This window comes from Thalassoglobus sp. (assembly GCF_048270125.1).
GTDB lineage: Bacteria > Planctomycetota > Planctomycetia > Planctomycetales > Planctomycetaceae > Thalassoglobus.
This window is the reverse complement of the sequence record NZ_JBLWTN010000005.1, coordinates 1-115,343: the sequence shown is the minus strand read 5'-3', so window position 1 is coordinate 115,343 and position 115,343 is coordinate 1. Positions and strand designations below refer to the sequence as shown.

84 protein-coding genes are annotated in these 115,343 nt (G+C 50.7%); 36 read left to right on the top strand and 48 right to left on the bottom strand.

The features are described 5' to 3' along the window. The first annotated feature begins 87 nt into the window (after positions 1–87). Positions 88–540, top strand: coding sequence for a hypothetical protein (locus ACN0YR_RS08215; protein WP_417848722.1), 453 nt, complete (start codon positions 88–90; stop codon positions 538–540). Positions 541–646: 106 nt separating this feature from the next. On the opposite strand, the gene ACN0YR_RS08210 is transcribed toward ACN0YR_RS08215, so the two are convergent. Further along, a complete protein-coding gene (locus tag ACN0YR_RS08210) occupies positions 647–1,420 on the bottom strand; it encodes a hypothetical protein (RefSeq protein ID WP_417848721.1) in 774 nt (257 codons plus the stop codon). A gap of 245 nt (positions 1,421–1,665) precedes the next feature. On the opposite strand from ACN0YR_RS08210, the gene ACN0YR_RS08205 reads away from it, so the two are divergent. Further along, complete coding sequence (locus ACN0YR_RS08205) at positions 1,666–2,139, top strand: GNAT family N-acetyltransferase (RefSeq protein WP_417848720.1); 474 nt, start codon at positions 1,666–1,668, stop codon at positions 2,137–2,139. Positions 2,140–2,209: 70 nt separating this feature from the next. Beyond that, the gene (locus tag ACN0YR_RS08200) at positions 2,210–2,362 is read left to right on the top strand and encodes a hypothetical protein (RefSeq protein ID WP_417848719.1); all 153 of its coding nucleotides are present in this window, start codon (positions 2,210–2,212) and stop codon (positions 2,360–2,362) included. 208 nt (positions 2,363–2,570) lie between these two features. Here ACN0YR_RS08200 and ACN0YR_RS08195 read toward each other — a convergent pair whose 3' ends face one another. Further along, entirely contained in the window at positions 2,571–2,999 is a 429-nt protein-coding gene (locus tag ACN0YR_RS08195) for a hypothetical protein (protein ID WP_417848718.1), read from the bottom strand. Positions 3,000–3,797: 798 nt separating this feature from the next. On the opposite strand from ACN0YR_RS08195, the gene ACN0YR_RS08190 reads away from it, so the two are divergent. Further along, positions 3,798–6,281, top strand: coding sequence for an ATP-binding protein (locus ACN0YR_RS08190; RefSeq protein ID WP_417848717.1), 2,484 nt, complete (start codon positions 3,798–3,800; stop codon positions 6,279–6,281). A gap of 147 nt (positions 6,282–6,428) precedes the next feature. Here the strand turns inward: ACN0YR_RS08190 and ACN0YR_RS08185 are convergent, their stop codons facing one another. Further along, a complete protein-coding gene (locus ACN0YR_RS08185; protein WP_417848716.1) occupies positions 6,429–6,680 on the bottom strand; it encodes a hypothetical protein in 252 nt (83 codons plus the stop codon). Between the two features lie 814 nt (positions 6,681–7,494). Between ACN0YR_RS08185 and aroE the strand changes: the two genes are divergently transcribed. The 8 genes from aroE to ACN0YR_RS08145 all read left to right on the top strand — a co-directional run bounded on the left by aroE (position 7,495) and on the right by ACN0YR_RS08145 (position 16,743). Continuing rightward, on the top strand, positions 7,495–9,051 hold the full coding sequence (gene aroE, locus ACN0YR_RS08180; RefSeq protein WP_417848715.1) for a shikimate dehydrogenase: 1,557 nt from the start codon (positions 7,495–7,497) through the stop codon (positions 9,049–9,051). Further along, on the top strand, positions 9,048–10,433 hold the full coding sequence (locus ACN0YR_RS08175; RefSeq protein ID WP_417848714.1) for an efflux RND transporter periplasmic adaptor subunit: 1,386 nt from the start codon (positions 9,048–9,050) through the stop codon (positions 10,431–10,433). Before aroE ends, ACN0YR_RS08175 begins: the two co-directional genes overlap by 4 nt. A gap of 187 nt (positions 10,434–10,620) precedes the next feature. Next, positions 10,621–11,358, top strand: a complete 738-nt coding sequence (locus tag ACN0YR_RS08170) for a hypothetical protein (protein WP_417848713.1) — start codon at positions 10,621–10,623, stop codon at positions 11,356–11,358. Between the two features lie 48 nt (positions 11,359–11,406). Continuing rightward, positions 11,407–11,808, top strand: coding sequence for an acyl-CoA thioesterase (locus ACN0YR_RS08165; RefSeq protein WP_417848712.1), 402 nt, complete (start codon positions 11,407–11,409; stop codon positions 11,806–11,808). Between the two features lie 338 nt (positions 11,809–12,146). Beyond that, positions 12,147–13,466, top strand: a complete 1,320-nt coding sequence (gene larC / locus ACN0YR_RS08160) for a nickel pincer cofactor biosynthesis protein LarC (RefSeq protein ID WP_417848711.1) — start codon at positions 12,147–12,149, stop codon at positions 13,464–13,466. Positions 13,467–13,625: 159 nt separating this feature from the next. Then, positions 13,626–14,180 carry an ankyrin repeat domain-containing protein gene (locus tag ACN0YR_RS08155; RefSeq protein ID WP_417848710.1) on the top strand — a complete coding sequence of 185 codons (555 nt, stop codon included), beginning with the start codon at positions 13,626–13,628 and terminating at the stop codon, positions 14,178–14,180. Between the two features lie 381 nt (positions 14,181–14,561). After that, on the top strand, positions 14,562–15,752 hold the full coding sequence (locus ACN0YR_RS08150) for a metallophosphoesterase (protein WP_417848709.1): 1,191 nt from the start codon (positions 14,562–14,564) through the stop codon (positions 15,750–15,752). 661 nt (positions 15,753–16,413) lie between these two features. Next, positions 16,414–16,743: a hypothetical protein gene (locus ACN0YR_RS08145; protein ID WP_417848708.1), complete on the top strand. Its 330-nt coding sequence runs from the start codon at positions 16,414–16,416 to the stop codon at positions 16,741–16,743. A gap of 131 nt (positions 16,744–16,874) precedes the next feature. Here the strand turns inward: ACN0YR_RS08145 and ACN0YR_RS08140 are convergent, their stop codons facing one another. From ACN0YR_RS08140 to ACN0YR_RS08130, 3 genes are all read right to left on the bottom strand, one after another. After that, positions 16,875–18,593 (bottom strand): amidohydrolase, encoded by a 1,719-nt coding sequence (locus ACN0YR_RS08140; protein WP_417848707.1) that lies wholly within the window; start codon positions 18,591–18,593, stop codon positions 16,875–16,877. A 107-nt stretch (positions 18,594–18,700) separates the two neighbouring features. Continuing rightward, positions 18,701–20,305 (bottom strand): DUF6798 domain-containing protein, encoded by a 1,605-nt coding sequence (locus tag ACN0YR_RS08135; protein ID WP_417848706.1) that lies wholly within the window; start codon positions 20,303–20,305, stop codon positions 18,701–18,703. 238 nt (positions 20,306–20,543) lie between these two features. Then, positions 20,544–20,726 carry an RNA polymerase subunit sigma gene (locus tag ACN0YR_RS08130; protein WP_417848705.1) on the bottom strand — a complete coding sequence of 61 codons (183 nt, stop codon included), beginning with the start codon at positions 20,724–20,726 and terminating at the stop codon, positions 20,544–20,546. A gap of 147 nt (positions 20,727–20,873) precedes the next feature. Between ACN0YR_RS08130 and ACN0YR_RS08125 the strand changes: the two genes are divergently transcribed. Together ACN0YR_RS08125 and ACN0YR_RS08120 are read left to right on the top strand one after the other, a co-directional pair. After that, positions 20,874–21,407 (top strand): hypothetical protein, encoded by a 534-nt coding sequence (locus tag ACN0YR_RS08125; RefSeq protein WP_417848704.1) that lies wholly within the window; start codon positions 20,874–20,876, stop codon positions 21,405–21,407. Between the two features lie 625 nt (positions 21,408–22,032). Then, entirely contained in the window at positions 22,033–22,995 is a 963-nt protein-coding gene (locus ACN0YR_RS08120) for a PRC-barrel domain-containing protein (RefSeq protein WP_417848703.1), read from the top strand. Positions 22,996–23,121: 126 nt separating this feature from the next. Here the strand turns inward: ACN0YR_RS08120 and ACN0YR_RS08115 are convergent, their stop codons facing one another. Beyond that, positions 23,122–25,410: a xanthine dehydrogenase family protein molybdopterin-binding subunit gene (locus ACN0YR_RS08115; protein WP_417848702.1), complete on the bottom strand. Its 2,289-nt coding sequence runs from the start codon at positions 25,408–25,410 to the stop codon at positions 23,122–23,124. Positions 25,411–25,903: 493 nt separating this feature from the next. Between ACN0YR_RS08115 and proC the strand changes: the two genes are divergently transcribed. Continuing rightward, positions 25,904–26,716 (top strand): pyrroline-5-carboxylate reductase, encoded by an 813-nt coding sequence (gene proC / locus ACN0YR_RS08110; protein WP_417848701.1) that lies wholly within the window; start codon positions 25,904–25,906, stop codon positions 26,714–26,716. 108 nt (positions 26,717–26,824) lie between these two features. Here the strand turns inward: proC and tyrS are convergent, their stop codons facing one another. The 6 genes from tyrS to ACN0YR_RS08080 all read right to left on the bottom strand — a co-directional run bounded on the left by tyrS (position 26,825) and on the right by ACN0YR_RS08080 (position 35,414). Further along, on the bottom strand, positions 26,825–28,057 hold the full coding sequence (gene tyrS, locus ACN0YR_RS08105; RefSeq protein WP_417848700.1) for a tyrosine--tRNA ligase: 1,233 nt from the start codon (positions 28,055–28,057) through the stop codon (positions 26,825–26,827). 212 nt (positions 28,058–28,269) lie between these two features. Further along, positions 28,270–28,761, bottom strand: a complete 492-nt coding sequence (locus ACN0YR_RS08100) for an ExbD/TolR family protein (RefSeq protein ID WP_417848699.1) — start codon at positions 28,759–28,761, stop codon at positions 28,270–28,272. Between the two features lie 56 nt (positions 28,762–28,817). Next, positions 28,818–29,297, bottom strand: coding sequence for an ExbD/TolR family protein (locus ACN0YR_RS08095; protein WP_417848698.1), 480 nt, complete (start codon positions 29,295–29,297; stop codon positions 28,818–28,820). A gap of 99 nt (positions 29,298–29,396) precedes the next feature. Continuing rightward, the gene (locus ACN0YR_RS08090; RefSeq protein ID WP_417848697.1) at positions 29,397–30,239 is read right to left on the bottom strand and encodes a MotA/TolQ/ExbB proton channel family protein; all 843 of its coding nucleotides are present in this window, start codon (positions 30,237–30,239) and stop codon (positions 29,397–29,399) included. Between the two features lie 372 nt (positions 30,240–30,611). Continuing rightward, the gene (locus ACN0YR_RS08085) at positions 30,612–31,682 is read right to left on the bottom strand and encodes a hypothetical protein (RefSeq protein WP_417848696.1); all 1,071 of its coding nucleotides are present in this window, start codon (positions 31,680–31,682) and stop codon (positions 30,612–30,614) included. Between the two features lie 72 nt (positions 31,683–31,754). Next, positions 31,755–35,414, bottom strand: coding sequence for a tetratricopeptide repeat protein (locus ACN0YR_RS08080; protein WP_417848695.1), 3,660 nt, complete (start codon positions 35,412–35,414; stop codon positions 31,755–31,757). A 486-nt stretch (positions 35,415–35,900) separates the two neighbouring features. Here ACN0YR_RS08080 and ACN0YR_RS08075 point away from each other — a divergent pair, with 486 nt between their 5' ends. Continuing rightward, positions 35,901–39,134: a DUF1549 domain-containing protein gene (locus ACN0YR_RS08075; protein WP_417848694.1), complete on the top strand. Its 3,234-nt coding sequence runs from the start codon at positions 35,901–35,903 to the stop codon at positions 39,132–39,134. Between the two features lie 267 nt (positions 39,135–39,401). Here ACN0YR_RS08075 and ACN0YR_RS08070 read toward each other — a convergent pair whose 3' ends face one another. Further along, positions 39,402–40,160, bottom strand: a complete 759-nt coding sequence (locus ACN0YR_RS08070) for an ion transporter (protein ID WP_417848693.1) — start codon at positions 40,158–40,160, stop codon at positions 39,402–39,404. 289 nt (positions 40,161–40,449) lie between these two features. Here ACN0YR_RS08070 and ACN0YR_RS08065 point away from each other — a divergent pair, with 289 nt between their 5' ends. From ACN0YR_RS08065 to ACN0YR_RS08055, 3 genes are all read left to right on the top strand, one after another. Continuing rightward, on the top strand, positions 40,450–41,109 hold the full coding sequence (locus ACN0YR_RS08065) for a TIGR00266 family protein (RefSeq protein ID WP_145204162.1): 660 nt from the start codon (positions 40,450–40,452) through the stop codon (positions 41,107–41,109). A 125-nt stretch (positions 41,110–41,234) separates the two neighbouring features. After that, positions 41,235–41,921 carry a TIGR00266 family protein gene (locus ACN0YR_RS08060; protein ID WP_417848692.1) on the top strand — a complete coding sequence of 229 codons (687 nt, stop codon included), beginning with the start codon at positions 41,235–41,237 and terminating at the stop codon, positions 41,919–41,921. Positions 41,922–41,981: 60 nt separating this feature from the next. Beyond that, positions 41,982–42,647, top strand: a complete 666-nt coding sequence (locus tag ACN0YR_RS08055; protein ID WP_417848691.1) for a TIGR00266 family protein — start codon at positions 41,982–41,984, stop codon at positions 42,645–42,647. A 99-nt stretch (positions 42,648–42,746) separates the two neighbouring features. Here the strand turns inward: ACN0YR_RS08055 and ACN0YR_RS08050 are convergent, their stop codons facing one another. From ACN0YR_RS08050 to ACN0YR_RS07985, 14 genes are all read right to left on the bottom strand, one after another. Next, entirely contained in the window at positions 42,747–43,013 is a 267-nt protein-coding gene (locus ACN0YR_RS08050) for a MoaD/ThiS family protein (protein WP_417848690.1), read from the bottom strand. After that, positions 43,013–43,633 (bottom strand): phosphopantothenoylcysteine decarboxylase, encoded by a 621-nt coding sequence (locus tag ACN0YR_RS08045; protein WP_417848689.1) that lies wholly within the window; start codon positions 43,631–43,633, stop codon positions 43,013–43,015. The genes ACN0YR_RS08050 and ACN0YR_RS08045 overlap by 1 nt, the downstream gene beginning before the upstream one ends. 318 nt (positions 43,634–43,951) lie before the next feature. Continuing rightward, entirely contained in the window at positions 43,952–45,634 is a 1,683-nt protein-coding gene (locus tag ACN0YR_RS08040; protein WP_417848688.1) for an ATP-binding protein, read from the bottom strand. A gap of 170 nt (positions 45,635–45,804) precedes the next feature. After that, on the bottom strand, positions 45,805–46,848 hold the full coding sequence (locus tag ACN0YR_RS08035) for a hypothetical protein (protein WP_417848687.1): 1,044 nt from the start codon (positions 46,846–46,848) through the stop codon (positions 45,805–45,807). Positions 46,849–46,902: 54 nt separating this feature from the next. Further along, positions 46,903–48,480: an Hsp70 family protein gene (locus ACN0YR_RS08030; protein WP_417848686.1), complete on the bottom strand. Its 1,578-nt coding sequence runs from the start codon at positions 48,478–48,480 to the stop codon at positions 46,903–46,905. Between the two features lie 452 nt (positions 48,481–48,932). Beyond that, the gene (locus tag ACN0YR_RS08025; RefSeq protein ID WP_417848685.1) at positions 48,933–50,606 is read right to left on the bottom strand and encodes a SpoIIE family protein phosphatase; all 1,674 of its coding nucleotides are present in this window, start codon (positions 50,604–50,606) and stop codon (positions 48,933–48,935) included. A 400-nt stretch (positions 50,607–51,006) separates the two neighbouring features. Next, positions 51,007–52,332 (bottom strand): glucuronate isomerase, encoded by a 1,326-nt coding sequence (locus tag ACN0YR_RS08020; protein WP_417848684.1) that lies wholly within the window; start codon positions 52,330–52,332, stop codon positions 51,007–51,009. Between the two features lie 111 nt (positions 52,333–52,443). Further along, positions 52,444–52,920 (bottom strand): tRNA (adenosine(37)-N6)-threonylcarbamoyltransferase complex ATPase subunit type 1 TsaE, encoded by a 477-nt coding sequence (gene tsaE / locus ACN0YR_RS08015; RefSeq protein WP_417848683.1) that lies wholly within the window; start codon positions 52,918–52,920, stop codon positions 52,444–52,446. Positions 52,921–53,086: 166 nt separating this feature from the next. Continuing rightward, positions 53,087–56,962 (bottom strand): PSD1 and planctomycete cytochrome C domain-containing protein, encoded by a 3,876-nt coding sequence (locus ACN0YR_RS08010; protein ID WP_417848682.1) that lies wholly within the window; start codon positions 56,960–56,962, stop codon positions 53,087–53,089. A gap of 52 nt (positions 56,963–57,014) precedes the next feature. Then, positions 57,015–58,061 (bottom strand): DUF1559 domain-containing protein, encoded by a 1,047-nt coding sequence (locus ACN0YR_RS08005; protein WP_417848681.1) that lies wholly within the window; start codon positions 58,059–58,061, stop codon positions 57,015–57,017. Positions 58,062–58,311: 250 nt separating this feature from the next. Beyond that, positions 58,312–58,851 (bottom strand): hypothetical protein, encoded by a 540-nt coding sequence (locus tag ACN0YR_RS08000; protein WP_417848680.1) that lies wholly within the window; start codon positions 58,849–58,851, stop codon positions 58,312–58,314. A 337-nt stretch (positions 58,852–59,188) separates the two neighbouring features. After that, positions 59,189–60,655, bottom strand: a complete 1,467-nt coding sequence (locus ACN0YR_RS07995; RefSeq protein WP_417848679.1) for a DUF1501 domain-containing protein — start codon at positions 60,653–60,655, stop codon at positions 59,189–59,191. Between the two features lie 71 nt (positions 60,656–60,726). Then, positions 60,727–65,823: a DUF1549 domain-containing protein gene (locus tag ACN0YR_RS07990; RefSeq protein ID WP_417848678.1), complete on the bottom strand. Its 5,097-nt coding sequence runs from the start codon at positions 65,821–65,823 to the stop codon at positions 60,727–60,729. 742 nt (positions 65,824–66,565) lie between these two features. Next, on the bottom strand, positions 66,566–66,787 hold the full coding sequence (locus tag ACN0YR_RS07985) for a hypothetical protein (protein WP_417848677.1): 222 nt from the start codon (positions 66,785–66,787) through the stop codon (positions 66,566–66,568). A gap of 15 nt (positions 66,788–66,802) precedes the next feature. Here ACN0YR_RS07985 and ACN0YR_RS07980 point away from each other — a divergent pair, with 15 nt between their 5' ends. Beyond that, the gene (locus tag ACN0YR_RS07980) at positions 66,803–67,057 is read left to right on the top strand and encodes a hypothetical protein (RefSeq protein WP_417848676.1); all 255 of its coding nucleotides are present in this window, start codon (positions 66,803–66,805) and stop codon (positions 67,055–67,057) included. A gap of 291 nt (positions 67,058–67,348) precedes the next feature. Further along, positions 67,349–68,125: a 2-phosphosulfolactate phosphatase gene (locus ACN0YR_RS07975; protein ID WP_417848675.1), complete on the top strand. Its 777-nt coding sequence runs from the start codon at positions 67,349–67,351 to the stop codon at positions 68,123–68,125. Between the two features lie 225 nt (positions 68,126–68,350). On the opposite strand, the gene ACN0YR_RS07970 is transcribed toward ACN0YR_RS07975, so the two are convergent. Then, positions 68,351–69,886: a hypothetical protein gene (locus ACN0YR_RS07970; protein WP_417848674.1), complete on the bottom strand. Its 1,536-nt coding sequence runs from the start codon at positions 69,884–69,886 to the stop codon at positions 68,351–68,353. Between the two features lie 188 nt (positions 69,887–70,074). Then, positions 70,075–72,132 carry a multiheme c-type cytochrome gene (locus ACN0YR_RS07965; RefSeq protein WP_417848673.1) on the bottom strand — a complete coding sequence of 686 codons (2,058 nt, stop codon included), beginning with the start codon at positions 72,130–72,132 and terminating at the stop codon, positions 70,075–70,077. Between the two features lie 554 nt (positions 72,133–72,686). On the opposite strand from ACN0YR_RS07965, the gene ACN0YR_RS07960 reads away from it, so the two are divergent. From ACN0YR_RS07960 to ACN0YR_RS07950, 3 genes are all read left to right on the top strand, one after another. Continuing rightward, the gene (locus ACN0YR_RS07960) at positions 72,687–74,018 is read left to right on the top strand and encodes a sulfatase (RefSeq protein ID WP_417848672.1); all 1,332 of its coding nucleotides are present in this window, start codon (positions 72,687–72,689) and stop codon (positions 74,016–74,018) included. 67 nt (positions 74,019–74,085) lie between these two features. Next, on the top strand, positions 74,086–74,616 hold the full coding sequence (moaC, locus tag ACN0YR_RS07955; RefSeq protein WP_417848671.1) for a cyclic pyranopterin monophosphate synthase MoaC: 531 nt from the start codon (positions 74,086–74,088) through the stop codon (positions 74,614–74,616). 174 nt (positions 74,617–74,790) lie between these two features. Then, the gene (locus tag ACN0YR_RS07950) at positions 74,791–75,831 is read left to right on the top strand and encodes a polyprenyl synthetase family protein (protein WP_417848670.1); all 1,041 of its coding nucleotides are present in this window, start codon (positions 74,791–74,793) and stop codon (positions 75,829–75,831) included. A gap of 83 nt (positions 75,832–75,914) precedes the next feature. Here the strand turns inward: ACN0YR_RS07950 and ACN0YR_RS07945 are convergent, their stop codons facing one another. From ACN0YR_RS07945 to ACN0YR_RS07925, 5 genes are all read right to left on the bottom strand, one after another. After that, the gene (locus ACN0YR_RS07945) at positions 75,915–77,690 is read right to left on the bottom strand and encodes an aldehyde ferredoxin oxidoreductase family protein (protein WP_417848669.1); all 1,776 of its coding nucleotides are present in this window, start codon (positions 77,688–77,690) and stop codon (positions 75,915–75,917) included. Between the two features lie 35 nt (positions 77,691–77,725). Then, a complete protein-coding gene (gene purN / locus ACN0YR_RS07940; protein ID WP_417848668.1) occupies positions 77,726–78,346 on the bottom strand; it encodes a phosphoribosylglycinamide formyltransferase in 621 nt (206 codons plus the stop codon). A gap of 87 nt (positions 78,347–78,433) precedes the next feature. Continuing rightward, positions 78,434–79,015, bottom strand: a complete 582-nt coding sequence (locus ACN0YR_RS07935; RefSeq protein ID WP_417848667.1) for a hypothetical protein — start codon at positions 79,013–79,015, stop codon at positions 78,434–78,436. A 186-nt stretch (positions 79,016–79,201) separates the two neighbouring features. Further along, positions 79,202–79,399, bottom strand: coding sequence for a hypothetical protein (locus ACN0YR_RS07930; protein ID WP_145204231.1), 198 nt, complete (start codon positions 79,397–79,399; stop codon positions 79,202–79,204). A 342-nt stretch (positions 79,400–79,741) separates the two neighbouring features. Further along, the gene (locus ACN0YR_RS07925) at positions 79,742–81,121 is read right to left on the bottom strand and encodes an MATE family efflux transporter (RefSeq protein ID WP_417848666.1); all 1,380 of its coding nucleotides are present in this window, start codon (positions 81,119–81,121) and stop codon (positions 79,742–79,744) included. 461 nt (positions 81,122–81,582) lie between these two features. Here ACN0YR_RS07925 and ACN0YR_RS07920 point away from each other — a divergent pair, with 461 nt between their 5' ends. Beyond that, positions 81,583–82,512 (top strand): ParA family protein, encoded by a 930-nt coding sequence (locus ACN0YR_RS07920; protein WP_417848665.1) that lies wholly within the window; start codon positions 81,583–81,585, stop codon positions 82,510–82,512. Between the two features lie 142 nt (positions 82,513–82,654). On the opposite strand, the gene ffh is transcribed toward ACN0YR_RS07920, so the two are convergent. Next, positions 82,655–84,139 (bottom strand): signal recognition particle protein, encoded by a 1,485-nt coding sequence (gene ffh / locus ACN0YR_RS07915; protein WP_417848664.1) that lies wholly within the window; start codon positions 84,137–84,139, stop codon positions 82,655–82,657. A gap of 319 nt (positions 84,140–84,458) precedes the next feature. Next, complete coding sequence (locus ACN0YR_RS07910) at positions 84,459–84,734, bottom strand: branched-chain amino acid aminotransferase (RefSeq protein WP_417848663.1); 276 nt, start codon at positions 84,732–84,734, stop codon at positions 84,459–84,461. Positions 84,735–85,163: 429 nt separating this feature from the next. On the opposite strand from ACN0YR_RS07910, the gene ACN0YR_RS07905 reads away from it, so the two are divergent. Then, positions 85,164–87,182: a POT family MFS transporter gene (locus ACN0YR_RS07905; protein WP_417848662.1), complete on the top strand. Its 2,019-nt coding sequence runs from the start codon at positions 85,164–85,166 to the stop codon at positions 87,180–87,182. Between the two features lie 77 nt (positions 87,183–87,259). Then, a complete protein-coding gene (locus ACN0YR_RS07900; RefSeq protein ID WP_417848661.1) occupies positions 87,260–88,054 on the top strand; it encodes a hypothetical protein in 795 nt (264 codons plus the stop codon). Between the two features lie 41 nt (positions 88,055–88,095). Here the strand turns inward: ACN0YR_RS07900 and ACN0YR_RS07895 are convergent, their stop codons facing one another. Further along, positions 88,096–88,848, bottom strand: coding sequence for an SGNH/GDSL hydrolase family protein (locus ACN0YR_RS07895; protein WP_417848660.1), 753 nt, complete (start codon positions 88,846–88,848; stop codon positions 88,096–88,098). Positions 88,849–89,127: 279 nt separating this feature from the next. Here ACN0YR_RS07895 and ACN0YR_RS07890 point away from each other — a divergent pair, with 279 nt between their 5' ends. After that, complete coding sequence (locus ACN0YR_RS07890) at positions 89,128–89,814, top strand: HNH endonuclease (protein WP_417848659.1); 687 nt, start codon at positions 89,128–89,130, stop codon at positions 89,812–89,814. Between the two features lie 385 nt (positions 89,815–90,199). On the opposite strand, the gene ACN0YR_RS07885 is transcribed toward ACN0YR_RS07890, so the two are convergent. From ACN0YR_RS07885 to ACN0YR_RS07875, 3 genes are all read right to left on the bottom strand, one after another. Next, positions 90,200–90,805: an OmpH family outer membrane protein gene (locus tag ACN0YR_RS07885; RefSeq protein WP_145204821.1), complete on the bottom strand. Its 606-nt coding sequence runs from the start codon at positions 90,803–90,805 to the stop codon at positions 90,200–90,202. Positions 90,806–91,030: 225 nt separating this feature from the next. Further along, positions 91,031–91,954 (bottom strand): fumarylacetoacetate hydrolase family protein, encoded by a 924-nt coding sequence (locus tag ACN0YR_RS07880; RefSeq protein WP_417848658.1) that lies wholly within the window; start codon positions 91,952–91,954, stop codon positions 91,031–91,033. Between the two features lie 239 nt (positions 91,955–92,193). Continuing rightward, positions 92,194–92,637 carry a bis(5'-nucleosyl)-tetraphosphatase gene (locus tag ACN0YR_RS07875; protein WP_417848657.1) on the bottom strand — a complete coding sequence of 148 codons (444 nt, stop codon included), beginning with the start codon at positions 92,635–92,637 and terminating at the stop codon, positions 92,194–92,196. A 256-nt stretch (positions 92,638–92,893) separates the two neighbouring features. On the opposite strand from ACN0YR_RS07875, the gene ACN0YR_RS07870 reads away from it, so the two are divergent. After that, a complete protein-coding gene (locus ACN0YR_RS07870; RefSeq protein ID WP_417848656.1) occupies positions 92,894–93,934 on the top strand; it encodes a threonine aldolase family protein in 1,041 nt (346 codons plus the stop codon). 91 nt (positions 93,935–94,025) lie between these two features. Here ACN0YR_RS07870 and ACN0YR_RS07865 read toward each other — a convergent pair whose 3' ends face one another. Beyond that, the gene (locus ACN0YR_RS07865; protein WP_145204812.1) at positions 94,026–94,349 is read right to left on the bottom strand and encodes a hypothetical protein; all 324 of its coding nucleotides are present in this window, start codon (positions 94,347–94,349) and stop codon (positions 94,026–94,028) included. 586 nt (positions 94,350–94,935) lie between these two features. Here ACN0YR_RS07865 and ACN0YR_RS07860 point away from each other — a divergent pair. Together ACN0YR_RS07860 and xylA are read left to right on the top strand one after the other, a co-directional pair. Further along, positions 94,936–96,387: a DUF1501 domain-containing protein gene (locus tag ACN0YR_RS07860; protein WP_417848655.1), complete on the top strand. Its 1,452-nt coding sequence runs from the start codon at positions 94,936–94,938 to the stop codon at positions 96,385–96,387. A 486-nt stretch (positions 96,388–96,873) separates the two neighbouring features. Further along, positions 96,874–98,187, top strand: a complete 1,314-nt coding sequence (xylA, locus tag ACN0YR_RS07855; RefSeq protein WP_417848654.1) for a xylose isomerase — start codon at positions 96,874–96,876, stop codon at positions 98,185–98,187. Positions 98,188–98,381: 194 nt separating this feature from the next. Here the strand turns inward: xylA and ACN0YR_RS07850 are convergent, their stop codons facing one another. After that, positions 98,382–100,937 (bottom strand): tetratricopeptide repeat protein, encoded by a 2,556-nt coding sequence (locus ACN0YR_RS07850; RefSeq protein WP_417848653.1) that lies wholly within the window; start codon positions 100,935–100,937, stop codon positions 98,382–98,384. A gap of 14 nt (positions 100,938–100,951) precedes the next feature. Further along, entirely contained in the window at positions 100,952–104,455 is a 3,504-nt protein-coding gene (locus tag ACN0YR_RS07845; RefSeq protein WP_417848652.1) for an efflux RND transporter permease subunit, read from the bottom strand. Between the two features lie 135 nt (positions 104,456–104,590). Between ACN0YR_RS07845 and ACN0YR_RS07840 the strand changes: the two genes are divergently transcribed. Further along, positions 104,591–104,857: a hypothetical protein gene (locus tag ACN0YR_RS07840; protein ID WP_417848651.1), complete on the top strand. Its 267-nt coding sequence runs from the start codon at positions 104,591–104,593 to the stop codon at positions 104,855–104,857. 3 nt (positions 104,858–104,860) lie between these two features. On the opposite strand, the gene ACN0YR_RS07835 is transcribed toward ACN0YR_RS07840, so the two are convergent. After that, positions 104,861–106,429 (bottom strand): sulfatase family protein, encoded by a 1,569-nt coding sequence (locus ACN0YR_RS07835; RefSeq protein ID WP_417848650.1) that lies wholly within the window; start codon positions 106,427–106,429, stop codon positions 104,861–104,863. Between the two features lie 535 nt (positions 106,430–106,964). Between ACN0YR_RS07835 and ACN0YR_RS07830 the strand changes: the two genes are divergently transcribed. The 4 genes from ACN0YR_RS07830 to ACN0YR_RS07815 all read left to right on the top strand — a co-directional run bounded on the left by ACN0YR_RS07830 (position 106,965) and on the right by ACN0YR_RS07815 (position 111,458). Next, a complete protein-coding gene (locus ACN0YR_RS07830; protein WP_417848649.1) occupies positions 106,965–107,456 on the top strand; it encodes an HPP family protein in 492 nt (163 codons plus the stop codon). A 364-nt stretch (positions 107,457–107,820) separates the two neighbouring features. After that, a complete protein-coding gene (locus ACN0YR_RS07825; RefSeq protein ID WP_417848648.1) occupies positions 107,821–109,299 on the top strand; it encodes a HEAT repeat domain-containing protein in 1,479 nt (492 codons plus the stop codon). Positions 109,300–109,688: 389 nt separating this feature from the next. Then, positions 109,689–110,279, top strand: a complete 591-nt coding sequence (locus ACN0YR_RS07820) for a sigma-70 family RNA polymerase sigma factor (protein ID WP_417848647.1) — start codon at positions 109,689–109,691, stop codon at positions 110,277–110,279. A 267-nt stretch (positions 110,280–110,546) separates the two neighbouring features. Further along, positions 110,547–111,458, top strand: coding sequence for an isoaspartyl peptidase/L-asparaginase family protein (locus ACN0YR_RS07815; protein ID WP_417848646.1), 912 nt, complete (start codon positions 110,547–110,549; stop codon positions 111,456–111,458). Between the two features lie 140 nt (positions 111,459–111,598). Here the strand turns inward: ACN0YR_RS07815 and ACN0YR_RS07810 are convergent, their stop codons facing one another. The 3 genes from ACN0YR_RS07810 to ettA form a co-directional block, all read right to left on the bottom strand. Continuing rightward, entirely contained in the window at positions 111,599–111,841 is a 243-nt protein-coding gene (locus ACN0YR_RS07810; protein ID WP_417848645.1) for a hypothetical protein, read from the bottom strand. A gap of 512 nt (positions 111,842–112,353) precedes the next feature. Beyond that, positions 112,354–113,133: a heme-dependent oxidative N-demethylase subunit alpha family protein gene (locus tag ACN0YR_RS07805; protein ID WP_417848644.1), complete on the bottom strand. Its 780-nt coding sequence runs from the start codon at positions 113,131–113,133 to the stop codon at positions 112,354–112,356. A 42-nt stretch (positions 113,134–113,175) separates the two neighbouring features. Then, positions 113,176–114,849, bottom strand: coding sequence for an energy-dependent translational throttle protein EttA (gene ettA, locus ACN0YR_RS07800; RefSeq protein ID WP_417848643.1), 1,674 nt, complete (start codon positions 114,847–114,849; stop codon positions 113,176–113,178). Between the last annotated feature and the right edge of the window lie 494 nt (positions 114,850–115,343).

Genomic DNA, 115,343 nt, shown 5'->3' with positions numbered 1-115,343 from the left:
GAACCTCTCGCAACCTGGCAGATTGCGAAGATGTTTTTGAGAAATGATTTAGAACAGTACTGAGGAATCCTGGCGCTCAAGCAACCTATGTTTACATATCAAACTCTTTCACGCCGACTTGAATTTTACACACTCGACGAGCTCCTTCAAATCGGTCTTGAACGTGCTCGTGCTTTGCAGTGTTGCTACGAAGACTGGAAGGGGTCGACCCCTGAAAGTGTCTCCGCGATTGAGTCAACGCTTTCGAATTTAGATAAAGCCCTCCGCGGAGTTGATCTCACTTCTGCCCTGACCATCCTGAGTGAAGACGCCTACACAGCCGCTGCCCGTGCTGCCGCTGTTTACCGACAAACTCGTATCATCGAAGCCAAGCACGCTCAGTTTGCCGGGCTCGCTACGCATCTGCTTGCCGATGCGATCGTCGAACGTGCCCGCGATTCGGACGCTGCTCGTGGCTATGTAATTCAATCAATCGCCGCCACATTCAAAGCAGAAGCTGACGGCATCAGCTTCGAACCCAAAACCGTGATGACACGGTAGAACTTTTTCACGCATTCTGGGCCTGTGAAGATTACGCTTGCAACTTCGTAGGCTGCTTGCCACGAGGCAGAACCTGCAAACCAATTCGAAAGATGCTCTGGTCTTCTCAGTGCGGGTGCTTGTTGGGGTCGTCGTCGAGATGCAACTGGTTCCAATGAAAGTGAAGCCCCGGCCGTTTGCGAACGAGTTCTGAAAGTCCTTCTTCGGTGCAGGCACTCCCATCAAGATAGAACGACTCTAACGACTCCATCGTGGCGATTGTCTTCAACCCGTCATCTGTGATCGGAACGTTGATAAGGTGTAGAAACTTTAAGCCGGGAGACTTCGCAATTTCTTCGAGGCCAGCATCACTGACATTCGGCGAGTGTAAACGCAGAAGTTTCAGTTTCTCGATAGCTGCCAGTACGCTGAGTCCGGAATCATCAACACTTGCATTCGGAAGATTCAGAACCGTCACAGCTTTCGCGTTTTCTGCAATTACTTGTAGTTGCTCGTTGTCGACATCTCCGTGCAAAACGAGTTGCTGCAACTTGGGAAGTCCCTGCAGGACTCGCGAAAGGTCGCTGTTGTCGAGCTGATCCTGATCGACTTCCAAGACTGTCAGTTTCTCTCCGAGTGAGGGAAGTTCCTGAAATTGCTCGCTGCTCACAGCTTCATGTGTGAAGCGAAGTTCGGTGCTCTCTTCTGACTGAACTGCTTTCACGAGATCATCCCACGTTGCAACGTCCTTCCCTTGAGAAGCAACTTCCTTCTCCGGGGAGCGACTTTGGCAACCATTCTGTGGAATCACGATGAGCGCGATGAAAATTTTCACCACGAAAGTTCGCAAGTGCCGGTGCTGAAAGAGTCTTCTCGCCCGACTGGAATTGTTATTATTCACGAATGAGGTGTCCAAGGTGTTAGAGCAGTTTGCGCTACCGTGAAGAGCAATATTGGATTTGCACTCGATAGACGATACCGACGTCACCTTCGCAACTCAAATCTCCCCAGCAGCAATCTGTGCGACTTACCTGTCCGCCTCACCAACAACTTGTGGGCTGAGACAATAATTGCGTCGTGATCACGGACGGCATTCACAGTTTGCAGCGAGACGTTCAAAGCTCGACAGAGCACAAAGAGAATCTAATGCCTCAAATAACAACTTCAATCGCGAACTTTGATGATCCCGCACACGCTCAGGCGATTGTCGAGATCATCAATTCATATGCGATCGAACCACATGGCGGAGAACGAATTCTTCCGGAAGAGATTTCTTCGCAAATTGTCCCTGGGATGAAAGCAACCCCCGGTGCATTTACTATGTTCGCCTGGGACGGTGATGTTCCGGTTGGTGCTGCAATCTGCTTTCAGGGCTTTACAACATTTGCAGCCAAGCCGCTCGTGAATATTCACGATCTCGCCGTATTGCCTGCCTATCGCGGTCAGGGAATCGGAACGATGCTTCTCGAGGCGGTCGAAACTCACGCTAAGTCGCTTGGCTGTTGCAAAGTCACTCTTGAAGTTCGCAAAGCCAATCCTCAAGCTGAGCAGCTTTATTTGCGAGTCGGCTATGGCGATCCCGACGGATTCGAAACCCGATTCCTCGACAAGAAGCTGTAAGCGAATACCGAACGCTTGGGATCGTTTTTGAAGATTGAGAGGAACCTTCATTTCAGCAGAGATCATCCAGATGCCAAAACGAAAACAGGCTCGCAGCGTGCCTGCTGCGAGCCTGTTCCGAAGCACCCCAGACAAAGGGCTGTATTGCGATCAATCGATGTGCCCGGGCGATTTGCTCAGGCAATGTGCCCAGTCAACGGGCTCAGGTGATGAACTGAAGTGACGGAATTCGAGCAACTTCAATGCTTGCCGTACCCTGAAAGTCACTTTCCTGACTTCCAGTCCAGTTCGCCACGAGGCAGAACACTAAGATCAAACCTGGATTTTCTTTAGAGCAGTTTGCTCTACCGTGTGCCCGTGAAGAACGCATTTCTCTAGTAAAAATACTGTTCGCCACGAGGCAGAACCTGCAAACCAATTCGAAAGATGCTCTAGACAAGTTCCAAACGTCCATCGGAGTGTTGTCGAATGCCCGGGCCGACAGGATTTGGAGGAGTTGCATGGAGTTGAATGAGGACTTTCTCTCCTTGAATCGTCCCGGTGATTGTTACAAACGAGAGGTCGCTCGGTTGCTCTGTTTCGACCGGACTGTTGGGAAACGCATTCCAGTGCATCCCGTCCAGTTGATCAAATTGCTGGACGACTCCTGTGAGGTCGAAGCGGAAGTTGACTGGAAGCATGCGGCCATCATCAGCCCCTCCTACCAGTTCCGTCTCACCAAGGAAGATTGAAATTTCCCAGCCTCCTTCAGAAAAAGCGCATTCATAACCGACACGTGCGACTCCGCTGAATGGTTCAAACCGTTCAGAGATGGCGTCAATGAACTGGGAGAACCAATTGGGAATGATTTGAGAGCTCATTCCTTTTTCCCTTTTGAGTTCAAGTTGACGGAGTAAGTGTCTTACAGCCAGATGGGAACGACTCAACAGTAACTCTCCAGTGAAGCTTTCTGTGCCCGCGGATTCAGTCTCCCCTGCCTCACAGTTTGTTTCTGAGAGACAAGTTGTAACGTTGACATCCGAGAGTGTGGGGGATTGTCTTTGCACGCATCAGGACGCAAAGACACGTGACTCCTACCGACGTTAGAGCACTTCCAATGCTTCTCTTGTTTGTGGAGATCGCTTTCACGACTCACAAACTGCTCGCCACAGGACAGAGCATAAAAAACAAGTTTTGGAACTGCTCTAGTGACCAACTCACGTCATTCCCTGGTCGATTCCGTTTCCTACTGTGAATGTCTATCGAGTGAACTGGCTACAGGTTCGCAAGGATTTGTAGAAGTTGCACTCGGTTCGCAAGCATTCAGGCATCGTGGACCGAAAGTGCGGACCGTAGGGCTCGAACATTGCCAACGATGCCGTTTATGTCGAATGCATGAAGCAATCTGCCTTCGTACAGTCTTGTCGAAGAGGCGTGTTGTCCGCTACGGTTTCGCAGTTCGGTCGTAGAATTCGGATTGTGAGATGCCCCCGTTCTTGATCTTCTTTTTACGATCGAAGATGTCAAATTTCACTCGATCTTGCGTCCGGTGAAATCTAAGTCGACACATGCCTTGAGGTGACCTGCAGGCTCGTTGAACTACAATCGGACGTCATTGAGTATCACTCAGCTTGCATGAACCACTATTGCTGCCGCTTGAAAAAGTTGTGAGGGAAACGATGTTCAATTACGAGAAGCTCGGCGCATTCTACCTGGGACGCGAGTACGACATTGAAACATCCGAGATTCGTCCGGACTACGTCATGTACGACGCCAAAGATCTGACGACCCACGCGGTCATCGTCGGAATGACAGGCAGCGGGAAAACCGGACTGGGAATTTCTCTTCTCGAAGAGGCAGCCATTGATGGGATCCCGTCACTCATTATTGATCCTAAAGGAGACATGGGAAACTTGCTGCTCAATTTCCCCAATCTCAGCCCCGAGGATTTTCAGCCTTGGGTCGAGCAGGGCGAAGCGAACAGAAAAGGGATGACTGTTGAGCAGTATGCTGCTGACCGAGCCAAGCTCTGGAAAGAGGGTTTGGCACAATGGGAGCAAAGCCCGGAGAGACTGAAGAAGCTCAAGCAGGCCGCTGAAGTTGTCATCTACACACCCGGAAGCGATGCCGGTTTACCGTTGACGATTTTGAAGTCGCTGGCGGCTCCGCCCGAACAGGTGGTGAATAACTCGGATGCCATGCGCGAGAAAGTTTCGACAGCTGTTTCCGGGTTGTTGACGCTTCTGGGGATTGATGCTGATCCACTGAGAAGTCGAGAACATATCCTGCTTTCGAACATTCTTGATAAGGCATGGCGCGAAGGGCGAGATCTCGACATGCACTCGTTGATTCGAGAGATCCAGACTCCGCCATTCAAGAAGATCGGCATCATGGATCTGGATTCGATCTTTCCTGCCAAAGATCGGCTTGAGCTGGCGATGACCGTCAACAACATTTTAGCGTCACCTGCGTTCTCGACCTGGATGCAGGGTGAACCACTGAACATTCAACGGTTGTTGTACACCGATGAAGGAAAACCGCGCATGGCGGTGTTGTCGATTGCTCACTTGAACGACCAAGAGCGGATGTTCTTTGTCACGTTATTGCTTAACGAAGTTGTCTCGTGGATGCGCACTCAGACCGGAACCTCAAGTCTTCGAGCCCTTCTCTATATGGATGAAGTCTTTGGTTATCTCCCGCCGACAGCCAATCCACCTTCAAAAATTCCACTGCTGACATTGCTCAAGCAGGCGCGGGCGTATGGGGTCGGGCTTGTTCTCTCAACTCAGAATCCGGTTGATCTGGACTACAAAGCCCTTTCAAATGCGGGGACATGGTTTCTGGGACGTCTTCAAACAGAGCGGGACCAACTGCGAGTCCTTGATGGATTGCAAGGTGCCTCGGCGAATGCGGGCGTGAATTTCGACAGAAAGAAAATCGAAAGGATTCTCTCGGGCGTGGGGAGCCGAGTCTTCATGATGAATAATGTTCATGAGGACCAACCGGTGCTCTTTCACACTCGCTGGGCGTTGTCGTATCTGAGCGGACCGATGACGCGCGCTCAGATCGCGAAAGTGATGGCTCCATTTAAAGCTGCGAAGGTTGCTGCAACGCCTGTTGCTCCCGTCGCGACTCCCACGTTGAGCTCTCAAGAACAGGAGACACTCAAACAACCGGGGCGAATTGGTTCACCTCCACCGATTCTTCCACCGGAAGCGAAACAGAAATTTGTGGCTGTTTCTCGGAATGTTTCACTCGATGCGAAAATCCTCTATCGCCCAGCACTTTTAGGAGTCGGAGCTCTACACTTTGTCGATTCCAAATCTGATGTCGACAACTGGAAAGACTGTGCCAGCTTGCTGAACCTAAGATCCTCCGACGACTTAGAACGAGACCCCTGGAGCGAATCGCAACTCATCAATGTTTCGGATTTCGAAATTGAGGCGGAACCTGTTGATCAAGCCGGGTACTCGGAACTCCCGGGGAACTGCTCTCGGAAAACTTCGTGGCGAAGCTGGAAGGCCTCCTACAAAAGTTTTCTGTATCGAGAGCAACGGATGGAGCTCAGCTACTGTTCTGAACTGAAAGAGTATTCTCGCCCCGATGAACGTCCAGGAGATTTTGCCGCTCGCATTGGGCAAGCTGCTCGTGAAAAACGAGATTTAGAAATTTCCAAGCTGCGAAAGAAGTACGAATCGAAATTCAAAACCCTCAGCGATCGCCTCCGTCGTGCTGAAGTGAAAGTTGAAAAAGAAGAACAGCAGGCGAGTTCAGCGACGATGTCCGCTGCGGTTTCGATAGGGACATCGATTTTAGGGGCATTGTTCGGCCGCAAGACACTCAGTGCCACAAACGTCTCGCGGGCTGGAACCAGTATGCGGTCTGCATCGCGCGCAGCCAATCAGAGGAGCGATATTAAACGGGCCAAAGCCGAGGTTGAGGAGGTCGAGCAGGATATTCAGGATCTCGAAAAGAAGCTCAACGAAGAAGTCGAAAAAATCACTACGGACTACTCGGAAGGTCAGTTGGAAATTCAACCGTACGAAGTGAAACCAAGAAAGAGCGACATCGCCGTTGACGAAGTCTCGATCCTGTGGTTGCCATACCAAATTTCCGGCGACGGAGTTGCTGAGCCTGCATACGAAGACGATTCAATAGAGTAGTGCAGACTTCAAGAAATCTTCGGCGTTGGTCGAGAGCAAACTCACGATTGGCCTGCAGTCATATCACTGCATCTTGGGTGGTCGTTGACCTCGACCGGTGATTCACCGGATGCGAAATTGACGCTGAAGAGCAACTCGAAAGATTCGCTAACGGGTGAAAGGAGCTTTCGGGCCGGTGAAAGAAAGTTCTTCTTCCTGTCCCGATTCGAGAAGAGTCGAGATTTTTGGGAGTTGGAGACGTTGTGTTGCAGGTTGAGTCGGCGTCGATGACTTTTTGTGACTCACCGGGCGAACGGCTTCCTGGTTATCCCAGTTTGTTGCCAATTGTTCTTCGTGGCTCAAAGTCTCAACTTGTGATGTCTTGCGAGGCAGGCGGAAGTCGAACCCGAAAAATGGCATCGGAGAATTGCTATTCATCTGGAACGACGTTCTGTCCAGCGTGCAGCCCGTTGAGACACTGCAAAGCGTTGCCACAACAATCAACAAGAGTCTTTTCTTGGATGTCCGCATCTTGCCTACTCACTTTGTGCGGGCAAACCCGCGCTCTGAGGGACAAAAGGGAGTGAGCTCATGGTTTGGCAACCGGCCAAACTGAGGGCAATTCCTAGAAATATTATCAGCGAAAGTGTTTGCTTTCTTGGCATCTCCGCCTCCTGCGGTTTGGATGGAAAGCGATAGGGAAGGGTCACGTGAACCTGGTCCGTCCTGAACGATTTCACGATCGATGTGGGGGTGGGGAAGTACCCAATATGAATATTTCGGTACTTGAGCTGTAGAATTACACGAATTTCACCTCTGCGCGAACCCGAATCTTGAGAAGGGGACCAGTTGAGCAGCCTCTAGTCAAAATTTGCCGGTTCTCAGGCCCCGGCAAGTGGGGGCTGTCCTCGCTTCGCTCTTCAAAATATCCAAGACTTTCCCTACGTTCTCTGGGGATGGTCGGGTCAAAGCGGACTTCAGCCGCCCGATTCGTGCAAATCCGGTTGATCCGTTGCATCCGTGTTCTTTTCAAGCCCCTTTCAGCAACAATGGGAAATCACAAACCGGGGAATGCAGGCCCGGCAAGAGATTCGTTAATGTTCATATTTCCAGCGATCCTCGACATGATTCGTTGCTTCAAGTGACTGTTTCTACAGCGAGCGATTCGCCATAATTGCGAAGAGACTCAGAGGATTTTCAACGACCTCGCCTTGCCAGAAAAGGAAATGGCGAAATGATTTGCGTCACATTGGGCCGCACCCGACATAAAATGATGATTGCTGAACACGAAAGCCTTGCCGAGAGGGGGGCTGAGCTGGTGGAGCTTCGTGTGGACTGGATCCCCCGTGGGCTTCGCCTGGATCGGTTGATCAAAAATCGTCCTACGCCAGTGATCGTCACCTGCCGCCGACCTGCCGATGGTGGACGTTTTAGCGACTCTGAAGAGAAACGCCTGACGATTCTGCGTGAAGCGATCATGTCCGGGGTGGAGTATGTCGACCTCGAAGCGGATATCGCCAAGTCGATTCCGCGTTACGGTAAAACTCAACGAATTGTGAGCTATCACGACTTTGAAAAAACGCCTGACAACCTGGAAGAAATCCACGAGCAGCTGTGCGAGTGCGATCCCGATATCGTCAAAATCGTAACCATGGCAGATTCGCCAATCGACAACATTCGCATGCTGGAACTGGTCGCGAAGGCGAAAGTTCCAACGGTCGGATTTTGCATGGGAGAATACGGAGTCGTAAGCCGGATTCTATGCGGAAAGTATGGAGCTCCGTTCTCGTATGCGACGTTCAGCAAGGAACGGGTGATGGCTCCCGGACAGTTTTCATTTGAAGAAATGAAAAGGCTGTACCGGTACGATCAGATCAATGATGAAACCGCCGTCTTTGGCGTCTTGGGAGATCCTGTCGGGCATAGCTGGAGTCCCATTCTGTTTAATGTCGCGTTTGCGAAAAACAAGATGAACGCCGTGTATTTACCCATGCGAGTGGGAGCTGAAGAGTTTTCAGAAACGTTGAAAGCCTACGAATTTCTCAAAGTTCATGGCTACAGCGTCACGATTCCGCATAAACAATCGGCTTTAAAATTTGCAGACAAAGCAGACGAAAGCACCCGGAAGATTGGGGCAGCGAACACGCTCGTCAAAAGTAAATCAGGCAATTGGCATGCAAAAAACACCGACTACGATGCCGCGCTAGATTCGATCAAACTCGGATTGGCTGCGAAGAAAGAACCCAGCTTGAATGGTCAACGGGTTCTCATTTTGGGAGCAGGTGGAGTGGCTCAGGCGATTGGAATGGGGGCGGCCAAGGAGAATGCTGTCGTCACCGTTTCAAACCGGTCCAAAACCCGTGGCTCACAACTTGCGAAAAGCTTGAACTGCCAACATGTGACTTGGGGCAACCGTGGAGCGGTTGGTGCGGATGTTTTGGTCAACTGCACTCCCGTTGGCATGTTTCCGGAGATGAATGAAACACCATTCGAGCCGCACTGGCTTCGCGAGGATATGGTGGTCTTTGATACAATCTACAATCCGGAGAACACCCTCCTGCTAAAATCAGCGAAAGAGCGGTTGTGCTATCCGGTGAGCGGAATTGAAATGTTCGTGCGACAGGCTGCCGCACAATTCAAATATTTCACAGGCAAAGAGGCTTCGCTAGACGAACTACGAACCACGTTGCGTCGAGCGATTTCCCCAGTTCGCGTCAAAACATCGCAAGGACACGCTGCTCCAGCGGAGCATGAAGCGAAGTCAGAGCAAAACGAGAACGGCGAAGCATGACATCCCGTAACACCTTTTCATTTTACCGGTACGCAATCATCCCAGCCTTGGGGCTCTTGCCGCTGCTTGGGGCTGGCTGCGCTGAGAAGCCGGCCGCCGGGGGGCCAGGAGCGGGCGGACGTCCACCCTCCAGAGTCTATGTCGCAACGGTCGAGAAAGGGGAGGTTATCCCTGAAACGATCGTGGTCGGAACAGTCGTAGCAAAACGGACCAGCGTGGTTGCCTCGGGGGCCGACGGAAAGGTCAACAGATTTCTTGTTCGTGAAGGAAACCTCGTCGACGAGGATCAAGAACTCTCCGTTCTCAATATCGTGACGACTGACCTGGGCATCGCAGAGGCCAAGCAAGTCCTCGAAATGCGAAAACAGGAATGGCAGGAGCTCGAAAATGGCTCACGGCAGGAAGAAATCGAGAAGGCGGCTGCGGATGTTGCTGCTGCGAAATCTGCAATGGACGCATCAGCCATCCGATTGAGGCGTCAACAGGAACTCGCGAGAAACAACGCGGTGAACCAGGATGACCTGGACAGTGCTGTCGAACAGGCAGAAACAACCCAGAAACTTTATGAATCAGCAATCGCTTCAGCCAAGCTGATCCAAAAAGGGCCGCGCCAGGAACAAATTAATCAGGCGAAAGCGCGCTACCAGGCTCAGGTTGAACAGGTCGAATACCTTGAAGCGGAGAAGGCCAAGCGAACAACGCGGGCTCCTTTCAAAGGAGTCATCGTTTCGGAACATACCCAGGCAGGTCAATGGCTGGGAAAGGGAGATCCGGTTGTCACCATCGCCGACATGCTCGACGAAGTGTACATCATCGCGAATGTTGATCAGTTGGAAATCGAAAATGTCCGCCCCGGCACGGAAGTCGATGTCGAAATTCATTCCCCTGGAAAACGTTATTGGAAAGGGACTGTCGAGTCTTTGATTCCTCGCAGCCAATGGGAGGGAGGATCGCGTACTTTTCCCGTGAAAGTGGTCGTTAAGAACGAAATTTTGGATTACAATGGACGCAAACAGTCTGCCCTCTCGGAAGGGATGTATGCACGCGTCACTTTTCGGGGAGTTCCACGAACGGCTCTTCTGGTTCCCAAAAACTCAGTCATCCGGTCTGAAAACGGTTCGAGAGTCGTTTCGGTCTTACCGGGAGAGAAGCCAGATGCAGGGACTGCAAAACTCGTCATGATTGAAGAACTTGGATCGTATCAGGACTCCATCGAGGCCAAAGAGGGAGAGCTGACCCCCGGAATGCTCGTTGTCACCGAAGGGGCAGAGCGATTGAGTCCGTTTCAACCGGTTCAGATTGTTCAGCCAGAAATTTCTGCGGACACCCCCAAGGTCAGTTCCGCTGAGAAGATCGATTCTGTTTCCGAGGAAACCGATTGACTGAACTTGAATTCTAGCTTGATGTTGTCGAGAATTGCGGGCTTGCAATGGTCTCGTAGAGGATCTCCAACGACTGAAGCCCAAACTGGCTCAGAAAATTGTTGACCTCGGCGGGAAGGAGATCTAAATTGCCCGTACTCCTTGGGCAGGATCAATTCGTTTTTTGATGAAATGTGAGCGTCATCCCATGTTGATCGCCGATGCTGAAGTTTTGAAAAAAGAGTGGACAGATCAATACGTCATCGTGAATGAGAGCATTCCCGAGTTACGTCGTTTTGTCGGTCTGACCGGTCGAGTCAAGACGGTGAACATGAATTGCCGCGCACTGGTGGAGTTCGATGGACCTGTCGACATTAGCTGGTACGACATCGATCCTTCTTGCCTGATCAAGGTCGACGCTCCTTTGCCGAAGAAAAAAGAAGCAAAAGCGGAAAAGAAAGCACCTGCCAAGCCGGCCGCCGCCCCCAAAGCTGGCGGTGGAGCAAGCCCTCTCGAGATGGCCCGCAAGCAGGGAGCCGCTGGTGCTGGCGAGAAAAAACTCTCCCCACTTGAAATGGCGCGTCAACAGGGAGCTGCCGGTGCAGCACCTGCTGCTGGCGGCGAAAAGAAACTCTCTCCACTTGAGATGGCACGACAGCAAGGGGCTGCCGGGAAGCAAGAGGCGCCCGCTGCGACTCCAGCAGCTGGGAAGAAACTTTCTCCTTTGGAGCTCGCTCGTCAACAGGGAGCAGCAAAGGACGCAAGCGAGCAAGCTGAAGACACTCCGGCTGAAGCAGTCGAGGCTCCAGCCGAAGAGGTCGCTGTCGAAGAAGCCACTGTCGAAGCTCCGCCAGCCGAAGCTTCGGGGGGATCTGCTACCGAAACGCCCGACTCAACCGAAGGAATTCTCGCTCTTGCCCGTCAGCAAGGCCCGTTCAAGGGATAATTTCATTCTCCCGTAGCGAGTGGGAATGTCGTAAGAGGGGATCCTGCCATGTCTTCGGACTGGTTCGAAATGGAGATTCGTGTCCGATATTGCGAAACGGACGCGATGGGTGTTCTGCACCACATGAATTACCTCGCCTACTTCGAAGTCGCCCGGACCGAGCTGTTCCGCGAACGAGGTGGGAACTATCGAGAGCTCGAAGAACGTGGTTTCTTTCTGGTGATCGTTAAAGCAGAATGCAATTATAAAAGGCCGTCCCACTATGACGACTTGCTGCGCATCCGCGTTCGCGTCTCCAAGCTGACTGGCGCGAAGCTTGAACACGAGTACGAAATTCATCGGGATGAGACACTGATCGCGACCGGTCGAACAGTCCTGGCATGCTTAGATCAGAACGGCCAAATTCAGCGAATGTCCGAGTCCCTGCTCTTCGACGAAACCGAGAAGTAATTGGTTTGCAGGTTCTGCCTCGTGGCGAACAGCAATTCCACAAGTGATACACGTTCGACACGGGCACATGGTAAAGCAAACTACTCTATTCAAAGCTTGTCATCCCCCTGAAGGGCACTTTCGAGACTTCACAGACTGCTCAGCACAAGGCAGTATGTAAAACCAACACCAGGTTTGGTCTACAGCATCTTTCGAATTGGTTTGCAGGATCTGCCTCGTGGCGAACAGCATTTTTACTGGAGAAATGCGTTCTTCACGGGCACACGGTAGAGCAAACTGCTCTAGCCGGAGACCTGAAGTCTCCGGAAACATCTGTTCGCACAAGAGGAATTTCGTTCATGAAAGTCGCCTATCTTGAATGCTCCACTGGGATCAGCGGAGACATGACACTCGGAGCACTCCTGGACGCAGGAGTAGAGCGATCAGCTATCGAACAAGCGATTCACTCGCTCGACCTTCCCGGAGTCGAACTTGAAGTCAACGAAGTGATGAAGAGTTGCTTCCGGGCGACGCATATTGTCGTCAAACATCCGGAACAGCACGCACATCGGCACTACAGTGACATCGTTAAGCTGCTAGAAAATGCGACCTCACTTTCGAACTCGCAGCGGTCACTGGCGCAAGACATCTTCCTTGCAGTCGCCCAAGCAGAAGCAAGGGTTCACGGGACCGACGTTGAAAAAATTCACTTCCACGAAGTCGGTGCAATCGACTCGATCGTCGATATCGTGGGAGCCGCTGTTGGATTCGATTTACTCGGTTGCGAACAGGTTCATTGCAGCCCCATCCCGACCGGACGCGGGCAAGTTCGCATCGACCATGGAATCTGCTCTGTGCCGACACCGGGAACAGCTGAACTCCTCAAAGGGATTCCTCTTGTCGATGTTCCAATCGATGCAGAACTGACAACGCCGACCGGAGCAGCGATCGTCAAAACTATTGTCGATCGTTTTGGCCCCATGCCCGCTATGACCATCAACGAAATTGGCTACGGCGCAGGGACAATGGAGTTCGCTTCGCGTGCCAATTTATTACGTCTGTTCGTGGGCGAAGTGGCTATCGCCACGGGCATGGATGAAGTTTGCCTGCTGGAAACAAATCTCGACGACATCAGTGGAGAAGTGATCGGCCATACAAAAGAACAACTCCTGATCGCCGGGGCAAAAGATGTCTATACGATCCCGGTGCAAATGAAAAAGAATCGTCCCGGAGTCATCCTGAGCGTAATCTGCTCTCCGCAAGATCGTGAACAACTTGAAGCGATCATCTTCAACGAAACTGGAACCCTGGGAATTCGCAGGCAAAATTTGTGGCGGTCCACGTTACATCGTCAACAACACAGTGTACTGACAAGCTTCGGATCGATCCTTGGAAAAGTCGCCTGGAACCGCTCCGGCGAAACAAGTTTCTCTCCAGAATTCGAAGCGTGCAGCCAACTCGCCAAAGAACATTCTCGACCGATTCGAGAAATCTACCGAGCTGCCCTCACTGCATTCGAGCAACAGCAACCAGAGAAACGACCTGAGTCACCGCTCGCCGCATCACAAAAAGACCAGTCATCACACGATCACGATCACCGCCACGATTCTCATAGCCATGATCATGATTCGCACAGTCATGACCACGATCATGATCATCACGGGCATGATCACGATTGACATTCTTTTTGTTGCCTTTCAAAGCGGGTCAATCAGTTTGATTGTTTTCTCGATCTTTGAATCAACGGACCGATATCGTAAGATGTACGTGTGGACCAAACTTGCCAATATTCTTCTCGGACGAATTCAATTCCTGCAGCCTCTGCTTGCATCTACTTGATGGCTTTGGTCGTGATGCTTGGGTGTTCTCCTCAGGTGGAAGAGGAATCATCCAAGGAGAGCTCCAGAATCCACAATGAAAAGGCGATCGACCACTACCTCCACAATCTCATTAAATCGCCTGAGCGTCGTTTCACCGGTTTCACCGAATCTGCCCGGTGGGGGCGGATCGACCTTGTGAAGGAGTTTCTCGCACAAGGCGTCGGAGTGGATGCAACCGATGAATACGGACGGACAGCCTTGATTCTCGCTGCATCGGGCGGACAGCTGGACGTGATGCAATTGTTGATTGAAGAGGGGGCAGACGTCAATTTTCAGGAGCCAGAGAGTCGGACAACGCCACTCCTCGCACTGCTTCGCAGCTTGCACTCGGAATCAACATACTACTCCGGAGTACAGCTGCTCATCGACTCTGGAGCGGTGACAACTCTTCAAGATTCAGACGGCTGGACTGCAGTCGACTGGGCCAAAAGTCGAATCAGGGAAGGTCGGGTTGACCAAGACTTCTTACAAGAGTTTGAACCCCAAAGTGAGCCATCCGGCAATGACTCATGAGTTCAACCATCTTTCGAAATCGAAATCACGTTCTGTCTGGTTGTAAGCAACCATTGCGGTCGCGAAAGTGATCTTCACGGGCACTAAAACACGAATGTGTTTGGGTGGATTGCTATTGGCTTGTCTTTTCTCGTATCGTTCCGTTTGAAAACTCTATCCAGGACAGTCTATATCGCATTATTCGAATTGGTGATCCCGTCCTTTTTGGTGGGGACTGCAATTCGAATGATGAAACGTGTCCTTCTGAACACGCGGTAGGACAAACGGCTCTAGAAGACATGTGAGTTTCCGGTGCCTGTTGAGAGTGCTTTTTGAAGCAGAACACGTACATCATTTTCAAAACGGCTTTAACAGACCGTAATTTAAAGAAACGGAAACTTCTTGGACTGGCTCAATCTTTTTGCTCTTCTCTGGTTGATCGCTGGTAACACGACATTGTGGGTTGCCTATGTGAATCGAACACATGCGCTGCCGTTGACCTGCGGAACACTGCACCGTCTTCGTCGCGTTCATGATGTCATGATTATACTGGTGCCGTTGCTGTTGATTGTCGGTTTGGGTCTTACCGGGCCAAAGCTGTTGCTCGGCGGAAGCTGGGCGAAGTTGACGCCATTCTGGTGGTGTTTTGTTGGTGCCTGTTTATTGGGTGGAATGCAGCTGGTTTTCGTAACCATCCGAAACATCCTGCAACGAGCTCCGGAGCAACTCATCGACAAACAATCTGAAACGATTGATATTACAAAGAAGCTGGGAGCAAAGCCTGTTGAGCCGGGCAAGTACTACCGATTGGCAATGTTGCCAATGAACGAGCAATTTGAAGTCGAGTTCAACCAGAAGACATTTCAGCTTGAATCATTGCCCGCAGAATTGGACGGGCTTTCGATTTTGCATATTTCCGACTGGCACTTCATGGGGACGCTGAGCGAATCGTTCTTTAAACAGGTGAGCGACCTTCTGGCTCAGGAACCGGTGGACATTGTTTGCTTTACTGGCGATTTGATTGACAGGATGAAATGCATCGATTGGATTCCGGAGACTCTGGGAAAATTGAGTGGGAAGTATGGCAGCTTCTTCATCCTCGGAAATCACGACTGGTATCAAGATCCCGATGTCATTCGCGAAGCGGTTTCGAAGATTGGATGGGTGAATGTTGCATCCGAGACCGTGGAACTCGAAATTAACCATGCCATCCTTCAGATCGGAGGAGACGAAACACCTTGGATGGGGACGGCTCCAGAGTTTTCCAAGATCGCACACTTTCGACTTCTTCTGTGCCACACTCCCGACAACCTTCAATCTGCCCGAGATTCGCACGTCGACCTAATGCTCTCGGGGCACAATCATGGCGGGCAGGTACAACTGCCGCTTATCGGGCCAGTTTACTCCCCCAGCCGTTTCGGGACTCAATACGCTTCGGGAATCTTCTGGGAAGCTCCTACCCTCCTGCACATCTCCCGTGGCCTTTCCGGCCGCCATCCATTCCGCTACCACTGCCGCCCAGAGGTCACTCGGATTGTGCTCAAAACTGTCGAAATTCCGTCGGAGAAGTCGCACGAACCTGGGGTCGACTGATTCCTTCAACAAAGAGCAACTCATCTGAGCCCTCTCGGCTCTGTTGTCAGCTGCGTGCTTGAGCTCTGCATACGAATTGTACAGGTTGCGAGGACATGTTGATAAGAAGACTGAACACACATCCTCAGCGATGCTGAATCGCAACAATCAGTCACAAACGGAACAAGTACCGTAAGGTTAGAATGAGAAGGATGTTGCGGCTTAATAGCTCCGTCGAAGAGTTCTTTGTTGACGAAACCCGGCATACGATGTGCACTTTTAGCAACAGACTTTCTTTCCGGTCCGGTGGTCGAGAGCCCATCGGGCTGGGACTTTTCTGTACGTCATTGTGAATCTCCATCCAACGCCGATTGGATGTCGAGATGTTTCATCTTCTTGACGTTTTGGTCAACCGCTGCGCTTGGACTTCTTGGCGCGAAGACTGTTCACGTGAGTATGCTGATCGTGGACAAAATTCTTTAAAGCGGAACCACGCTTAATGTTACGTGGAATCACGAGCTTCGAACACAGCGACTGGCACGAGGTCTGCAAATCCAAAGTGTCGTCAAGATGTTTTCAAGAACTCGTTGAAACCCAGGCTCTCGCCGCCTCCACAAATGAAACGTTGGGCGGTCTGGCAATGAGTATCCATTAAATTAGGTTCCAGGAAAGAAAGTCAGTCATGCCAACACTATTTCAATCTCTCATGTCGGATGAATGCGGTTTCATTGTCTCGGCAGAACTTGTGCTCGTTGCGACGATCCTCGTCATCGGAATGATTGTCGGTCTTGCAGAAATTCAAAGCGCACTGGTTGCAGAGCTCAACGATGTTGCCGATGCCATCGGGTCGATCAACCAAAGCTACTTCTTCACCGGGTTCTCAGCTGAAAAAGGTTATGGTCAAGTAAAGTCCAAGACCTACGGTTCGACTTTCCAGGACATTCGCGATGAATGCGATGGCAACCAATGCGAACTCAGCTGCGACGATCCAGAAAGAGAAGGCTGGAAGTAACTTCCCATCGAGGGACCGACGCTTCTTGAGCAAGCTCAAACAATAAACCGTCAGGGAATTCCCTGACGGTTTTTTTTTGATTCAAGATCCACTCTGCTGAACGGCCTTAAAGTGGCTTGGGGCTGATGAGGTTAATAAACCCGCTTCCCGCCGAGCCACGTCTCTTTGACTTCAATATCTTTGATCTCTTCTATGGGACACTCAAGAATATCCTGCTTGAGGATAACGAAGTCTGCGAGCTTCCCAGATTCGAGGGAGCCTTTTTCCTTCTCCTCGAAAGTGAGATAGGCATTGTTGATGGTGTAAAGGCGAATCGCTTGTTCGCGATTGATTCGCTGCTGGGGATGAAGAGGTTGGTCCGTCCAACGTGCTTGCCGTGTGAGAGTGATCCACATGCCCAGAAAAGGATTGTACGGATTCACTGATCGCAGACCTCCGATTTTCTGCATGTGATCTGATCCACCACCGACGACGACGTTCTTCTGAAAGAGAGTCTGGTACGGCTGGAAGTATTCTGTTCTTTTGTCGCCAAACTGTTTTTGCAGTGTAGCTCCATCGAGGAGTAACCACGCTGGCTGCAGGTCTGCGACAATGCCAATTTTCGCCATTCGATCGATTGCATCTGCACTCATGAAGTTGCAATGTGTAATGCAAGGTCGACCGTTCCGAACTGGAAAGTCATCTGCGTTCACTCGTTCGTAAGCATCCACAAGTGCGTGAACGGCTCCGTCGCCCACAGAGTGAGCAGTGATTTGCAGATCGTTTTCTAACGCGAGTTTTGCGATTTCATAGAGCCGGTCCGCTTCGATGTATTTCGTCCCACGATAGTTGGGATCAGTGATCGAGTAGATCTCGCTCACGCCCCAGGGCTCTCGCATGTAGGCACTTCCCGTCAACATTCCGCCGTCCAGAAACAACTTGATTCCGCGAGACCAGAGCATGTTGTTGTATTCGTGAAGAGGGTCTTCAGCCAGCCGTTTCATGCGGTCCGCAATTGATTCGCTGGTTCCGCTGGCACTGAATGCTCGATACGCATAGACGCGGCAGGTCAGTTCGCCAGCCCCTTTGAGTTCTTGATACAACCCCATGCCGCTCGCTGATGTGTTCCGGTCAGAAATACTCGTCAGTCCTACTTTGTTGTAGTCAGCGAGTAGTTCTTTGAGCCGGTTCTTCCGGTCGATGTCCGTCGGTTTCTTTTCTCCAGTTTCTCCCCGCTTCACTAACGAACCCGCCTTGCGAATGACACCAGTCGGCTCACCCGATTCATCACGCTCAACGATGGCACCGTTCCCTTCAGGGACTTTGAAATCTTTGTCGATCTTGTTGGCTGCCAATGCGAGGGAGTTGAGTGCCGCGTCGGGACCGGTTCGAAAATAGACCGGATGATCGGGGGCCGCTTCATCCAATTCTGCACGTGTTGGATATCGTTGTTCTCGCAAGCGTGTAATAAAAACCTGCGACAGGGAAATCCATTTTCCCTTCTCGACAACTTGCGTTCGCTCGCGGATATATTGAAGGACATCATCCATCGTTTCCATGACTGGCACCGGATGATCGAATTCAAACATCGACGCGCCCGTCGGATGAACATGTGAGTCGATCAAACCTGGGAGAACCGTTTTGCCCTGCAGATCAACAACCTTTGAGGTCTCGGTTTTCAGCTTAAGAATGTCGGCATTTGAGCCGACTCCAACAATCCGATCATCCTCAATTGCGAACGCTTCAGCGATTGAGAAATCGTCGTCGACAGTGACAATTTTTCCATTCACAAAAACGATGTCTGGCGCAGCTGCACAGACTGGAAGACAGCTCACAAGAAACAACGACAGACTGAGACAAATTTGATTCACAGCAACAGGCCTTATTCGAAAGCAGTTCACCATACGAACAACACGAACATGCCATGCTAGCAGGCAAGACGGCGCCAGGTCAAAATCGAGCCGACTTAAGCGCGAGCTCACTCGGCTGACGAAGAGTCGGTTCCCGTTACGTAAACTCGAAAGTCGCTGTTTTGAAAATCTGGCTTTTGATCAATCGGCCCGAGTCGCTCGCAGATGAAAATCGTGGCCTCAGTTTTCTTCGTGAGATCTTGCAACTCACCACTCGAGATTCGACCATCGAGGAACGCTTGTTTTTTCCAGAGAACAATAGCCCAGCGGCGACGGTTCCAGGCGATAATCGACTTCGCATCCTGTGGACAGTCTTTGTAATTGACGTACTCGGCCCGGTCACAATACCACTTCACGGCCCACTGGTTTCCGAAGCTGTAAACCAATGCAGATTTCTCGGTGTTGTCATCAATCCATTGGCAAGCTTCGATCCAGTTTTGTCGTTTGGAAACAGACATTTTGCTGGGGTTTTGCTCGGAACCAGGAATGACGAGTCCACTCCACGCCAGCAGAAGAGTGCAGCAGACAATGCTTCCGACCTGCTTGGCTGGCGAAGCGAATCGCTTCTCAACCGCGTTCACAAATGACCTCCCAACAGCAATGCTGAGAGCAACAGGAACCATCAAATCTGCAAGACGAAAGGGATAGAACTTGAGTGCAGAAATCCGCCATTCATAACCGGGCATCTCTTTGATGGGGCGTGGTCCCCAACCAATCCAAACCCCGCAAGCTGCGATGATTAAACTCGAAAGGATCAACAGGTTCCACCAGCGATCGCTCTCGCGATCTTGTCTTTTCGGAATGAAAAGTACCCAAACGAAAATCATTGCTGCGAAGTATCGATAGGCGACCTTCGGAAATCGCATTGGGTCCAGATGATGCGAAAGGCGATGTCCAACTTGAAGAACCGTCGCGATTCGAGCAGCTTCTTGGTCATCATTCAGCACTGCCATGCCGGCGGAAATTAAACCTGGACTGGCAGCCACAAAAAAGAGGAAAACCGAAAGGCCCCACACTCTCAAACCGGGAATGTTCTTACGAATATTTTCTCTATCGCTGATCAGAATGAAACCCAACGTTGCCATGACCGTTGCGAGCGTTCCCCAAACTCCCACGACTGGGTGAAAGGAAATTGCTAAGCCAGCCAGAAGCGCGCTCGAAGGAAATCGAAGTATGATTGCCTGTGCAATAGCCCAGAACAAAAAACCGTAAGCGATCACTTTCGATTCAATACCACCGACAAGCCATTCACCGGACCAGTTTCCAGCAGATTGCAGAACGAAAAAGATGCTGAGCGAAACGACCGACGTCCACACTCTGTGAGACAGCCGGGCACAAAGGAGATGCCAACCGACTGCCAACGGAACGAGACCGACAACTCTTGCGATGATCGCGGTGGTGTCGAGTGAGAAATATTTTGTGAGCCAACCGAACGTGGCGTAAAAGACAAGATGCGGATTAGATGAAGTCAGGAAGATGTCCCGGCTGCACCAACTCGGATCCCAAAAGTGTTTGGCTTTGCACAGGTAGTGCGGCTCATTGACCCCCGGAATGGGGACCCTCAGCAGAGAGAACAGAACGAAAAGGGCATAAGCGCAGAGCAGCGCCAACCAAAAACCAACCCCGGCAAGTGCCGGGGAATGAGTCTCGGTTTTTGGAGTCGACAGCGACACAATTCGTTCATCTCAAGAGTATTCGCTCGCCACAACGGCAGACTTTGATTTCAGCAATAAATCAGTAAAAATCCCAGCGGGAAAATCGGAGAAGCACAGACCGGGACTCTTCCAGCCCTTTTATCCGGCGTGCTCGAATTGATCTCCGTATCAAGCCACCACTGTTTTGTGCGGGACAGAGAAGCGAGGAATCGGGAATTGATCCCCCAGTCTCGCCTTCTTGAGATGTCTCGCAAGACTACTTTTTCTTTGCTTTCTTTTTGGCCGGTTTCTTCTTTTGAGCCTTTGCTGGTTTTTCAGCAGCTGGCTTCTCGGCAGCTTTCTTTTTCGTTGCTGCTTTTTTCTTTTTCTTACCAAAAACCTGATCCCAATTATCCCAGTATTCGGGGGTGGCACCGGTGCGTACAATTGGACCGCTCATTGCAGGTCTCTCCTGAAGTCTAAAATCGTTATCGTTTGGGCGGGTTGAAACGTCACCCCCCAGGAATGACATGTTTTATTGTGAATCCGGTCGATGTCAACAACGTCCGGACTTGAGTGTAATCACTGGATTCGGTTAACTAGTATCATGAACTTTCACGAATTTGAACGCGAAAAAATTTTTCGAGGGATCTGGGACTCCGTTTCGATCGCTCGTCCTGTTCCGTATACGTTATTCACTTTTGGCGATTCCGATCTCGAATACTACCTGATTGTCGATTCGGAACAACCGCACCAGCCAGTTGAAGTGAGCCGTGGTGTTGTTAAAGTCGCTCGGCCTGTGCTCATCACGCCGGAGAACAGTCATCCCGAGTTTCGGAATTTCTTTGAAGACAACGAATTCGGAGGCATGGTCGACTTCCTGATGTCTCGCACGGCAGCGTTTTCGAATCTGCAAATTGAAAACCACAAGCAAAAAGCGGAACTGCTCAGCGACAGTGTTGAAGAGATTGTTGCCCGATTGAACAAAACTCTCGACGATCAGGATGAAGACCGCATCGCGATTCTCACTGCTCCTTACAGACTGGGAGGGGTGGCTGTGCTGAAGTACGCGACCGATCGAATCATGGAAAGCGCCGCGGGCAACATTCAGGAGTTTCGAGAAAAAGGCTTCCTGCCATAGTTGAGTCAGCACAAAGTCACTCAGCGCAACATGGACCGAACTGTACAACTCCATCGTCAAAACTAAAACATCTGAAACCGAAGCTTCAACACCACACGCACTTCAACAGACTCACCACAATCTCTATTGATCCGGTTTGATGTCTCGATGCACTCTAAAATTGCACACTGGTCGCTGGCGAACCAACGAAGTGTATGATTCGCCTCTCCAAGACTCACAGGGCCCTCATAAATACGTTGGAAACGACGTGTTTCTCTAGAGCATCTTTCGAATTGGTTTGCAGGTTCTGCCTCGTGGCGAACAGTATTTTTACTAGAGAAATGCGTCCTTCACGGGCACACGGTAGAGCAAACTGCTCTAAAGTTTGATGAATGGCGCACTACTTGCTTCATCTCCTTGCGTGGAGATCGAAAGGTCACCATTGATAACCAGACAGCGATTCACAGTCAGTGTGAATCAGCCTTGATCGAGCCTGTCTGATTATCACTTCACCAAACCAATCTCTGTCTTCGAGCTTCGCCTGATGGCGAACAGCCTGTGATATCGCGAGGGCGATTTTCACGGGCACGAAATGCATTGAAGAATGCTCTGGTTTTAAAATCCTATTTCAAAATGGAAGTTAAACATGCGTTTACAAACATCAAAACTCACCACACTCAGTCTTGCACTGGGAACACTGTTTTCCAGTATGGCAATCGCTCAAGATATTCGTCTTGAGGAACGTACAACTCAAAAAGTTCCAACGGGGACTTCAGCTCAGGCTGACTCTGATGCAACATTCATGACAAGCGACTTCATGGGACTGATCGTCAAAGATAAGGCTGATCAAAACCTTGGAGAAGTCAAAGACCTGGTCATCAATGCTCAAGGTGAAGTGCTTTACCTAGCTGTCCTCCCGGAGAGAGCCCGAGAGGAAGATGGTCTCGTCTTTTTACCATTTGCGGCATTGAATCTTGATGGTCATAAAGATCACAAGATTACTTACGTGACCACAGTGATTACTCGCGACCGTTTTGTCGAAGCACCTGTCTTCACTCGACAGAGATTTTATGCGTCTGGCGGTCCTGCACCTGTGTTCGCACAAGTGAACCGATTCTTCGGAGTTCGTGGGCCACGTGTCGGATTTGGATTCAATGATCGTGGACGCCGTGGAGACAGAGATGGTTTCCGTGGTGATCGTGACGGACGTGACCGCGATCAACGAGATGGAGACCGGGACCGAGACGGCCGCGACCGTGACGGAAGGAACCGTGATGGTAAGGCAATTGATTCAGACAGTCCAGCAGATCGTAACTCCAAAGAGGGCGAAACTCCGCGTCGTATGCGAAAAGACCAGGATTCCAAGCCCGAGAAAAATGGAGAGGCTTTGCCCAAGCGAGACACGGATGTCAAAAAACCGAAAACTGAATCAGGTTCAGTAGAAGGTGGAGCTAAAGCAAAAGTTGAAGTTGAAACTCCTCGAAAAGGAAACTCTCCTAAAGTTGAAGCTCCCAAAGTTAAAGCCCCTAAGGCTGAAACTCCCAAAGCTGAAGCTCCATCAGTAGAGCAACCTAGTTCGCCTGCTCCAGAAGCAAAGCCTGAGGAATAAATCTCGGTTGGCTAACTAGATTTTTTATAGAGCACGGACTGTTCACAGTCCGTGCTCTTTTTGCATTTCCCGACTCGTATCATTGCCTGTTCAACCGGAAAGACTCAAGTCGTTGGAGAAGATTGCCTAAGAGTTCTTCAGCAGTTCGTGCAGAACCCTTGGTGGGGACATCGGGAGTTCGTTCATGCGGACTCCGACGGCGTTATGGATGGCTGCGTTGAGTGTCGCTGGCGGAGGACAAATCGGAACTTCGCCGACACCGCGAACGCCGTAAGGATGATCGGGATTCGGGACTTCGACGATAATGGCGTCGATGTTCGGTAAGTCGAAACAGGTCGGCATGCGATAGTCGAGGAAGTTGGCATTCATGAGCAGGCCATCTTTGTTGTAGACATACTCCTCGTTCAATCCCCAGCCAACGCCTTGAGCCACTCCACCCTGAATTTGTCCTTCGACATAAGCTGGGTGAATCGCTGTCCCGGCATCCTGTGCAGCGGTGTATCGCAAAATTTCGACTTTGCCGGTATCTGGATCAACTTCAATGTCGGCACAATGGACGCCAAAAGCATTGCTTGAAGCGGGGGCGCTAATGCTCGCTGAGGCCGTAATCGATTCGCCGGTTGCAATGATTTTATTCGCGAGTTCAACAAAGGACATCTGTTTTCCATCGGGGCCAGCGATCGTTCCGTCGTCTTCATAACGAACATCGGTCACGTCACATTCCCAGATCCGAGCTGCTCGCTCGCACATTTGTTCACGAATTTTCAAGCCAGCTTCATGAACAGCCATGCCTGTCGCCAATGTAACACGACTTCCACCTGTGACATCCGTGTAGCCGACACTGTCCGTATCCGCGACAATCGGTTGCACATCTTCCGCAGCGATTCCAAGCGTTTCTGCAAGTTGCATCGAAAGGGATGTTCGTGTCCCGCCGATGTCTGTTGAGCCCTCAATGAGAGAGACTCTCCCGTCCGAGTTCACGTTGACTGTGACGCTCGATTTCAGTCCCGCGTTGAACCAGAATCCGGAACCGACTCCGCGTCCGCGATTTGGTCCTTCCAGTTTGGATTTGTAGTGGTCGCTGTCTCTGATAGCTTCGAGGCATTCGACGAGACCAATTTTCGGATAGACCACACCATCCGGGCGGCGTGTTCCTTCTTTGGCTGCGTTATCAATGCGAAACTGAAGTGGATCGATACTTAGCTTTTCTGCGATTTCATCAATGACCGCCTCTACTGCAAATGCAGCGTTCGTCGAGCCCGGTGCGCGATAGGCATTTGTGCGAGGCTTGTTGACACAGACGTCGTATCCTTCGATACGCGCGTTCGGAATGTCGTAGCAGGCCAGGATGCACATGCAACCGGCATTGATCGGCGAACCGGGATAGGCCCCCGCTTCATAAGCGAGATACGCTTCACCCGCAACGAGTTTGCCGTTCGAGTCGGCTCCGAGCTTGACGCGGATATATGAGCCGGGTGTCGGACCGGTTGCTTGAAATACATCGGTCCTGTTCATTGTGACCTGAACGGGCCGACTCGATTTCTTTGAAAGCAACAGAGCCACCGGTTGCTCATAGACGGAAATCTTCCCACCAAATCCGCCACCAATTTCTGTCGGGATCACTTTAATCCACGTCAGAGGAATTTCGAGCAGTTCAGCAAGTTGATGCCGAACGCTGAAGGCTCCCTGCGTGCTGGTCCAAACAGTACAGCGACCATCCCCATGCCATAAAGCAGTTGAAGTGTGAGGCTCGATATATCCTTGATGAACGGTCGCTGTCCGAAACTCCTTTTCAATGACAACGTCCGCCTTCGCGAAAGCCTCTTCTGCGTCTCCCTGCTCATAAACATACTTGGCAGCGACGTTCGTGGGAGAATCATTAATTGTCTCGCCGAATTCGACAGTTCGCACATCATCGTTGAGAACAGCAGCGTCACTTTGCATAGCATGCCGCACGTCGAGTTCGACCGGCAACTTTTCGTACTCAACTTTGATCAGCTTCGCAGCTTCCTCAGCGATATGGATATTGTCTGCCGCCACAGCAGCAATCGCATGGCCTTGGTAAAGGACTTTGTCTTTCGCGAGAACGTTCGCGCTCAAGTGCCGCAAATTGACAGACCCTTCGCCCAGTTCAGCGACTCGGTCACTCGCTTCCGGAAGATCCGCACCAGTCACGACTGCATGAACACCGGGGAACTTCTCTGCTTCAGTTGTGTCGAGGGAGAGAATTTTTCCATGAGCGATCGGGCTACGTAGAATGAACCCCTGCAACATTCCGGAAAGCCGGACATCTGAACCGTATTGAGCTCGCCCGGTCACTTTGTCCGCCCCATCGTGGCGAACTGGACGAGTTCCAATCACCTGATATTTGTGAGTGTGGTGCTTAAGGGTGATTGAACCGTGACTTTCCGACATCATTACGCTCCTGAGCTGAATTTCGATGCTCTGTTTGTATGCCGAACCGCCAAGCCACGCAAGCAATCAGGAGAAAGTGATCTGAAACGACTCCATTTATCACAGAATTTTCATGGAACACCGCTCAGGATTGTTGAAATCGCTGCGATTCACTCGATTTGCGATCACACTCTCAGATTGACTGGCACACACCATCGCCTGCAGACCTGAGTGACGCCGGTCATTCAGATTCCGGTTTGACTTTCTCTCGGCGGCGCACGAATCTATGAACGCCTGACACTGCTTCTGGAATCGATGTCATTCTCTGGGGTTTCGATCACTTGCTCAGGTTTTGTTAGAGCAAATTTATTAAGCGTTAAGAAGTGAGAATCCAGAAGCCTGAACACATTCGCGTTTCCTTTATTCGTGAAGAGCGCCTTTCACCTGATGAATCGCTCACTTCCACAAAACAGAACGCGTACACCTTTTCAATACTGCTTGAGGAAGAATGACAATGTCGGTACAGAAGATCGGTTTCATTGGCGCAGGAAAGATGGCGACAGCGTTGGCAAAAGGGGTGATCAATTCTGGCTTTGCCGCTGCGGAAGATCTACTCGCCAGCGACAGTTTCGCAGACTCGCGGTCCGCATTTGAAAAACAGACCGGTTCGCGAACGACAGAGAACAACCTCGATGTCCTCAAAGCGGCTGATGTTGTTATTCTTGCGGTGAAGCCTCAAGTGTTGGGGGACGTGCTGACGGAATTGTCGAAAGAGGCAACCGCCGAGCATCTCTTTGTTTCGATTGTCGCTGGAGCAAAACTGGAAACATTACAGCGAGCAATCCCTGAGAGCCGGCACGTACGTGTGATGCCAAACACGCCGGCGATTGTCCAGTTGGGAGCTGCCGGCTTCTCCTGCGGGACGAAAGTAACATCGGACGATGCTACGTTTGTTCAAGAAATGCTCGAGACGGTTGGCCTTGCACTAAACGTCCCCGAACACTTGCTGGACGTGGTGACTGGTCTTTCAGGCAGCGGACCTGCGTACGTCTTCGAGATGATCGAAGCTCTCAGCGATGGTGCCGTTCTTATGGGACTTCCCAGAGCAGCAGCGACACAATTAGCTGCTCAAACTCTGCTCGGAGCTGCAAAAATGGTTCTCGAAACTGGAGAACATCCGGGGGCTTTGAAAGACGCCGTCACCAGTCCCGGCGGGACGACAATCGCTGGCCTCCATCAACTCGAACGAGGTGGCCTGCGCGGCATCCTCATGAACGCCGTACAGGCCGCGACAGAAAAATCCAAAGAGCTCGGACAAAAGAGCTAACCGCCGGAAAGCATACTGAAGAGCCAAAATGCTTCGTTTCCGTGAGGAGAATTTCGCCCAACAAACTATCGGTCTGCACGATATAGAACGTGCAGACCGATACTGAAACTACTCTCCCAGTTGGACGTTCGCCCAATCTTTTTTACCGGCGCGGACGATCATTCCCGGAACAATTTTAATCCAGTCCCCCCGGTCGGCGATTTTTGTTTTCTCTCCGTCGATCAGGAAGAAGACAGCGCCTCCCTTGATGCGCTGGATTGCCTGCGATGTCGATGGAACCAGTTCCAGTTCTTTGAGAAGTTGAGCTGCCTGGATTGCTCCCTCTTCGTTGAGCAACGCACGGCTGAGGGATTTCTCTGGAATCTCTGTAGGAAGATTCCCTTCTCCGATTTCCTTTTGCCAACGTGCAGCTGCGTCTTCAGCAGCGGTGTCGTCGTGATATTCTGAAATGACCGTTTTACCCAGTCGGACTTTTGCCTCTTTGGGGTGTCCGGAGAGAATTTGATCGACTTCGCCGAGATCAATTTCCGTGAGTAATTCGTAGTACATTTTCATGACATCATCGGGAAGCTGCATGAACTTCTTCATCATCTCATAAGGAGTTTCCGAGATCCCAATGTAGTTCCCCAAGCTTTTCCCCATCCGTCGAGTCCCATCGGTACCGACGAGAATGGGTGACATGATCCCAATTTGCTGGTTCAGGCTTTGATCCTTTTGGAGATCACGAGCAAGCATGAAACTGTAAAGCTGTTCGGTCCCACCAAGTTCCACATCGGACTGAATGACGACAGAATCCCAGGCCTGCATGACGGGGTAAAGACACTCATGCAGGAAAATCGGGACTTCTGCTTTCATTCGTTTTGCGAAATCGTCACGCGTGAGCAGTTGGGCCACAGTCACTTTGCCGCACAGATTGAGAATCTCGACCAAGCCCATTTTGCCGAACCAGTCGCCATTGCGGTGAACTTCGGCGTTGTCGAGATCGATGACTTTGCCGACTTGGTTCAGGTAATACTTTGCATTCTCTTCGATATCTTCTTCGGAAAGCTTCTTCGTGCGAGCTTCATCTCGACCGCTGGGATCGCCGACCATGGCGGTGGCGTTTCCAATGATGATCACTGCCTGATGACCTAAGTCCTGAAACTGCCGCATCTTTCTCAGGGGAACAGTATGCCCCAGGTGAACATCGGCCGCTGTCGGATCGATTCCGTACTTCACGCGCAATGGGGTATTTGTCTCGCGGCTTTTTTGGAGCTTCGCAGCGAGTTCTTCTTCCGGAACGATTTTTTCAACACCGCGTCGAAGGATTTGAAGTTGTTTATCAACTGGAGGGAATGACATGAGAATTGTTTATTAAGCAAGGTGTGTAAATCAAATCGATATCAACGTGCAACAGAAACGTTGAAGATCCTGAAAGTCGGTCTCTACGAATACAATAACGAAGCGGAAAAAAGAAAACAGCCGCGAACTTTCGCGGCTGTCAATGTTTTGGCGATGACTTCAAATCGAGTTCCACCCAAGCCGTTTTTCCGGCTTACTGATTTCCTCAGAGATCATTGCGGCTGATTGATCGGAGCGAATTTAATTTTTTCGATGTAAGTAATTTGTTGATCGCCTTGCATTCGACCCCGACAAGACGAGATAGCCTTGACGATGTAGCGATAATGCAAGTTGTAGTCAGGGTTAAGTTCGACCTCGAGATCGTCGCTAAATCCTTGTTGTCCGCCGGCGATTTGACCGATTTCAGAATTCAATCGTTCAAAACAAAACGGGAAGTCGTTTCCAAGTGAGCGACCACCAAACCACAACTGGCTCAGCGTCCCGTCTTCATTCGCTTCCAGCCGGACTTTGAGGTCAAGCGGTGGAGGAGTGTCGTCTGCCTGCTGAGAGACAGCTCCCAACGGCATATTGATATTGAAGTCCCCTTCCGGAGGAACGATTTTCAAAGTGAGCAAGAAGAAGATCAATAGCTGAAACACAATGTCGATCATCGCCGACATTTGCATATCCACTTTCGTGTCTGTTTCTTTTCGTCGAATCTTCATATCACTGACTCAGCAAGCACACTCGTTCTGTAGAAATTCATGTTTCGCGCAGGGGGTCACTCTTCTTCGTCTGACTTGGCCTTCAGCGCAAACTTCGTGAACCTTGCTTCCTGTCCCATTTTTATGAGCTCTTGAATAAGCCCTGTTGGCACATCTCCATCAGCACGAATCACTACGGTAATCCCTTCGGCCTTGGCTTTCCCGTACTGCTTTTCCGAAAGAGCATATTCCTGCTTCAATCGGGGAAGGTAATCCAAGACACGAATCTTCTCATCACCGTAGTAGATCACGGCGTCCGGGTTGATTTTATTTCCCTGCTGATCACGGTCAAAACCGACGTTCAGAACAACTTCCTGCTCGCGTGCAACTTTCGGTGGGCGGGCAAGCTTGTCTGCCGGAAGTTTAACGCGCTCATCAGCCTGGGTTTGCTCGAAGTTGGTGACGATCATGAAGAATGCGATCAACTGAAAAGTCATGTCGATCATCGGGGTCATATCCGCTTCGACAATGGTCGGTTTGGTATGTGGAATTTTCATGACTGTCTCAATTTAAAACTGAACCAACTTGCAGCTATTTCAACTTAAAACTGTACCAACTCAAAAAAACTTCTGACTTCGGCTCTGAGTTCTTTGCGATTACTCAGCTGATTTGCCGACAGGCAAGCGGCTCATCAAACCTTCGCTGACACGACCAACTTCGAGAAGCAAACGTGAAACTCGGTTTCGCAGCAAGCTGTAAGCGATGATGGCAGGAATCGCGACGACAAGTCCTTCCAGCGTCGTAAACAACGCTGTGGAAATACCGTCTGCAAGGTCTTTTGGTTTTGGAGCAACAGCAGCTGTCGCAATGGTTCGGAAGGAAGCAATCATACCCCAGACGGTTCCCATCAATCCGATCATCGGAGCAATCGAACCGATCAACGCCAGATAGCTCAGGCGGTGTTCCATGGTCATGCTTTCCTCTTCGCCAACTTCCTGCATCCCTTCGATCGCTTCTTCGTAGCCACGATTGAGTCGGCTCAGTCCGGCGGCGAGAACGCGAGCGATGAGTGATTCATCGTTGCGGGCGATTTCGTAGGCTCCCTGATAATCTTTGGCGTTGAGCTTCTCTTCAAAAGCTGCCACGAAACCTTCCGGGAGCATGTTATCTCGTCGCACTTGCAACAAGTTCATCATGATGACTGCCACCATGATAAAGGAGATGAGCAACAAGACTGCTCCAAACGCTCCCGAAGCGTTGATCATCCAGACAAGGAATGTTTCATTCGCTGGGTTCTTTTCTTCTGTTTTGTTTTCTTCAGTGTCCGCTGGAGCAGGTTCAGCAGCTGGTTCCGCTGCCTCTGCCGCGGCGGGTTCAGCTGCGGCGTCCTGGAATGCCCAACTGGAACTGGGGGTGGATGCGACAAACATCGCCATGATTAACATGAGAAGGGTGGTCGCCTGCCAGAGCCGTCGTTGTCGAGTTCGACCAAGAAACATCAGATTCTCCGCTAACAAATAAGCCTATGGATCAAGTCAGTCTATAGATTTGGTTCTAATTCAGGCCCAACGAAACCCACTTGATTTGGGACCGTTTTGGTTCGGGCTGAAAGGACGTGTGATCATAGAGTGACACAGGACCGGTCGCCATCGACTGATCCGTATATTTTTATAACGAAACGCAAACCGAGTACGAATATTCAGGGACGTTCCTGTCCCCTCAACCACATTTTGCGACTCATTCATTCGTCCAAAAACGGAACTTGAAGAGATCAAACTGAATCTTTCTCAATCGAGAGCGAATCATTGTGAAATCAAACCCATCCCATCGGAGTTCGCAAGCGCGTTGAAGATCGTTGAGTCCGTTCGAGGTTAGTTTGTCCCTGAGAGTTGCTTTGTCCAGGGGCTGTTGGGGTAGTCCGATTCCAGCTTAGCTGCGGCATCAGCGCTACGGCTCGGCTGGTTGAGTGCCGGCCACAGCTTAAACAACTTGAAGAGTGCTTCTGCATGCAAATCGGAATGGGCTGCGAAGGCCGGAATCACATCGACGTGCAAGTAAGCCAAGACAGCTTCCTTGTTCATTTGTCCCTGACTGACGTAGCCATCACCTAATTTTAAGTATGCTTCAGCATTAATCCGGGAGTCTTCCGCGGTCGTTTCTTCGATCACTTTATTCAAAATTGTGGTCGCTTCGTCTTGTTTATTCTGACGTTGCAGGCACTCCGCCTGGCCGAGCTTGGCTTGAAGCTGGCGTGATTTTTCAGATGCACTTTTTGTATTCATTGCAGCGACTTGATCGAAAATCGCTTTGGCTCCGTTAATGTCATTTCGAGCGAGTAGTGTCTCGGCGTTCCCGATCTTGCCCGCCATCTGATAATCCGTCCAAGGAGCCTGTTCAAGAATCGAATAGGCTTCTTCTGCGGTACTGGCATCATTCACCTGCAAAGCGGTGGAAGCCAGAATCATTTGAGCGTCAAAGAAACGATAGAAATCGCGATTGGCTGCAATGAATTCTTTGAGTTGCGTGATAGCCGCTGCTGCCTGATCGGGATCTGCTTGAGCCAGCTTCGATGCTGTTCTGGCAAGAGAATAGACAATATCGGCTTTGACTCGGGTATTGCTGGCTTCGAGGGCCGCTAATGCTTCCTGGTACCCCGTGACTGCTTGCGAATAATTCCCGCTGCGTTCGTTACTCCGGGCAAGTCCCAAGGCAGGAGGCTCACCTTTCCATTCAATGTAGAGAATATCGTTGGCCGGAATTTTTTCCGTTTTATTCCCAACCTTTTGTGTGACTGTCACATCCGTTTTAGTCACTTCAGTGATTTCGCCAGCGACAGCCTTGGCTGTACTCTTTCGATAAACGGAATCAATAGTTTGTGCGGAGGACGTTGTTGACAGAACGAACAAGAGTCCGCAAGCAGCAAAGAGATGGTGTCGACACATGTTATATTCAGCTTCGTTGAGAGAATTCGTGGTGTTCAAATCGCGATGACCCGACAGGGGGTGCCCGGATTCTTATTTTCCCGGATCTTTAGGTCGCTTCTTGGTTGGCTTCTGCGGTTTTGGAGCTTCCCCACCCGCTTCTTTTTGAGCGGCTCGAGCCTTCGCTGCCCGTGCAGCTTTGATTTTGCGGATTTCTTCTTCCGTGTATTTCCGTTTTGTTTTCTCTTTTGTCGCAGCCGGTTTTTCCGTGGACTTTGCGGTAGGCTTTGCGGTGGACTTTCTTGTTGCGGTCTTCTGTTTTCCGCCAAGGTCCAGCGTCTGCTTCTGCTTAACAGGTTTTTCCTTCGGAGCTGCGGTAGGAAGCGAAATCATTGGAACCGGTTCGTCACCCTCCGATCTTTTCGGTGCGGTTGACGGATCGTAATTCGCGTATTTCTTTTTGTTTTGACCGACTGCCATGTAGTACAGTCCGGCGACCGCTCCTCCTCCGAAGAGAAGCATTACGATCATCAGCAGAGGACTGCTTCCGCCAGATGCCTCAGCCTCTTCGCCTCCTTGAGTTGCCTGAGTTCCGGCAACCTGAGCTTTTGCATCAAGCTCGTCAATCGGTTGAGTTTGCTTCTTATCCAGGTCGCGAGGAAGGTCAATGATGGGGCTGCCAAGTGCCTCGAGAATCTTCTGGTACAATGCATTAAACCGGGCATACTCTTCATCCGGCCAACGTGGAGAGATTCTTTGGAATCCTGCGACAGCAGCCTGAGCACGTCGGATGTGAGTGACAGCTTCTTCCTCATCAGCTACGGAATTCCCCCACTGAAGTTCTGTTTCAGCAATATGGTAACGAGCATCGTAATGAAGCTTTTCCAGTCGTTCGTCTTTCTTGACGAAGAGTTCTCGTTGCAGGTATTGAGCCATTTTGGTCCAACCCCAAATGGTAATGGGATCACCCTCTTTGGAACCTTGTAAAGCTGGTTGGAACTTCTCGATCGTTCCGAGTTCTCCACTGGATGCCCATTCCTGATACAAGCTCGCTGCCTCAAATTGAGCGTCTAATGCAGACGGATTTGTTTTCAAAATGTCGAGAATCACAGTCTCGGCAGCGGCATAATCTGGCTTGCGACGTAATGAACTCGCCAGGCGCAACTTGGTTCCAATGACCTGGCTCGGATCACTCACGAAATTGGGATCGCTGGCAACGCTCGTTAAAATTTTCTCATAGGCGTCGGACGCTTTCCCGAAGTATTCCTCCGATTTGGATGCTGTATCCCGAGAACCATCAGCGAGGCTGGTATAGGTTTCAGCAATCCACAACAGCGAATAGAATGTCTGGCCATCTTCGCGGTTGTACAGATCGTTCAAGAATGCCTCGAATCCGGCACGCACCTCAGCGAGTCGCTCTTGTTCATTGGCTGCCCTCAGCCGATCAAGTTCCTGTTCAAGCTCACGGCCAAACTCGATGTAAACCTGCGTGAGTGCAGCGGCATCTTCTTTTCCAGCTACGTTCTCAAGATCTTCACGAGCTTTTCTGGCAGCGTCCAGATTCTTCAATCCGATTTGGGCACGCAGAAGCTGTTGATACGCCAAACTCGCCATCTCGCGGCTTTGTGCTTTTGACGGCTCTTTAGGGCGAGCCTGATCTTTCTCGACGGCGACAGCTTTGATCACCGGATGAGGTTCGGCAGTTAAAAGTTCGAGTGCTCCCTGAGGACCATCTTTCTCTTTCTTGTAGACACCATCAAGATTGCGGATGCTCACAAGCGTGAGCTTCGCACCGACAAGATCATCAGGAAGTGGCTTGTCGGCAGGAATTCCTTTTTCCGCTTCGGCGAGGCCGGTCTCTAAGTGCTTGACTGCAGCGGCTTTCCACTTGGTGAGATCTTCACCAGAGGGGCGTTCACCTTCAGGCTTGGCAGCGGAGAGGACATATTGTCGCCAATACGACTTTCCGGCAGAGACCTGTGCCTGAGCATAGTTCGATGTCCCAGCGGGGACTTTCTCGTACCAGGCAGCAGCTTCGAGTAGATTTCCTGCTTGAAAATGAATTTTTGCGACAGCGTTCCGAGCATCATTTGCACGATCAGACTCTGGCCAGCGCTCGGCGATTTTCTCCGCCATCCGCGTCAGCATCGCTGCTTCGAACTCTCGGTTGTTTTCGTCGGCACTTGAATAGGCGTAGTCGAACGAGGCCATCGCAACGAAGGCAGCTTCCAGGCCGACTTCCGGATACTCTTCGCTGAACTTCGACATCTGGTACTCCGCAACAGCAGCGGAGTCGTAGTATTTCTTCTGAAGCAGGAGTCCATATGCGAGTCGTAATCGTGCGGAGTTCACCAGAATCGGGTCGATCTCTGGCCGTTTAAGTTTCAAAGCAATGTCGTACAGGCGAGTCATTTCGGCAGCGATTGCAATCAACTCTTCCTGCTTCGCGAGTGCTTCTTTGTTCTTTCCGGCAGCCTTCAGTTTTGAAATTTCCGTGTTGATCACATTGACCTGATCGAGCAGCAACTTGGCATTTCCGTTAGCCGTTTCGAAATCTTTAGGGTCGCCCGGTTCTCGATTCAATGCCACCATGACTCGTTGAACCATCGCCGTGGCGGGTGTTTTCAATTCACCGGGGAAACGGCTGATGGTCCGAGAGCGATTTAAGGCTTGAGTCAGGAACGCGAACTTCTGTGAATCGGGGGTTGTTCGATCTGTCCCGAGAGCTTCAAAAGCTCGACACATCTCCCATTGAATGCCTAGACCGACGCTCGTTCGAGAGCGAGCTTTTGCTTCGCGCAACCACTCCTCTCCCTCGATTGTCACAAGCTTGTAGTCTTTGCGTTTTTCGTGATTCAGGCAGATTAAGCGAAATCGTAAAGCTCTGTCTTTCAGGCTCAGCATTGTTGCTGATTTTCCTTCGTGACCGAGGATTTCTTCATAAAGACCTAGAGCGATCCCGATTTCTCCCTGTTCTTCGAAGCATTTTCCTTGCCACATCCGAGCAAACAAACCACCGAGAACACTCCGGTGTTTTTTGTGGATTTCCTCGAATTCGAAGGCTGCTGCGGTGAGAATCTCTTTGCGTTTTGCGTCACCTTCATCGTAAGTTTGAGCGGTCCAGTATTGACACTGGGCAAGGTCCAACAGAGCTTCAATATGAGATGCGACCGCTTCGTCCCGTGCCTTGATGGTTTCCTTCTCTTCGACGGGGATGAATGTCGGATACGAATCAACGATTTTTTTATGCTGACCGACTGCCTGTTGGAAAATCGTTTCAGCCCGTTTGATCATCGCTCGGGCGTTTTCTCGAAATAGATCTCGGTTTCCTTCGTTCGAAGGTTTGTCACCATCCCAAATCTCGACCCGTGCCTGCTCCAGCAAAATTCGACCGCGTGACGTATTCGCACGACCAGCGAGGAGATGTGTGGGAGCCGCTTTCACAAACTGCTCGAACGACGCCTCTGCTGCATCCAGCTGCTTTCGCTGATCGTTGAGGTTATTCAGTGTGCGAGCATGGTCGAGCAACGTTTGTCCACGTTCATACGGAAGCACCTCTCGAACTTCCTTCGGCAACGTCTGGTCTGCTTCAACCGTAGCGAGATATTGCAGAGCGGTGTCGTAATAACCCCGATGCCTTAACCCTTCGATGAATTCCAAAACAGGCGCTTTTGCAAAAGCCGATGCACTGCATAAGAAGATGCAGCACGAGAAGACAAAAGCAGAAAAGTAGACCTGACGAAAAAATCGCATGAAGTGAAACCGTTCTCTAGCCATTTTCATGGTATATGTGCTCGCGAAAACCAAGTGTCATCCTTGCCACGATTCTATCATCTCGCAGCTCGCACCGCAGGATTCGGTGACGTTCTGGAGAATTCGGGCAAAATTGTAAAACACCGGATTCAGAACTTCTCTGACGAGACTTTCCCTGTCGTAGTGTCGCTCCCTGACGATAAAGAGAGTCGAAACAGTAGTGATCAGATCAGTTCAGTTCTAAACGCAGTCATTCCGAATTATTGACACAAATTCGAGAAGTGGAAGTGAAAATAAGCTGGCCTGTCGATTGACGCAACCAACTTGTGATTTCCTGAAAGTCGTATTCGAATATGTCGATTGAATACTGTACACTTAGGTCTCTTAAAAATCCAATTCACTTGTCTGACGCCCCGCATCGAAAGACAAAAAGTGAACTTCAGTGCAGTCCCCGCTCACTGATGACATCTGAACAGTAGTGATTCCATGAGCGATTCTCCCTCTCATCAAACTGCTAGCGCATCCGGTCGCGTCCAATTCCGTATGTTACGTATCGCGATTGTCAGCTGCATTTTTTGTAGCTGCGGGTTTGGCAATTTTGAACCGAAAACAGCTTGCGCTGACGACGAAATCAAACGTGCACAGGAAAAATTCTTCGAACAGCACGTCCGCCCATTGCTCGTTGAAAGCTGCTTCGAGTGCCATAACGACCAGAATCAAAAGGGAGGTTTGCGGCTCGACTCGATCGCCCATGCCCTGGCTGGCGGGGAGAGCGGACCTGCGATTGATCCGCACAATCCGGATGAAAGCCTGCTGATGGAAGCTGTCCGTTATGAGTCCTATGAGATGCCCCCCAGCGGAAAGTTGTCCGACGAGAAAATCGCCATCCTCGAAAAGTGGATTTCAATGGGAGCTCCCTGGCCGGGCCAAAGCCGGAAGCCAGCGACCAAAAACCTGGCTGAGAAAATCACCGCCGAAGATCGACAATTCTGGTCTTTTCAACCCTTGGCTAATCCAAAGCCGCCACAAGTTGAAAATGAAAAATGGGTCCGTAACGAGATCGATCGATTCATTGCCAGGAAACTTCAAGAGCAAAATATTTCGCCCAGCGAAGAAGCGAGCCGCAAAACATTACTTCGTCGCTTGTCCTTTGACCTCACCGGTCTTCCACCCACGCCAGAACAACTTGACAAGTTTCTCGCCGACGATTCACCGCAGGCCTACGAAAAACTTGTCGACGAATTTTTAGCATCTCCTCGATATGGAGAGCACTGGGCACGATTTTGGTTGGACCTGGTCCGTTATGCGGAATCAGATGGATTTCGCAAGGACGATTATCGCCCTGACGCGTGGAGATATCGGGACTATGTGATCAACTCATTCAATGAAGACAAGCCGTTTGATCAATTCACTCGCGAACAAATCGCTGGAGACGAAATCGCTCCGCACGATCCGGAAGCCCTCACTGCGACCGGGTTCCTCAGACACGGGATCTACGAATACAATCAGCGTGATGCCAAAACACAATGGCAGGACATGCTCAACGACATTACCGATACCGTGGGAGATACGTTCCTCGGGATGGGGATGGGCTGTGCGCGATGTCATGACCACAAGTTCGATCCAATCCTTCAGAAAGATTACTTCCGACTGCAAGCGTTTTTCGCCAACATTGCATTGAAGAATGATCGCCCCCTGGCCACGCGTGAAGAGCTGGAAGCCTACGAGGCTCAACTCGCAAAGTGGAAGGCTGCGAGCGCCGAAGCTCGAGAAAATCTTGAACTGCTTGAAGCACCAAAACGAAAAGAGCTCGCCGACTCCATTATCCAAATGTTTCCGGAAGATATTCAGGAAATGGTTGCGAAACCGTATTCCGAACGAACGTCTTATGAAAACCAGATTTGCGAACTCGTAAACCTGCAGGTCGTCGACAGATACGCCACCATCTCATCGAAGTTCAAAGGCGAAGCGAAGAAAAAGTGGGAAGCCAGCAAAGCAGAACTTGCCAAATTTGATCACCTCAAGCCCAAGCCGCTCCCGACTGGACTTTCAGTCGCGGATTACGGCGTTGTCGCTCCTCCGGTCTTTATCCCCAGCAAAGAACGGCTAGGCGAAATCGCTCCCGGGTTCCTGACAATCTTTGATCCGAAAGTTGCACACATTGAGCCCGTCTCCCCAACTGTGCAAAGTACCGGTCGACGAACCGCGCTCGCCAACTGGTTAACCCGCGAAAATCATCCGCTCACAACTCGGGTCATCGTCAACCGAATCTGGAAAGAACACTTCGGTTCCGGAATCGTCGATAGTCCCAGCGACTTTGGACACCTCGGGGAACTGCCGACTCATCCCGAACTTCTCGATTGGCTCGCCACGCAATTTGTTAAAAACGGCTGGAGCTTGAAGTGGCTGCACCGCGAAATCGTACTCTCTGCGACGTATCGACAATCAGCGATTCGCACTGATCTCGACGCAGAAAAAATCGACCCCACAAATCGCCTGCTTTGGAAGTCGAATGTCCGACGCCTGAAGGCTGAAGAAATTCGCGACGCGCAACTGGTTGCAACCGGAAGAATCGAATGGAAAGCTGGAGGGCCAGGCGAAACGGCATCTTCCTCACGACGTCGATCCATCTACACCAAAGTTCTTCGCAATACTCAAGATCCGCTTCTGGCAGCTTTTGATTTTCCAGATCGAATGACGAGCAGTCCAACGCGAAACATCACGACTTCTCCTTCGCAGTCGCTGCTGTTGATCAATGGAACATGGACCCTCAGTCGTGCCAGCGAACTCGCCAAGCGAGTCCACGCCAATCATTCATCAAGTCTTGAATCCCAATTGCGCGAGGCATTCCAAATCGTCCTCAGTCGAAGCCCTAGTGAAGACGAATTACAAAAGCTCGTCGATTACCTCGATCAGTCAGAAAAAACAGGCGACGGACATACCAATCAAATTTCTCCGCAGATCAGTACTCAAGTGCTCGAAGTCAGCGACGGAAAAGAGAAGCCGCCAGTCCAGACAGTCGACCATACGAATCTACCCAGCGAACACTTTACGTTTTCCACCACGCTTCTGTTGCGCTCCATCTTTGACAATTCTGCGGTTCGGACAATTGCATCTCAGTGGAACGGGAGTTCAAGACAACCCGGATGGGGATTGGGAGTGACTAGTAAAAAGTCTGCTTACAAGCCACGTCATCTGATCCTGCAACTCGTCGGCAAGAACGCGGCTGGGAAGCGGCACTATGAAGTCATTGCATCAAACATTCACCTCGAACTCAATCATCCTTATTCAGTGACGGTTTCCGTCGACATGACAAACCCCAAAGAAGAGGGAGTCCTCTTTGTTGTCAAAGATCTGATTTCAAACGAAGTCCAAACCTCTCACGCCGCTCATTCCGTGATTAAACCTGAAGAGAATCCGCAGCCGTTCATGCTCGGTGGCAGGGCAACTCTGAAGCAACACAAATGGGATGGCTGGCTTGACGAGGTTCAACTTCTCAATGTTGCTCTTTCAGCTGATCAAATTACAGACAGTAACTATTCACCAAGTGATGACACTGTCGTTGGGCAATGGAATTTCGATCGCCAGGAACTTCCCATTCAAGACAATGTCCACCAGAGAGCGCTCGTTGTCGCAGGGAACTCTGATGATCCTCCAAACGCTTTGATCGATGTCTGCCACATTCTGCTGAACTCCAACGAGTTCATCTACATTGATTAAAAGCAGTCCGATCAGCTTGGGTAGGTCGCCATCCGGAGCAGGACTGAATATTGGAAATCAGTCTGCCCCTAGAGCATCTTTCGAATTGGTTTGCAGGATCTGCCTCGTGGCGAATAGCATGTTTACTAGAGAAATGCGTTCTTCACGGGCAAACGGTAGAGCAAACTGCTCTAAACATTTGAATCACCATTCTGGTCTTGGCAACCGTCTCGTTGAGGATGGACGTCAAGGGCTGCAATTGGCGATCACTCTTTGATGCAAATGCCGCTACTCTTGTTTGTGAGTGTTTTCTTTGCCGGTACTGTCGTTCTTCATGGAATGTTCTTCGAGCTCCATTTCACGTGCCTTGGTCAGAGCGGAAGCAAAGAGACCTGCTGGGACAGCGACAATTCCCAACCCGATAAACAAAAGAAAGAACGTGAAAGTACGTCCTCCCAATGTGATCGGATAAGCATCTCCGTACCCAACTGTTGTGAGTGTGACGACCGCCCACCACATGCTGTGAAAGATGGACGCAAAAACTTCCGGCTGCGCTTTGTTTTCGAATTGATAGATCCCGACGGAGGCGAGAAACAGGAGAATCGAAGTCGCAGACAGAAAGATCACGATCTCCTCTTTGGTGATCAGCAGAGCGCGATGAAACCTACGAATCGCGCGGCTGTATCGTACAAGTTTGAAGATTCGAAATAGCCTTAACAATCTGAAAGCCCGTAAGGATCGAAGGTCTACTCCCAAAGAAAGATAAAAGGGGAGGACTGCAAGCAAGTCCACGATTCCGAAAAAGCTTGTGATGAATTTCCATTTGTCATCTGCAACATAAACTCTCGTCAGATACTCAAATGTAAAGAGAACGACCGTGCAGCACTCGAACCAGAAGATCCATTTCTGTCCCTGCGGACTGATGTTCGGCAGTGTTTCGATCGAAAATGTGACGAGAGAAAGAACGATCAGGGCTTGAATCACCAGATCGAAAATTCTTCCGAGGCGCGTGTCTGAGTTTTCAACAATCAGTTTGAGAGAAGTCATTGGGAGTAGTTCCGTCCTCGAAATCAATTCGTATTCAACGACCTGCAGTGATCGTGTCGTTACGGTTTCTCGATGAAAAATTTAACGAACTGTAGAAAAAAGTGATCCGGTTGATCAGGAATTACGTAAAGAGTTTGTGCTGAGTTTCTATTGATTTCTTCCCTTCTGACGCATAGCTTTCACCATACCCATCCAATCAACCGTCGTTGATATCAATTTCACAACCGATCCTTTTATCGTTGTTCTCTGTTGGTCTTTTCTGATTTCTAACCAGTCGAATGGTGAGTCCATGAACTTTGACTTTGAAGGCAACCCCGACTATGGGAGTTTGACCGTCCATCTTCAACCGGGAGACACCTTTCTCGCAGAGGCGGGAGCGATGGCCTATATGTCGAGCGGCATGGAGGTGAAGACCAAACTCATGGGCGGGATCGCACAAGCACTCATTCGAAAAGTGACCGGAGGAGAATCACTGTTCGCTGGCGAATACAGCCACCCCAGTGGTGGGACGATCAGCTTTTCACCGTCAGTTCCCGGTAGTGTGGTCCACCGAAAACTGGACAGCGACTCCATTCTGCTGACATCAGGCTCATTCCTTGCCTGTACCCCGGGGGTGAATTTGAAAATGAAGTTCGGCGGCCTGAAAGCTCTGTTCTCTGGAGAAGGGGCATTTCAAATTGAATGCTCCGGGACTGGTGACCTCTTCTTCAATTCGTACGGGGCCATTGTTGAGAAAGAAATCAACGGATCTTACACCGTCGATACGGGGCACGTTGTTGCCTGGGACCCTTCACTGGAATACTCGATTGGCGGGATGGGCAGCATGAAAAGTACGCTGTTGTCCGGGGAAGGTTTAGTGATGAAGTTCACGGGACACGGGAAAATCTACCTGCAAACCCGCACGCTCAGCGGACTGGCAGGCTGGCTCAATCCGTACCTGCGTGGTTAAAGATTTCAAGACAGGCCGTTGTGAAGATCGGCTTGTGAAGAGGCGGTGATGAGTCAATCAATCCTTTCTTCACCTCTCTCTTCACTGGCAGATCGAATTTCGAAACAACGAACAGGAGAGACTTCATGAACATCGAAATGCGTGAGCGCGGTGCGTTTTGCTCGGCACTGGTTCATCTGGAACCGGGCGAAGAGTTCGTCTCTGAAGCGGGAGCAATGTTCCGAGCTTCAGAGAACATCGACATTAACGTCACCACGAAGTCGCGAGGAAAAGGGGGCATCATGGGGGGCCTCAAACGACTGATGGCTTCCGAGAACTTCTTCTTCTCGACATACAAATGCAATAACAACGAACCGGGAGAAGTTGGCCTGGCTCCGACGCTTCAAGGTGATGTCCTCGCCGTTGAGTGTGACGGACAAAACAACTGGCTTTGCACAGGAGGAAGTTACCTTGGCTCCTCTTCAGGATTAGAGGTCAACACGAAGTTTCAGGGGCTGAAAGGATTCTTGAGCGGTGAGTCGATTTCGTTCGTGGAGATTTCCGGTCAGGGGGAGTTGCTCGTCAACGCCTTCGGGAGAATTGCTGTTTACGATATCGATGGAGAATTGACCGTCGACACTGGTCACGTGGTCGCCTTTGAAGATTCATTGACATATGAACCTCGCAAGGCGGCGTCCAGTTGGATTCAATCGTATCTTTCAGGTGAAGGGATCGTGCTGAACTTCTCCGGGAAAGGTCAAATACTTGTGCAATCTCACAACCCGAAAGAGTTCGGCGGCGTGCTCGGAAGCATGCTTCCTCCCCGAAAATAATCTTCGATCAGGTCTCCGTTTCTGCCCGTCGCTGCTGAATCAGGTGAAAGACATTCCATCATGAACTATGAAATTCTCGCTCAACCAAGTTACAGCTTGCTGGAAGTTCAACTTGAGCCGAATGAAAAAATCGTTTCCGAAGCTGGAGCGATGGCCTGGATGAGTTCCAACATCAAAACTACGACATCCAGCCGAGGCGGGATGATGGCAGGCTTGAAACGTGCCGTCCTTTCAGGTGAGAGTTTCTTTCAAAACACGTACGAAGCAGAGAACGAAGCAGGCTCAATCGGCCTCGCACCCGGAACCGCCGGGGACATCATCGCCCATGAAATGGATGGAGAACTCTATCTCGAAGCGGGAGCGTTTTTAGCATCAACTCCGGATGTTGTCTGTGATTCCAAATTCCAGGGGCTGAAGGGGCTTCTGGGAGAGGGGATGTTCACACTACGAATTTCGGGAACCGGAATACTCTTCTTCAATGCCTACGGAGATATTGAAGAGATCGAAGTCGACGGTTCGTACACTGTTGATAACGGTTTTGCAGTCGCCTGGGATCCGAGCTTACAGTATTCAATCACCCGGTCGAAGAAGATTCGCTCATTTCTGTTTGCAGACCAACTCTTGATGAACTTCACCGGGAAAGGCCGACTGTGGGTGCAATCGCGCAGCCCTCGTACTCTCTCAAACTGGGTGCATCCTTTCCGCGCCGTAGAATCGAAGAGTTAAAGCGATTTCAATTCTTGTCGAGCCCACGAAAGTCCCATTCATGGCTTTATAGATCGTCTGCCAAGAGACAGAACAGCAATTTCGCAGGTCAATTTTTTCTCAACCGCCTACGTCTGCGGAAAGAATCAGGACTTCGTCTCCCTCGCGAAGTGGAGTCGAGACGTCTCTTGTAAACCGAATTCCGTTGATTGACAGCAGACACTCCGGTGATAGCTGACCCTCATTGACACAAGCTTGAGTGAATCCCGGAACCTCCCGCGCCAAAGCGTTCAGCATATCGAAAACATTCTCTGCTTCGACATGCGTGAACGGGACATTCGCCTTGAGTCTGGGGACACCGAAGAATTCAACTTTAATCCGGGGCATTATGTGACTCGCTTTGCCAGCCACTGAATCAACTCTTTCGAAATCTCTGTTTTTGAACCGGACCAGGACTGTTCGGTCTCTCCGCTAGCATTGATCAGTTCTACAGAATTCAGGTCTGCTCCGATGGCACTCGGATGATTGAGAACGATCACGTCACAATTTTTGCGTCGCAACTTCTGGAGTGCATTTTCACGAGGATTTTGTGCCTCCAACGCAAAGCCAACCACCCAGCGGTCCTGCTTCTTCGCTCCCAGTTCCGCCAGAACATCATCAGTTTCGATCATTTCAAGCTGGACGGGATCGCCTGTTTTTGAAATTTTTCCGGTGACTCGCTCCTTCGGTTTGTAATCACACACAGCTGCGGTCGCGATGACACCATCGCAATTTTCGAACAGCTCGACCGAAGCGTTTCTCATCTCTTCCGTCGTGACAACAGAATGGAACTCGCAACCAGAGGGCGGACGAAGATCAACAATTCCGCTCACCAGGACCATCTCCCAGCCAAGTTCCAATCCGGCACGAACGATGGCGTAACCCATCTTCCCGCTGCTGGCGTTTGAAAGGTAACGGACATCATCCAAATACTCTCGTGTTGGCCCCGCAGTCACCAGTACGCGCATGGCAATTCTCTCTGGGTTTGGTGAATTGTTGAATCTCTGTTTGATAAATCAGGGTGTTAGCTGCTTTAGAGCAGTTTGCTCTACCGTGTGCCCATGAAGAACGTATATCTCCAGAACCAGTCCGAAAACCTCTGGAATAGATGCTTTCCTCAACGTTTGAGAGAGCAATTTCAAGTTTCAGGATCAGTTCTAGTAAAATGCTGTTCGCGACGAGGCAGAACCTGCAATCCAATTCGAAAGATGCTTTAGATGTCTCCAGGGTGCTGGGCTGTTGAATACTTTGGTGCTTCTTTGCGACCACGTAGAAAAATCAGTGAGTCATGGTTGCTCGCCCTCTTCGGCATCGGAAGCATTCTCCCCAGCATCATCAAGAATGTAGGGCCATTGCAACTGGAAACGAGTCCCACGCCCCAGTTCACTTTCTACAGTGATTTCGCCTCCATGTTCCTGAAGCACTTTTCGGCTTACGGAAAGTCCCAGCCCGGTTCCCGCCGAGCCTTTGCTGGACTCAAACAGACTGAAGAGTTTCGGCAGGTCAACCGGATCAATCCCGGTTCCGTTATCAGTAATGTCAAGATAATAAAGTTCTTCCGAGGGAGAGAACCGGCAAGAGATCGAAATTCGTGGTTGCGGCTGATCCTCGAGTGCATCGATGGCATTGATGATCAAGTTCAGGATCGCCCGATGAAAACCTTCCGGGTCGATCATGGATTCGGGGATTCCGTCATCAATGTCGAGTTTAAGTTGAACTCCGCGATCAGCGAGTCGCTGTTGCATCAGTTCAGCAACATCCTCAGCGACTGACTTAATCGACGTCATTTGCAACTTCGGATCACGCTCCTTACTGAAGGTCAACATGTCCATGACAAGGTTATAAATTCGCTCCTGGTTTCTTTCGACAATGGTCCAACCTTTTTGGATCAACTCTTTATTTTCGTCCTTCAAACCCATGTCGACCAGGTACCCACCACCACGGACACCTTGCAAAATGTTTTTAATATGGTGACTCATAATAGCCACCGTTTGCCCCACAGCCGCGAGTCGTTCAGCGGTGATCATCGAATCCTGATACCGGAAGTTTTCAATTGCGAGTGCCGACTGTCGCCCAATTGCCAAGAGCAGGCGGAGTAGCTGATCGTTGAATTGTCCCCGCTGAGGATCTTCAAACTGCATCGGTGAATTGGTTGTGTCGACATAGATCACACCCATGAGTTCGTAGCGTCCATGCATGGGAGCACACATCACTTCACGGATACCTGCCTTCAAGATGCTTTGCCCACCATCGAAACGACTGTCATGCTGAGCATCGGACGTGCGGACCGCCTGGCCATTTTGAATCACATATTCGACGACCGTCGTCGAGATGGGCATTCGCTCATCAACGTTGACACCGGGGCGATGAGAAACGACGCTCGGTTCGATTCGATCGGTTTTGCTATCGGTCACAAGCATGCAGCCGCGGTCGGCTCCGACAGACTCCAATGTTAAATCTAATATGCGACGCAGAAGCTCATCGCGTGACGCGGTTGGTCGGACGACCTCTTCCGTAATTTGATACAGCAATTGCAAGTTTGCACCTGCTTGCCCCCAATGACCAGCGATCCCCACCCCTTCAGAGCGAGCCTGACCGACAATTCGAGAGCGGTCATCAGCTGCGTGATCTGGCACAAGATTGATGCGAGCGCTGGCTGCTTCAAGATCTTCTTTGTGCTCTGAGGAGAAGAGCAGGATGGTCCGTCCCAACTGAATTTGGTCGCCCTGCTGGAGTATGGACGACTCCACCAGCTTTCCGTTGACGAACGTTCCGTTGGAACTGTTTTTGTCAACGATTCGCCAGGAATCCTCTTCATAAGAGAAAACCGCATGCTGACGGGACATTTCGGTATCGAGAATTCTGGCATCGTTGTGGACTCCGCGTCCAACGCTCAGCGGTGCAACACCCAAGTCGATGCGACTTCCCTGGTCCGGTCCCTGAATGACCAGTAATGTCGCTTCCGGCACAATAGCACCTCACCTTGCACGGCTCACCGAGCCAAAATTCAATCTAGGGTCTTATCGTTCAACAAGTGTGCAATTTACACTCACCGTAACATCGAAATCTGAAGTCAGGATATGCCCCGCACATGATGCGCGGGGCATACGGGGTGTGTCCCCCTACAGTTTTGGAACTCCTATTTCCAGTATTTCTGAGTGACCCAGAAAGTTGTTGCAGACAAGCAGACTGCTGCCAATCCAAACGACAGCATGGGGGGATACCATGCCAGTTTCAACTTCAACGTTGGTGAGAAGAATGGTAAAAACACCGGTAACATTGGGATGATGGCACTCCAACAAATAAACAGAATGCCGTACTGTCTCCGTTCCTTCTTCTCTTGTGGAGAGAGCTGAGAAAACGATTGAGCTCCCGAGGATTTCTTTGAGGACTTGGAAGACTTCTTCCCGGTTCCGGACTGCTGGACCGCGTCCATGTTTTCCGACGAAATTTTCGCTTCGTCTCGCATTCCAGGGGCATAGTACTTGGCAATCGCCTGCTGAATCGCTCGAGGCGGGACGATCACCGGGCGAACAGGAACGCCGGCTCGCAAACGCAAATCGTCTTCGATTTCGTGATCGATTTCATCGACACAGGCGACAAGTAATTGACCGTCATCAATAAACAGAGGAATGAATGAATTTCGTTTCACCATCGATCGAGCGACAAGGTCAAGTGCATCGTCTTCGGGAAGCATGTCATCGAGGTCGACATACGAGTAGCCCAACTGAACCGCCAGTGCCTGTGCCGCCTTCGTCGAATTGACGAGTTTCATTTGCACGACTGCATCACGATGTGTCAGTCCCCGCCGAGATGCAAATTCTTCCACTTCTGCTTTTTGCTCACGTGAAAGATCGTTCTGGTTGACGAGAACATCCAGTAGCGGTTGTCGACCAAATTCATCGACCTCGGCATCGAACTCGCGCCCCAGTCCTTCGTCGTACTCTCTTTTGCGAACGCTGTCAGTCAGGCACAACATTGCCTTCGCCATCTCGTTCAGTAAATCTTGAGACTGAACGGAATACTGACCGGTCGCATACTTTCGAACGTGCGCATTGAGCTTTTTGTAGTGAGCGCGGATTTTTTCCACGTCATCTTCAAAGCGAGCAACCCGCAACAATTCGTAGTGATCGGGTGGACGCGGTCCTTCGGGGATTCCCAACCATTCCTTATAAAAATCCATCGATGCCTGCTCTCAATTCATCTGTAGTGAAACGCAATTCCGACAACAGTAGCTCTACTCAACCTGGTAGTCGCCAGCCAATGTTTGGAATGCGTCAACGTTTTCATTCGTCAAACCAGAGTCGCGGACAATTTCAGTTTTCGCAGCAGTATTTCCGGTCAACTCGATCGCCGTGGCAGAGAATCGACCATTCTTATCGTAGCTGTAGGAGATCTCAACAGGTGAACCCGATGGTAAATTCGGTGGGAGATTCACGATACGGAAATCGCCAATCGTTGTGCAGGCATCCGGATCGGTAGCGTCTCCTTCCAAAATACAGACATGAACCCGCTGTTGATTCTCTTTATTCGTTTTGAATCGTTGTTTCACTTCGACTGGCAGCGAAGTGTTCTTAGGAATCATGATGTGATTAATCTTACGAGTCTTGTCCTGCGGGTCGCTGATCTTGACTCCCAGTGAGTGCGAGTTCACATCCGTCGCGGAGACCGATCGCAACCGGTTGATGACAGCTTTACCAAGTCGAGAATCTCCACCGGTGGCACGTGCTTCAAGGAGAGCAGCGTGGATTGCAGCCCCTTGCGAAACAGCTTCTTCCGGACTGACATCTCTTGACGGTTCAAGACCAGTCACATCACGCAACATTGTTTCCACAACCGGCATATATGTTGAGCCACCAACAAGGACCAACTCATCGAGTTCTCCTTTACCCACGCCTGCCTGTTGCATCACCAGTTCGGTGGTGTCACGAGTCCGCTGCATTAGGTCGCCAGTAAGCCGCTCAAAATCTCCGCGAGTCAAAGCGATGGTGACATTCTTGCCTTTGTAGTACGCGCTGATCGGGATCTGTGCCCGTTCGCTCAAATCGCGTTTAGCCTGCTCACATTCCTGGGTGAGTTGCATGAGCGTCTCGGGATCTTCACGTGGATCGAGATCGTACTTCTTGTGAAACTCTTCAGCGATGTGATCGACAACACGGCGACTCCAGTCGAGGCCACCGAGCATCACGTCTCCGTCGGTCGCGAGCACTTTGAATGATGTCGCGGTGTAGCGAACGACAGTCACGTCGAAGGTTCCACCACCCAGGTCGTAAACCATAATCGTTCGTTCGCCCTCGAAGGCGTCGGGGCGACCGAGGTGACCTTTTTGCCAGGCGTAAGCCAGTGTGGCAGCGGTCGGCTCGTTGATGATATCAATGACATTCAACCCGGCAATTTTCCCGGCATCCTGTGTCGCTTTGCGGCGTACATCATTGAAGTAGTAAGGAACAGTAATGACAGCATTGGCGATTGGACCAATCGATTTCTCTGCATCCTGCTTCAGCTTTTTGATAATCAACGCTGAGAGAAACTCAGGAGTTAATTTTTTATCCTGATAAATAACAAAGTAGTCTTTGTTACCCATTTGGCGTTTGATCGCCTCGACGATGTTTCGAGGATTTTCAATCGACATCCGCTCGTAGGTCGGCCCGACGATCACTTTGCCTTCTTCACTCAGAATGACGACAGAAGGTGTGATTGTTGACCCATCGGCGTTTTCGACAGCTTGAGGATTCCCTTCCGGATCCAGCTGTGCAATCGCTGAATAGGTGGTTCCGAGATCAATTCCAACTGTTTGGCCTGGTTGAATTTCCATAGTCTTACCTTTTGTCGAATTTCGTCGATGCAATATGTACGGGTAACTCTGTGCCGAAGTTTCGTTGTGACATGTCTGATTGGCGAAAGACGATCTCATCCCGGACGGGAAGAATTGAGATTGCTGATCTGTTTAAGCGTTTATTCTTACGCTGCCCGGGACATCGTTCAAGCGAGCATGTCGGAATCCTGCCCAGATGTTGCGAGAAAGATCGCTCAGAGAAGGATACGAGTCGATTTCCAGCGAATTCCCCGGTCGTCTCAGTCAAAACTGGTCTCCGCAGGATTCTGGAAAGTCCTTCGTTCCAAATCATCAACAACGGAAACCCCTTAATTCGTGACAGTTTCTGACCTTGCTGCTTCCTCTTGCCCCATGATCACTTATCGCTCGATGATTGACTTACCAGCGGGCGATGTTTAATCACCATCTCTGATACGTTTTTCGGCCCCCTGCTAAGCGTTTCGGCCGTAGACCATTAAAGTGATGTCGTCATTCTGGGGGCGACCATCAGCATGCTTCCGGACGTCTTCCCGAATCGCTCTTCCGAGTTCCTCAACATCTGCTGAACTCTTGCTGATGAATTCTCTCAACCGATCCATTCCGTAGAGTTCGCTCTTGTGATTCATCGCTTCGCTCACTCCATCGGTAAACAAGACGACGGTCTCACCCGGTTCGAGAGTCCGCGAACGAGTCTCAAACGGATATCCTTCCAGGACTCCGATTGGCAGGCCAATCGATTCGTCATCAAATTCTTCAATTGTGCCATCGGGCTTGCGGAAAATCGGGGACATGTGCCCGGAATTAACAACTGAAATTGTGTGGTTTTCGGTATCCAGTATCGTAAGAACGAATGTCACGAAACGGCCTTCGACCGCCTTGGCACACATGTGGTCATTGATTGAGCAAGCTGCTTCGCCAGCATCGGTTACGAATTCGCTCGTACTGCGTACAACACTCGACATTCGCGACATGACCAGTGAGGCTGGAACTCCCTTCCCGGCGACATCTCCAAATGCCAGCCAGTACTTGCCATCGCGAGTTGGGAAAACATCATAGTAATCCCCGCCGACAGCTTGAGCCGCTTCATAAAATGCGAAGAAACTGTAGTCCGGCAAGTCCGGCAGTGCTTCGGGAAGCAAGGCCTGTTGAACATTTCTGGCGATGTCCATTTCGCTGTCTTGCTTCTGCTTATCAACGAACGACTGCAAAAGCCGAGCACTTTCGTAAGACAAGGCTGCCTGTCCAGCGACGGCGACCATGATTTCCAGGTCTTCGTTCTTGAACTGCATCATCGGGTTTTGTGTATCGATGTTGATGGCTCCGACCGGCTCGCCCTGCAGGTCGAGCATTGGGACACACATCATCGAACGGATCGTCAGTGCCGAGATCGACTCACTTGCATCAAAGCGAGAATCGCTAGCGGCATCGGCAGAGAGAATCGCCTTCTTCTCACCGAGCACAGCGTTCAAAATCGTTCGACTCAGTTTGACCGTCGCATCTTCTCCTTCTCGGCGGTGCTTCATCGCTCGGGAATTCATTTTTCCCGTCTCAAGGTCTTTGAGTAAAATGCACCCACGGTCGGCGGCAGGGAAGATTGTGAATAATGCGTCCAGAATTTTTGGAAGCAGGCTGTCAACCTCTAACGTTCCCGCTAAAGCCCTGCTGATTTCCAAGACCGCTTTCAATTTCTCCTGCGGACGTGAATCGAGAATGCCGAGAGTCGAACTATCGAGCGATCCCATGATCGTTGAAGAACTGTCGTCCGAATCGTCAACCTGGAGGGCCCCCAAGTGAGCAGCATGCTGGATCACAGCGGATGAGGCGGAATCATCTTCGTCAAAATCGCTGTCAAATCGCATCAACATTGGACCGAACTTCACTCGATCGTTCGGTTTGAGTTGTTGCGACCCTTCTAATCGCTGACCATTGAGAAATGTCCCGTTTCCGCTACCCAGGTCTTCAAGAATGAAATTTGACCCATCACGAATGACGTTGGCGTGCTTCCGCGAAACCATATTCGATGGCAATTGAATATCGCATTCGGGAAGGCGACCAATCACCGTTTTATTCAGAGTCAACTCAAACGGGGTGGCCTGACCATCCTGAAGAAGCACCAGTCTACTCATAGTTCATTTCTCCGATCACCTCACGGTGAGAGCGTCCAACACTTGCGACAATAGCTTCGACTTTACCAGCTTTGAGTACATGGGGGTATCCCGACATGAAAACATTGCAATCGAATTTTCTGCATCGAGTCGGGTGCATCGAGCCTCAGTGATCCGAAGGCTTCCACTTCGAGACAAATTTGAAAATTCCTGTTTTTTCCCCATGAACACTCTCCTCACGAATCCATCGTTTGCTTGTGAGGAAAATCGATTGATCACGTCAAAAACATTATTTGCGATCAACAAAAACACGAAGGAGTTCTGCAACACTTTCGTGATTCTTCTGCCCGTGGAGAGTGCTTTGCATGTCGGAATTTACACATATCCACGAGGCTGAAGACGTACGACATTGTCAAAAACTTTAGACCTTGAAGATCGTTTCGACATTCCCTCTCAACACTTGTTTTCCGAAATCGATTGCCTGTGTCTCTGTCCAGCCACGCCCTGTGACAAAATCTGCGGCGAGCACTTTGGCGAGCACGCGACGGTACATTCGGAACTTCGGCAGTGCGAATTCCAGTTTGTACATGTCGCTGTAGTAACCGATCTGCTTGTTTCGCGGCACTGCTTCCAGTCGACTGCGTGTGTCGACTTCGATGTACGTCGGAATATTCGAGTACCACCAGTGGCCGTTCGTCACGACATTCGGGAAAATCCAGGAATAACTGACGAGCTCCTGATTGCTGGTACTGCCGAGAACAGAAACTGGAAAAGTGACGTTTGGAAACGCATTGAACAGCTGCTTGTATTGCAACAGCGAAACACGTTTATCAAACAGATCCTGTCCTTGATAAACACCTCCCTCGTAGACTTTTCGATTGACACCTATCATCAAATCGAACGGCAGGCCATGTTCGTCACACTGCTCTGCAAGTGTCCAGAATGCAAACGAGGAGAGCATCTCCTGTTCGGTCGAGGTGAGTCGCTGACCTTTAACTGTTCGTTTGATTACAGCAGCTGCTGATCCGGCATCGACTTTCTGAGGAGAAAAGTTCGGTGGAATCGAAATCGCACAGGCCTTGGCATTTTTCTCAACGAAGTGAGTAAAGATCTTGGCAATCGCTGCCCGGAAAGTTGAGGAGTCGCCCACCTCGATTCCGGATGCTTCATTCAAACGGTTGCGAACCGATTTTTTCAGAAAATGGAAGACAAGATCATCTGTTCGCAAGCAAGGAACATAAACGTTCGTATCGAAGCCTTCGAGCTTGTCGTCGAAGTCGTTGGTTAAGAAAACTTTCTCGAGCTTACTCTTCTCCAGAACTTGTTGTTCCCAATTCTCTTCCGACATTTTCGCCAGAGCAGTATCGTACAAGCCTTCCCAGTTGTCGGGGGTGATTCGGTCGTCGGTGAATCCGAAAAACTCTCGACACATTTCCAGTAGCCAGCTGACCTGAATCGTGTTGTCGAGGTCGCTGAGCTTTTCGACAAGCCGCCCCACTTTTGTTTTTGGGTCTAACCCATCTTCTTCGATTTGTGATTTCTTCAACCCGGCAGAATGAGCTAACTCGGTGTAGTAGTGGTAGCCCATGATATCTGCGAGCGTTTTTGACGGCGCCTCATGCGGATTGATGTGCGTGTGAGGGTCGATCAGAACCAGTTGTTCCAGTTCGTCGAAGAGTCTTTTTTCAAGTGAAGTCGTCATGGTGTTTCCATCGGGATTGTCGATGTCTGCAACAAATTCATTCATCGTTGCAAATGGTCATACGATGAGATTGTGAGGACTGAGTGCACAGTCATCACACGAAGAACCAGTTTCGCCACTGGAGAACGGGACTTCAACCGTCAATCGCTTCGTTTTTCATGATCTGCGAAGCTTCTGTTCGAACTCGCTGAATCGATCTTGCGGACAAGTCAGCCGGATTCGACGCGAAGTGACCCCAGTCGATTCAATTTCCAGCTGAATACGCTTTCTTGGTAGAACATCTGCAACCCGATCTGCCCATTCAATCAGGCAGATATTGTCGGCCCCCAGCAACTCGTCGGCCCCCAGTTCCAAGAACTCGTCGATGTCGTTCAAACGGTATGCATCAATATGACAGATTGGGACCGATCCTTCGTATTCCTGGATCAAGACAAAAGTCGGACTATGAACATCGTCCCGATCAATTCCGAACCCTTCAGCGATTGCCTGCGCCAAATGCGTTTTGCCCGCTCCCAGGTTCCCGATCAACGCCACAACATCCCCCAACCGTAAAACGGATGCGAGTTGCTTTCCAAAGGCCTGCGTTTCCTCCAAAGAATGAAGATCAACGACCATTTCGTCCATATTTTTCATCGACTCACGTCATCTCGTTTCTTAGAGCAGTTTGCTCTACCCCGTGCCCGTGAAGAACACGTCGTACCAGTGAAATTGCTGTTCGCCACAAGGCAGAACGCGAACACCAATTCGAGGAATGCTATAAAACCGCAGCAAACATCGCTCTCGTCCCACCGTTTTGACTTCACTTTACAAAGATAAACTCTTTTGAATTCAGCAGAACATGGCAATAGTCGGTCCAGACAGGGACAGCGTTGAGATCGGTTTTGAGTTCCGCTGCCTGGGCACTTAAAAACGCTTTTCCAAGTGCCAGTTCTTCAGCACTGGGTAGACGTGAATACGCTTGCTGGAAGAGGATCGTCATCTTGTCTGCGGGGGATGAATCGGCATTTTTTTTGAGAAGTCGCTCAGCCCATTTTTGTGATTGATCAACCACCAGCGGATTATTCATTAACGCCAACGCCTGAGCCGGGACATTGGAAACATTGCGGCGACCGGTCGAGGAGTGCGGGTTGGGAAAGTCAAACGCCTGAAAGAATGGTTCCGGGAAATTACGCCGGACCGACAGATACAAACTTCGGTGGCCGTTTCCGTCAATCGGTCCAGATTCTGAGGGCCTTCCTCGACCTTCAAGGAAGGCAGTCAGGTGAATAGGAACACTCGGCCCGTACATTTGCGAATTTAAAGTGCCAGCGACCTTCAAGATCGAATCGCGAATCGCTTCTCCTTCGAGCCGTTTAACATTCATACGGTGCAGCAGCACGTTCTTCGGATCAACGTCAGCGATTCGCGGGTCTGCACTGGTTGCACTCGACATTCGGTACGTCGCAGAAAGGAGAATTTTTCGGTGAACCGCTTTCAGTGACCATTGATTCTTGACAAGTTCATTCGCCAGCCAGTCGAGCAGTTCCGGGTGAAAGGGACGCTGCCCGAGATGCCCGAAATCATTCGGAGTCGGACAGATTCCGACTCCGAAGTAATGGTGCCAGATTCGATTGACAATCACGCGAGGAAGAATCGGTGTACTCTTCGGATCGACCATTTGCTCCGCAAGCTGCAACCGTCCACTTCCAGAGTCCGTGACACTTTCACCATGAAAGACCTCCAGGAAACGGCGTGGGACCGTCTCACCTTTTTTCGTCCAATTCCCCCGAATGAAGACGTATTCATCACTCGCTGTCCCATCCAGAAGTGCGGGAGTTGTCGCGGAAACGAATTCAATCTCCTCGATGATCGCGTCCCGTTGCTTTTGATTCACTTTGGCTGTTTTTGCCAACTCTTTTTTTGCCTCTTTTGAAGAGAGACCGAACAGTTGTGGATGCCGATTGATGTCGGCCATCGACTGTGGCGACTGCGAGGATTGGAATTGTTTTTGAATGATCTTTACAAGTTGCTCAAGCGTCACATCGTCCAAAGAAAGAATCTCTTGAGCGATGTTCATCGAGAGTGGATTCGTCCCCTTGAGTAACTGCTTCGCATCCTCAAGGCGATCCGCCTGAATCACAGCCTGAACAGCGAAGCCATTCTTTCCAACAGGGACAAACTCCAGATGGGCTCCATGTCCTTCATAGCCGGTCACATCATGGGTGATCCAATGCCAGTTCTCGTTGGCTGGATGAGTTTTCGTTAGCTTCTTGTGAAGTGGCCCCCTGACTAGAATGTGAGAATCGACCGCCGCATAGGTATTCACTTGTCCGCGAACAAGGGAGTAGATCTTCCCACTCGCGATGTCAAACGTGGGGGTTCGAAGCAGACGTCCACTTCGTTTCCAGGCTTGCAGTGCTCCTGGCTCTCCCTGAGTTCCCTTCGATTCAGTCAGTCGATCCCACAATGGATTCCACTCGATTTGTCCACTGTCAGAGCCACTGGAAACGTATCGATAACCGGGACCAGTCGGAATCAACTCCATAGCAGTGAAGAAATTGTCGAATGAGTCCGAAGCAGGCAACTTTGAGTTCTTCGCGACGATCTCGCCTGCCAGTTGCTTCGCTTTCTCAGAGTTGAACTCGTTGTTCACGCAGAGTTGAGACCACAGAATGAGAGGGTCATCTTCACTTGGATTTGATGAAAGGTCATTCGCCCACGTCGCCAAGATCGATGGATTCAGCTTCGCTTCACTAGCTGCCTGTCTGACTGCAGGAGAAGTCTTTGCGAATCGGGGAGTAGAATCTGGCGAACCGAGAGTCGGCGTTGAATGACTCGAAAAGACAATCTGGTCAACACCGATATTTCCCCACCCACCCTGTTCGTTATCAACGATTTGTAGTTGAGCAATTCGCCCGATATGCGTGGTAACGTCCCAGCGAACCGGGCTCATCGAGTTGCTGTTCTTTCCAGTCACTGAGAGAACTGGCTGACCGTCGATCAGGAGATTGACGCACGTTTTCCCAATGTGACTCCCACCGCCAATGAGCATTTCAATGAAACGATGTTGAATCGTGAACTCTTTAGAAGTAAGCGTTCCTGTTGCCCGGTCTCCTTTTCCGTTCTCCCGCTTATAGTGGGAATTCACTAAGAATTTCCCTGTAGCACCGACGTCACCTTGATACGCAGGGAGTTGCTCTTGAGTCACTGGAGTGCTTCCGAACGCTTCACCGGTGACGGTCCAGTTTCCATATGTTCCCGACTCAAAATCTTCGAAGACGATACTCTCGGAGTCCGTCTGCTTCGTCTCTGGCTGAAGCACTACTCTGGCAGCAAGTAAGTAGTCATCCAACCGTTCTAAAACCGGCGTTGCGAGTTTCAGTTTGACATCCTGAAGTTGCTGACGTGCTGCTCGATCAAGTTCATTAAGCCGTTCGGAGAGCGGTTCGTTCTTGAGCATCGTCTCGAACCTCGCCTGCTGATACGACGAGCTTTGCAGAAAGCCTTGCAATGCGTAGTAGTCTTTCTGTCGAATGGGATCGAATTTATGATCATGACAACGCGCACAAGAAACGGTTAAACCAAGGAACGCTTTTGAATAAACATCAATCATATTGTCAAAGCGTTCAGCTTCCTCCTGGCGGATATCAACAGGAGAGTGAACCCATTCCCCGAACAGCCAGAATCCGGTTCCAATGATCGATTCATTGGCTCCGGTCTGTTCATTTTGGCGCACCTGATAATTCGTTTTTGCAGTCAGCAAATCTCCGGCAACGTGCTCAACGACAAATTGATCAAACGGGACATCAGCATTCAGTGCCCGGATCACGTAATCACGATAATGCCAGGCGTTGGCGACATCGAAGTCAAATTCATGTCCCCGCGATTCCGCATAGCGCACAACGTCGAGCCAGTGCCGCCCCCAACGTTCACCAAAATGCGGCGACTCCAGAAGATGATCAACCACTTTCTCGAAAGCACGGTCGCTTTCATCGCTTAGAAAATCCTCCACTTCTTGAATAGAAGGGGGAAGCCCTATGACATCCAGATAGACTCGGCGAATCCAGGTGCGTCGGTCCACTTCCTGTGCAGGAGAGAGTTGCTGCGATTGAAGCTTCTGGAGAACAAAGTGATCGATCCCGTTACGAGTCCAGCTGGAATCGTCAACATTTGGTAGCTCAACCGGTTTGAGTGGTTGAAACGACCAATGCTCTGCCCGTTCTTTCAGATTGAAAACATCACTCGAAGTCGCTGAGACGACCTCATCAGCTGGCCAGGGAGCACCCAGCTTGACCCATTCTGTAAGGAGATCGATTTCTTTTTGTGGGAGTTTTCCATCCGGCGGCATTTGATAGCCGTCCGGGTCGTACTTGAGAGCTTGTAAGAGCTCTCCCTGATTAACTTTTCCAGGAACAACTGCGGGACCTGTGTCTCCACCTTTGATTGCAAACTCGCGAGAGTCCAGGCGCAGCGACGCTTCTTGAGTTTCTGCCCCGTGACATTCCTGACAACGCTCGACGAGTATGGGCCGAATTTTCTTTTCAAAGAATTCAAGCTGTGCAGGCTCGAATGTCGTTTCTTCAGAGAAGACAGGACGACAAACGAGCAGGCACGAAATGAACAAAAGGCAGCAATTTGAATACGTCATGAACAGGCGTAGGCTTGGGAGGCGGGCAATAAAACTCTCATCCTGCATTGTAGCGCAGAGATCCGTCTCACGACAATCCCGCACAACGCCAGCCACCTGCTCAGAATTCCCCGATCACTTCCCCATCACTTTTCTGACCGAGCCAGCGGAATGTGTTGTAGTCGATGTTTTCGCTCAAAAAGTGAACGGACCCATCCGCCATCAGGAACTGAATCCCGCCAACGTGGCTGGAGGAAAAGTTGACGATGTGATTAGTGGTGTTGGGAGTATGGTGCATGACCATTCCCCCTCCCATTCCGCCGCCGCCCATGCCTCCGCCCATTGCCATCGATTGACCGACATGACCAAGCACGAGGGACGCGGGCCCTTCGTCTGCCATCATCATCATTCCTGCAGGACGCATCACACCCGGGATGGCTGCGTACCAGGTGGAATCTGCCAGAACATCTGAAGTTGTAGATGGAAAACGATGAACAGCTTTTCTCTCGCCCACCATCATGGTCTGTGAGAGTCCATCGGTCACATCACGAAAGCGAACGCTGCTGTTCCGATAGAACATTCCAGCTGGATTCGGTTGACCCGGCGACATTGTGACACTCCCGTATCCGTAAACACCGACGTAATTTGCTTTCGGAAGCTCGTAGTCATTCGAACCATCATTCACAGTGAATTTCTCAGCGCCCGGATCAGATGGGCACGTAAAAACCGAGAGAGGCTGCTGAGCGGTTGCAAGGTTGTTCGCCTGAGTCGAATCCAGGTTCAGGTCGAGACTGTTGTACAAAGGGGACTGCTCCAACTGAGGAAGAATCATCACTCCCCAGGCAAAGTTCGGCCCAAGTTCTACCGAGGCTGCAGCTGTCGAGTTGACACCACGGGTGATGTAACCAGGCGGAAGCGTACCGAACGTATCGTGATAGTTGTGAAGCGCAACGCCCAGTTGCTTCAAGTTGTTTTTGCACTGCGAGCGTCGCGCCGCTTCACGCGCCTGTTGAACTGCTGGCAACAATAACGCAACCAGAATTGCAATGATCGCGATGACAACAAGTAGCTCAATCAGAGTAAAGCCAGATTTCGTTTGACGGGCCTTCAAACAATTGCGTAATTGCTGCCCCTGCGAAGATTCCTTTTCATGTGATGAATCGCTCATTTCCACGAAACAGGAAGCGTACATTTTTCTCAAAGATACTCTAAGACTCACGAGATTCCTCCAGTTATTCAGAACTGATCCTGAAACCTGAACTTGTGCTCTCAAACACTGAGAAAAGCCACCATTCCACAAGTTTCCGGACTGGTTCTAAGGTGCGCAACATGAATGATGCGCAATGAAAGACGAGAACAGTCGATGCGATCCAAAACCGGGGACGGTTTCAGATTCAAAAAGAAGCGATCGAGAGAATTCAAGCCTGCGGAGGAGGAGGATCGATGACGTCGAAGAGGCTCGCCGAGGTCTCGTCAACATGGACAAGCAGACCGTCTAAATGAAGATCAGGTGTTGAGACCAACCGCTCGGTATCGAGACGAGGCTCGCGATTGATAATCGTTCCGGTGGGAACGGATGTCCCACAATAAGAGTTGAATTGAGGATGCGACGGCTCGGTGTCGTCCTGTTGAGGTTCTTCCTCAGAGCCACCAACACAACACGATTTTGAGGCTCCACTCGCCTTCACAGGGTAACAACAGCAATTGCTCGAACGCTGTTTCTGGAGGTCGCAGCAACAGTTGTGAATTGGGTTCGCCCCGACAGCAGCCGAGGAGAGATCGAAAGAAGCACTCGAAAAACCGACGGTCGTTAAGACCATCCACATCGTCAACAAGACGCAGAAGCCACCGCGGCAGAATTCTTTCCAGTCAACCTGCTTCCAGTTAGACCGATTCCTGCCAAGCTGGCTCCAGCTGGTTTGCAGTTGTCCATATTGACGGTCAAAAAATCGCATCATCAATCGAGTGAAATGAGTAAAACCCTGCTCATTCTACAAATGGTCCAGTCGACAGGCAATTGGCTGAATTTTCACTCGCAATATCAGGAAGCGAATATTCTCACCTCAGAAAATGCTACGCGATCACGAAATTCGCCCTTGGTGTGAATGGAAAACGCCCCGAACCGCAAGCAGTTCGGGGCGTTTGAGAAGTTGAGATTTCCGGAAAGTCCCAAGGACGTTTACGAAACTTTTTTTGCGATCTGTACCCGTAGAGTTCAGCATTGTTTCTGAGAAAGACAATCTTCACAAGCTGCTCGCCACGGGTTAGAACGCCATCATCAATCTCGGATTGACTCTACGCGAACAGTTTCGAGACCGATTCCGCCTTGACCAGTTCACGCGGTTGGTTGAGATGGTTGTAGACAATTGTCTCAGGCGCGATTCCGAACGATTCATAAATCGTCGCGAGCAATTCACCTGGATGAACCGGATCGACCAAAGGAGCTGATGCGGTTTTGTCACTTTGTCCATGGACATACCCACGCTTGATTCCAGCACCAGCCATGAGTGCGGTGTAACAGTATGGCCAGTGATCACGACCATCGTCACTGTTGCCGTTTCCACTTGTACTGACGCCACGTTGTGGACTTCGTCCGAATTCTCCGACTGCGACGACGAGCGTTTCTTCGAGAAGTCCACGATCATCCAAGTCGTTAATCAACGCAGAGAGTCCGGTGTCGAGCATGGGGCCTGCCTGGTTTTTCATTCGGGCACTCAGACCAGTATGAACATCCCAAGAGTGATTGTCGCTGTTGGCAACTTTCGGCCAGACTACTTCCACCACTCGTGTTCCAGCTTCGACCAACCGACGAGCAAGCAGGCAGCTTTGACCAAATGTGGTCCGACCATACATATCGCGAGTTTCGCGAGATTCCTGCTCAATAGAGAAAGCATCTCGAGCACGACCGGAAGAGATCAAGGTTAACGCCTGATCATAATACTCATTGAGCTTGTAGTCTTTGACAGCTCGGTCAATTGCAGGCATCCCGGCGTTGATCGTATCGAGCAGTCGGGCTCGTCGCTGCATCCGTCCACCGTAAACATCGGCTCGCATTTCGAGGTCAGCGACGTTGATTTTGTCCATCTTCTTCATGTCCAGGTCGTCGCCCGGTGGATAGAGCGTGTATGGATCAAACGCTTTGCCCAGAAAACCAGCAGTTCCCCCTTTGCCGACTACGTTACTTTCCTGAAGCGGACGTGGGAGCATCACGAAGGGAAGCATCGGCTCGTTTGCAGGTTTGAGCCGAATGATGTTTGAGCCGAAGTTGGGGAAATCTTTCGGGCTGGGAGGTTCCAACTGACCGGATGGACTGACTTTGTCCGTCGTGTAGCCGGTCATCATTTGATAGATGGCTGCTGTGTGATTGAACAACCCATTCGGGGTGTAGCTCATTGAGCGAATCAAAGTCGTTTTGTCGATCACCTGCGACAACTTTGGTAACAGCTCGGTGAACTGTACCCCCGGAAGCTTCGTGGAGATCTTCGAGAAGCTGGACTTCACGTTGTCCGGCACACCCTCTTTTGGATCCCAAAGATCAAGATGGCTCGGACCACCTTGTAGATAGCAGAGGATGATGCTTTTCGCTTTGCCTCGACCGACAGGAACCTTCGTGTTCGCTTGAGCCGATTGCAGTTGCAGCAACGAGCCGAGCGAAAGACCTAGCGCTCCACTCCCCCCCACACGCAAAACATCACGACGCGTCACGCCAAGATGCGAATCGCACAAGTCTTTACCTGGTTGTCCGGGGATTCGAATAATCATGGTTTGAACCTTAGTTCGAGTTGTGAATCGCAACGCCGTTTCCGTGCATTGCTGAACGTGTCATAACTGATTTATCGATTGAACAGGAAGGCCGGACTGTTGATCAAAGCCCAGGCAAGGTCCTGTGCTGTCGTCAGGCGGCTATTCTTTAATTGTTGTTCGCTGAGCGAAACCGCACGTTTCAAACGAGCAAATTTCGGATCTTCCGGTTGTGGTTTCTTACGATCATCGAGTTCGCTTTGCATCGCGACTCGTTGCGGATCTGGCGGGAGCGGCGAATTTGCAGCAGTGAGTGCTTTCTTCCGTTTTTGAAGTTCAGGATCTTGCTCATTGAAGTAAGCGAGAAATCCTGCTTTTTCTTCGTCGGTCCGCTCCTCGAGTGGTTTGTTGACAACCTCAACGAGAATCCTTGGGTTTCCGAAATTGACGGGAACCATTGCGTCGGTTACTGAGACCCGGAATTTCCCGATCGTGTGGGTGTTGTCCTGATACTGCTGAGACATTGTGAGGTGCAGGACAATCTCCTCGTCAAAGGTCAGGGGAGTTTCCAGCTCGAAAGTGGCGGTATGGTTTTCGCCAGTCTTCGGGGAAAGTGCCCAACCATTCCCAGCAGTTGGCTGCTTTCCATCGATGGCACTTGCGACTGAGTATCCACCCTGGGAGAAGTCTGCTTGTGCGTTCTTCAGTTTGAGTGTTTGCTTCTGATCCGGTTTCCCGACAGGCCAAGCCTGAACCGTGAGCTCGGAAAGCACGAAGTTTCCGCCTGCTGCTCTTCCGGGTCCACGTTTTGGAAGTCGGTCGTCGGTGAGGGCTTCGAGCTTCAGCCCTGAAATCGTTTTGAGAACTGTTTTCCCTGAGATCAGGTAATTCCCTTTCTTGTTGTTCGGGCCAGATGCGAAAACCGAGAGATCATCCTGCGATTCGAGCTTGGCACCTGTCGTCGTTTTCAGATTCGTAAACTCCACCGCTGCCCAAGGAGTTCCGGAAGCCTCGACTGTTTTCTCCCATTCCTTGATTCGCTCTGGGGCTGTGGCGAGATGATCATCGATTGCTTTTTGAGCAGCTGCGATTTTCTCTTCGCGCGCTTTCGCTGCAGCTTCCTGAGCCGGCTTGGAATCCTCAATATACTTCGCCAATTCCGCCTCGGCAGCTTTGATACTCGCCTGTCGTTTGGCTTCTTTCTCAGCGACAATCGGAGCGATTTCTGCACTGTATTTTTCAAACTCTGCGACAAGTTTCTGGTGACCGGACTGTAGCGACTTATAAACTTCGAGCGTCGCATCAATCTCGCGATCAGTCGCTGACCGGTTGAGGATTCTCATGAACAGCTGGTCGACAAGTTGCCGATCATCCGAGACCGTTTCAACCAGCTTGGCGATGGCGTTCCCTTCTTGGGAGATCGCTGAATTGACGGTTGGTCCATTCATGAGCGCCATCACAGGCCCCAACTGAAGATCAGAGGATCGCTCACATTCGCACGCAGATTCACGGACCGGACGTCCCAGATTCGCGAGAAACCCATCTTTGAGCTCGATCCCTGAATCTGGAATCGCTGCGGCACGGGTCCCTTCCGGAACTCCCGGAATCTGCATTTTCGCTCCCGTCACGGTATAGACTGAATCGTAAAGGACTTCAGCTGGGAGACGCTTCAGAACAGCGTGTGAGTAGTTCGTGTTATCGTCCTGATTCCATTCGTTGGTCGCGACACTCAATTGATAAGCCCGCGATTTGCAGATGGTCTTCATGAGCTCTTGAACGTTGAATCCACTCTCGACGAAGCCGTTTGTCAGGTGGTCGAGTAACTCGGGATTTGAAGCCGGGTTGCCGGCTCGGATGTCATCGAGAGGTTCGATGAGCCCGATTCCCATCAGGTATCCCCAAACCCGATTCACGTAGGAACGGGCGAAGTAATCGTTCTCGGCAGAAGTAATCCACTTCGCAAGATTCTCGCGTCGCGACGCATCTTTCGGTAATTCGAGTTCACGATCATACGGAACGATTGGGGCTGTGACTGCCTGCGTTCGATCGTGAATCACATCACCTTCAGTTTTGTCGAAGACCACTTCCCAAAGAGGTTTTGCTCCTTCAACAGCTGTTCCGCCAAGATTTCCGGCAGCATTTTCAGGGTCACGCTTCAGACCGACTTGAGCGAAGAACGCAGCTGTTTCGTAGTATTGATCCTGAGTCCATCTTTCGAACGGATGGTCGTGGCATTTATTACAGTTGAATCGGACACCCAAAAACAGGTGAGTCGTGTTCTCCATAATCTCGGTCGGTTCACGCAAAATCTTGTAGTACGAGGCAGCGGGGTTCACTTTGTTTGAACCGGAAGCAGTGAGAATCTCGTATGAAAATTGATCGTACGGAACATTGTTCTTCACACGTTCACGAATCCAGGCACGGAAGTTTTTCGCTCCCTCAACCCCAAGAAACTTGCGGTTTACTTGAAGAAGATCAGCCCATTTATTGGTCCAGTAATCAACAAAGGCTTCAGACCCGACAAGTTGATCCACCAGAGCATCACGTTTTTGCCGCGTTGGAGATTGATCAGCAAGGAACGTTTCAAGCTGTTCTGTGCTCGGCGGAAGTCCTGTCAGATCGAGAAACACTCGGCGAATGAACTCTTCATCAGTACAAAGGCCCGATGGTGCAATCTTCATTCGCTGCCATTTTTCAGCGACAAACTTGTCCGCTTCTGTCCAGGTTTCAGGTTCTTCCCAAACGAATCCAGCACGGTCTCCCATGGCTGTCAGTGTTGTTGCAGCATAGGCCCCCTCGAAGCGAGCCAGGATCGGGGCTTCGCCACGTCGAACTGCGGTGACGACTCCGACGCGATTGACGTCGGCAACTTCGGTGTTGCTGCTCTCGATGTATGCTTCCCGAGTGACGTCCTTCGATGATCCATCGACATACGTGGCGATGACTCGGAACTGTTGACGTCCTCCAAGATTTTGAATGACTGGATTCTCTGGTTGCAGCGAAATGGAAGCAACTTTCGGATCAGTGACGTCAAGCTGGCATCCTTCGGAAATCCACTTGCGAATAATTTCATAATACGGTTCGCCGGGGGAGGTGAGTTGCCCGCCGACATGTGGGACTGCACCGGATGATTTCAAGAGCATTAAGCTGTTGTCGGGCGATGCGACATTTGTTCTGCGTGATTTCAGATCATCAGTAAAAGCACGGACATCATAGAGTGGATCGTATCCTCTCAACGAGAGCTTGAACCCGTTCTTCCCATCTTTCGCACCGTGACAAGTTCCCTGGTTGCAACCGAGTCGGGAAAGAACTGGATTGACGTCCTGAACAAAGCTGGTTTTCGCAGAGACATCGGACGCAGCTACGGTGACAGGAACTTTGACAGACTCTTTTCCGAGTGAGACGACAACTTCGCTTTGTCCCGGTGCATGAAACAAGATTCTCCCCAACGGAGAGACCGTTACAGCTTCGCCGTTGACTTGAATTGTTGACATGCGAGTGACATCGACACGATCGCCGGAATTCAGGATTCCGGTGACGAGGAGCTGAACGTAGTCGTACTTACCACTCAAAGTCACAGAATTCGGAGCGACCTCAAGTGATTTCAGAATGGTCCCCGTTGGGAGAGACTCTTCACCGATCAGGGCGTCATCCCCTTGAACTGTGGCGATCTCCCGGGAGGCATCGGCAGCATCCGCGTCAATTTCAACCGGTGAAATCGTTTTGGTCACCTCGCCATTTTCTGAGTTGATGAATCGAAGCAATCCATCTCCTCCGGCAGCGATCACTGTCTTTCCATCCGCACTAAAGGCAACGGCAAAAACGCCTGTCGGGATTTCAGTTTGTGTGGCGACCTCTGTCCCGGCAGTCACATAGTCTTCGAGAGTCTTCTTCTGCTCCGGGGTTTGAGCTTGTGTTCGCGTTTCGACAATGGTTTTAATTTCATCTGGCAAAGCAGGATCGAAATCAGCTGCATATGTAAAGACCTGACCACGACCGTTAAGGCTCGATCCAGCGACGATCTTCTTGCCGTCTGGAGAATACGCAACGGAATAAATACGCCCCTTCATTTCGGGATAACGACGAATCAAATTTGCGTTGTCACCAATAACTCGCTTGGTGAGTCGATTCATCCGGTAGATACCGGGGACTCCATCAGACCCGCCGACGAGGACCTCGTCACGCTCTGGATGCCCCGCTAATGCGGAAAGCCCTCCTTTCAGAGCGCCCGGAGTAATGGAAGTGACATTATCGATAAAGCGTTCGGTTTCGACCTGATAAAGCTTGGTCGACATATCCCGACCAACAGAGACAATTTGAGAACCATCCGCAGAGAAGACAGTATTGAGCGGCCAGTCGCTGTGAGCTCCATTGAAGAAGACTTGCTCGCCGGTCGTCGTATCGAATCCTCGAACGATATTGTCACTACACCCGACAGCGACCATTTTTCCATCTGGTGACCAACTTGCCCCGTAGACGGTATCAAAGGAAATCGGAATTGAGAGTTCCAGTTTCTGATCCTCGACGGACCAGATTTGAATTTCACCCGTTCGAGCCGGGAGACCACCAGCGACAGCCAGTCGCTTCCCATCAGCGGAGAAGGCGACCGATTCAATCTGTTCCGAAAGGCCGATCAGTCGTCCGAGTAATTTTTCTCCATCGCCGGAGCGGAGCAGGACTTCGTGAAAGCCTGCCACTGCCAAGATCGACCCATCTGGAGAGATGTCGATCGAGGTGACGACTGGTGGGCGTGTGTAGACTGGCGGGTGGTCTTTGTCATAGACAGCTCTGGTTCTTTTAGGAGAATCGTCTTTTGCTCCTTGCTCGATCCAGGTTCGAATCAGTTCAATTTCATGTTTCGACAGTGCTTTCTTTCCTTTTGGCATCGCTGCCTCACCATCGACAGGAGTGATTTGATCGATCAGGTAACTCTCATCTGGCTTGCCTGGTTGAATGGCACTTTCGCCACTCTCTCCAGCTTTCAGGGCATCTGAAAACGATGTCACCAGATACCCACCGCCAGCTTTCGCCGATTGATGACAGCCCTGACAGTTCGCCTGGAAGATCGGACGAATCTGTTCGTGGTAGCTGACTTCACGAGCCCCTTGCGCGACCGCAGTGGAGATCCCGGTGGAGAAAGTGAACAAACAAAGGCAAAAAGAAGCGAGCTGATGCAGGTTGGGAGTCATGGAAATTGGGTTCCGTAACTGGATCGAAGGTCAGCAGAACAACTCAAAGTAGAAAATGCTCAAACCGAAAATGATGGCAGGAAAATTGAAATCAGCTGTGGTTGGTGAGATCACTCAGGTGTCGGTCCCACTGATTTCTGAACAAGCGATTTTCGCTTACGAATGAAACAGTGATCAATGCGACGAAAGAGGTGGGCAACGTTGAGAACCTTATCTGCAAGCCTATGCCATGAAGAATTTTCTCTCTGTTTCAGTGTTCGAAAACTTGAATTCAAACACTCTCGCCATGAGAAAAATTTTCAGGACGTAAGTTTTCAGATGAGGACTCGTCAGGTAGGAGTTGCTTACCCTGAGTTCCAAATCACATGGATAAATCGATTGTCATCGATCTATTCAGATTTGTTTATACTTCCTTGAACAGCGAATTGCAAGAACTGATTCCGTGGATCATGCGATCTGGGGCTTCCGCTCATAGGTGGACTTCGAAATGTCCCCCATCCTACCGAAACCATCCAGCTGTGAATTTTAAACCCTCCCACAGAGAGGGCTCTTAAAGAGGGATCCAGAAGACGAGCATCCGGTTGCATGTCGTGCAATCGTTTGCACTTAGGATTAGCGGGAATCACGCTTCCTGAGCTTCATGAGATGAAATCGAGTTAATTAACAAGATCGATCAGAATTGATTTGTACTATTCAAATTCGTTGATATTATGTTTTTCATGTCAAGATTTCATCAAATTCATTAAAGATGAAACTCAGGATCACTACGAAGCGATAGCAATACTGCTGGAGTCATTGTCTTCCACTGAAACGAGTTGGTCCAGATATAGAATGGGCCATTGTTCAGAGCAGTCTCCTGCACGATAGCTGCTAGTGCACAGAAGTCTGAGATCACCAACTTCATCGCTGCGAACTCTGGCGATTCTGTTTTCGCCGGGACCATGAGACCGTGATCGGCATTCATAAGGAGGAGTAACGAATGGAATTCACTAATCAAGCAACCGCACAGAAAGAGACTGCCGCAATGATCGCCTTTGGGCGTCTCTTTGACTTGGAACGAAAGATCAACGCCAAAACGTCTGGGCGAATCAAAGAGCTACAAGTTGAATCGACCGGGGATTCAATCATCATCTCGGGTTCAACGACGACCTACTATTCCAAGCAATTGGCGACCCAACTCGCCCTCGACGAGTTCGGCGAACTCATCTTAGAAAATGAAATCGACGTTTCCTAAGAACAAACATCCATAGAATTGTGCATGCAGTGTCGCCGGTTGTCTCCAATTTCACTTTCACTAACAAAACGCGTTCTACATGAACGCACGGCAAAGTAAACTGCCTTGGAAGTTGCTGGATATCAACTGACGGTTCATTAAGATGGACAAACAAAGCTGCTGAATTCGTAATCATTCAGAGAAATGACAATCGTTCATGCAAGTTTTGTTAGAACAAATTCTACTGAATTGCCTTCGCGACGTTTAAAAGCGTAGCACGTTTCAATTCAGGTCCGAGAGAACACTGACTGCATGATCCCGATTCAAGTTTCCTTACTACCATCACTTTCAACGCTTGTTGACTCCGGTCGGATTACCGAAAACAGTTCGGACGACGTAATGCCAGTTGCAGTGATGATTGACATCCTGCGGGCGTCGACAACGATTGTCCATGCTCTTGCGAACGGAGCGTCTGCCATTCTTCCCTGTTCCTCTGTTGAACAGGCACATGAACTGGCGAGCTCACAAAGTTCACCCAAACGCTTACTTGGCGGAGAGAGACATTGTCAGAAGATCGAAAGATTCGATCTCGACAATTCTCCATTTTCTTACACGCCTGAACTCGTACAAGATCGAGAGATCATCTTTACAACGACCAACGGAACTATTGCGCTGGAACAATGTCGAGCCGCAAGCAAGATTCTGGTCGGCGCCTTCGTCAACTTGAGTTCCCTCATTGACGCTCTGGCGGAATGCAATCGCCCCGTTCATTTAATGTGTGCTGGAACGGATCGTCAATTGACAGCTGAAGACATTTTGTTTGCCGGGGCAGTCTGCGATCGACTGCTGAGTCGACCCTCATCAGAATTCGAAATTACCGATGTTCAGTCGCAACTAGCGCTCGACTTCTACAGAACCCGCGGGATAAAGCGATCCGACTTTGAGAAAACAATGCTGGAAAGTCTGGGGGCAGCGAACTTACTCAGGCTCGGCCTCGAAGCTGATGTTCAGCGAGCAATGCAAGTCGACCTCTTCAAACTCGTCCCAGAATGGAACCCAGCGACGAATCGCATTACTGCCCTAACGTAGCATCAGGGCATGTCCACGGTTGGTCCGCAGTCCATTTCGAATTCGTGACCCCGTGCTGACTCGTGGAGAGCAACGTGCAAAACTACAAAACCGATCTTCACGAGACCAAAAGCATCGAAGACACTCGAAGAAACATCAAGCGTTGGTGACCCCGTTCTGCCTCGTGGAGAACAGAGTGCAAAGTTACAAAACCGATCTTCACGGGCCCAAAAGCATCGAAGATGCTTAGAATATTACGATGGTTGAGGCGAAGAATCCTTCGCGGCGAAGGGCAGGGGTGTCGGACCAGTTCTTGATGCTGCGGAGTTCGAGGTACTGTCGCGCGGTCAGCTTCCGGCGATAGGTCATCCCGATGCCAAATGTGGCGTCGGCACTGACTTCTTCATATGCAATTTCCGGGATCAAAGATTCATCCTGGTTATGGCGAAACAGCTGAACTCCGAGGGCTGCTCCGATACGCTTTTGTGGAGGAGCACCGGCAGCCAGGTTGAGTAAAGGGTTCACTGTAAACGCATTTCGCAGGCGATCAAAGTTTCCGCCTGCGATCGTCGTCCAGTCTTCGCTGGCATAAAACGCATTAAAGTAGGTGACGGTACTTTCGATGCCAGTCAGGCACTCAAACTTGTAGCTGGGGACTCGCGTGTACGCTGTCTCGACCACTTGTAAATTGCCATTCCCGACGGATGAATCATCTGCGAAGCGATACATCGTCCGTCCAGAGACTGAGAGAGGACCGAAGAATTTTGTTGCACTCGCAGCCAGGTAGTTCGTTGAGAACTCAACGTCCCGACTGCGATTGAGATGCGCGTACGTCGCTTCGATGAAGGTGTGCCGATAATCCGCAGAGAGGTGGACTCCGAGGACATCTGAAGAATTCGGAAGTGAATCAACCTGATCCAGCGCGTAGAACGCCTGGACGTTCAAGTTGCTGAAGGGGAGCGACGTGAAAGTATTTTTCCCGAGAACAATCCCTGTAATTTCGTCATTCATCAACAGCCCGTTCTGGAGTCGGAACGGGAAACGCCCCACAGTAAAATTGACATCGAGCTGATGCCGGTCATCATTTCGCCATGGACCGAAGAGGCTTTGAAGTTCTCCCTCGAACCACCAGCGCATGGGGACTTCAGTCGAGTTGTCGATGTAATGCTGCGGGTCGTTTAACTGCCAGAATGATCCGCCAGAGTTCTCTTCGCCGAGTGGCCGAAACTGGACGTGAAATCTTTCTGTGCCTGTCAGCTGAAAATCAATATCTAAAAGAAGTTGATGTCCAATTCCGTCGCGGCGAGTGTCGTTCTGTTCGAAAACGGCCCCGAATATTTCATACGAACCATGCAGCACGATGCGTGGCTCAAGCATATTTGGATCACATCCGAGCCAACTCAAGTCCGGGTGCCAGCAAACCATCCCGGGACCGAGATAGTCATTCGGTCGCGAGCAGAGTGGTTTCGGCTCAACCCACCATTCTGGCAAACGCAAAATCTCTCCCGCATGATGATCCTGAACATGCAACTGTGGCCCGTTGAGATCACTTGGCTCATAGAGATACGATCCGCCATGGTGGTAGAGTTCTTCCTCTAATGAAGGCAACTCAACCAGCACTCCATTTTCAAAGTAGCTGATTGGTCCTTCAGTCTCGATGTCTTCATTGGGAGTCGGGGGAACTATGAGAGTCGCGAAACCGGCAGGTTCCTCTGCGCAGACGGATAGCGCTGCCCCGAGCAGGAGTGCAACGGCGATCAAACTTATGGTCGTTGGGTGCATAGAGGATCGGGCAAGCTGGACACTTTCAGAGTCCAGAAAATTGTTGAACGATATTTTTCACTTTTGTGTCGAACTGGTCCTGAAACGTGAAGTTGCTCTCTCAAACGTTGAGGAAAGCACCTATTTCAGAGGTTTTCGGACTGGTTCTCGTTAAACATGCTTATCAAGAGATGGAACTGACGTGTCTGTTATTCGACCAGAATGACGCATTGATACTCATCGATCACGACGGTCTCAATGAGGTGTTTCAAGTGAGAGATTCCGATTTTATCGAACAGTGCGGGAGGTAAATTTCGATAGTTCAGGCGGACGAGCAAGCGGTACTGACCTGCTTGATCCGGAAGCTTGATCGGATAGGCCTGGCCGACTGTCTGCAATGGTGGCAGGCTTCCTTTGGCGATACGAAAAACCGATGGTCGTCCAAACGATTGCGCAGGTTCATCGATCGGCCGAATGACGTTAATGGGGCGGAGATCGCGGTTCACCGGAATGATGACAGACCGCTCCGTTCCCTGTGTTGTGAGAACGGTGAACTTGCTCTGAAAATTCAGGAGATGCTTGTCCCGTGCGAGGAGTCCAGCTTCCACTGCATGACTGTGTTCATCTCGGAGGTCGCGGTTGTCGTCAAAATCTCCCGATGCAAAAACTTGCTTGCCGTATGGGTCGATAAGTCGGACTTCAACCCAGACCTGTCTTTCCGCCGTGAATCCCGTGGGGAAATTATGCCCAGCTGTCGTGCTGGTAACATCGACATGAATTTTCATCTTGTCGCGTGGACTGGCTCGATATGGATGGTCGACACTGATCTTGGCTGCGTTTTTGAGTAACGTGTAACGCTCGTTTCTGGCCTTGGCGAGTTGCTGACGATTCTTGATCCTCAAAAGTGTGAGCGTCTCTTTCTGATGCGGTGTGAGATTCTTCGTGTCCCGGTAGTCCTTCTCGTACATCCAGTCGAGCTTTTCCGGAAACTCCGTGTCTGGGAGCAGCGAATAGTCTGGCCCGGAAAAGGTATGACTCGAAAGCGGACGATCTGGAAGCAAAGATGGATCCATCCCTGGAACGACTGCGACCTTCCCGAAAGGCCTCTCCCACGATTTAACCGGAACGCCGGGAATCGGTCCCATGTGGCAATCCTGACACGACGTTCCTTCTTTGGCAGCCGGGCTGTTTTGCCATTCGCTAAATGCTTCTTCGAGTCGAACACCTTGCGGACTGGTCACATCATGACATGACCCGCAGAATGATGATTTCGTTAATTGATTCGAACTCGCTGCGTCATGAACCGAGCCATCTGGATTGACCGGATCACTGAACGGACCATAAGTGCAGCCTTCATTCACGAGTCCGGGAGTGACAGGCAAGCGTCCGCTCGCTTTGTAGAACGGCTTTTCAAGTCGATGGCAAACAACGCAAGTCACCCCTTCCATCGAGATCCGCGACCGATGAACATTTCGCATCGAAGCATTCTCGCCGATAGAAACTCCGATCGGCGTATGGCAGCGAGTACAAAACGTTCCGATGGTTCCACCGGTCCGTTCAATCATCGTGAGAGTGAACGCTTCGAACACAGGTGAGTGCTGAGCGTAGGCGTGCATTGACCGAGACCACTCATCGTACTGGCGAGGATGACACTGGGCACATTCTTTCGCAGAAACGAAATCAGTTTCGAGCAATGGGCGCGTGTTGCAGTGGTCCGGCAAGACGTAATCGAGGGCTCCGTTTTTGATCCAGCGGTACAGTGTTTCCAGTTGACCGGCGGTCAGGTAATCCTCTTTCTTCTCCGGCGGCATCTGTGGAGCTTCAGGAGCGTCTGAGTTTGGATCAAAATTGTGATTCCAATTGACGTACTGCCACAAGGGAGACGCTTCCGGGTTCCCGGGGATCACAACAGGTGTGTCGGAATGAGGCGTCATTCCCATTAGAGATTCGTAAGTGGAGAAATCGTGCTGGTCAGTATTCGGGCGATGACAACCATTGCACTTGTTTCGAATCACCCAGTGAATTTCCAGCCAATCCTTGTTGAGTGGATGGGTATCCTGCCGGACAATGGGATTCGCAGCGACGACGGTGTTATTGCCAGATTGCTCTCCTGGGAATAGAAAAGAAACGACGAGCAAAAGAAGAACGGGAGTTCCCCAAAGATATCGCCGCCAAGGCGCACCTTTCACCGGTGACGATTTGCTCTCGTCCGTGACTGCAGCATCAACCTCAAGGCGTATTTGCCTTGTCGAATGACGGGCGTCCATGCCCATTCCCCCCCCAAGCACTTTCAATGTCTCAATAAGCTCGCTTCTCCAGGTTCGGCAGATTTTGCTAAACCGGGAGCGCAGCCCATGCAGGCTTAACATTACATCGGATGGAAAGCATGTGCAGGTCCAGCAAGTTCGCTGCGAAGACTCATTCAGACAACAAGTTTGAGGCTTTTCCAAAGGGAAGAGCCTCTCTCACACTCTGATCGGTCCCATTCCCCATGGGAGAATCAATGGTGCTGGTTCAAGAGGATTCTGCCGAGACAAGCTGGAAATCTCGGTGGACTTGGCGACTGCAGCCAGATTGATCAGAATGTGAGCCTGCAAAACAGAATACTTTTTCAGCAACTTGAAAAGGCTGAATTCTTGCAGAGAGCCTCCAACATAAATGGATGCTTCACATTGAACCTGTCAACGTGAGCCGAACTCGTTAGAACTGATCCTGAAACTTGAAATTGCTCTCTCAATCATTGAGGAAAACGGGTATTCCAGAGGTTTCCGGACTGGTTTTAGCAAGTTGGCTTGTTGTTCTTGAAGCCAGAAAGAGAACTATGTCGCTCCGTCCATCTTTATTGTCGGTTGTTGCTCTCGTATTCGCATCGGCGTTAAGTCCGCAGCTTCAAGCTGCCCCACCGAACGTGGTGCTGATCCTCTCAGATGACCAGGCGTGGGGGGATTACGGCTTTATGGGGCATCCAGAAATTCAAACTCCCCATCTCGACAAACTCGCTGCCGAGTCGTTGACGTTTCAGCGTGGCTACGTTCCAGACAGTTTGTGTCGACCCTCTTTGACGACCATCGTCACCGGTCGATATCCGCATCAGCATGGAATCGTGGGCAACGATCCTCCTCCTCCAGCTGACCTGGTCGGAGCGGCAAAGCGAAAAATCGTTCAGGATCCTCGATATCTGGAGATCCGGAATCGTTACATCGAACACATCGATGATGAGACCACGCTGGCAGACTTTCTGCATGATAATCTCGGATACATTTCGCATCAGTCCGGGAAGTGGTGGGAAGGACACTATTCCCGTGGTGGGTTCACTCATGGCATGACGCATGGAGATCGCACCAAAGGAGGCCGACATGGTGACGACGGTCTGAAGATTGGCCGCACAGGGATGAAGCCAGTCTTTGATTTCATCGATACTGCAGTTGAAGAAGAAAAGCCCTTCTTCGTTTATTACGCACCGTTCCTGCCTCATACTCCGCACAATCCGCCAGCAAGACTCCTCAACAAATACAAAGATAAAACTCCGCATCTGCCGATTGCAAAATACTGGGCGATGTGCGAATGGTTCGACGAAACGTGTGGGCAGTTGCTTGATCACCTCGATAAAAAGAACCTCGGCGACGATACGATTGTGCTTTACGTTTGCGATAATGGCTGGATCAATGAAGAGAATGCCAGTCGTTATGCACCGCGATCAAAACGTTCTCAATACGATGGGGGAACGCGAACCCCAATCATGATTCGCTGGAGAAATCACGTTGAGCCAAAAATGGACACGACTCATCTTGCCAGTTCGATTGATCTGGTCCCCACAGCTCTGGCTGCTGTCGGAATCGACATCCCGAAGGATCTCCCCGGAATTAACTTGCTAGATTCCAAAGCTGTCGCAGATCGCAAAGCGATCTTTGGCGAAATTCTGGAGCACGACATTCAACACATGACGGACCCAGTCGCCAGCTTACGATTTCGCTGGGTGATCGAAGGAGACTGGAAGTGCATCGTCCCTCACCCCGGTCGTGAACCTGATGCGAAGACCGAACTCTTCAATATCACCAAAGACCCGCATGAGAAAAATGACCTCGCAGCGGACATGCCTGAAAAAGTTGCTCAGCTGACAAAGAGAATCAACCAGTGGTGGAAAGTGGATTGATTTCACGAGCGACTCATCTTCATTCGCAACTCACGTTCACCTTCTTGCTGAAAATAAATTGATGACTATGTCTGGATCGAAACAGGCTCCTGATACCGAGAGCGGTGAACAGGCGGGGGAGTCGTTGACTCCTCTGACACACTTTGATGAATCAGGAGCCAGCAGAATGGTCGATGTCGGCGGGAAGCCGGTGACCAGTCGCATGGCACGGGCTGAAGCGACGGTTGTCATGCAACCGGAGACACTCGCACTCATCCAGAATCGGAAATTCGCCAAAGGTGATGTTCTGGAGGTCGCTCGACTCGCTGGAATTATGGCGACCAAACGAACGGATGAACTGATTCCGTTGTGTCACTCTTTGGGGCTCGATGCAGCGAGTCTTGAATTTGAACCTCTTGATGCATCACGAATTCGGATCGAAGCGAGCGTCAGTGTTCAAGGTCGAACGGGAGTCGAAATGGAAGCGATGACAGCCGTTTCTATTGCTGCTCTCACGATTTACGACATGTGCAAGTCTGTTGATCGGTCGATGGAAATCACGAATCTTCGACTCATTGAAAAAAGTGGAGGAAAAAGTGGGCATTTCCTTCGTGAATAACTTTCGCTAATAACGGATAAAGCTCGCAGGTCGTTTGCCCCGCCGTTGAAGTTTGGGCAAGCAGAGCGTTCTGGAGCATTTTCGGAATTTGTATTCCAATCTGTCTCGTGGAGTTCAACGTTTTTCCTGAGAGAACCGTTTCTTCACGGGCACGGAAAGCACGAAAATGCTCTAATGAACCGTTTTTTGTTTGTGTTTAAGAAACCCAAGAAGGTCGCGGAAATGCCGCAAATTGATAATGTGAACGAGCTATTGACGCAAACCCAGTCATTGATTGGGGATGCATTGCAAGCTGTCGAGGCGACATTTGCGACCGAATTGGCCTCGAAGAATCCCTACCTCAGGGATATTTATCAGCACACATCGCGTTTTCGTGGTAAACGGCTCCGTCCAATTTTGTGCTTGCTGACAGCTAAAGCCTGCGGCGAAATCAAACGTGAGCACGAAATTCTGGCTGCCGTCGTCGAGATGATTCATACCGCCACTCTGGTGCATGACGATGTCCTCGACAACGCTGATATCCGTCGACATGTGGCGACTGTGAATGTGCGCTGGAACAATCATACGTCTGTGTTGTACGGCGATTTTCTGTTCACACATTCGTTCCATCTTGCTGCCGAAACGGGAAGTGCAGAAGCTTGCCGACTGATAGGCCGGGCCACGAATCTGGTCTGCGAAGGAGAACTGACGCAAATCCGCAACCGTGGAAACCTCAACCTGACCGAGGCGGAGTATCTGAACATCATCGATGGCAAGACTGCCGAGTTATGCGCCGTCGCATGCTTGCTGGGTGCGAAGTTCGCCAACGCCGATCAAGAAACCATCAAGCGACTCGAAAATTTTGGGCGTTTACTGGGGCAAGCGTTTCAGATCGCCGACGATGTTCTCGATCTGACAGGACTGGAATCGAACGTTGGAAAAACGTTAGGAACTGATCTGTTCCAACAGAAGTTGACGCTGCCAATCATTCGGCTGTTGGGCAAATCATCAGAACAGTCCAAGTCGGAATTGACCGAACTTCTGGAAGCAGGGACCGATGAAGCTGCTCAGAAAATTGTTCTTCTGGCGAAAGAAGAAGGAGTCATTGAAGAGTCATTTGATTTCGCAAAACAGCTCGCAACTCAGGCTCAGTCAGAACTCGACATCCTGCCCGATTCGCCAGCCAAGCAGGTCTTGTTGAAATTACCAATCATGTCCATCAACCGCGTCGTTTAAAATCTTTTCAACACCCGTCGTGCGCGTGTAGAGCGCGTGCTTCATATTCGAAAAGAATTATCGAAAATACTCTGCCGCATACTTCAAGCTTGCGGAGAAGCAGTCGAAACATACCCGTCCGCCGTCCAACCACGTGCGAGGTTGTAAGCTTTGATTTGCTCAGCGAGTCTTTGCCGACTGAGGACTCCTCCAACACTGGCACCCTCTGCGATGGGAGTTTCAAAGAACCTTGCAGGGAGTGTGTCCTCTGCGGGTGTCCAACCCTGGTCGATATTGAATTGCTTTTTGGCGGTCACGATTCGCTGTGCCGTTGTTTTCAGCTCAGCAGCATCGACGTCCCAACCGGTCACAAGGTGCAGCATTTCTGCCATCGCAGCCATGCGGTCAGTGAAGACGCCTCTTAGAAATTTGCAGAGGATTAAGGAATCCATCACCGCAGCTTCGTCTTCCGTTTCGATTGCAAGATTGACTGCGTGGACATCCGGGTTCATGCGGTCGACCTCTTCAGAGAAGTCAACTTGATACGCTCCCGACCGATTATGATCTGCTCCGCGCGTTCCAACTGCAAACCCAAGTCCCATTGTTTGTAGTGCTCGCGGCTCATAGCCGGGCAGTTCTAAACCTTTTACATGGATCGCAAATTCTTCTGTACCACGTCCAATTTTTTGCGAGGCAATCCGCACACCGTCTGCCAGAATCTCCCCAATGCCTTTTCGCAAGCTGATCAGCTTCAGTGTGTCGAGAAGTGCTTTGCCGCTACCAAACTGGAGTGTCGGTTCATCAAGAAATCCCTTTTCAACAGCCTCCATTGCGAAGGCGACACTCGCCCCGGCGCTGATCGTGTCGATGCCGACTTCATCGCAATATGCAGACGCCGCCAAAACCATTTCCGGATCGGAAATCCCACAGAGTGGGCCGAGTGCATAAAGGTTTTCGTACTCCATCCGCACGGGGGCTTGTTGCTTGTCTCCGAGCTTGAAAAGGTGTTCACAACCAATCGTACAAGCAGCACAGCTATCACGTGTCCGCACGCTTGAAAGGACATCTGGAGCGATCTGTTCTGCACCTTCAAAAGATGTCTGCTGGAAGTTTCGAGTCGGCAATGTTCCGAGACGATTGAAGGTGAGTAAATTGCTGACGGTTCCGAGTTCTCGATATTTCTCGGTCGCTGCCCCGAACGATTTTTGCGACAGTGACTTGCTGTATTTGATGAGTTCGTCGGGATGCGCGAACTCAGTCTTGCGGTCTCCAAAGACTGCAATCGCTTTCAGTTTTTTCGACCCCATGACTGCGCCGAGTCCGCCTCGGCCGGCGTGTCTGCCATCATTAGAAATTGTCGCATATCGAACCAAATTTTCACCCGCTGGGCCGATGGCTGCGACTCGAAACTGATTTCCGATTTTAGTTCGAAGGCTTTTTGCGGATGCCGCACTCGACAAGCCCCACAGGTCTGTTGCATCTCCAATAGAGAGACTGTCGGGCGTGATCTGAATGAGGACCGGGGACTCGCTCTTCCCAACTATGCAAATTGCATCGTAACCCGTTTTCTTCCCTGCGATGGCAAAGTGAGACGAGGAGAGCGAATCGTTCAAGCGGTTGGTGAGCGGACTTTTTGAGAGAACAGAAAACTTGGCGGAGGTCGTTAACGGACTTCCGACAAGCGGGCTGAAAACAAAAAGGAGCGGAGCAGATTCACCAAGTGGGTCGTCATTGCCAGAGGATTCTTGAGAAAGAATCGCTGTCCCAAGGCCTCCTCCACCAATGAATTTGCGCAGCATGGGCTCGTCAATCTGAACAACTCGAGACGTCCGCTGACAAAGATCAACTCGCAGGTAACAACCGTGGTATCCAAATGGCATGTTTGCAAAGGATTGAGGAGATCCAATTTATAGGTTCAGGATTCATTCACGATATGAACTCGCCCCTCTTTCACCAGGAGTCGATTTTCTGCATAAAGTTGAATCGCTGCGGGGTAGGCTTCGCATTCGGCGGCCTGGACTCGCTCAGCGAGTGAATCTGCATTATCAGTGGCGTCGACGGGAACCGTCTGCTGTAAAATGATGGGGCCGTGATCGTATTCATTATCACAAAAATGAACCGTACAACCAGAGATTTTACAGCCACGAGTAATGACAGCCTCGTGCACGCGGTGTCCATACATTCCTTTTCCACAAAACGCAGGGAGAAGGCTGGGATGAATATTCATGACTCGATTTGCGAAATCATCTGGAATGATGATCTTGCTCAGGAAGCCGGCCAGAATGACGAGGTCGGCATCAACATCGCGAACAACTGAAAAGAGTTTCTGGCTGTACTCATCGGTTGAAGCGAAAGACTTCGGTGACAGAGTGACTGCAGTCAGTCCTGCGCTCTCTGCCTTTTCGATTCCAGTGCAGGGTCGACTGGCGATGACCAGCGGGATCGACGCATTCAGAGACCCAGCCTGAATGTTTCGTTGCAGATTGATCATCGTCGACCCACCACCAGAAATCAGAACAGCAAGTTTCAGTGGCACGTTGGTCGATTCCCTAGTCATGAAATTTAATTGAGTTGTCGGTCAGAGAGTGTAGGTCTACTAGAGCAAGCTGCTCACACATTAACATTAATTGTTACCGAACATTCGTAATGCCCAATTGCGTTCTTCTGAAAAATCAGTGATCACATTTCCGTTGATGGGGTCAAGTTGCAGAATGTTGATAATGCGCCATTCTCCCTCCTCGAGCTGCCACGTCGCTTCCCATCGGGTGGGCTGATGACCAACATAGCTTTGTCCAATTGCTTCAATTGTGGCGTTCACTCGAAATCGTGTTTTGGCTCGGGTATTGTCGTTCAGTAAGTCAATTTCAATGTCAGTGACTCGCATATCGTCGCGAACCTTAACGAGGTTATGAGCCGAGCTGATGAGCAATTGAAGACCTCTCGCTTGCCTGGAAACGTGAGTTAAAGTTTGTTCCAGATTGCGTTGCTGAAACGATGTTGTAATCGCGACAACCGAGTTCCGAACTTTCTCCCGTTCAGTGACAATGGCACCTTCAACAAACCAGGTGACACCAACCAGGAGGAAGCAAGCGGCCATTGCGATCAGGTAACGGGTTTGCAATCGTCGATACCAGACCATCCCGAACATCATCCCGGCCAGCGTCAAGAAGAGCATTGGCTGCCAGGCGTTTTCGGTGAACCACATGCTCAATGCTCCTTAATACACTTTCGTGTTTTTGTGTCCGTGAAGAGTGATTTTCATGTCATGAATCGCCTACCTCCACGAGACAGAACGCATACACATTCTTAAAGAACCAGCCCGGAAATCTTTGAAACAGACGCTTTTCTCAAAGTTTGAGAGAGCAAATTCAAGTTACCGGATCAGTTCTATTTATTTCGTGACTAATTCGCGGACAAGACCTCGAGCAGCCTTGTAGGCGTGTCGCAGTGCGAACAGGCGAGTTTCGATCTGCTCCTGATTATAGTATTTGCCAATTTCGCTCGGTGGCAAACCTGCCAAATTGAGGGTGAGAGGCAAGAGCTCCATGAATTCTTTGTAACGTCGCTGTTGTTCGGTTTGCTCAGTCATCAACAATCTCCAGCATAGTGTTCTTCTGGTCCTGGCTGGCAACCCGGTTTCGACAAACAAAACTTCAACAGTCAATGTTTTTACGAAACGGCATTACCAACTGTTGGAAGCATATTGATTTTAGCAGACTTCTTACAACGTTGAGCTGTTTAGAAGTGATCCGATTGCCTGAATTGCCCCCAGATGCGAAGGCGAAAAGGTAATCGCTGCCAGGTTGTGGGAAATCGGGCATGCCCACGAAGCAGAACGAGGCCCTTATTTTAATTTGGCTATCGATCTTCAACCAGCAGCTACAACTTGTCCAACCGAGCTGTTGCTGCTCCCACAGGCGCGACCGCTTCGTCAAACTTTTGTGAGGAGCCAGCGTTTCGACCAGAATCGCCATGTCGCCAGCACTCCCCGCACAAACATGTCTGCATTCATTCCAACCCAGGCTCCCATCAGTCCCATCCCCAAGTGAATACCGAAATAATATCCCAAAGGAACTCGCACCAAATAAGTAGTGACCAATGCGACATACAACGGGAAACGGGTCTCTCCTGCGCCGCGAATGGCTGCGAAGTAAACGATCGACAGGATCAGCGGAATCTGGAATAGGCCGACGATTCGGAATGCCGGGATACCGACATCTCTGACAGCCTGATCCTTGTGCATCATCGTGTAGATCCAGTCTGCCCCGAGTGTGAACCACAATGTGATGAACACTCCCAGAATTGCACACTGCATAGCTGCTTCATGACCTGCTTTTACAGCGCGGTCTCGATCTGCAGCCCCCAGCGACTGCCCGACCATCGTTGCTGCAGCTGCTCCATAAGCGACCGCTGGCAAGTAGGTAATCGCTTCGACGCGAACACCAATGATGTGGGCTGCGAATTCCGTTTGGCCGATTTCTGAAATGACTCGCAAAAACATTGCGTGCCCCATCCACATCACAAGCCCTTCGACAGCTGACGGAATACCAATCGAGAGAATGCGGCGGACGGTCTCCCCCCTTAATCGCAATTGGTCGAGCTTCAACGAGAGTCCGGAAGTCCCTTTCGCAAACAGAATCAGAATGAAGACTCCACCACTGACGCGGGCTATGAGCGTCCCGGTAACAATTCCATCGACTCCCAAGGCCGGAATGATCCCCCAGCCATTGACGAAAATTGTCGAGATGATGACATTCAGAATGCTGACCGATCCGAAGACCCACATCGGCGTTTTCATGTCACCACATCCTCGAAACGCTGCCGCCAGAACTAGGCTCAAGCTTGAAAAGAGCAAGCCAATGGCATCGATTCGCAAATATCGCACAGCGATCAAAGCTGCATTTCCTTTGAGCCCCATAAACCCGATCAACCAGGGAGCGGTCGGAATGATCAGCAACATGAAGACCAGTCCCGAAACCAGAGAGAGCAGGGCGGATCGATTCGCTACGAGATTCGCCTGTTCCCGGTCATCAGAACCCCAAGCTCGTGAAATGAGTGCCGTCGTTCCGTTTCCCACAACTGCGAAGAGCATCGACGCCAGCCAGCCAACATAGGCAGCCACTCCAACAGCAGCAGTCGCATCGGTGCGAATATCTCCAGCCAGATGACCGGCAAGATAGACGTCGTAAAAACCGACCAGAAAATTCAGGACCTGCTCACCTAAAACCGGCAATGCCAGAAAGAAAACCGTTGCGCGCAGATTTCCCGTAAGAAGTTCTGGTGACACCTTTCGAGTTCGAACGCGAGACATAAAACAGACACTCAGAAACGCAGACAAGAATTCTGGAAACGCTGTGATTCACTCGAGCATTTTTAATGCTTGTGATGCTCGTGGAGATCACTTTTTCAGGTTTTGGAGAGCGAAGAAATAAGGAGTCTCCCAACCTGTCGATGAGAGATTGAAAACGTCGAAGGTTCAGGGAATTGAGGGAATTTGGCAGATTGTAGACAATTGGCAAGCAAGAGACAGGTCACCCGATTCGAGTTCAGGGAATCGGGAGTGATCGCCCAGATGTGCTCTGAATCGCTGCGAATCTCATTAGGAAAGGCATCATATTCCGTTCATTGAGAGAGATTCGTTCGAATTTCTGTCACTCATCTCAATTGCTGCTTCAATTGTTCAGAAAGGAAGAATAATCTGTATTCGCTGATGTATCACAGTTCCGGATCACACACAGCCGTGAAATTTGAGTCTGAGAAAACGGGTACCAAATGAAAATTGTTTCGATCTACAACAACAAGGGTGGCGAGGGGAAATCAACTGTTTCAGTAGGTCTTACAGAATTCCTCGCTGCAAACCGTAAGAAAAAAGTGCTGCTGATCGATCTGGACGGACAAGCCTCGAGTTCGTGTGCGTTGTTAGGGCACTTGTCGGTGAAGAATGCAATCCGTGAGCAAAGAACTTCTGTCGAGTTGATGCAACAGATATTGCATCAGCGGAAAGAGATTGAAGATGTCGAACCATTTCTCACCTGGCGTCCTGCGACCGATTCCAAACGAGCCCCACTCGCGGAAATCGCTGTCATGGTTCCGGATGGCTCGAAGGCGTTTGAACTCGAAGAGCAGATGAAGTGGAATCGCGATCACTCGCTCTTTTTGAAGTACCTGAAACCGGCATTGAAGGGGTTCGATTACGTCTTGATCGACATGCCGGGAAATTTGCAAAAGACACAAGTCATCGCCATGAACGGAATGGTGATGAGCGATCATGTCGTTGTCCCGGTGAAGCCGACTCACATCTCGCTGAACGCTTTGCCAAACACGTTCGAAATGATTGAATACGTGCAGACGTTAACCGGGGACGGAAGCCCGTCAAACATCGGCATATTAAGAAACTTCAGCGACAAGCGACGGCAGCAGTATCAGACGAATTTCCCCGGCATCGAATCGGCAGCAGCCAACGGTGAACTTCCTCCGCTCTTCGAGAATTCCTGGACTCCAGCTTCCATCTTCGAAACCGCCACCGATGATCGACAGGAATTTCGGACGTTGTACTCTCGCTTCGGGAGTGGAACTTCATCGACCTACAAAGCGTGTCGACTCGTTGCCAAGGAGCTTGATGAACGGTGCAGCGGTGACTTCAAAGCCGGGAAATCCAAGAGAATTCGCAAGAATCTGTGGGAACGACTCGGCCTCGCGTAAGGTTGCAGGCAGAGTTGCCAGAAAGCGTCAGACAACGACTGCCAGGGAACTCGCTGAATGTTCACAAGGCGGCACGTTGACGCAGTGTTTTCCGCTCCTCAGGTTTTGCATTCGACAGCCTGAACAGGCATGAACCAGCGTTTTACTTCTTACGCTTGCGGTTCTTCTTTTGGCGTTGTCGTTCTTTCTTTTTCTTTTCACGCAGGGCGTCTTTCGTTGTCTCGCCTCGCTTGCTGCGCTGTTTTCCTTGCGACATCGAGCGGCTGTTGGGATTCATGGCTTCGTTTTGGATATCCCGCATCGCCTTCATGCGGTCCCCCATTCCCATACCTGCCATTTGCTGCATCATGCCCGACATATCTTTGAATTGCTTGAGCAAGTCGTTGATTTCTGCCGGGTCCGCTCCACTTCCGGTTGCAATTCGGTTGCGGCGTGAGCGGTCAATTTTTTCCGGATTTCGGCGTTCGTCCTCGGTCATTGAGGAGATCATTGCCTTAACACGTTTGATGTCTTTGTCCGGGTCCATTCCGTCCATGGCATCCATGGCCTGGCTGAGTTGTCCCATCCCGGGAATCAGTTTCATGATTGACTTCATCGACCCCATTTTCTGGATTTGGCCCATGGCCTTCATGAAGTCGTTGAGGTCGAACTTGCCCTCCAGCATTTTCTTTTGCTGAGCTTCCAGTTCATCGGCATCCATGTGCCGCTGAGCTGTTTCCAGAAGCGTGGCGATATCACCCTGACCGAGAATTCGCTGCGCCATCCGGTCTGGATGAAATGGTTCGAGCAGGTCGAGTTTCTCTCCCATCCCTGCAAATTTGATGGGAACGCCCGTGACCGCTTTGACCGAAAGGGCTGCCCCGCCGCGTGTATCCCCGTCGAGTTTGGTGAGGATGACACCATCGAGCTCGAGGGCGTCATTAAATGCTTTGGCACTGTTGACAGCATCCTGTCCGGTCATCGCATCGCAAACGAGCAACACCTGATTCGGCATCAACTTATTGTCGATTTGAATCAATTCCTTCATCAAGGAATCGTCAATATGCAATCGCCCAGCGGTATCGAGAATGATGACGTTGCAGTCTTGCTGCTTGGCTGCTTTCTTAGCGTTTTGGCACACTTTGACTGGTGTGCTCGAACTGGCCTCTTCCCAGTAAACCGGGACTCCGACCTGTTCCCCAATCACCTTGAGCTGTTCAATCGCGGCGGGTCGCTGAAGGTCGGCTGCGACGAGCATTGGCTTTGCGCCTTCAGCCAGCAGCATTTTTGCGAGCTTACCGCAAGTCGTCGTTTTTCCGGCCCCCTGAAGTCCACACATCATGATGATGGAGGTTTCGCCCCGACGGATCGCGATGGAATGATCAACCGGCCCCATGAGGTTGACGAGTTCGTTGTAAACAATCCCGACGATTTGCTCGCCCGGCTTCAGCGACTTGAGGACCTTGTCTCCGACAGCCTGCTCAGTCACCCGGTCGCAAAATGCTTTCGCGACATCGTAGTTGACGTCTGCTTCAAGCAATGCTTTGCGGACTTCACCCATCCCTTCGCGGATGTTCCCCTCACTCAGTTTCCCGCGAGTGATGTTTCCGATGGCATTTGTCAGATTTTCGGTGATCGATTCAAGCATTGGTTTCTTCAGTTGTTTCTGTTTAGGCGGCCAGATCAAATCTCCAGCGAGAATTCTTCATGAGCCGCAAGGCGATAGCCTTGGATCGAGTCGATTGTTCATTGAACCGAGGCTAGCGCCTGGCGGCTGATTTCACACACTGTATTACCAGAGAATTCTCCGCTGGGAATCTGAACGAGCCATCCTAACAAAAAATCAGGAAATCTCCCAACGAGAAAAAGCGACGCCCGAAATTCGAACGTCGCTTATGTGAGAGCGAGAGAGGTTTGTGAGAGCTTTTGAGAGCGGACCTGTTCGCATTCATATTCCTGATCGCTGATTAGTTAACATCACATTCGCTGGAGCAGAAGTCATAACTGTCGTCGAAGCTACTTCCCAGGATCGAGCCTTTGTGCCCACTTGTTCCGTCGAATGAATAGCTTTGCTGCATGTTGTTGAAGGCCGTTCCGACGTCTTCCAGCTCATGATTAATGTTCATTGAAAGTTCCGCGAGGCCAACGATCAGTCCGAGGACGACGATAGTGGCAACCAGAATGAGTTCAGCTGAGACAATGAAACCGGCTTCGTCGTTGAGGAGTTGGTTGAAAGTTTTCATCGATGTATTCCTTAAAGTTGTGGAGTGTTTTGTTTGATGTGAAAGAGATAAAGCAGAGAGGGTGCCAAAGTGTGCCGCAACCCGTTTCGATTTCTTTACACGAGACAGAGCAGGGCGCCATAACTTGTCTAACAGAAACACGTTACACCTCACTCTTGACGTGTTAAATTTTCTTATCACGAAGCAGAATGCCTCAGGTGCCGTGAGGTAAATCGGCAACACGCCAATCTCCCGTCCTCAGGCAGTTGATGTATCCTCATAGAAATCCAGCACTTAGGCACCGCGATGCAAGAACGCATCGTGCTGCGGAATTGCAACGCCCTCTGGAAGCAATCGAGCTTGCGGGTTTGTTCCAAGCCTGATCAATCTGTAAAGTCACCACTCATCAATGGTTGCGAATCGACTCTCAACACCAGCAGGGAAAGCAGGATGGCTGCAGAAAAGTACATCACGGTCCCCCCCGAAACGGACAAGATGCCACCGGGGATTCCTTACATCGTCGGCAACGAAGCGGCCGAGCGGTTCAGCTATTACGGAATGCGGGCCATTCTGGTTGTCTTTCTGACCGAGTACCTGCACTTGATGTCAGATAAGTTGCTCCCGGCGATGAGTAACGCAGAAGCAACAGCGCATTACCATACGTTCGTTTCTACCGTCTACTTCTTTCCGATTCTCGGGGCGCTCATTTCGGATGCCATCACCGGGAAATATAAGCTGATTCTATGGGTCTCAGTCATTTACTGTCTGGGCCATGGTGCGCTGGCACTGGTCGGAAGCCCCGGGATGTCGCCGACGAACTATATGTGGCTCGGACTGATTCTGATTGCGATTGGATCAGGTGGAATCAAGCCGTGTGTCTCTGCACATGTGGGGGACCAGTTCGGCAAGAAAAATGAACACATGATGTCCAAGGTGTATCAGTGGTTCTACTTCTCGATTAACTTCGGATCGACAATTTCGACCTTTATGGTCCCCTGGCTGTTGGAATGGTACGGACCGCACATCGCCTTCGGAGTTCCTGGTGTCTTGATGGCGATTGCGACGCTGATGTTCTGGATGGGACGCAAAGTCTTTGTGCATATCCCGCCCGCCAGAACGAAACTTTTAGATGACCTCTTCAGTAGTACCGGTCTCTGGACACTCGCGAAAATCTCAGCTGTCTTCGTGTTTGCGAGCGTCTTCTGGGCTTTATTCGACCAAACAAGCTCGACCTGGGTGTTGCAAGCAGAAAATATGAATCGCAACGTGTTTGGTTTTGAAGTCCTGAAAGAACAGATTCAAATTGCGAACCCGGTTCTCGTGATGCTGATGATTCCGCTCTTTCAGTTCGTCATTTACCCAGCCATCAATAAAGTCTTCCGGCTGACACAGCTGAGAAAGTTCTCGATCGGACTGTTTCTGGCAACTTCCTCCTTTGCACTATCCGCAGTCGTCGAGCAATGGATTGAAAAGGGGGGCTACCCATCGATCTCCTGGCAAATTTTGGCGTATGTCCTGATCACCGCCAGCGAAATCATGGTCTCCATCACTGGCCTTGAGTTCTCTTACGCTCAGGCTCCGAAGTCGATGAAATCGATCGTGATGTCGTTGTGGCTAGCATTCGTCGCTCTGGGAAATGTCGTGACGGCACAGGTCAACGAGTTCATCCAGATTCCGAGTATCAACGAGGTCTTGAAAGAGTCCAAGTCGTTCAAAACCGTCGGCGAGGAAAAAGAAGTGGTTCAGGTTTGGAAAACAAAAAGGGAACCGCTGACAGACGCACACTCTGATGAGGTCGCCAAAATTCTGCGCGTCGCAGGTTATGATGGCGAGTTCGGAACGAAGGACGATTTCGTTTTAGACTTTGGAAAATTTGAGAACCTGCTGCAACTCGCGACTTCCGAGGATGAACAGCTCAACAAAGCGAAAGCTGTTATCGATGAGGCATTTTTAGCAAACAACGATACGCTTCCGTCTGTAGAAGCGGGGCAAGAACTCATCACCGGAATCAAAGACACCTACGGAGAACAGATCAGCTATGAACAGTTGACTCGCAATCGATATCGACTCCTTTCATCCGGTGCTGACAAGAAACTCCAGACACCTTGGGATGTCACCCTGAATTGCGTGGTGAATCGCGTTGACCCGAAGGATGTCACTGAAAACCCTGAGGCGTACACCTGGAAAGAGAAGCGAATCATCGAACTCAGCGGCGAAGAGGGGCGAAAAGAGGTTGAAACGAAACGCGGAAATATCCCAAACACAGAAATCGCAGGCTCGATCACAGCCGGCGGCGCGGTGACCCTCGAAGGTTCAGACTACCACTGGTTCTGGGCACAACTGATGTTTGTGACTGCGGTCCTGTTCATTCCGGTCGCTTACCTCTACCCAGAAAAACCTGCCTCGGCAGAGGATGAGATTTCCGATGAGATCGCTTCGGAGTCACAAGAAGAAGGAACCAGCAAGTAAAGCATGATAACGCAGCAGGGTGCATCGGGGATGCGAGTTCCATAGTATTGGTGCATTAAATTGGGTATCGTCAAAGTATGTTCAACATTCCAAAATATCGCCTGTCGCTACTCGCTTCGTTCTGCCTGGTCGCAGCCGGTTCCATGCTGATTGCACAGGAGTTCGAGCCTGCGAAGGCTGAGCCAACGAAGGATGATCCGCTTGCTCTCGCGTTTGTGAGAGATCACTCGCCGTTGGATGGGAACGATAATGTTGCGTACTACGGATTATTGAATCAGGCGCGGGAAGCCTCTCAAGCGGAGCTGGCCGAAGCGGGGCGCCAGTTTCTAAAGAAGCGGCGTGAGCAATCGAAGCTGCTGACGTTTCCCGATATGATTCGGAACCCGAAAGCATTTCGCGGTCAGCCGGTACATCTCACCGGACATGTGCTGCAAACGATTGAGTATGACGCCTACGAAAATGACTATGGCATCGAAAAACTTTACGAGTCGATGATCTATACAGACGATTCGCAAACACATCCCGCAGCCATTGTCTTTCTTGAAAAACCGGACAATCTCCCCATCAGCGGAGATCTTATCGAAGGGGTCACAGTATCCGGATATTTCTTGAAGACGTATGTCTATCCCTCCAGCGACAATGCAAACCGCGTCGCTCCGTTAATCCTCGCCAAAACGGTCACCGTGAAGCCACAACCGGAAGCGATCGATTCCGGCAACACAAATCGATTCATTTTTTGGGGGCTCGCTTCCGGAATCGTGATTCTTTTTCTCGTGCTCTACATCGTTCAGCGATCTGACCGAAAACGGATGATCATTGAGCAAAAGAAACGACTCGATAGCGAGGCTCCCACGTTCAAGCCTCCTGCTTAGAGAAATACGTTCTTCACGGGCACACGGTAGAGCAAACTGCTCTAGTTTGGCAATGCTTTCTTGATTGACTCCGCTGCCTGCTTTCCTAATGCTGCGGAGCCGGATGGCTTAAAGTGGACGTTTGCCGGGAGCATCAGCTTGTCCATTTGTGGTTTCACGAAGGAAAACTGATCGTCAGTCGGGATGTTATGCTTTGCCATAATCTTGGCTGCGACGGCGTTGTATTTCTCGGAGTCTCCCGGGATGCGGCCTTTGGCTCCTTCAGGGACAGGCGTGGTGCTTCTCCAGATCAACTTCGCTCCCGTTTTTTCTAACCTTTCGACGAGTTTGGTGAGATTCTTTTCGTACTCGGGAAGAGGAACCTGATACTCACCTTCATCGACGCCAACCAATTGCTTCTTGGCGTTGACGTGCTTGAGGTCATGCAGTCCCCAGTTGAAGTGGATGACATCCCATTTGGAATCGCCCAGCCAGGCCTCAATCTTTTGAAGGCCAAGAGTGGTCGGTCCGCCATTTTGTGGAATTCGATGAACGTTTGCGATCCCCTTAAGCTGCTTCTGCACATCCACGGTGTAGCCAATGGAAATTGAATCTCCGATCAGCAGGACGCGGGGAAGTTTCGGGTCGTCGACAACTTTTGCAAAAGCGGGATTCGGTTTTCGTTTAGGCTTCGCTGCCGGAGTTTGTTTCTGATCTTGGGCGAACCCGGATTCTGTCATGGTTGTCACAATCAATAATCCAGCTGCAAAAAGAACGGTCGCGTTGAAAAAAGTGGTCATTGAGCGCAAGGACATTCCGGTCTCCGAAAATGGTGATTTGAAGTTGTAAAGCGGTCGATGTCCCACTCCGTTCTCTGTCGGGGACAGCGTCAGGGGGGGGTGAGAATTGTTCAGATTCCTGTTCAGGTCTCTGATGAATTCTAATGAATTCCAAACCGGCGAAACCACTGGAGATCGAAAATATGTTGCTTGAGGAGCATTCTGCAGGTAGAATTATCCCCCTTTAGAGGATGGTCAGAGTCCTTCACAAGCAGGGACTTTTTTGTCGAGCCATATTCAGGCCAAGGAGCGTGCATGGTCAGCCAGGCGCGTCACAAATCTGCCTCCACTTCCACCGCGAGCGATGCAGCCAAATCACCAAGAATTGGCTCTCCTCCAGCGATGCAGGCTGCGGTCTTGGCACTCAACCGTAACTATATGGCGGTGCATGTCATCTCCGTCCGCCGCGCATTCTGCTTGATCTTCAAAGAACTCGCGGAAGTCATTCATGTTGAGAACGGTCGTTTTCTGACCTATGACTTTGATGGCTGGAGAGAATACTGCGAACTGAAACTCGACCTGGGCGAACGCAAAGATCACGAAGATTGGATTCGCGCAGTCAATTTCGAGATTCAGGTCCCACGTGTCATTCGCCTGAGCACCTACGATCGTTTGCCGAAGAACACAGTTAAGTTCAATCGTCGGAATATCTTCCTGCGAGACGGCCATCGCTGCCAGTATTGCGGCAACCGATACAGTTCACCACGATTGAGTCTGGATCACGTCATGCCAAAGAGTCGTGGCGGTCCGGATACGTGGGAGAACATCGTTTGTGCCTGCCTGGATTGCAACGTCAGCAAGGGAGGGCGAACTCCACAAGAGGCCGGGATGCCATTGCTTCAAAAACCGTCGAAGCCCAAACGCAGCCCACTTTTGAATCGCCAGTTGATGCAGCCGAAATACGAAAGCTGGAAGCACTTCATTCCACAAGTCTCAGAGTGATTTGCCCGATTTTGATCGCCACTTCGTACTGACTTCACTCTGTACGACGATGATGAAACAGATGATGAAAACGTTGTTCGAGAGCTGACGAGAACAATCGGTCCGATTCATCAAAACGAAATTTCAACAAATAGCAGCTGCGCGCATAAAAACAGACGAGCTTAATAAAACTCGCCTGCTTGGTCTTTCAGAACCAGTCCCAAAACTTGCCGTACCTGTGAAGATCATCATGACTTCAGAGGTCGTTCGCCGTGAGGCAGAACTGAAAGACAAGGATTGGGATTGCTCTCGCTGATTCGCTCTCACAAAATCTGAAAAGTGATTGTTTCCCGATGGGTCACAGTAATTTCAGAAGTGCTGTTTGCGTCTCGTAGACTGTTGGGTCTTAACGAGCACTTGCTGTTTTGTTGTATTGATCGTTCAGGTACTGAAGGATCGGATCGGTCAGATCGTCTTGTGGGCGATGCCAGACAACTTGTCGGTTCATGCCTTGGATGATTTTCTGAGGATCGCCAGCAGCTGCGACGTCTTCACGATTGAATCGCATGATCAATGTGTACTCATAGTGCTTGGCGTACATTGAAACAGCGTCTTGAACTTCGACGTAGATCTTTTTGTAAACTTCAGCTTGCTTACGAACGATATCGCGACGTTCGACTTGTTGGAAAGCCTGAAGTTTGGTTTGAAGTTCGATCAACTGAGCTTCTTTTGCGTTGTAGTCAGGGCTGTTTGCTGTCAGTCCTTGCATCTGTCCTTGAACAGACTTCATTTGTGCAACCATGTCCTGAGCTTTTTGCTCAGCTTGTTCAGCTGCCGCTTGAAGTCCCTGGGTTTCAGCTTTGAACTTTTCGTAGTTCTTGAAAATGTGTGCCATATCAATCAGGCCGACCTGATGTGCGGCCGAAGGCTGATTCTGGGCGGACGCTGTGTTGACTGCAACAAGCAATCCAGCGGCCACAAATGCGGTCATCCACAGGCTAGGTTTCTTCACGGTCACTGCACTCCTTTGCGGTTCCGTTTGGCCGGGGTTGTTGATCAACGACAGGTTGGACCATCAGCCAAATCTTGAATCTAATAGGTTGAGGTGTGATTGGGACGAAGTCCGCCCCGATGGGATTGGAAATCTCGCAGAAGATGTAAGTTGCGTCAACGTGAATTGGGCGAGGGTCATCAATTGGTTTTGAGGCCTTGTAAAATCGGCAAAAACTGCGACAAGTCACACAACGGGATTCTCCAAGACCCCTATTCCCTCTATTTTTGCGGTCAGAGTGTCTCCAGCTTTAAGAAACTTGCCTTTTGCCTTACCAACACCCGCCGGAGTCCCGGTGGAAATGATGTCACCTGGCTCAAGAGTGACGAAATTTGAGATAAAAGATACGACAGCCGCGACCGGAAAGACCATCTCTGCCGTCGAGGAATCCTGCTCGATCTGCCCGTTCACATGAAGTTGCATCTGAAAGTTTTGTGGGTCTTCGAAATCAGAAGCGGGGAGAATGCACGGACCCATCGGACAGAAGGTGTCGTGCCATTTTCCGTGTAACCAGTCGAAAAAAGGATCGCGAGATCGCTCAGCCCGTTGAGGATTTGGACGAAACGCCCGGTCCGAGATATCATTCACGACTGTATATCCCGCCACAAAGTTAAGAGCCTCCTCCTCGGTCACGCCTGAACATCTCGTGCCGATGACCACTCCCAGCTCGAGTTCCCAGTCAATTTGATCTGGCGAGCAGGCGGGGATGCGAACAGGGTCGCCGGGGTTTGTGAGAGTCGTCGAGGGTGGCTTCATGAACACGTACGGGAATGTCTTCTCACGTTCTTCAGCCCGGCCACCACTCTCTTCAACATGCTTGGCATAGTTCCCCGCGAGCAGCAGCAGTTTCGAAGGATTCGGAATCGGCACAAGTAATTGAACATCTTCAAGCTTGAAGCCGTCTCGCTGAATGAGATCCTCACTGACACGAGACTCCATCGAAATCACCAGGTCGTAATACTTTCCGCCGGGTAGAAGATCGACCAGTGACTCTGCAGTCAGAATGTCTCTTTCAGATTTCTGTACAAAATTGGAAAGCGGTCCAATAGCATCTTCGGTATAGAAACCAAAATGTGCTTCGCTGTTCTGCTCAAATCGACAAAGTCTCATGATTGAAATCCTTAATTCATAAGTTGATTGAAGTCGCAGGTCGTGGAAGTTTGTCGCTCGACAGCGTCATCTTCCCAAGTCGTTTTGCTTATAGAGCAGTTTGCTCTACCGTGTGCCCGTGAAGAACGCATTTCTCTGATAAAAATGCTGTTCGCCACGAGGCAGATCCTGCAAACCAATTCGAAAGATGCTCTAAAATCATGAAGAGTTCCAACGAGAACGTAAAACATTGAAATTGTTTAAGAGCTTTGCTTTAGTTCGAAGAATTTTTCAACTTGAGCGAGGAGTGGATCGATCGTTTTCCATTGAATTTCGTGTGGCGGAGACCATTCGAACCATTCGAATCCTTCGTGTTCAGTGACCTCGATCTTTGGTTTCGAGTCGATACGTGCGAGGAAGATGACAAGTTCCTTAAGTTTTTTCTTATTCCGAGTCCGTTTATTTTTGACATAGTACCGATCCACGTATCGGAACTCCGGATCGATCTGAATGTCGTTTTTGGAGAGACCTGTTTCCTCTTCCATTTCCCGGAGTGCGCACTCGATCTCGGTTTCACTTCCATCGAGATGCCCTTTGGGAAGATCCCAGCGATCGGCGTGCCTCATCAGGAGGAACGATTGGACGGGGTCTCCCTGCAGAAGGAGAACACCACAAGCTTTCAGTTCAGGAATTGGCTCAGTCATAGACGAATCTGGAGTTTGAATTCAGGAAAAGTGGCTTCCGCAGTTCTGGAAGTTCACTTCAATGTTGATGTTCCATGGTTACTGTTTCATGTCCTTTTCAGCCGACTGGATGCCACGCTCGGCGAGAGATCTCCCGTCACTCTAAGGCGAAGCTTCCCTCGACTTTGTACATTGAACTTCTTGGAAACTATAGTGTCTCGCTCCAAGCATGTCCGCAGTGGGCAGTTCCTCTCTCCTTTGACTTCTCCAAACTCCTATGCTCGTTGAACTTCGCAGCGACACGTTTACGAAACCAACTCTCGCAATGCGGGAAGCGATGATGTCCGCTGAAGTCGGCGACGACATGGTTGGTGAAGACCCCACTGTCAACCGGCTTGAAGCCCATGTTGCAGAGATGTTCGGTAAGGAAGCTGCCGTTTACGCCTGCTCTGCGACACAAACGAACCAAATGGCGATCTGGGCCAATTGTGAACGCGGAGACGAATTACTGATCGAGACGACTGGGCATATCGGCATCTACGAAAGTGGCGCACCTGCCGTCCTCAGTGGAGTCACCACACGATGCATTCCGGGAGAATGCGGTCGGCTTGATGTGGAGCATCTGCAAGGAGAGATTCGCAGAGGCGACGACCACTACGCAACGACAACTCTGCTTTGCCTGGAGAACTCCACAAACATCGCCGGAGGACGAACCTATTCTCTGTCGCAGCTGGAACGGGTTTGCAACTGGGCACACACGAACGAATTGCGAACTCATCTCGACGGGGCAAGAATTTTTAATGCCTGTGCGGTGCGAGGCTATCCTGTTGCAGATGTTGCGAAGCAGTTCGACACCGTTTCCGTCTGCTTTTCTAAAGGTCTCGGCTGCCCGATGGGAGCAATTTTAGTTGGAGATCAGAAAACGATCGCTCGCGCACGCCGTGCAAGAAAACTGATGGGAGGAGCGTTGCGGCAAGCTGGAATCCTCGCAGCATCGGGACTCTACGCTCTGGAGAATCATGTAGACCGACTGGTTGAAGATCACCAAAACGCAAAACGCCTGGCAGCGGGACTCGCTGAGATTCCCAATGTGAACATCGATCTCGACGCGGTTGAAACGAACCTCGTCTACTTTGAAGTGAATCCTGAATGGGGAACTGCAGCGGATCTGGAAAAACGAGCCGCTGAAAATGGAGTCAAACTCTTCTCCGTAGGAGGCTCACAGCGACTCCGCGCTTGCACACATCTCGACATCAACGAAGAGCACGTCGATCGCGCAATCCAGGTCTTTCGAGAATGTTTAGAATCAGTCAGGTAACCTGAAGCTGGTTCCTGAATCACTCAGGGAATGACACGTGCAATGCACCCTGCATTGGTGCCAGACTCACCTGTTCAGAATGAGTCCGCAGTCACACGCTGACATCGATGCCGATGACCTGAAAAAGAATGAAGAGCGCCAGCAGTGCGACAAAGAAAGCAGATGCTCCCAATACAAAACTACCCACGGAAATCCCTGAGATGAGCGAAATCAAAACCGCTCCGCCAACCAGGCTGAAGAGAGAAAACCGGGCAATCGACTGATCGCGTTGAGAGTTATCTTCAATGACAGACTGCAACTCTGGAAAGCTCAGCGCGCTCTCGCCGCCAACTGTTGCCTGCTGATCGTGACCACACTCCGAACATTTTTTTGCTGAGGTCGGAATCGGAGCAGCACAATGTTGACATGCACGCATGATTCATCCTGATTGAATTCGCACCCGGGGAACTCTGCCATCTTTCTCAAATGGACTACTCAATCAACTTCTCCGCAGTCATGAAGATAACTTTTATGACTTCATAGACTGCTCGTCGCAGGGCAGGGCGTGAAGTCTACCGTGGAGTTTGATCTAGAAATTGTATCGTCTTGCAAACTCCTCGCACAACCGGATAAATCCATCACGCCCCAAGAGAAACCCTCACAAACAGAATGTGCATGCTCTCGATATAAGTCCTCAAAATGCACCAGTTGATTACAATGTTTACACGCATCGTTTGCACACATCTCCGGTGCTACCATCGCCTTACGACTGAGGCACGACCAGACAATCGAGCAATTCATACCGAGGGAAAGAGGGCTCCAAGTTCAGCTTGGACCACTATCATGCGAATGCAACCACAAGCGGACAAACTCACCAGACGCTGCGATGCTCTTTTCAGCCCTTCCTTTCGAGCCTACACTTAAGGAGGTCGACTTCTTCTCATGAAGCGACACACCATGCCGATTCTCGTTGTTTCAGGATCTGCATCCCACCGCGTCCTCACTACGACGGATGACACGCCATGCACCCCGCTGAAAAGCATTTTCAACAGCTGACTCGACGTCATTTCTTTGGACAAACTGGTCTCGGACTGGGAACGGCAGCTCTGGCTTCGCTAATGCCCAACACATCAGTGGAAGCGTCCGGCAATCCTGGACTTCCAGAAATTCCGCACTTTGCCCCGAAGGCAAAGCGAGCGATCTACCTCTTCGCGGCGGGGGCTCCCAGTCAAATCGACATGTTCGACTACAAACCGAAGTTGAATGAACTTTTCGACACTGACTTACCGGAATCGGTTCGTAATGGCCAACGCCTGACAACGATGACCTCTGGCCAAACGCGATTTCCGATTGCTCCTTCGAAATACAAGTTTCAACAGTACGGTGAAAACGGAACCTGGCTCAGCGAACTGATTCCGCACACAGCGAAGATGGTCGACGACATCGCGATTGTGAGATCTGTTCACACCGAAGCGATCAATCACGACCCGGCAATCACATACATTTGCACCGGGAATCAATTACCGGGACGAGCCAGTCTGGGAGCCTGGCTCAGTTACGGACTCGGTTCTATTAACGAAGACCTCCCATCATTTGTGGTGATGACACCTTCCTGGTCGGGACGTCAACAGGCTCAGGCACTTTACAATCGACTCTGGGGATCAGGGTTCCTGCCAAGTCGATATCAAGGTGTCGCACTTCGCTCTGGAGGAGATCCCGTTTTGTTCCTCTCAAACCCTCCGGGAGTGAGCATGGAGTTGCGCCGACGGATGCTGGATCGACTTGAGCAGTTCAACGAACGGACATATGAACAGATCGGTGATCCTGAAACTCGCACGCGCATCGAACAGGCTGAGATGGCTTTCCGCATGCAATCTTCAGTTCCCGAACTCATCGATACATCTGGAGAAACGAAAGCGACGCTCGAAAGGTATGGAGATGCCGTCTCGAAGCCAGGTTCGTTTGCAGCCAGCTGTTTACTCGCTCGAAGAATGGCTGAGCGAAATGTTCGGTTTGTACAAATCTTCCATCGTGGTTGGGATCAACATGGCAATATCAGTGGAGACTTACCGAAACAATGCGGTGATGTTGACCAACCTGCCTGGGCACTGATTCAAGACCTCAAAGAGCGAGGCATGCTCGATGATACGCTCGTGGTCTTCGGCGGCGAATTCGGACGTACAGTTTACTCCCAAGGTAAGCTGACTCGCGAGAACTACGGACGCGACCATCATCCCCGCTGCTTCTCTGTCTGGATGGCTGGCGGTGGAATTAAAGGTGGCGTTGTACATGGTGAAACCGACGACTTCAGCTACAACATCACCAAAGACCCTGTCCATATTCACGACTTGAACGCCACGATCCTGCACACTCTCGGGATCGATCATCGCCGTCTCAGCTACAGACACCAAGGCCTCAACGTCCGCCTCACCGGAGTCGAAGAACAACACCCGGTCAAAGAAATTCTGGCGTAAACAACTTCGAACAAGCAGTTCGTTCGATTAAGGCTTTGTTGAAATTTCGAATTCAACAAAATTCGCAGCTGGTGCTGAATTGCTTGGACAGGATGAGCAACTGCCGCAAGATGATGACGTCCTGACTCCTCTCAGGAATGCAATCGTCATCCTTGCAATGTGGATCAATGCCACAGCAACGACGAGTAATGCACAGATTGTCTGCCAGTCGATCATGAAATCGCACCTCAGAGTTTGAGAGAACTACTCCTATTTTCCCATGCCAGATGGATGAAGGCAACCTCGAATATCAGGTTTGCCCTGTACAAACGAGTCAGTTCTCATTGCTGGGTGTTAAAATGTCCCCCCTCTCTCTCTGAGAGACTCGTTCTTCATCGCTGAGAAACGACTTGCTTTTTTCTCATTTCAGGTTCGGCTAGACTCCATCTCTTCACAGATCCGTATCGTCAATTCAAGAATTGCATTCTTTCGAGCGAGATTCCTCCGATGGCCGAGTACTTCCCAGACGTTCCTGAAATCAAATTTGAAGGCCCTGGCAGCAAGAATCCGCTGGCCTATAAGCACTACAATCCAGAAGAGGTCATCGAAGGCCAAACGATGCGGGACTTACTCCGCTTCAGCGTCTGCTATTGGCACACATTTCGTGGAACAGGAAGCGATCCCTTCGGAGCTCCAACCCTGAGCCGGCCCTGGGACGACGGGACCGATTCAGTTGAGAATGCACTCAAACGGGTTGATGTCGCATTTGAGTTTATTTCGAAGCTGGGAGCTCCCTACTACTGTTTCCACGATCGCGATGTTTCCCCCGAAGGTTCAAGTCTCAAAGAATCGAACAAGATCTTTGACACCATCGCCAGCAAGCTGAAAGAGAAGCAGGCAGAGACCGGGATTCAACTTCTCTGGGGGACAGCCAACCTCTTCAGCCATCCTCGATATCTACACGGAGCAGCGACAAGTTGTAATGCAGATGTCTACGCTTACGCAGCTGCTCAGGTGAAGAAGGCAATCGAAGTCACACACTCTCTGGGTGGTGAAAACTACGTCTTCTGGGGTGGCCGAGAAGGTTACATGAACCTGTACAACACAGACATGAATCGCGAACTTGATCACCTTGCCAAGTTCATGCACATGGCTCACGATCACGCGAAGTCAATCGGCTTTGATGGACAGTTCCTCTTCGAACCAAAGCCGAAGGAGCCGACCAAGCATCAATACGACTTCGACGCTGCCGCCTGCCTGAACTTCATCGGACGCAACGGACTCGACGGGATCGTGAAGCTGAACATCGAGACAAACCACGCGACATTGGCGGGACATACGATGATGCACGAACTCGAGTATGCTCGGATTCATGATGCACTCGGGTCAATCGACGCCAACACAGGCGATCTTCTGCTTGGATGGGATACCGATCAATTCCCGACCGACATTTACATGACCACTCAAATCATGATGGTCCTGCTTGAGCAAGGTGGGCTCGGTTCTGGTGGAACAAACTTTGACGCCAAAGTTCGGCGTGAAAGTTTCGATCCGATTGACTTGTTCTACGCACACATCGGCGGCATGGACACATTCGCACGTGGAGCGAAAATCGCGGCGGCGATTCGAGCTGATGGTGTTCTGAACGACTTCGTCAAAGACCGCTATTCCAGTTTCAACGAAGGCATCGGAGCCAAAGTGGAATCCGGGACAGCGACCTTCGCTGACCTCGAAGCCTACATGCTCGAAAAAGGTGAAGCAGCCCCCAATACTTCCGGTCGACAGGAATGGATCGAAAACCTGATTAACGAATACCTGTAGCACCACAGTTGAAGACTGTTACTTCGGTGGTCCGTGGCTCCGTTTTCAGGAATGAAAGTCCCTGCAAGAAATTAATGGAGGCGACGGTAGAGCAGTTTGCTCTACCGTTTGCCTTTCCGATTGCCCATGTCGAACGCGCACCCCAGTTCGAGAACGGCTTCAAAGAACTTCTTCGGTGCTGGATCTCACGAAAGCTACTGAGATTTCAACTCTTCAAGAAATCGATCGAACTCTTCCCGCAGCGTTGGAGTTCCCAGTTGAGGATAAAGAGTTTTCGTCACACCGAGTAATTTCAACGCCTGTTCTTTTTCGCCGACACGTACGTCAATTTTTGCAATCTCTAAACGAGCTTCAACCCAATCTGCCTCGCCCGGTTTATGTAACTGTTCGATGCGCTTCCACCAGTCGCGTGCTTCCAGTAAGTCTTCCGCCTTTCCTCGCTTGAGGAGGACCGCGATCACTTTCCGGAGAAGTCGTTCGTTCCGCGGAGTGCTTTCGATCAGCTTCGCGTAGATTTCGGCAGCCTCTTTCAAATTCCCTATCGCAATGAACGCTTCGGCGTGGCTGTCGTCGAGCATGCGTTGCTGCTGCGGAGTCAGTTCGCTTCTCGATTGCTCCAGTCGATTGATGGCTTCCAGTTGTAAATGTCCCATCTCCACTTGACGCAGCGGATCAATTTTCGAGGTCATTTCAGTCAGACCAAGAAGAATCCCCAACATGGTCGATGGATCTGTTTGCTCCAACTGCAGCATGATCTTGCGAGCATCGCCTAATCGTTGTTGACCAGCCAGAGAAACGATTCTCAGTTGCGAAGTGGCACGTTGTATTTGAGTCCACAAAGGATCAAGCTTTGCATTTCGCAGGGCTGCTTCTCGCTGTTGAGCTTCGACGGTTTGCTCGATTCGTTTCAGCCAATGATCGGCGACACTGTACCAACGATCGCGGTGTTGAAGCAGCAATTGTGCGATTCGCAATGCCGTTTGGCACTGCTCCATCGAGTCCAGTACGTTGTGGTTCGGGAGGTGGTCCTCGATTCGTACGATTTCTTCGAGTAGCTGATCTTCCCAAACTTCGACAGGACCGTTGAGCTCTTTAAGTCGAGTCAGAATTTTCTCATAGAGAATGACAATCCGTAAGGTTGCGGTGTCGTAGCGAGGATGATCGGCCGGAATTTCCCGGTACAAATCGATCGCGTCGGTCCATTGCAAACGTTGCTCGTTGTGAACTGCGAGCATCCATGTTGCTTCAATTGCTGAAGGGGTATTGGGAAACTGAACTCGCTGCTTAGAAAGAGCTGCCTCATAAGCAATTCGCGTTTCCTGCAAAGGTCGCTGCAGATAAATTCTGCCCAGCACATAACACTTCATCAAGCCTGCATCTTGTGACTTTTGAGCATCAGGAAAATTGGTAACGATGTCTTCAAATGTTTTTGCGGCAGCGGGCCAGTCTTCTTGCTGAATTTGAATTGAGCCGACGGTGAACGCATAGTCAATGGCGTTGTCCGACTTCCCTTGTCGATGAGCCAGCGCAGCTGCGTTTTGGAAAAATTGAATCGCCTGCTTGAGGTCGCCGTTGTGGTAATTCCATTGTGCTTGACGAACGAGAGTCGCCAGTTCATCGCCGAGATTGAGATTCTGCTGAACTTGACTCAGCTTGGCGTAGGTCAGCTTTTGCCATTTACCACGTGTCCGTTGATGATGGCTTTCAGCTTCTGCGAGGAGCTCTTTCTGAAAATCTGCCTGGCCCTTCTCGCCCGCAATTTTCCAGGCTTTCAACAATCCTTCGACAGCGACAGATCGAACTTCATCCCCCAACGGATGCCCGCTTTGAATTTGATCCGTGATCATCCGAAGGCCGTCGTCGAGCTTACCTTGATCGTATTGACTGCGAACCTGTTCAGCCAAAATTTCATCCTGCATTGAATACTCAGCTGCGTTCCGAGCAAGAGAGCGAAGCAACGAATCTGCGCGAGAATAATCTCCACGATCCCGAGCGAGTGTTGCGAGAAACTTGCGGGCTTTGAAGGTCCACTTCGACTCGGGGCGATTTTTGGAGAGGGCATCAAACTCATCAGCAACATCGAGAAAGAGGCCAGTTCGATCAGGTCCAGGCGGTGCTGTCTGAGCCAAAAAGAATTTGGAACGGACGAGGTAGAACTCCAGCTGTTGCCTTAAATCGACTCTTTCCGCTTGGGTGAGTGCCCCATCTGCGAGGTCACTTGGGCTGGGTTTCTCAGGGGCTTTATCAAATTCAACCAGAACGTTCCCGATCTTTTGAATCGCTTTGGAGAATTCGTCACGAGTTGCCGTCGCCAACTTCTGGTTGACCGGGTTGATCTGGAGTTCCCAAGCGAGTTCATCTCCGAACCGGGCAGGGAGCAGTGCTTGCTCTGCCTGAATTTCCAGGAGGCGAGGATTGTTTTTGTGACTCTCAGAGAACTGCTTTAACAACCGTTCTGCTTCGTTCCAAAGTTCATCCCGTTGCTCAGGTGACGAAACCCCTCCGTGAGCGGTGAGTGTTCGCACCAGTTCAATGGTGACAATCGCACGCTCATCAGGGAGAAGCAGATCGGTGCTTAAACGACTGACAGCGTAATCTTCTGCGATTAAATAGAGACCCCGATCTCGCAACCCCTGAAAGTATCGATTCTGAAGATCGTCACCCCAGCCGAGTTGAGCGACGCAAAGCACGACGATCCCCACCAATGGAAGACTCGTTCGATGTGCCAGGCGTGCTCCCTCACTCTTCATTTTGAATTTCACCTTCAACTTTGGGTGGCGAGTTGCTTTTGTGTTTGACGTTCGACAGGCTGTTCTGAACGTCCCAAGACCCAGTTCCAACTTTTCTTCAAGTCGACTGCCAAGCTAAAACCGACGGGGATCAGAATGAGTGTGAACACCGTTGAAATGATGAGCCCACCCAACACGACACTCCCCAATCCACGATAGAGCTCACTTCCGGCTCCTGCTTGAAGTGCCCACGATCCATCCAGTGTGCGGGCTGGGAGCGGAAGCACCAAAGGCAACATTCCTAAAACGGTTGTCGATGTACTCATGAAGATCGGACGAATACGTGTACGAACGCTTTCTACGATCGCATCGCGGTCGTTCATGCCATCTTCTCGCATGTAATTCAGAGATTGATGCACAATGAGAATCGCATTGTTGACCACGGTTCCGATCAAAATCACAAACCCGAGCATCGTCAACATATCGAGAGATTGCGGAATAAAGAGATTCAGCAACGCCAGTCCCGCAAACCCTCCCACGAGTGCCAGCAGCACGCTGGTCATAATGACGACGGGGTACAGAAAAGATTCAAACAACGCTGCCATCAACAAATAAGTGATAATCAGAGCGAGCAGTAAATTTCCTTGCATCGCTCGTCGGGTTTCACTCAGCTCGTCGGATGTCCCAGCCAATTTAATTTGATATTGCCCACCTGCCATCAGTGGTGATTCGAGAAGTGGCTGTCGAATTTCCCGGTCAACTTTCTCAATGGCGGTTTCCAACGGCATCGTCAGCGAAGGTTTAATTTGAATACCAATCGAACGCTGTCGTTCATCATGCTTGAAACTTTCCGGCCCGCCGATTGAAGAAATTTCTGCGACCGCTCCCACGTTCACCAATTTCCCGGTCGGGGTACTCAGCGGTAAGTTCTTGAGGTCTTGAGTTTGCCTCGAAAATTCATCGGCACCGTAAATCACGAGATCAATCTTACGAGAGTTGTGCCAGTAATCACCCGCGTAAGCTCCGTCGACAAGTGCATTGATCGCGTAACCAAGATCAGCGGTGGTAATTTGTGAATCTGCGGCAGCTTCGCGTCTGGCTCGAATCAGCAGCTCAGGATTTGTCGATTCCAAATTCTGCATCGGCTGTGCCTGATGTCCCTGATCAGGTGGAAAGACTGCATTTCCCTGATACTGTCCAATCCCCATCGTCCGCTGAAAGACATCTTGCCCGATTTGATTCAGCCGAGACATATCCGGCCCGGAAATCTCGACATCAATTCCCCGCCCGCCGCTGAGGCCTCCTGAGAAGAGTCCCGACTGTGCAACAATCGCAAACATCCCCGGAACTTTGCCTGCAGTTCGCTGCATCACGGGAACCATGTCACCGGCCTGCAATTCTTCTCTCGCAGAAGCCCCCATGAACAGATTTGACCCACGAGCCACAAAGAAGAAATTCTTCATGAGCGGACCATCCAGCGCCTTTGCTTCGGCTGAACCTGGCTCTGCTTCCCAATAAGGTGAAAGCTCCGATTCGATTCCTTTTCCGATATCGATCATATGATCGAGGTTGTATCCCGGAGGAGGCAGGAGAATTGCAAAAACAAGATTTCGATTCCCTTCCGGTAAGTATTCTGTTTTCGGCATGAGAATCCATGCCCCGAACAACGTGACCGAAATAAACAGAGCCACAATCCCCAGCCGCACGATCAGATTCCCCGGCATGGTGAGAATCCGGTTCATCAGGTTGGCAAAGCAATCAACGAGCCATGCAAAGAAACCTTTCGGTTTCTTGGGCGCATCCTTGGGAGATGGATGAGAGATCTTTTTCAGGATTCGCTGCGAGGCAGCCGGTATGACAGTGACCGAAACAATGAGTGAAAGCCCGACGGCACAACTAATCGCAATCGCAATATCACGAAACAGCTGCCCCGCCTGCCCGTCGACAAAGACGACCGGGACGAACACCGCGAGTGTCGTTAACGTAGAGGCCAGCACGGCTCCCCAAACTTCTTTCGCACCACGAATCGCAGCGACATGTGGAGTTTCGCCCAGTTGATAGTGCCGGTAAATGTTTTCCAACACAACGATCGCGTTATCAACCACCATCCCCACCGCAAACGCCATCCCAGCTAAACTGATGACGTTAATACTTCGCCCAAAGCCACGAATAAAAAGAAACGATGCTATGATACTGATCGGAATGGAGAGCCCGACGATGATCACGCTGCGCGGGCTGCGCAGAAAGATCAGCAACACGAGCACAGCGAGCGTTCCACCGACATAAATGTTTTGAGAAACTAAATCGGTCGCAGCGTAGATGTAGTCCGTCTGGTCATAGACCTGCTCAATATAAACTCCCTGTTGAGCCAGCACGCCCAGGTTGAGTTCCGCAATCGCAATTCGCAAACAGTCTCCATGTACCTTGCGAGCTTCTGCCAGGTCGAGTTCTGAAATCGTCCCGTCACCATCAATATCGAGCTCGGCTTCCGGAGGGCCCATAATTTCAAGAACATTCGTTCCGGGAGCTTGCTCGCAATTGATCGCTAACCCCGAGACCCCTTTCTGCCGCACGATTCCATCAGGTTTCTTATAGTCGATTCCGACGGTAGCGACGTCTTTCACATACACCGGGGAATTACCGCGAATCGCGATAATGGTGTTGGCAACTTTCTCTGGTGTGTCAAACTGACCGATTGTACGAACAACGTGTCGATGCTTTCCTTCCCACAGGTCACCCGCAGACGTGTTCTTGTTTTCACCACTCAAACCACGACGAAGGTCAGCGATCGTGAGTTGATAAGCTGCCAGCTTAGTCGGTTCGACAACTATCCGAAATTCCTGTTCGCGGCCTCCGACAATGTTCGAATTCGAAATTCCCGGGACACGTTCGAATCGAGCTTCGATAAAATCTTCCGCGAACTTTCTCATCTTCGTGGGGTCAGGTCGTCCATCGAGAAGTTTTTGGACGTCCGGCTCGGTACGAGCCATTTTATGCAAAACGCTCAAGTCCGCTTCGCGCGTCCCCTCCGCGAAGACTTTCAGCTTCTCCGCCAGATGTGGGTGTTTCACGACAAACTGTTGAACATCTTCTTGAGTTGGCGGGATCGGCTTGAGAATGATCCAGGCAATAAAGTTTCCCCCTTGCTCACCTTCCGTGATCGTCGGCTCAGAGGCATCTTCAGGATACTCGGGAACCTGATTCAGTTTGTCGCTGACTTTTGCTCGTGCAGATGCGAGATCAAACCCGACAGGAAATTCGAGAGTAATTGTGCCGACGGAATCCTTGCTTTCGCTTTTGAATTCGACGAGCCCCTCGACTCCTTTAAGTTGTTCTTCCTGCTCATCGATGATTTGCCGCTCGACCTCTTGCGCACTGGCCCCCGGCCAAGCTGTCGTGACGGTGATCGCAGGTTTGGCAACATCAGGAGTCAGCTGCACAGGAGTTGCGAGAAACGCAAGCGTGCCGAACATAATCGCGAGGATCACCCCGACAGCCACCTTGACGGGATTCTCACAAGAAAACTCAATGGGGTTCATACCCGGAAAACCTTTAGCTCGGGATATTTATGGGCTGAAGAGGGATCGCTCTACGGCCTCATTGCACAATGTGATACTGGAGGTTCTTCTTAACGTACACTCTTCAAACAAGATACGAATCGCCTCGAAAACTTCGTGGATCATCCAAGTTTGAAAGAATGCTCCCTGAGTCCGCCTCATTGTCTCGACATCGCAGGCCGGCGTAAAGAGCATCCGGAGCAAATCCAACATTGGCCTTTACGTTCTACTTCCAGCTACTTCCTGGTGAGCAAAACGCGAAACAGCATGATTGCCGACACGGTACATCATCGCCGTGATTTGGAATTGGCCCTGGCTGTCGGGGGCAATTCCGACAACGAAGCCCCCGAATTTCGGCCAATCTCACTCCTGAAGCTCGTTTGAGCTTCACGGTTTTCGCGTCCGGCCATCTTCGATGATCTTCGCGAGTTGCTTTTGAAGGAGCTGTGCAACTTCCGGAAATTTTTCAGAAACGTCATTCGCTTCTTCGGGGTCTTTGTCGAGCTGGAAGAGTTGGTACTGTGGAACCGGAGTGTTTGCGAGTTCGACCTCGACGTTGACGTTTCTGGCTCGCTTACGATCCGAGCGGTGCAGCTTCCAGTTGCCGACACGGAGTCCGTACGTTCCACTCGCTCCATTGTCCTGCTGAACAAGATGGTCTCGGCCGCCCGCATATGGCTTTCCAAGCAAAGCATCGAGCACATTGAAGCTGTCCAGACAAGCATCTTCGGGAATTGTTTGTCCCGCCAAGGCTCCCAAACTTGCAGCCAGGTCGATTGTACAAACGAGTGCATCACTCACACCCGGATTGATGTGACCTTTCCAGCGGGTGATAAACGGCGTACGAGTTCCCCCTTCATAGACACTATACTTCCCACCGCTGAACGGACCACCTGCCCGGTGCTTGCCATTTTTCTCGATAGCATCATCTTTGTAGCCATCATCAAGAACCGGCCCGTTGTCCGAACAGAGTACAACGAGAGTCTTCTCCTCGAGGTCGTGCTCCTTCAGCGTTTTCATTAACTCGCCAACGCACCAGTCAAACTCGACGATCGCATCGCCACGAAAACCGAGTTTCGTTTTCCCTTGAAATCGTTCGTGTGGAATGCGTGGCACATGAATATCGTGCGACGAGAAGAACAGGAAGAACGGCTTCTCTTTATTCTTCGCGATGAACTCGTTCGACTTCTCGATCCACTTGTCCGCCAGATCTTCATCACGAAAGCGAGCGGCATGACCACCGGTATAAAATCCAATTCGGCTAATCCCGTTGTGAATCGTCGAGTTGTGCCCATGTGACCAGTCCATTTTCAAAGTGTCACGATGAGTAATCCCGGTCGGGTGATCCGGACTCGGCTTCTTTGTCCCGACCCACAGTGGATCAGCAGGGTCAAGATTCGGCACACGATGGTCGTGCACATAAACCTGAGGGACACGATCATTGGTCGTCGGCAACAAAAAGCAGGTGTCGAACCCAATTTCAAGCGGTCCCGGTTTCAGGTCTCCATTCCAATCCGGTCCCTCGTCCCCACCCAATCCGAGATGCCACTTTCCAATCACAGCGGTTGCATATCCGCCTCGCTGTAAGATGGACGCAATCGTCTCAGTACCGGGCTTAATGATTGCCGGAGAATTCGGCGGAGCGATCCCGGTTCGCTTCCCCCGAAAGGCGTAGGTTCCGGTCAGAAATGAATACCGGGTCGGCGTACATGTTGACGCGGAACAGTACCCACTCGTGAATCGCATCCCCTCAGCGGCAAGCTGGTCGATATGCGGAGTCGTCAGCTCCGTTGCTCCATTACAGGAAACGTCCCCATACCCCAAATCATCCGCCATGATGACGATTATATTCGGACGCTGAGGCTGCTCGGCTGCAAGGGGAGCCGTGCCTGCAACATGAAGAATGACTGTGGATACAATCAGGAAAATCTGTGTCTTCACAAGGAAGTGATACATAGTCTCTCTCATATTTTCTGAGCGCACGCTGCGCTGTCGACTCATTTGTGCTCCACCTCAGCCGAGGTGTGCGCCAGGAAACACCAAGAGACCACAGATGAAAACCTGCAGAACGGTCCTTTGGCGACAAGAAACGAATCCCCTCTAAAAAACTGAAACAGCGTTTGTCATCATACCGATCTCGGAACTCTTGTTCACGCTTTAAAGCATCTCCAATCTTGGTTTTTAGCCTCCGCTTTGGGCGTTTGGTCTCCACTTCATGTGATTGAACGGTTCTCCAGTCATCTCACCTGCGCCGGAATAAACCGTCAGAAATCGACGCGACCTCGCAAATTTTGCCAATCGCCCCATTGTTAATACAGCTGATGAGCCGATCTCTTTCTAGGAACATTTTCAATGTTTGCCGGGTCTGTGAAAGTGTTCGAGACCATTTTCGAAAACGATGTACGCGTCCTGCCTCGTGCTGTACGGTATTCTCCCTGATGGAATCACGTTCTTCACGGGTACAGAATGCACTCGACCGCAGGAGAGCCCGATGCCTCAACTCTTCATTAAAAGTGTGATTGACACGCATATGGTCACCGTCCTGCCCGAGACGAAAATCGGGGAGGCGGAAAATCTCCTTTTGGATTCGAGAGTTTCCGAGGTTTATATTGTCAATGAGCAGAACGCCCTGGTTGGCGTCGTGCCGGATTACGATTTCCTCAAGTACCATTCTCTTCGCTTGTGTCGAAAGAAAGTTATCACCACGATCATGTCTCCAGTTTCGACGATGCTTTCGCTTCAGGACTCATTCGAAAAGGCATTAAACATCCTCTGTGAGAACATTCATCCTCGTGTTCCGGTGGTTGATCGGACTCAACTGATAGGGACGATCAGCCGGTTGGAGCTCATCTCTTTGCTGTTACAGAGTGAATACACCTGCGAGAACTCTTCAGCGACCGATCCCAATCAGCCGCATCCGCCACTTGCGGGACCGAAGTACCTCAAGACCGGCGAAATCGGCGGAAGACCCATTAACGATTGATCAACTTTCCCCTCCTATGAGGATTTTTTCGATAATTCAACCACAAGAGTTGAGAGTGTCCCGCCGATAAAACTGGTTAGTTAACACACACAAATTCCATCGTGTGCCATAGATACTTGGCGGTGGGGGGGGATTTCCACCGTTTCCCGGGTGTTTCTGCACCATAGAGGGGGCAAGGATGCGTCAGGTTTCGAAGATAGCGCTATTAATTGCGCCAGTAGTTCTTGCGGTTTCGGGGTGTGCCACCAAACCATCTTGGGTTGGTACAAAATCGGCTGCTTCACAAAATGAACAAGTTGCCGAAAATCGCTCTGAGCGATTACTCAAGGCGGCAAAACGATATGAGGAAAACGGAAAGCCTGAAGTGGCATTGCGTTTGTACCAGCATATCGCCGAGCAAGACCCACAGAACGTGGACGCTCAACAAAGAATCGTAGCACTCTCACAAAAATACGGTTCAAAATCGAATTCAATTGCCTCGTCAGAAAAACAGTCTGAGAGGAGTTCGCAGTATTCAAAAGCCGGTCGAAATAAATCTCCGGCAGATTTGATTGCTGAGCAAAAAAACAGCAAGCAACCGACATTGGCATCAAAGTCGACAACACGCCCCAAGCAGCCAGCTGAAGAAGTGTTGACGAAGAAAAGTCGCCAGTTGGAAGATCAGCTTCCACAGGACACCAGGAAGACAACTCCAATGTTCGAGGTGGCAGAACGTCCCGCTCCGGGAGCAACACCGAGTGCATTTGAATGGGCGAACGCTGCAACAACCAACCCTAAAGAGTCTGATCAAGTCGCTCTCGACAAACCTGTCATCTCGGAACAGAAAGTCCTGAAGAAAGTGGCCTTGGAGCCCGGAAAAGGGAAATCGTTCGGCGATGAGCTGCTTACCGCTCAGGACATCAAAGAGCGAAAATGGTGGAACGATGTGTTTGAAACCGGCTCCGCTGAGCCATCACAAACATCACGAGAAGCGGGCGGTAATCAAGCCTCTGTTGAAATCGCAGCCGCTGAAACGACTCGACAAGAACAAAGTTCAGAGCCAACTGTGACGGCTGTTAAGTCAGACGCTCCATCACTGGATCCAGTTTTCGAAGAACGAAAATCAAAATGGAAGGCAACTTCCGTTCAGCGACTGTGCGACGCCGATGCCTCTGACGAGCTGATTCAAGTCGTCTCGCTTCTCGACAGCAAACAGCCGACCGAAAGAATTGCCGGATTGATCGAACTTGGAGATCAGGGACTGTACGCTCGTGCCGCGTCTCCCGCAGTCCGAGCTTTGCTTCATGACACCGACCCTCTCGTTCGTGCTCATGCTGCCGGAACCGTCCATGACATCGAAGGTGCAAATGCCGATGTTGTCCGACATTTACAGAGCCTGCTTCAGGAAGAGGACGTAAACGTCCTGCGACTTTCCGCATATTTACTCGGACAAATGGGAAGCGAAGCAACACCTGCCGTGGCTGACCTGGAACGCCTACGTGACACGAAAGACTCACTCACGAGTCTCCACGCTGCGGAAGCACTCACACGGATTGTCCCAGAAACAATGGCCTCATACGAAGTCCTGCAGAAAGGACTCAATGACGAACAGCGTGAGAATCGATTGTTCTCCGCAGCATCGTTGGGATGTGTGAGACAACCAGGGGCTGAGTTTGCAGCCAAGGCATTGAAAGAGGCCTTGAAAAACGAAGATGCCGACGTGCGAGCCACAGTCGCCTTAAGTTTGGGCGGTCTTGGAACACATGCTGACATTGCATTGGGAGACCTGCAACACGTCTCCGAATTTGACACTCCAGAAGTTCGCGACGCTGCCCTGACTGCACTGGCATGCCTCGGCAAGTAAAGCAACGGGGTCAAATCGAAACCCATCAGCGGCGACACTCCATGAAGTGTCGCCGCTTTTTTTATCTCTCAGGTGTTTGGCAGAGGGTAAGAAGCGACCAGCATACAAAAGGACATTTTGAGCTCATCATGCCTCAATCCGGGTCACCTTTCGTGATATGCTGCATTAATCTTTCTGCCAGCCAGCACTGATTCGTGTTTTCACTCCGACAATTATCGGACATGGATCCAATTCCGTTCGGAATTCGTGTACAGTTGAAAGACATCGATCGAATGAAGATGATAGACCAAAGATATTCTCAGCTGGGCGCCAAGAATGATGATGTTGATCTATAAGCAGAGAATGTGAACGGGTATTCGAGTCATTCCGTAAAGTAGTTGGATACTTCGTTGAGTTTATTGTCTCGCGCACAATCACATGACCCGACAGCTTGGTCGACATTCGTGTCGCTCTACACTCCGCTCATCTACCACTGGGCTCGTAAACAAGGACTGACTCCCGAGGCATCTCAGCGAGTCGGTCAAGATGTTTTTCTGCATGTTTACCAGCGGATTCAATCCTTTCAGCCCACCGACTCGACCGACACGATTCACAGCTGGCTGGCTCGTCTGACTCACAAAAAAATCATGGACGACATTGAGCAACAGCAGCGGATTCAAAACCAAGAAAGAGATCAGCGAAACGCGGAAACCGAAACGCCTGAAGAGTCTGAGCTTGTCCTCCCTAGCATCGTCCACGAAGTTGATGCAGCGGTCGTTCAAAATGAAACGAAGCAACTTTACAACTCGGCATTAACCTTTTTCAAAGAGAGTCTCTCAGAATGGGAATGGAAAATCTTTTCCCGTGTCGAATTGGATCATCAACCGATTGAGAAGGTTGCGAGTGAATTCCAGCGGAACTGCGTCGAAGTGATCTCAATAAAATCACGCCTGCTACGAAAATTCCGGCAAGAGTACGCGAAGCTGTTTCAACTCGATTGAATACCTGAACCGCTCACACCTGCTTGAGTCTTGTTGAATTCGTCGATCTGCTGCACAATAGATCTTTCGAAGTGGTTTGCAGGATCTGCCCGAGACACAGGAGAGCAAACTGCACCAGGATCGGACAAATTCTCTTCAATCGCACCGGGTAGCCTGATGATGAAAATTTCCGCAGCGTTCGACAGTGCCATGATATTCTGGGGCATACTGTTTTCTCTCTGTCTGCTTCCTTCTGTCTCTTCGACAGTGCATGCAGAGGAAGTCAAAATGACCGACAAATTCGCTCTGGTCATTCATGGTGGCGCTGGAGGAATTCCTTCAAAGCAAGAGTGGATTGAGAATCGGGAGAAGGTCCTCAAGCAGGCCCTCGATCAAGGAACCGCAATGCTCAAGCGAGGAGAGAGCAGCCTTGATGTGGTCGAAACCGTTGTTCGCATTCTTGAGGATTCGCCTTATTTCAATGCAGGCAAAGGGGCGGTCTTCAATGCGGTTGAACAACACGAACTCGATGCATCGATCATGGATGGGCGAGATCGTTCGGGCGGAGCAGTCGGAGGCGTAAAAACTGTCCGAAACCCGATCTCTTTGGCTCGGCGAGTGATGACCGAGACTCCACACGTTCTGCTTGCGACCGACGGAGCAGAAAAGTTCGCGGATCAATTCAAAGACGACCCGAAAATCCAACGCGTCTCGAATGACTACTTCTCCACGGATCACCAGCGAGAGAGGCTCCACGAAACGCAAAAACAGGCAAAGCAGAAAGAGTCAGACAAAATGGGAACTGTCGGATGCGTCGCCCTGGATCGACATGGCAACATCGCAGCTGCAACCTCAACAGGGGGCCTTAATAATAAACAGTATGGTCGCATTGGAGACTCCCCCATCATCAGTGCCGGAACGTTCGCCGACAATGAAACATGCGGCGTCTCCTGTACAGGCATCGGTGAAGATTATATCCGAAACGCTGTCGCATACGATGTCTCCGCTCGCATGGCTTATCGGGGTGACTCACTCAAAAAAGCGGTCCAGGATATCTTGAACGGAAAGAAACATCAGGTCCGTGGTGGCATCATCGCGATTGACAAGGACGGAAACATCGTCACCGAATTCAATACCCGTGGAATGTCACGAGCCGCTGCAGACTCTTCTGGTCGAAGCGAAGTCCATATCGGAAAGTAGCTGCGGGAAGTGACTTCTTGCCGACAACACCACTCTCCAACAAAGACTTGAAGGAGTACAGCAAGTGGCGAAGTCCAAGTCATGTCGATCTTAGTTCCTGACGCTTCATCGCGGAGACTTCCAGACGGGACCAGCTCGCTTCAGTACTTGGATGCGAATGCCTGTTGCTTATTCCGTTCTCGTTTAGCTTCAGGGATATCTGCGAGTTTTTGAAACACGAAGCGAGTCTGACAGCGCTGGCATTCCAGCTCGGTTCCAAGCCGCTCTGCCTGCAAGAGAATTGCATCAATCAAACGATTTCCACATAGCCCTTTGCGGATTTCGATTCGTGTCCCGCACTGCGGACAAAACACAGGGAGTTGGCGTTCTCCACGAGTGATCACGGGCGGATGTTCAATAGGTGCAGGCGATAGAACCACCGACGCTGGCACTGCCGATACTGGTGCTGCTGTTAAGGACTCCGAGGAAGGCAACCTCGCGGATGAGTCGGGTTCATTGGAAATATTCAGAGGGGATGATGGAGATTTGGAATCAAGAAAGGACGCTGACATGAAATCACTCACTCGTGTAAGAACCAACTGCATTATTCAAGCGATACAGTCAGTTTCGGCGCAGGTGTGACAGCTAGCTGTCACACCTGTTTGCACGAGATAAGAACTCCGGCGAAATCGTAAATCTTTCAATCATCAAGCTGTCTGCAAGCTACCAGAAGCAAATTGGAAAACGTCTCTCAGACAGCTGCGGCGACCTCTGAAGAATCAGCACACGCGATCTGCCTCGTGGCGAACAGCACTTTTATTGATGAAACGCGTTCTTCACGGGCACACGGTAGAGCAAACTGCTCTAAAAAGTCACCAAAGCAAACTTCACAGGGACGACGACCATTGAAAATGGGCTATGTGCATTCGAGCCAGTTGACGAGTTCTGCCGCACAGTCGATCAGCCCTTTGTACTCAAGTTCGGCGTCGTTCATCTTGCGGATTGAGTTTGCCAGCGCGGGACGATCAATTTCATCCTCGTTAAGTAGAGACTCACTCAGCAAAAAAAGGCCGCCGAACTGTTCTGGAAAACCAACGGTGACTTGTCGTTCGACTTTCACATAGACGGTTGGCTTATTGACATCAAACGGCGTCTTGGGAATGTCGGGATGAAAGTTGAGCCGGTCGTCAAACACAACGCTCCATATAAATCTTTCAAATGGTCCGTGATGAACCATGGTCTCGACAAGCTGCGAACTGTTGTTGAGATTGATCCCCGGAATCGGTGTGTGCAGCGAGCGCAAGTGCTGACCAATTTTCTCCTCAGGCCGCCAACTGCTCGGCAAACAGACATGCCCGTAGGCCATCCAATCGTCCTCACCTTCAAGGGCGTGGATCACGACATCTTCCTGCATTTGTTCGACCACTTCTCCCAGTGAAGCTGCCGGATTGAGCGGAATCGGATATTCCTGCAAGAGGAACACCCGAACCGCTTCACGCAGATTATCGTTCAACCGCTGTTCGACTTCGAAAATTTGCGACTCTCTGGCCAGCTTTTTTTCGGTCAGGCAGCGTTGGAAGTGCGATGGTTCATAGCGAAAGATCTCTTCACGAGGAATTTTCCGCAATCGCGGGAGGACGCTATAACCATCCCGGTATGGGTGCGGAACATGTTCGTAGTTGAAGAGATCGCTCATACAAGTTGTGAGACTCGCTCAAACAATTAATGCTCGCAAAATTCAGCGTTTAATCGGACGGTATTTAATCCGATGAGGACGGTCCGCGTCTTCACCTAGACGTTCCCGCCGCTGAATTTCATACATTTTGTAGTTTCCTTCGAACCAATAGGCCTGGCTGTCTCCTTCGAAAGCGAGAATGTGCGTCGCGATGCGGTCGAGGAACCACCGATCGTGCGAGGTGACGACAGCACAACCGCCGAAGTTCATCAGACCTTCTTCGAGTGCGCGGAGGGTTTCAACGTCCAGATCGTTTGTCGGTTCATCGAGCAGCAACAGGTTTCCACCAGTTCTCAAGAGCTTGGCGAGGTGGACACGGTTTCGTTCTCCACCGGAAAGGTCGCCAACAAATTTTTGTTGCTCCGTCCCCTTGAAGTTAAATCGTCCGCAGTAAGCACGAGCGTGGATCTTGGTATTACCGACAAGAATTTGATCATGCCCCCCGGAAATTTCTTCGTAAACAGTCTTTTTGGGATCGAGAGCATCGCGCGATTGATCGACGTATGAAAGATCGACCGTTTCGCCGATCGTCAGCGTTCCGTTGGTCGGTTTTTCTTCCCCGACGATCATCTTGAACAACGTCGTCTTTCCCGCACCGTTCGGACCGATAACGCCAACAATACCACCAGGAGGTAATCGGAAATTCAAATTTTCGAACAGCAAACGATCCCCGTAAGCCTTGGAGAGCCCTTCCGCTTTAACGACCAGATCTCCAAGTGGCTTGCTGACAGGAATCTGAATCTGAGCTGCGCCGTCTCGTTCATCGAATTCCTGTGAGGCGAGTTCGTTGTATCGCTCAAGACGAGCTTTGTTTTTGGTCGCCCGCGCCTTGGGAGACATCTTGACCCACTCAAGTTCCTGCTTCAGTACACGCTGTCGGCGTTCTTCCTTCTTCTGTTCGACTGCCAAACGAGCCTGCTTTTGTTCCAGCCAGGCTGTGTAGTTCCCTTCGTAGGGATACCCATGACCACGGTCGAGTTCGAGAATCCAGCCGGCCACATTTTCAAGGAAGTAACGATCGTGTGTGATCGCGACAACAGTCCCTTTGAAGTCGTGAAGATAGCGTTCCAGCCAGGCGATGGACTCTGCGTCGAGGTGGTTTGTCGGTTCGTCCAGCAGTAGCATGTCCGGGCTTTGCAACAACAGCTGACACAGGGCCACCCGTCGCTTCTCTCCCCCGGAAAGGTGCTCGACTTTGGCATCGCCAGGTGGCAGGCGAAGTGCATCGGCTGCCATATCGACCATACGATCCAGTTCCCACAAATTGCCCGCATCAATCTGATCTTGCAATTTGCCTTGCTCTTCGAGCAATGCGGTCATCTCATCGTCGGTCATTTCTTCAGCGAACTTTTCGTTCACTTCGTTATACCGATCCAGAATGGCTTGCGACTCCGCTACACCCTCTGCGACACACTCATCAACTGTTTTTTCAGCGTCGAGGTGCGGCTCCTGTCGGAAATAGCCAATCTTGATTCCCTTGGCAGGGCGGACTTCACCCATGTAGTCCTTGTCTTCTCCTGCCATAATCCGCAGGAGCGTACTTTTCCCGGACCCGTTGTCTCCCAAGACACCGATTTTTGCACCGGGGAAAAAGGAGAGCCAGATATTCTCTAATACTGCTTTTTCATCGTAGATCCGGGTGAGACCTTCGATGGACATGATGTAATTTTGAGCCATGACAGTTGTCTTTGACAAAGATTCTTGTGTTGGTTGCGGGGGTCATACTGCGTATGGCCCCGTACTTCAAGTGTGAAGGGAGAGTCGAGTCATCAGCCTGGTTTGATGCGTCGCCACTCATTTCTCAATCCCTTGAAGAGAGGCCTGATTCAGGTTCTGATTCCATTATAGATTGAGTGACTTAGAACCGCTAACAATACCCCTGAGGTCGTTGTGCTTCACAGGGATCTCAAGTCCACGGCAGGTTTTGTTAGAGCTAGAGCAGTTTGCTCTACCGTGTGCCCATGAAGAACGTATTTCTCTAGGAAAAATGCTGTTCGCCACGAGGCAGATCCTGCATACCAATTCGAAAGATGCTCTAGAGCATCTTTCTTTTAGTTTTTCAGTAGATTTGAGGTGATTGGTGATTTAGTCTATTGGTTGTGTGGGGCTCGCTTTCAAGGAAGAATTTGATGGCGAAAGCATATTCAACGGACTTACGGGAGCGGGTGATC

Bases quoted from the DNA above. Each gene is read 5' to 3' on its own strand.
- ACN0YR_RS07890 (WP_417848659.1), top strand. From the start codon at position 89,128: ATGGTCAGCCAGGCGCGTCACAAATCTGCCTCCACTTCCACCGCGAGC.
- ACN0YR_RS07905 (WP_417848662.1), top strand. From the start codon at position 85,164: ATGGCTGCAGAAAAGTACATCACGGTCCCCCCCGAAACGGACAAGATG.
- ACN0YR_RS08190 (WP_417848717.1), top strand. From the start codon at position 3,798: ATGTTCAATTACGAGAAGCTCGGCGCATTCTACCTGGGACGCGAGTAC.
- ACN0YR_RS07925 (WP_417848666.1), bottom strand. From the start codon at position 81,121: ATGTCTCGCGTTCGAACTCGAAAGGTGTCACCAGAACTTCTTACGGGA.
- ACN0YR_RS08025 (WP_417848685.1), bottom strand. From the start codon at position 50,606: ATGAGTAGACTGGTGCTTCTTCAGGATGGTCAGGCCACCCCGTTTGAG.
- ACN0YR_RS07835 (WP_417848650.1), bottom strand. From the start codon at position 106,429: ATGTATCACTTCCTTGTGAAGACACAGATTTTCCTGATTGTATCCACA.
- ACN0YR_RS08005 (WP_417848681.1), bottom strand. From the start codon at position 58,061: ATGAGCGATTCATCACATGAAAAGGAATCTTCGCAGGGGCAGCAATTA.
- ACN0YR_RS08205 (WP_417848720.1), top strand. From the start codon at position 1,666: ATGCCTCAAATAACAACTTCAATCGCGAACTTTGATGATCCCGCACAC.
- tsaE (WP_417848683.1), bottom strand. From the start codon at position 52,920: ATGAAAAATATGGACGAAATGGTCGTTGATCTTCATTCTTTGGAGGAA.
- ACN0YR_RS07985 (WP_417848677.1), bottom strand. From the start codon at position 66,787: ATGAATGCCGATCACGGTCTCATGGTCCCGGCGAAAACAGAATCGCCA.
- ACN0YR_RS07815 (WP_417848646.1), top strand. From the start codon at position 110,547: ATGACCGACAAATTCGCTCTGGTCATTCATGGTGGCGCTGGAGGAATT.
- larC (WP_417848711.1), top strand. From the start codon at position 12,147: ATGAAAGTCGCCTATCTTGAATGCTCCACTGGGATCAGCGGAGACATG.
- ACN0YR_RS07805 (WP_417848644.1), bottom strand. From the start codon at position 113,133: ATGAGCGATCTCTTCAACTACGAACATGTTCCGCACCCATACCGGGAT.
- ACN0YR_RS07860 (WP_417848655.1), top strand. From the start codon at position 94,936: ATGCACCCCGCTGAAAAGCATTTTCAACAGCTGACTCGACGTCATTTC.
- ACN0YR_RS07975 (WP_417848675.1), top strand. From the start codon at position 67,349: ATGATCCCGATTCAAGTTTCCTTACTACCATCACTTTCAACGCTTGTT.
- ACN0YR_RS07965 (WP_417848673.1), bottom strand. From the start codon at position 72,132: ATGGACGCCCGTCATTCGACAAGGCAAATACGCCTTGAGGTTGATGCT.
- ACN0YR_RS07845 (WP_417848652.1), bottom strand. From the start codon at position 104,455: ATGAACCCCATTGAGTTTTCTTGTGAGAATCCCGTCAAGGTGGCTGTC.
- ACN0YR_RS08100 (WP_417848699.1), bottom strand. From the start codon at position 28,761: ATGAAGATTCGACGAAAAGAAACAGACACGAAAGTGGATATGCAAATG.
- ACN0YR_RS08185 (WP_417848716.1), bottom strand. From the start codon at position 6,680: ATGCCATTTTTCGGGTTCGACTTCCGCCTGCCTCGCAAGACATCACAA.
- ACN0YR_RS08080 (WP_417848695.1), bottom strand. From the start codon at position 35,414: ATGCGATTTTTTCGTCAGGTCTACTTTTCTGCTTTTGTCTTCTCGTGC.
- ACN0YR_RS08165 (WP_417848712.1), top strand. From the start codon at position 11,407: ATGTCTTCGGACTGGTTCGAAATGGAGATTCGTGTCCGATATTGCGAA.
- ACN0YR_RS08070 (WP_417848693.1), bottom strand. From the start codon at position 40,160: ATGACTTCTCTCAAACTGATTGTTGAAAACTCAGACACGCGCCTCGGA.
- ACN0YR_RS07970 (WP_417848674.1), bottom strand. From the start codon at position 69,886: ATGCACCCAACGACCATAAGTTTGATCGCCGTTGCACTCCTGCTCGGG.
- xylA (WP_417848654.1), top strand. From the start codon at position 96,874: ATGGCCGAGTACTTCCCAGACGTTCCTGAAATCAAATTTGAAGGCCCT.
- ACN0YR_RS08050 (WP_417848690.1), bottom strand. From the start codon at position 43,013: ATGCCCCGGATTAAAGTTGAATTCTTCGGTGTCCCCAGACTCAAGGCG.
- ACN0YR_RS07865 (WP_145204812.1), bottom strand. From the start codon at position 94,349: ATGCGTGCATGTCAACATTGTGCTGCTCCGATTCCGACCTCAGCAAAA.
- ACN0YR_RS08195 (WP_417848718.1), bottom strand. From the start codon at position 2,999: ATGAGCTCTCAAATCATTCCCAATTGGTTCTCCCAGTTCATTGACGCC.
- ACN0YR_RS08055 (WP_417848691.1), top strand. From the start codon at position 41,982: ATGAACTATGAAATTCTCGCTCAACCAAGTTACAGCTTGCTGGAAGTT.
- ACN0YR_RS08075 (WP_417848694.1), top strand. From the start codon at position 35,901: ATGAGCGATTCTCCCTCTCATCAAACTGCTAGCGCATCCGGTCGCGTC.
- ACN0YR_RS08130 (WP_417848705.1), bottom strand. From the start codon at position 20,726: ATGAGCGGTCCAATTGTACGCACCGGTGCCACCCCCGAATACTGGGAT.
- ACN0YR_RS08020 (WP_417848684.1), bottom strand. From the start codon at position 52,332: ATGAATGAATTTGTTGCAGACATCGACAATCCCGATGGAAACACCATG.
- ACN0YR_RS08155 (WP_417848710.1), top strand. From the start codon at position 13,626: ATGGCTTTGGTCGTGATGCTTGGGTGTTCTCCTCAGGTGGAAGAGGAA.
- ACN0YR_RS08200 (WP_417848719.1), top strand. From the start codon at position 2,210: ATGCCAAAACGAAAACAGGCTCGCAGCGTGCCTGCTGCGAGCCTGTTC.
- ACN0YR_RS07875 (WP_417848657.1), bottom strand. From the start codon at position 92,637: ATGACTGAGCCAATTCCTGAACTGAAAGCTTGTGGTGTTCTCCTTCTG.
- ACN0YR_RS07880 (WP_417848658.1), bottom strand. From the start codon at position 91,954: ATGAGACTTTGTCGATTTGAGCAGAACAGCGAAGCACATTTTGGTTTC.
- ACN0YR_RS07980 (WP_417848676.1), top strand. From the start codon at position 66,803: ATGGAATTCACTAATCAAGCAACCGCACAGAAAGAGACTGCCGCAATG.
- ACN0YR_RS07910 (WP_417848663.1), bottom strand. From the start codon at position 84,734: ATGAAAACTTTCAACCAACTCCTCAACGACGAAGCCGGTTTCATTGTC.
- ACN0YR_RS08030 (WP_417848686.1), bottom strand. From the start codon at position 48,480: ATGGAAATTCAACCAGGCCAAACAGTTGGAATTGATCTCGGAACCACC.
- ACN0YR_RS08120 (WP_417848703.1), top strand. From the start codon at position 22,033: ATGCGTTTACAAACATCAAAACTCACCACACTCAGTCTTGCACTGGGA.
- ACN0YR_RS07870 (WP_417848656.1), top strand. From the start codon at position 92,894: ATGCTCGTTGAACTTCGCAGCGACACGTTTACGAAACCAACTCTCGCA.
- tyrS (WP_417848700.1), bottom strand. From the start codon at position 28,057: ATGTCATTCCCTCCAGTTGATAAACAACTTCAAATCCTTCGACGCGGT.
- ACN0YR_RS08065 (WP_145204162.1), top strand. From the start codon at position 40,450: ATGAACTTTGACTTTGAAGGCAACCCCGACTATGGGAGTTTGACCGTC.
- ACN0YR_RS08095 (WP_417848698.1), bottom strand. From the start codon at position 29,297: ATGAAAATTCCACATACCAAACCGACCATTGTCGAAGCGGATATGACC.
- ACN0YR_RS07995 (WP_417848679.1), bottom strand. From the start codon at position 60,655: ATGATTATTCGAATCCCCGGACAACCAGGTAAAGACTTGTGCGATTCG.
- moaC (WP_417848671.1), top strand. From the start codon at position 74,086: ATGTCTGGATCGAAACAGGCTCCTGATACCGAGAGCGGTGAACAGGCG.
- ACN0YR_RS08000 (WP_417848680.1), bottom strand. From the start codon at position 58,851: ATGATGCGATTTTTTGACCGTCAATATGGACAACTGCAAACCAGCTGG.
- ACN0YR_RS07960 (WP_417848672.1), top strand. From the start codon at position 72,687: ATGTCGCTCCGTCCATCTTTATTGTCGGTTGTTGCTCTCGTATTCGCA.
- proC (WP_417848701.1), top strand. From the start codon at position 25,904: ATGTCGGTACAGAAGATCGGTTTCATTGGCGCAGGAAAGATGGCGACA.
- ACN0YR_RS07920 (WP_417848665.1), top strand. From the start codon at position 81,583: ATGAAAATTGTTTCGATCTACAACAACAAGGGTGGCGAGGGGAAATCA.
- aroE (WP_417848715.1), top strand. From the start codon at position 7,495: ATGATTTGCGTCACATTGGGCCGCACCCGACATAAAATGATGATTGCT.
- ettA (WP_417848643.1), bottom strand. From the start codon at position 114,849: ATGGCTCAAAATTACATCATGTCCATCGAAGGTCTCACCCGGATCTAC.
- ACN0YR_RS08060 (WP_417848692.1), top strand. From the start codon at position 41,235: ATGAACATCGAAATGCGTGAGCGCGGTGCGTTTTGCTCGGCACTGGTT.
- ACN0YR_RS07950 (WP_417848670.1), top strand. From the start codon at position 74,791: ATGAACCGTTTTTTGTTTGTGTTTAAGAAACCCAAGAAGGTCGCGGAA.
- ffh (WP_417848664.1), bottom strand. From the start codon at position 84,139: ATGCTTGAATCGATCACCGAAAATCTGACAAATGCCATCGGAAACATC.
- ACN0YR_RS08045 (WP_417848689.1), bottom strand. From the start codon at position 43,633: ATGCGCGTACTGGTGACTGCGGGGCCAACACGAGAGTATTTGGATGAT.
- ACN0YR_RS07895 (WP_417848660.1), bottom strand. From the start codon at position 88,848: ATGTCCTTGCGCTCAATGACCACTTTTTTCAACGCGACCGTTCTTTTT.
- ACN0YR_RS07850 (WP_417848653.1), bottom strand. From the start codon at position 100,937: ATGAAGAGTGAGGGAGCACGCCTGGCACATCGAACGAGTCTTCCATTG.
- ACN0YR_RS07935 (WP_417848667.1), bottom strand. From the start codon at position 79,015: ATGTGGTTCACCGAAAACGCCTGGCAGCCAATGCTCTTCTTGACGCTG.
- ACN0YR_RS08035 (WP_417848687.1), bottom strand. From the start codon at position 46,848: ATGGATTTTTATAAGGAATGGTTGGGAATCCCCGAAGGACCGCGTCCA.
- ACN0YR_RS08115 (WP_417848702.1), bottom strand. From the start codon at position 25,410: ATGTCGGAAAGTCACGGTTCAATCACCCTTAAGCACCACACTCACAAA.
- ACN0YR_RS08090 (WP_417848697.1), bottom strand. From the start codon at position 30,239: ATGTTTCTTGGTCGAACTCGACAACGACGGCTCTGGCAGGCGACCACC.
- ACN0YR_RS07930 (WP_145204231.1), bottom strand. From the start codon at position 79,399: ATGACTGAGCAAACCGAACAACAGCGACGTTACAAAGAATTCATGGAG.
- ACN0YR_RS07900 (WP_417848661.1), top strand. From the start codon at position 87,260: ATGTTCAACATTCCAAAATATCGCCTGTCGCTACTCGCTTCGTTCTGC.
- ACN0YR_RS08010 (WP_417848682.1), bottom strand. From the start codon at position 56,962: ATGCAGGATGAGAGTTTTATTGCCCGCCTCCCAAGCCTACGCCTGTTC.
- ACN0YR_RS07830 (WP_417848649.1), top strand. From the start codon at position 106,965: ATGCCTCAACTCTTCATTAAAAGTGTGATTGACACGCATATGGTCACC.
- ACN0YR_RS08215 (WP_417848722.1), top strand. From the start codon at position 88: ATGTTTACATATCAAACTCTTTCACGCCGACTTGAATTTTACACACTC.
- ACN0YR_RS08175 (WP_417848714.1), top strand. From the start codon at position 9,048: ATGACATCCCGTAACACCTTTTCATTTTACCGGTACGCAATCATCCCA.
- ACN0YR_RS08170 (WP_417848713.1), top strand. From the start codon at position 10,621: ATGTTGATCGCCGATGCTGAAGTTTTGAAAAAAGAGTGGACAGATCAA.
- ACN0YR_RS08145 (WP_417848708.1), top strand. From the start codon at position 16,414: ATGCCAACACTATTTCAATCTCTCATGTCGGATGAATGCGGTTTCATT.
- ACN0YR_RS08125 (WP_417848704.1), top strand. From the start codon at position 20,874: ATGAACTTTCACGAATTTGAACGCGAAAAAATTTTTCGAGGGATCTGG.
- ACN0YR_RS07945 (WP_417848669.1), bottom strand. From the start codon at position 77,690: ATGCCATTTGGATACCACGGTTGTTACCTGCGAGTTGATCTTTGTCAG.
- ACN0YR_RS08085 (WP_417848696.1), bottom strand. From the start codon at position 31,682: ATGTGTCGACACCATCTCTTTGCTGCTTGCGGACTCTTGTTCGTTCTG.
- ACN0YR_RS07990 (WP_417848678.1), bottom strand. From the start codon at position 65,823: ATGACTCCCAACCTGCATCAGCTCGCTTCTTTTTGCCTTTGTTTGTTC.